This is a genomic window from Chitinivorax tropicus (assembly GCF_014202905.1).
Lineage (GTDB): Bacteria > Pseudomonadota > Gammaproteobacteria > Burkholderiales > SCOH01 > Chitinivorax > Chitinivorax tropicus.
Genome location: NZ_JACHHY010000011.1, coordinates 57,672 through 146,469 on the forward strand (window position 1 = coordinate 57,672; position 88,798 = coordinate 146,469).

Consider the following 88,798-nt stretch of genomic DNA (forward strand, 5'->3'; position numbering starts at 1 on the left):
TCAGCCCCGCCCCTAGCAACAGGGTGATCAATACGATACCGGTGATGCCTCCCCATTGCAGATATTTGCGGCGTTGCTCCAGCCGCAGATCAGCTCCGGCCAGACCCGATTCAGCGAAGACCACTTCTCGCAACAGGCGGTTGATGAAATAGCTGCGGCCACTGCTTGCATTGGCCGGCAAAGCAGCGCGGGGCAGGTCGAAGGAATTCGCCAGGGCACCGATGATGCGGTCGATCGGGCTGCCGTTCTGGGTGGCGCTGGTGAAATACATGCCACGCAACAAGGCTGGCTCTTGATAGCGGCTGGCGCTGAATACCTCTCTCACAAATCGCTGGGCGGAATCATGCAGCAACGCGAATTGCTGTGGGAAGCCATAGATCAACGCCCTACGGCGCAAGTCGCGCTCCTGCTGGATGCGATCCACCATCCGGCGTTGCAGCTGCCGCTCCAGGGTCTTCATCTCAGCAGGTAACATCGCCAGCGTCTGCTCAACGTGGCTGGCGTCGACATACGGAAAGGTGACACCCCACACCTGCCCCCGTTCATCTTTCCCCAATTGATCGAAAAACTCGACAAACCCGGCCAGCAGGTCGCATTTGGTGATCACCACATAGATCGGAAAGCGGATGCCCAGCTTGTCGTGCAGCTCTTTGATGCGCTCACGGACCGCCCGGACATGATGCTGGTGCACGCCCTCATCCTGCTGCAATAGATCCAACGCGCTGACTGCCAGGATCAAGCCATTGATCGGTCGCCGCCGCCGGTGTTTTTTCAACAGGCCCAGAAAGCCCAGCCAAGCGCCTTGATCCGCCGGGCCAAAGCTATCCTGCGTGATATAGCGCCCTGCGGTGTCCAACAGCACTGCTTCGTCGGCAAACCACCAGTCGCAATTGCGCGTCCCCCCTACCCCGCCGATCGGCCCTTTGCCAAACTGATCCGCCAGCGGAAATTGCAGGCCCGATTCATTCAAGGCGGTGGTCTTGCCACCACCAGGTGCCCCCACGATCAAATACCACGGAATGTCATAGAGGTAATGGGCGCCACGCCTGCCGCCATGTGCTTTACGCAAGGTATCCAGCGCTTCTTGGAAACGCTTGCCCAGAGCCACCACCTCGCTGGCCGACTCAGTGGCCCCGGGTTGCACAACAGTCGCATCGGTATCCACCACCACGCCTTGCCGCAGTCGCAAGTCGGCAAGGCGTGCCCATAGCCACTTCAGCCCGAAATACAATACCCAGGCCACCAGCAGCAGGGCGATCACCACCCAGCGTGTGGTGCTCGATTCAAATGGTTTCTTGTCATCAAAGGCCAGCAGCGGGCCCTCGAACCAAACCAACAACGACAGGATCAGCACTCCGATGAAGGCCAGGACTGGCCGTCTGATCAACCAAGAGAACAATGTTCGCATAAAGTATCCAATGTGCAATTCAATGCGAATCGATCAATCGTCATCGCGCCCCACCCACTGGCACAAACAGCACGATCTCCACCCGACGGTTACGCGCCCGGTTGGCGGGCGTATCGTTTGGTGCCAGGGGCTCGCTGTCGGCCCGACCTTCGATGGTGTAACGCGTGGCGGGCCCCGCTTGCTCGATCAACAGGGTGGCCACGGCACTGGCCCGCGCCCGGGATAGCTCCCAATTCGACGGGAAGCGGGCGGACATGGCACGTCGATCATCGGTATGCCCTACCACCGATACCTTGCCAGGATTGACCTTCAACGCTTCACCGATACGCACCATCAACGGCTGGAATCGGCTATCGAGCTCCGCGCTGCCCGAGGCGAACATGCCATCCCCACGGATCGACACGATCGATCGGTCAGCCGTATCCTGCACGGTGACCAGACCTTCATCGATTTCCCGTTGCAGGAACTTGCCCAACCTCACGACTGGCACGGCAGGCTTGACCGGCACCGGTGCGGGCCGGACGGCTTCGATCCGGATCTGAGCCAGGTTGCTCATCACCGGATCGGTGTCCCGGCCCAGCCAGAAGTGGAACAGCAGGTGCAGCAACCCCAGAATCAACAACGCCGCCACACCGATCACCCACAATGGCAACAGGCTCATCAGCTGCTTGCGCTGTGCCTGCGCGGCCCGCCAGCGGGGTGACAGGTCCTGCTCGACCAAGCCGCGCTGGTTGCGGATCAGCTGATGCAACCGCTCCCGTAGCAGATCGAGCTGGGTGCGCCCGCCATCGATCAAGCGATAACGCCCCTCAAAACCCAGCGCCAGACACAGATAGAACAGCTCCAGCGCATCGATGTTGCGGGCAGCATCCTGAGCCAGCCGCTGCAATACCACAAAGAATTTTTCACCGCCGAATGCCTCATTATGAAAAGTCACCAACAGGCTGCGGCTGGCCCAGGCCCCGCTGCCGCCCCAAGGCGTGGAGGTCACGGTTTCATCCATCATGGTGCACAGCGCATAGCGGGCGGCGGCCAGGGCCTCGAAATCGACACCTGCCGCTTTGGCCTCAGTCTCGAAGGCCCGCACCGCCTCGACCACCCGCTGGCGTAGCGCTTCGATGTCGGGACAGCTGGCCATCTGCCGTAACGGCATGACCAAGCTCAGCAGCACATGGGCTGCCGACACCAAGGGATTCAAGCCGCCAGCGGGCAAGGCCGGTATCGGCCCGCTGCCCGCAGGCCATGGTGCCGATGCAGCCGCCTGCGGGGTCGCACCCCCCCCACCCGGCGCGGACGCAATGATCGTGGATTCGTGCTCACTCGTGGCGGGCTGCGGCGGTTTACGGCCACCGGGCGCGGGTATCAGCAGCGTCCGATCGGCATCTGGAGGAAGATTCTCGCTGGCCATGGCTTAACTCCTGATCGCCCAGAATTCCATCTGCAGGCCCGGAAAATCACCCGGCACATGCAATGCAAAACCGGCGGAGCTGTGCATGGCGGCCCAATACTCACCGGCCCGCTCCAGCTCGAAATAGGTGAACCCGGCATGGAACGGCAGCTGACGTGGCGCCACCGCCATGGGCCGTAGGATGATGCCCGGCAGTTGCAGATTGACCAGATCGCGGATCTTCTCGACCGGCCCGATCTTCACCTGTGCCGGAAAGCCACTGCGTATCGTTTCGGGTGGCAGGTTGGCGTTGACGGCCAGCACGAAGGATGCATGCTTGAACAAGGTCTTGTCCTGCACAATGGCCACATGGATGCCAAATTGGCGTGCTTCGATCGGGATCGGGAAGGCATGCGGGTCCATCACCAGGCTCAAGGACTGACGGATGTCCAGCACCAGCGGCTGCAGCGTCTCCGCCAATCGGTCGTGACGATAGGCCGGGTATTCTCCCGCTCGTTTGCTGGTCTTGGAAAAGGTCGCCAGCTCACCCGCCAGCTGTAGCAGCTCACAATACAGCGCCTCTGGATGCAGGCCGGTCATCGCCCCCAGATGATTGAACAACGGTTGCTGCCGATTGATCAATTGCAGCAGCAGGAAGTCCGCGATCTCCCCCACCCCCGCCACGCCAGGCTGTGCCAGCCTGGCTGCCAGCATCTCACCACGTTGGTGCAACAGGCCCTTGACCTCTTCGGTGAAGGCCAACAGACGGGCAGATGCCCGGCAGTCGAGACTGGGCGGAATGTAATCCGGGTCGAGCACCAACTGGTTGTCCGGGCGGCGCTCCAGCACGCGGGCAAGCCCAACATAGCTGTAGGCATTGCTGACATCATCCTCCAACGCCAGCCGCAGCCGCATTTTCCCGATATGCATGGTCGCCAGCTCGTCATCATCACCGCTGGTATTGCGCACCTCATGCTCTTCCATGCGATAACGGGCAAATCGCTCCTCGCCGGTTTCCTCCATCGCCTCGACGATGCCGGGACGCCTATCGGGCAAGGCCAGCACCACCAGCACATCACGGGCATCCTCGGGAACCGCCAACGGCAAGGGGAGATCATCCTCTTGCGGCAACGAAAACGGTGTGCCATCCGGCAATACACCACTGCACGCCAACAGCGACATTTTGCCCAACGCCAGCTGGGCTTCATCGATTTTCAGTGAGGTCAGGCCCCAACCATAGGGGCGCAACCTGCCACAGCGTAATTCCAGCTGGGTCTGCAGAAAACGGTCGTGCTGCTGCAAATGCTGTGGCTGCAGGAACATGCCCTCGGACCACACGACTTTGCTGTTCCACGACATCTTATGCTTGCCTTTCCATCCTGAGTGATTGATATCCCACCCCCCACTGGGGGCAGCGTAATTGAAACGTTCTTACTTCTGCCGCAACCGGGCCAATTGTTCCTCATAGGCGGCGGTGAACCGGTCACCAAACAACTTCTGGAAGTCATCATCCAGCAAGCGGCGCATCTCCGCATGCTGAGTGGTCAGCCGATCCCACAGCCGAGCCTTGCGGTTGGCTGGCATCATTTTGTCCATCATGCCCGCTTCGCTGTCGGTGGCTTCGATCAGCGCCGGGTTCAGCTGATTGAGCATGTCGGAGATGACCGCCCGCACCCCAGCCATGACCGCCAACTCATGATCCTTCAAATCGTCGAACGCACCGCTGATGGCCGCAACTGGCGACAGATAGCCGCTCAGGGTATTGGTCAGCATCTGCGTCAACGCACTATCGACATCGGGCAGGAATTTCAGCGGGTTGTTGCCCCGCGCCTGGATCATTGTCATGTCGCTGCGAAGCTCACGCTTGATCGCAGCACGGGCACGCAACACCAACATGGCGCCTGCCATCGCCTCCCGCAGCATCTGTCCGACCAGCTCCGCGATTTCCACCTCGTCAAGCGTCCCCTGCTTGAATGAGGCCATGCCCAGCCCGCGTAACAAAGCGGCAAAGACCGCGCTCTCGCTGGGGGGTGTTGGTACAGCTGGGGCGACTGGTACAGTCTGGGGCGTTGCCACATTGGCGGCAGCTGGCTTCGCAGCAGGGGGGACACGTGGCGGGGGAGATGGCATCAGTGTCGGCTCGGCGTCCTTCCACGGCTGGGCGGCAGGTGGAGCCGAGGCGACGGGCGGCACGACAGCCTGGGGTGGGGCGGGTGGCGGCGCAACTGGCTTGGGTGTCGGCTTTGCCACACCGTGGTCAGCCAGCGGGTCATAGTCTAGCGGGATTCCCCCTACTGTCGGCTGAAATGGCTGTTGCTGGGGAGGAACATGATCTGGCTGCGACCCTCCCGATGGCGGCATGCCGGACACCAGCGGCACCTGCCCCATGTCCGGAGTGGGTGCGCCACCAAACAGATTCAACCCAAGCGGGTCAGCAGCGGAAGGCGCAGCCAACCCACCGCTCAATACGCTGGCCGCCGCCAGTGGATCAGCCAGGGTCGTGGCGGGCTGCGCCTGTGGGGTCACGACTGGTGGCGGTGCCAGCGGGTGATCCAGCGCGGAGGGTGCCGGGGCCGCCGTAGCCATGATGCTGACCCGCAGCACATAGTCACCCATGGTCAGCAGGTCGCCGTGATTCAATCTGGCAACGTGGCCCGTGCCCAAAGGGCGATCATTGATCAAGGTCGGATTGCTGCCGACATCCGTCAGGTAATAGATCTGGTCGCGGCAAGCAATCTGTGCATGGGTTCTCGACACATATTTGCCTGGATCGGGCAGCTCAAGGTCGCTGCCTGGCGCACGACCGATCATACCGCCACCCGGCCCGAACTGACGTACCACCGGCTCAGCCGGGGGCTCATTACGATAGGTGAGAATACGAAGTGTAAGTGACATGAGCGATGATCAATTCTTTCTCTTGGCGATCACGCCAGTATCGAGGCAATGATCGGTGGTTTGGATTATGTTGATACTATTTCATGGCCCGTGCCGAATCGCGCGCCTAGGCCAGTCGAAGCCACATGACGCAATCAGCCCGCCAGTACAACCATGGCGTTTGGAAGGCCGCTCTCGAAGCATAGTGAACCTGTTGCCGACATTCCGGCCCAATTGCACATGACAGCAGCCAGCCGTCCCAGTTCTGCCGACAACAGGCAAGCTGCCCGGATGATGCGCTGGCCCGTCGCCCACTCTTTCTTTTTCTGGACTCGCCATGCAAGCTACCGATCCTCTCCTGACTGGGCTGATCAGCAACCAGCCCGACCTCGATCAACAACGACTGGCCATCTTCAGCTTGACCGGGCTGGCCCCGATCGGGCTTGATCCCGCAGGCCACCGCACCCCGCCCAGCCAGGCTGAAATCAGCGTCACGGCGCACACCACCCTACCCGCCCATGCTTCACCAGACCAGCGGCGAACTGCCTTGTTCACGCTCATACAGCAGGTGCTGGTCCAGCAAGCCAGCCGCCTGATGCGATCAGGCATGGCCAATGCGTTGACAACAGGGCATTGGGAAGCCGCAGCCATGGCTGTCTTGGCGGCGCAGGCGCATCTCGCTCGGCCACAGCCCGCGCTGGCAGCCTTGTTGGCCACACCACCCACATCCGGCGCATCAGCCCCATTGCGTTCCTGTGCTACCTTCAGCGGGCATGCAGGTTTCGGCTGCTTTGAAAATCGCCTGCACATCCGGCTAGGCCCGGATCGACCACAACAGCTGCAGTTGACCATTCAAGCCAGGCTGGCTTTACTTGATCAGCCCGGGCCTGCACTCACCCCGGCCAGCCCATTGTCTTCCACGCACCCCGTTCAGCACACGCTCCACTGGGCGCACGACGACAAGCCCTAGGCATGGCTGGCAACGCCTGGGTGCGTCAGATGATGGCTTTCATTTGCTGCCATCATCTGCCTCTTTGGCGGCATCCGGCGCCTCTGGCGATCCTCCGCAACCATTGCCTGCCGCCCCGCCGGAGTTGAGCAGGATCGGCGTGCCCGAGATCGACACCCCAGTCGGCCCGATCACGATGAATCCGCCACCAGCCTTCAAAGTGATGCTCATGCCTGCCTCGATGACCACACCCATGCCCGCTTTCAGATGGGCATTCATCCCAGCATCGACAGCATGATTCTGCCCGGCCTTCACATAATGATTCTGCCCAGCATCCAGCGACACATTGCCGCCCACCTTTTCATTGCGTTTGCCTTTGACATGGATGTGAAATGCGCCATCGACAGCCAGCAGATCATTGCCTTTGACCATGGTGTGCCGGTCCTTGCCAACCCATTGATAGGCTTCTTCTTTCACATAGTTGTCCTGATTCTTCTGAGCATGGATGAAGAGCTGTTCGCTGCCTTTTTTGTCCTCCAGCCGGATCTCATTGAAGCCACCACTGCCCTTGGTCGAATCAGACTTGATGGCTGAACGGGTGGCGCCACTTGGCAATGCATAGGGAGGCATGTTGTCGGCGTTGTAGACCGCGCCGGTTACCAAGGGACGATCCGGGTCGCCTTCCAGAAAATCGACCACCACCTCCATGCCGACGCGTGGAATGAACACCGTCCCCCAGCGCTTGCCAGCCCAGAGCTGCGCCACCCGCAACCAGCAGGAGCTTTTCTCATCGGCAGCCCCGACCCGATCCCAATGAAACTGGACCTTGATCCGGCCATATTTGTCGGTCCAGATCTCCTCGCCCGACTTGCCCACCACAATGGCAGTCTGTGGGCCTTGCACAAAAGGCTTTGGCGTGATGCGCTGAGGGCGGTACTGCACTTGGCTGCGTACTGCGGTGAAATGACACAGGCACACCGGGTCGGGCTGCGCTGTCGAATCGCTGACAAACCCGTTGTAAGCCAGCTCATATTGCATGGAGACCACCAGATACTTGCCGTTTTGTGATGACACCGGGTGCTCAGTCATTTCAAAAATGGCACCGGGGAACAGACCTCGTGCCATGGTGCGGCCCTCGAAGCGCTCCACCTGTGCCTGATATCCCTCCAGGCGATGGCGCACATGCGCCTCACCTTGCGCACGCTCAGCAAACAGACCTGGGTAATCGAAGACCTCATATTTGGACTGATCATGTTGGCGGCTCATCGTCGATTTCACCAACAGCGCCCCCGACGTACTGGCCGATGCCTTCTCGAAATCAAAATCCTTCAGCGTATAGGCCCCTGGCTGTATCTCCGCGCTGGCAGACCATTCGAAGATATCTTCCCCACGGCGGATATCACGCTCGTCAAAAGGTGAAAACGGCAGCTTGGCATAGTCGGGCGCCGGGCCATGTGCGTCCAAGGCATCACACAAGACCAGCTCATGGCGGCTCTCACCATGTTTGAAGTAATAATAGATACCCGTCTGCTCCATCAACCGGCTGACGAAATTGAAATCCGTCTCCCGGTATTGCACACAGTAAGGCAACACCTGCTGAGGAGCCTGGCCGCTACAGGTGAGCGAATAATCGGCGCAGCCATAGGCTTCGAATACCTCCTTGATGATGTCCAGAACCGACTTCTCCTGGAAAATCCGGCAATCGGCGGCGCGGGTCAGGAACCACAACCAGGGCCGCAACGTGACCCGGAACACCGCAAAGCGCCCTTTCAACCCGAGCGATGCCATCTGCGTGACATAGCCATGAAAATGTCGTTTGCCACTCTTGGTGGTACGGATGCTGACCGTCATGGGCTTGCCGAGCAGATCATCGAACGAAATGGCTGCATTCTCACAGAGCACTTCCAGCTGATACTCGCCCAGCCTGCCCATCTGCTCCTGGCCGCTCATGCGCTGGAACAACAATACATCTGCCCCCAGCGGGCTGATGACGGAAATTTCACGATGTTGGTGTGTAGCGGTCACACTTAACCTCTGGTGTTAATGGTTGTGCTGTTTCGTGATGACCCATCAAGGAATCATCGTCTTGGTGGTCATCGGATTGGTAATGCTGATCACCCCGCCAAATGAACACATGCATTTGGAAACATTGTCCAGCGCCGGTTTGTTGCCAATCAGCACGGTTGGAGCCCCTATGATCCAGGGAGCGGCTGTCGCTGGCACACAGGGCATGGGCGTCAACACACCGAACGCCGCAGCAGTGGCGGCGGCCACAGTAGGGTTGGCAGGCGAGCTGCACATGCCGAAGGGCATGATATTCACCATGGGTTTGAAATCCATGATGGTCGCCGCTGGCGGCCCTTCCGCCAGCACTTGGTCAGTCGGCAACACGATCAATGCAGAGGGCGCCATGCCAAAACTGCATTGCAGCTGGGCACCCATCGAAACCTGATTTGGCATATTCCCTCTCCCGCATACTCAACCATCCAGGTTCCATCACCATGATTTCACAGCTGATGTTGCCCTGACTCTGGCCTTGGGCCTGGGTTCGGTTGACTCAACAAAATGTAATGGACAAGCCAGCAGTGAAACGATTCCCTGACTCGACCCGATTTATTTGAAAAATTTCTGTTGACACCGCTTTGCCACTCAATATCGGATCGAATTGACTGGCTCTTGGGTTGAAGTCGAGGTACAAAACGTGCTGCATCGCGGTGGGCACGGGCGGCATATGGCCAAGGAACTGGCCCGAAACCGGTTCACCCGAACCATGTGGTGATGATCACGAGACTTGTTCATTGAGGCAATATTGAAAAAAACCATCAAAACAGAGTCAATTCAACAGTCAAGTTGTGCATCACACCACCCAGAGCCGAATGCCAGCCTTGCCATTTCACCCACGCCGCCTACGACATGATAGGAAACCCAGGCCATTCCGATCAGTGGATTGCGAGAAAACGATCACCACTTCTCATATTTTCAATAATTACGCATGTTTGAAAATAACAAACTTGCATAGCAAGATTGACACACTTATCCACCCTCTCTAGTATCGTTCAAAAACCAAGCACTTGCCGGAACAGTTCCTGAGCCCTGCCAATATGGCTAACAGGCCAGAGCCACATCGCCGCCGACAAGGCTTGTCTGCAACTGGCCCGATCTGTTTCAAAACCCAGCGCGACAGGCTGATTGGAACCAGGATCGACTGCATCCTGAATGTCATCAGCACCACTGGCCGTTCGCTATTTGATTTTTACTGGCTGGATTGGATGACATCATGACTGGACATCAAGACAATACACACGGCCTCATCATGTATTTGGCCCGCCACACCACGCCACCTTCGTTGATTCTGGAGCACGCATGACCAAATCGCTGCTCTGGCTGACCATGGCCTGGCTCATCACGCAGGCTGCATACGCCGCCCCCATTGGCACGTTGACATTTCTCGAAGGCGACAGCCAGCTGATTCGCGGCAGCACCAAATACAAGCTGCTGGAAGGGGCGCGACTGGAAGGCAATGACATTGTCGAGCTGGCAGGCAAAGGCTTTGTGCAGCTCGAATTCACCAATGGCACCACCTTATTGCTTGGCCCACAGAGCAAAGCGCTGTTGCAGCCCGGCACCACGGCGTCGGATATCGATGTGTTTTTGCTGGATGGCGCCATCAAGGTCAAAAGCACGACGTCATCAGTCAGGCTCAACACACGGGTCTTTGAATTGGCCCTCACCAACGCAACCGCCGTTGCCCGCATCGGCAGCTCCAGTGGGCTGTTCATGGAGCGCGGTAGTGGCAGGCTGGACGAGATCCTGGCGGACCAGAGCACGAGCCAGCAGAACCTGCCAGTCAATGCCTACTGGAGTCGTGCTGCTGGTGGCAAAAGCCAGGTGGCGCAGCGCCCGACTTCCGCGTTCATCACCTCGCTTCCCGCTGTTTTTCTGGATGACCCCAGGTCACGTCTGGAGAAATACGCGCACAGCAAGATCAGCCCTAACAAGCTGGGGGAGATCGGCGTCGAGGACATCAGCCCCTGGCTGCAGGCGCCACTATCTATCCGCAAGGGTTTTGTGACAGCCTGGAAGCCCCGCCTGAGCGATGCCGGCTTCAAGGCGCAGATGATGGAACAAGCGTCAAAGCTGCCGGAATGGGAAAAGCTGCTGGCACCACCCAAACCCGCCCCCTCAGCGACGCCCATCAAGCCCACCGCTCATCGTGAGCCAACCAAAACAGCGCCGGTGACGAACAACCCTGCGACCAGTCCGCCCGTGGAAATCTCGCCCGCGCCGGTACCGGTCAAAGCCGCACCGCCACCGCACACCCCCACCAACCTGCCGCCTGATGCGCCCGCGCGAAGCACGCCCTCCACAACGCCCAAGCAGGCGGATGAGGGCAATGGGCCACAACGTCGAAAACCCTATTAATAAGCAGTGATAACCGTCCACAATATGATTGAGAGCCGTAACATGCCCTGGTGTCTACTGATTTCCGGCTCTCACATCTGATCGCTGTCCATTACAATCAACCTGGCACCACGTCGGTGCCGACTGGTTTTCCGGAGACTTGCCAACATGAAGCTCATCGTCAAATTCAACCTGATATTCGTCAGCATGTTCTTGCTGGGCTTGAGCGTGGCGGGTTCGATCTCCTATAACTTGTTGCAGAAAAATGCGCGGGAAGAGATCCTGCAGAATGCACGGATCATCATGCAATCGACGCTGGCCACGCGCAGCTACACCTCAGCGCAGATCGCACCGCTGTTGCAAACCCAATTGAAATATACCTTTCTGCCGCAGACGGTGTCAGCGTTTGCCGCCACCGAGACATTCAATCTGCTGCGCCACGTCTACCCCGAATTCAGCTACAAGGAAGCGACGCTGAATCCGACCAACCCACGTAACCGGGTGACGGACTGGGAAGCCGACATCGTCAACCAATTCCGCAACAACGACAATGTCAAAGAAGTCATCGGTGAGCGCGACACCCCAACCGGCAAGGCCCTGTACTTGGCACAGCCGTTGCGTGTTGGCAGCGCCGCCTGTCTGCAATGCCACAGCACGGTCGAGGCCGCGCCCGCCACCATGATCGAAAAATACGGCAATGCCAATGGCTTTGGCTGGAAGCTGAATGAAATCGTCGGTGCGCAAGTGGTCACGATACCCAGCGATGTCCCGCTAAAACGCGCCCATCAAGCATTCCAGATGTTCATGCTGTCACTGACCAGCGTGTTCCTGGTCATCTTCCTGGCCCTGAATCTGATGCTTTACAAGATGGTGATCCGCCCGGTCACCCAGCTATCCCAACTCGCGGATGAGGTCAGCCTCGGCAACCTGGATGCGCCTGAGTTCCCAGTCAAAGGCAAGGATGAAATCAGTGCACTCGGTGCGTCATTCGACCGCATGCGCAAGAGCCTGGTCAAAGCCCTGAACCTGCTGGAAGAGTGACGATCACCTCACGCATCCGGCCCGGCCTGCTTCTGACCCGGCCCGATGTGAAAACAACAAACCGATTTGAATAGGCCATTGAATGAGCAGCAATCTTCCGACCAATCTGGGCAAATATCAGGTCACCGGCCTGCTGGGCAAAGGTGCCATGGGAGTGGTCTATAAGGCTCAGGACCCACATATCAAGCGGACAGTCGCCATCAAGACTGTCCGGCGCGAGCTGCTCGATGCCGATCAGGAAGCCCAGCTGGTCATGCGCTTCAAGAACGAGGCCCAGGCTGCGGGTGGCCTGTCCCACCCTGGCATTGTGGCGGTCTACGAATATGGTGAAGAAGAAGAGCTTGCCTTCATCGTCATGGAATACATCGCGGGCAGCGCGCTGGATGCCTATTTCAAGCAGGGGGTCCGGTTCCCGCTGGTCGATGTGGTCAGCATCATGGCCCAGCTGCTGGACGCACTGGGTTATGCGCATGGGCAGGGGGTCGTCCACCGCGACATCAAACCCGCCAACATCATGATCATGACCAATGGCAAGTTGAAAATCGCTGATTTCGGCATTGCCCGGGTCGGTGATTCCGAGCTGACCCAGGTTGGCATGGTCATGGGCACCCCCAGCTACATCGCGCCAGAACAGTATATGGGTAAAGGACGGGTGGATCAGCGTGCCGACCTGTTCTCCGTCGCAGTGGTGTTCTATCAATTGCTGACCGGTGAAAAACCCTTTACCGGAGCCAGTGACGCAGTGATCTACAAAGTCTGCCACGAGCAGCCTGCCCTGCCCTCTGCTGTGGCGCCAGATCGACATATCGGTCATTTCGACGCGGCCATCATGAAAGCACTGGCCAAACAGCCGGAAGAGCGCTTCCAGACTGCCAAGGAATTCTACGACGCCATTTTACAAGCCCACCGCGCACCGGCCATGGTGGCGCTGTCGGAGGAAACCATCATCCACCGGCCCGCACCCGTCGCCCCGCCCAGTACCGACAACAGCAGCACCAGCATGCCCCCTTCGCATTGGGATGCCAATCTGCTGAAAGAAGTGGAAGGCCGCCTGGCCAGGATCATGGGGCCTTTTGCCAAAATCATGGTTCGCAAGGCTGCCAAGCTGACCAACAATATCGATGAACTCTATCAACGCCTGGCGCAAGAAATCGAGCAGGCCACCGACCGCACAGAGTTCCTCAACACCCGCACCACGCTGACCCAAATCACCGGCACCTCACTTTCAGGCAGTCATATCGCCCGGGAAGTGATTTCCCAAGATGCCATCGATCGCGCCGCCAGACTGCTTGCGCCTTACATCGGCCCCATCGCCAAAATACTGGCCAAGAAGCAGGCCAGCAAATCAGACGGTTTGCAGGATTACCACAGGCAACTTGCGGAAAACATCACCAACCCACAAGAACGCGAACGGTTCATGAAAGAGATCGCCACGCCCACCGGCAAATGATCTTTCCTGTTTCATTGGCTGATTCCATGGCCCGGACGGTGTGACCGGGCCTTGTGGCAACGCGACCGATGCGACAAGTGTGAGCATCAGGCCAGGCTGGTGCGCAATCCTGACGGAGGCGACGAACAGTCAGCGTAAGCGGTGGTCAAAGCCTGCTTTCAAACCTGAATCGCCCCAGAAGGAAGCCCATGAAATCGCACCTCACCTTGTCCATCTTGATCAGCCTGGCCACGCCCGCGATGGCCGCCGAGGACCGTCTGGCAGACATCCTGGCGCGCGGCACAGTGCGGATCGCCACCACAGGTGATTATCAGCCCTTCAGCTACAAAAACCCGGTGACGCACGAATATGAGGGGCTGGACATCGACCTGGGCCGCCAACTGGCACGGGAGCTGGGCGTCAAGTTGGAGTGGGTCCCCACCAGCTGGCCGCAGCTGATGGCTGATTACGAAGCCGGCAAATTCGATATCGTCATGAGTGGCGTGTCGATCAATCTGGAGCGCCAGAAAAAAGCCCTGTTTTCCATTCCCTATCTCAAGGATGGCAAAACCCCCATCACCCGTTGCACAGATGCACAACGCTTCCAGACACTTGCTCAGATTGACCAGCCGGGCGTGAATGTAATCGTCAACCCAGGCGGCACCAATGAGAAATTCGCCCGGTCTCATCTACACCACGCCCGTCTGACGGTTTACCCGGACAATACGACCATCTTTGAGCAGATCGCATCAGGCAAGGCGGACGTGATGATGACCGATGCCATTGAAACCCGCCTGCAAGCCAAGCTGCGTCCAGCGCTGTGTGCCATCCATCCCAACCAGCCCTTCACCTATTCAGAAAAAGCCCTGTTGCTGCCGAACGATTTCCGATGGAAGGCCTGGGTCGATCAATTCCTGCATCAAGCCCAGGCACGCGGCACCCTGGATCGGTTGCAAACACGCTGGCTGAGCTGGCCCTGGCTGACCCAAGCGCCGCAAAATGACCTCGACACCTTGCTTGCGCTGATGAATGAGCGGCTGAAGCTGATGCCAGATGTTGCACGATACAAATGGAACGAGCAGTCAGCCATCGAAGACCTGGCGCGGGAAAAGACCATTCTGGCTGATCTGGTGAAACAGGCGGAAGCAGCGAAAGTCTCCCCATCGCTGGCAACCGCCTTTTTCAAAGCGCAGATCGAGGCCGCCAAAATGGTGCAACACCAATTGACTGATAGCTGGCGGCAGCAACAGGCAAGCCGGTTCGAAGACATACCAGACCTGAAAACCGAGATCCGCCCCCGCTTGGATGCATTGACCAGCCAATTGATCGATGCCCTGGCCCGCAATCAAACCACCCTGGCTGACCCGGCCCGCCAACCGCTGATCGAGTCCACCGCACAGCGCTGGATTCCACAAACCCAATGGGGCGAAGCCGCCAAGACTGCTTCCGCGCCCTTACTCAACCCACGCCCCTGATCAGGTATCCGCAGACAGACAGCCGCATCTGCCGCCCGGTTTGTCTGTCTGCATCGATTCGGGCGCGGGAGCCGCCAATCCAATATATCCATTTTTTATATAAAAATAAATTTATATTATTTTTTGAAATATAAGATCTCCTCTAGACTCAGCCCAGATCAAGCTCAGCCGCGCCATCTGGCGGGGTCGGGCATCAAACACAGCAGAGAGGAAATCATGGCGCGTCATCTACTCATCTCCCTGGCGTTGGCTGCAACGGTTGTCAGCCATACCACCCTGGCGGCAAGCATTTCGCTATTGAATGTCTCCTATGACCCGACACGCGAGCTGTATCAGGACTATAACAAGGCCTTTGCCCAATACTACAAACAGAAGACAGGGGATGATGTGTCGGTCAAAACCAGCCATGGCGGCTCGGGTAAGCAGGCTCGCGCTGTCATCGACGGGCTGGAGGCCGATGTGGTGACCCTGGCGCTGGCCTATGACATCGACGAGATCGCCGCACGAGGCAAGCTGCTGGATGCAGATTGGCAGAAACGCCTGCCGCACAATGCCAGCCCATACACCTCGACCATTGTGTTTCTGGTTCGCAAGGGCAACCCGAAAGGAATCAAGGACTGGCAAGATCTGGTCAAGCCAGGTATCCAGGTCATCACCCCCAACCCCAAAACCTCTGGCGGGGCGCGCTGGAACTATCTGGCAGCCTGGGGGTACGCCCTGAAACAGCCTGGCGGCAGTGATGTCAAGGCCCGCGAATTTGTACAGAAGCTATACAAAAACGTCCCGGTACTGGATTCCGGCGCACGGGGCGCCACCACGACTTTTGTCGAGCGCGGCATCGGTGATGTGTTGCTGGCCTGGGAGAATGAGGCATTATTGGCCATCAAGGAATTGGGGCCGGACAAATTCGATATTGTCGCGCCGTCGTTGTCGATCTTGGCTGAGCCCCCGATCGCCGTGGTTGACAAACATGCGGCCAAACATGGCACCGCAGCCGCAGCCCAAGCCTATCTGACGTACCTATACAGCCCGGTGGGCCAGGAAATCATCGCCCAGAACCACTACCGCCCCGTTGACGCCCGAGTCGCGGAGAAATACGCCAAACAGTTCCCGAAACTGAACCTGTTCAAGATCGACGAGGTGTTCGGCGGATGGCAAAAAGCGCAGAAGACCCACTTCAGCGATGGCGGGGTGTTCGACCAGATCTATGGCATCCGATAATCAGCCTGGGTTTATGGCATGATGAAGCGGAATCGACCTGGATTCCTTCCTGTATGACATGCTACGGGCGGCACCCACCAGTGCCGCCTGATTCACCCTCAAGGAGACGCAATGCGCATCGAAACGCTGGCCGTACATGGCGGCTACTCCCCCGACCCCACCACCAAAGCCGTCGCCGTACCGATCTACCAGACTACCAGTTACGCTTTTGACAGCACCCAGCACGGTGCAGATCTGTTCGATCTGAAAGTGCAGGGCAATATCTATACCCGCATCATGAACCCGACCACCGATGTACTGGAAAAGCGCCTGGCGGCGTTGGAAGGTGGAGTGGGCGCACTGGCATTGGCATCGGGCCAGGCCGCCATCACCTATGCGATTCTGACCATTGCCGAAAGCGGCGATAACATCATCGCCACCAGTACCTTGTATGGGGGCACCTACAACCTGCTGGCGCACACTTTGCCGCAATATGGCATCCAGACACGATTTGCTGATTATCGCGAGCCTGCAAGCTTCGAAAGGCTGATCGACGACCAGACCAAAGCCATCTATGCCGAATCGATCGGCAACCCGCTTGGCAATGTGGTCGATATCGGTGCGCTGGCCGAGATCGCCCATCGCCATGGCATTCCGCTGATCATCGACAATACAGTGGCCACCCCATATATGTGTCGCCCATTCGAACATGGTGCGGACATCGTCGTACACTCTCTGACCAAATACCTGGGCGGCCACGGTAACAGCATCGGGGGTGCCATCGTTGACTCGGGCAAGTTCCCGTGGGCATCGCATAAACAGCGCTTCAAGCGCCTCAACGAGCCGGATGTCAGCTACCACGGCGTGGTCTATACCGAAGCCCTCGGCCCCGCCGCCTATATCGGTCGGGCGCGCGTCGTGCCCCTGCGTAATATGGGCGCGGCGATCAGCCCATTCAACAGCTTCCTGATCCTGCAAGGGATCGAAACCCTGGCCCTGCGTATGGATCGCATCAATGCCAATACCCTGGCGGTCGCCCAGCACCTGCAACGCCACCCGGACGTAGCCTGGGTACAATACGCCGCGTTGCCAGACACCCCCTCCCGACCCTTGGTCGATCGTTATCTGAATGGTCAGGCATCGGGCATCCTCAGCTTTGGCATCCAAGGCGGGGCCGAGGCCGGAGGCCGCTTCATCGATGCGCTGCAGCTGATCACCCGTCTGGTGAATATCGGTGACGCCAAGTCGCTGGCCTGCCACCCGGCCACCACAACGCACCGCCAGCTCTCGCCCGATGAGTTGAAGAAAGCCGGAGTCAGCCCGGACATGGTGCGCCTGTCGATTGGTATCGAACATATCGATGACCTGCTGGCAGACATCGACCAAGCCCTGACCCACGCACGAGGCTGACCGCTTCCAGTCGCCCGCCTCGGTAGCTGCAGGCCCCGCCTGCAGCTCACGCCGTCAATGCATCATTCACCATGGACAGTGCCTGCTTGATCGCCGCACCGGTTTCGGCCTCATGTGTATTCAGAAAGAAATGCCCAGCTGGCAGCCAGGTCAGATCAAATCGTGCCTCGGTCATCGCTTGCCACGCCTGCAAGCCCGCCTTATCGGTAAACGGGTCCTGATCACCGGCAATGACCTGGATCGGGCAGGGTAACGGCGGATGCCCCGGCCAGCGGTAGGTTTCCAGCAAACGATAATCGTGTTGAACCGGTCGGGCGAGAAACGCCAACATGTCATCATCACCCAGCAACGCCGCCGGTGTGCCGCCCATTCGAATCAGATGCTGACGCACGCCTTGCAGGTCCATCTGATGCACATTGCGCGAAGGCGGTAGACAATGCGGGGCATTCGATGCACAGATCACCAGCCCACGCGGCGGGCGGCCTGCCCGGGTCAGCTGACAAGCCAGCTCATAAGCCAATAGCCCACCAAAGCTGTAGCCAATCAAAACTGGAGGGGTTGGCCAACCCGCCGTTGCCATGGCGGCCTCGGTGCAGAGTTGGTCGATGCTGCCAGCCGGCGCATCGGTCAACCGCCGACCACGCAGCGGCAGCACCCATTCGGCCAGTACATGATCTGGCGCCAGCAGGCGGGCAAGGTGCTGAAACACCATGCCATTGGCACCCGCATAGCCCAATCCCAAGGTGTCAGGGATCGCATCGTGGTAAAAGTGCAAATTCTGCTCAAATCTGATCTTCTTCACAGGCCCTCCTGGCCACACAACCGGCTCCAGCCAACACCATCAACGATGCCATCAAGCATAACACCCGCCACTTTGCATTCCTTCATCCGCAATCCAGCACGTAGATACCCACTCTCAATTGATGCAAGGCATGATCTGATCCCATTGCATCGCGAATGCGGCGAATATGCTACGATGCGCGGTTCTCTTGCTTTCTGATTCGACGATTCACCCATGCACGCCGCACTGCGCCCGCTCTACCAACGCCTTTCCCAAAGTTGCCTGATCGACCGTCAGCCGATCAAACGCCGCCTGCGCCAGCTGGAAGAACGTCTGAAACAAGGCAAACCCAGCGATAAAGCCCTGGCCGACATCGAGAGCATGTTGACCCAGTCGGCCACCAGGCTGGCAGCGCGCTTGGCGGCCCTCCCCAAGCCGACCTTCGATACGGCGCTGCCGGTCAACCAGAGACGTGAGGTATTGAGCGAAGCCATTGCCAAGCATCAGGTTGTCATTGTCTGCGGTGAAACCGGCTCGGGTAAAACCACACAATTACCAAAGATCTGCCTGGACCTGGGGCGCGGCGCGGCAGGGCTGATCGGCCACACGCAACCCCGCCGGATCGCGGCACGCTCGGTGGCTGCCCGCCTGGCGCAAGAGCTCAACAGCCCATTGGGCGAGGTGGTGGGCTACAAGGTACGTTTCAACGACAAGATCAGCGAACGCAATCATGTGAAACTGATGACCGATGGCATTCTGCTGGCGGAAAGTCAGGGCGATCGTTATCTGAACGCCTACGACACCATCATCATCGACGAGGCGCATGAGCGCAGCCTGAACATCGATTTCCTGTTGGGCTTTTTGAAGCAACTGCTGCCCAAGCGGCCCGATCTGAAAGTCATCGTCACCTCAGCCACCATCGACGCAGAACGCTTCAGCCGTCATTTCAATGGCGCACCGGTGATCGAGGTGTCTGGTCGTACCTATCCGGTCGAAGTCCGCTATCGCCCCTTACAGACCAAGGACGAAGACGATCGCGAAGAGGACATGGAAGAAGCGATTGTCGATGCTGTGGATGAGCTGATGCGTGAAGGCCAGGGTGACATTCTGGTGTTCCTGCCCGGCGAGCGGGAGATCCGCGACACCGCTGAGCATCTGCGCAAGCACCAGCTGCGCGGGGTCGAGATCCTGCCGCTGTTTGCACGCCTGTCGATCGAAGACCAGCAACGAGTCTTCCGGCCCAGCGGTCAACGGCGGGTGGTGTTGGCGACCAACGTCGCTGAAACCTCCCTGACCGTCCCCGGCATCCGCTACGTGATCGACACCGGCTTGGCACGGGTGAACCGTTACAGCGCACGTGCCAAGGTCACTCAGCTGCAGATCGAGAAGATCAGCCAGGCCTCGGCCAGGCAACGTGCAGGCCGCTGTGGCCGGGTGGCCGAGGGCATCTGCGTGCGCCTGTATGATGAAGCCGATTTCAACGCCCGCCCTTCACCGACCCGGAAATCCTGCGCTCCTCGCTGGCCAACGTCATTTTACGGATGAGTGCGCTGCACCTGGGTGATGTCGAGGCTTTCCCCTTTATCGAGGCCCCCTCCTCGCGCCAGATTGCCGATGGCTACCAGCATCTGCAGGAACTGGGCGCGGTGGATGAGCGCCGCCAACTGACGACGCTGGGCCTGGAGCTGGCCAAACTGCCAGTTGACCCGAAAATTGGCCGCATGCTGCTGGCCGGGCGTGACGAACAGTGCTTGACCGAGATCCTGACCATTGCCTCCGGGCTGTCGATCCAAGACCCGCGCGAGCGCCCCTATGAGGCGCGCGAAGCAGTGGATCGAGCCCAGGCCCGCTTTGTCGATGAGCGCTCGGATTTTCTGAGCTATCTGAAGCTATGGGATTTTTTCGACGACGCCATCAAGCACAAGAAATCCAACAAGCAGCTGATCAACCAATGCCACGATCTGTACCTGTCACATCTGCGATTACGCGAGTGGCGCGAGCTGCACGCCCAACTGGCCAGCATTGTCGGTGAGATGGGGCTGCGGGTGAACGAGACCCCAGCCACCTATGAACAGATCCATCGAGCCTTGATGTCCGGCCTGCTAGGCAACCTGGGCATGAAACAGGCGGAAGACGACCAATATCTTGGTGCGCGTGGTATCAAGTTCTCGATCTTCCCCGGCTCGGGCCTGAAGAAATCCCGCCCCAAGTGGGTATTGACCAGCGAGCTGGTCGAGACAACCAAGCTCTATGCGCGCTGTGTCGCCAAGATCGAGCCGGAATGGGTCGAGCCGATTGCCAAGACCATCTGCAAGAGCCATTTCTACGAGCCGCACTGGGAAAAGGATCGCGGCGAAGTGGTCGCCTGGGAGCGGGTCACCCTGTATGGCCTGCCCATCGTGCCACGCCGTACTGTCTCCTATGGCCGGGTGAACCCACAGGAAGCCCGTGAGATCTTCATCCGTGAGGCGCTGGCAACCTTCCAGTTCACCACCCGTGGTGGTTTCTATCAGCACAACCGTGACTTGGTGCGTGACATCGAACAACTCGAACACAAATCCCGTCGCCCAGATGTGTTGGTCGATGAGCAGGCCATTGTCGAGTTCTACGATGCCATCATTCCACAGGATATCTGTAACGCTGCCAGCTTTGAAAGCTGGCGCGAACAAGCAGAGAAGCAGCAACCGAAAATTCTGTGGATGACCCGCGACAAGCTGATGCGACATGGTGCTGATCAAGTCACCGCCGACCTGTACCCCGAGCAGATGACTGTCGCGGGGGTCAAGCTGCCATTGAAATACCGCTTCGAGCCCGGCCACTCGCTGGACGGCGTCACGGTCACCGTCCCGCTCGCCCTGCTGAACCAGCTGGAGCCCGAGCAATTCGATTGGCTGGTGCCTGGCATGCTGCGGGAGAAACTGACCAGCCTGATCAAATCGCTGCCCAAAACCTTGCGCCGGCATTGTGTGCCGGTGCCCGACTTCGTCACCAGCGCATTGACCGACCTGCCCATTGGCGATGGCCCGTTGCTGGAAGCCCTTGGCACCTATATCCGACAACGCACCCAACAGACTGTGGTACGAGCGGATTGGTCCATGGAGGGCCTGTCGCCGCACTGCTTCATGAATTTCCGCATTGTGGACGATGCGCGTAACGAGCTGGCAATGGGACGCGACCTGAACCAGCTCAAGACACAACTGGGCCAGGCCGCGCAGCTGACCTTCCGCGACAACGCCCCCAGCATCGAACGCGAGGGCCTCACCAAGTGGGACTTCGGTGACCTGCCCGAGAAGATCGCCTTCAGCAAAGGCCGTCAGCAATTGACAGGCTACCCAGCGTTGGAAGACATGGGTGATTCGGTAGCCATCCGCTTGTTCGATACCGAGCTGGAGGCCAGTACCGCCATGCGCGAAGGCGTGCGGCGCCTGTTGCGGCTGGAGCTGAAGGAGCAGATGAAGCAGCTGGAGAAGGGCCTGCCGAACTTCACCCAGATTGCCATGCAATTGCGTGCCGTAGCCAATGCCGACGATTTGAAGGACGATGTGCTGCTGGCCATCACCGACCGGGCATTCATCGGTGACGAAGCGCTGCCACGTAATGACAAGGCCTTTGCCGACCTGCGGCAAAAAGCCAAGACCCGCCTGCCTGCGGTCACACAAGGCGCGATGCAGCTGCTGGCCCAGATTGCCACAGAATACCAGCAGAATGTGCTGAAGCTGACAGGCCAACAGAAACCCATACCCGAGCTGCGCGAACAGATGCAGCAGCTGGTCTACAAAGGCTTCTTCCACACCACGCCGTGGGCGCAGCTGACCCACCTACCGCGTTACCTGAAAGCGTTGCGAGTACGGCAGGAAAAGTATGGCAACAACCCCAGCCGCGATCAACAACGTAGCGCCGAGATCATCGAGCTGGCGAGCCGCCTGCAGGCCAGGCTGGAGCGCAACCGCAAAGCGGGGCTCGACGAGCCCAAGCTGGTGGAATTCCGCTGGTTGATCGAGGAGCTGAAGGTCTCGCTGTTTGCTCAGGAATTGAAAACACCGTTCCCGGTGTCATTGAAACGGCTCAATAAATTCTGGGATGACGAAATCGGGCGCTGAGCACCGCGCCAACCCGCATCCATATTGGCTTGACAACCGCTGTGCCAATAGCGGTACGATGTTAAGCGAGGGCATGACACGCCCTCGCTAAATTGACAAACAGAATCTAAGATAAGGGGTATCAGGGCGGAAGGTGCGCTGGTATTCGTTTGAATGCTCCCCTCGCAACCCAATCGACTCACATGACTTGGGGCACGAGGCTGCGGTGCGCGCCTGACGATCATTCCAACGGCTGCCAACAGCCGATCCACTGCCGTATTGAACAAAGCAGGTCTAGACATGAGTGAGCAGGCCCCCGTTTCAATCAATGGCGATGAGCATGACGATCGCGCCTTCATCTGCCGCGAAGCCATCCTCAACCGCCAGCAACGCGTCATCGCCTATGAATTCCTGCTGCACAAAGGCATTACCAGTCGCGCCCGCATTCTGACCCCTACCATCAGCAAATTCTACGACGTTGCTTTGATCGCCCACTTGTTGTCGATCGGCATCGATCGCATGTTGGGGAAACGCGCAGCATTTGTCTCGCTGTTCACGCTCGACAGTCTGTTCGACCCTGGGGTCGAAAATCTGCCCGCCAAGCATATCGTGCTCAGCATCGATATCGACAAATTCAGGCAGGCCACGCCTGACCAGCTCAACCGGGTCAACGACCTCCGGCAAGGCGGTTTTCGCTTTGCCTGCTTGTTCGACGGCAAGGTGCTGCCAGAGGACAAGACTTATTACGCACTGGCGCAATACCTGACCCTGGACCTGAGCCGCCCCGCTGAACAGGACATCGCCCAGGCCATCAACACCATCCTTGGCCAATGTCCACATCTGGAATTGTTGGTGAAGAATATCCTGGTGCATGAGGAATTCAGCGCGGTGTTCAGCGGCTCGTCCTATAGCCAGCAGATCGAATACTTCCAAGGGCCGTTTGTCACCTCCCGCGAGCCTTGGGAGGACAAACCGGTCGAAGCCAGCAAGCTGCGTATCATCGAATTGCTCAACAAGGTCAAGCAGGATGAAGACCCGCAGGCGGTTGCCGACTCACTCAAACGCGACCCGGTGCTGCTGTTCAAGATCCTGCGCTATGTCAACAGCCCGCTGACCGGCCTGCGCACACAAGTGGAGACCGCCGAGCAGGCGCTGATGGTGCTGGGGCGCGACAAGCTCTATAGCTGGCTGTCGTTATTGTTGTTCGTCGCCAATCAGGAATCCGGCGATGAATTCGCGCTGCTGGACAGCGCCCTGATCCGCGCACGCCTGATCGAGTTGACAGGTGCCAGGATATTAGGGGCTCCGCATGGCAGCGCACTGTTCCTGACTGGTATCTTCTCGCTGTTGGATATCTTGTTGAAACTGCCACTCCATCGGGCACTGGGCTATCTCAAGCTGCCCGACGCCTTGATCGACGCCCTGGTCAACGAGCAGGGGGATTACTATCCCTTCCTTGAGCTGGCGCTGGCGTGCGAGACAGGCACGCCCAAAGAGGTGGCCATGATCGCGGCCAGGCTGGGTCTGACCGAGGACGAGGTCAATGAATATCACGTCCAGGCCATTGTATGGGCCAATCAACTGGAAAGCTGACACTCAGGGATGACCACACTCAGTTGATCTGGTTTCGTGACTTGCACTGGATCAAGTCAGGCGCAAGTCACGGCACCACGACAACGAAACCTAGGCCGCAGTATGGAGAAACCGCTGCGCCAACAAGGGGCGCAAGCGTCGATGTGCCTGTCGCACCAGCTGCTCAGTGGTGTGCCAATCGATGCAGGCATCCGTCACTGAGCACCCATATTTCATCCGATCGCGATCCGGCTGGATGGCTTGGCTGCCCGCCTCCAGAAAGCTCTCGATCATCACCCCGACAATTGAACGATTGCCTTGCTCGATCTGGCTCACGACATCCATCATGACCAGCGGTTGGCGTTGTGGCTGTTTGTTCGAATTGCCGTGCGCACAATCCACCACGATGTTGGCCGGCACCTGATGCCGGATCATGGTCTGCTCGGCATGCCTGATGCTGACCGCATCGTAGTTGGGCCGTCCGCCGCCCCGCAGGATCAAGTGCCCAAATGGGTTGCCAGATGAGCGCAATATGGCCATACGGCCATCTTCATCCATCCCGAGATAGGTGTGTGAACGAGCTGCCGCGCCCATGGCATGGATCGCCACCTCGACATTGCCATCGGTGCCATTCTTGAACCCGACTGGCATCGGCAGGCCCGATGACATTTCACGGTGCGGCTGGGACTCGGTAGTGCGTGCGCCGATGGCAGCCCAACTGACCAGATCACCCAGATAGGCCATCGAAAACAGATCCAGTGCCTCTGTTGCCACCGGCAAACCCAGTCCACCCAGCTGCAACAAGGTGTCCCGCGCCAGATACATGCCCTCGCCCATCCGACAGCTACCATCCAGGTGCGGGTCATTGATCAAGCCCTTCCAGCCTATGGTGGTGCGTGGCTTTTCAAAATAGGCACGCATCACCAGCACCAACGTATCGGATACGTCTTCGGCCAGCTGCCGCAGCCGTTGGGCATAGTCCAGAGCCGCAACAGGATCATGGATCGAGCAAGGCCCGACAATGACCACCCAACGTGGATCATTACGATCCAGAATCTCAGTCAGCATCCGTCTGCCTTCAGCTACAGAGGCCACGGTGCAGGCATTGCCCGGTAATTGTCCACGCAGCTCGACCGGGCTGGGCATGGCTTCCGCCACCACCCGCCGGCCCAGCGCACCAGTGTGCGTTTCGGTCAGATCTCGTTTCATCAGGTGAATTCTCTACGCGAAGTACAGTCAGCAATGGATTGGATGGTATGTCTCGCGGCAACGGCAGGCCAGATGCTGTTGCGTGGGGCTCGGCACGGCCTGGATCACATGCCAAGCCGGGGCCGATCAGGTGGGCACCTTGCATCGAACCCATGCCAAGTGCCACCAAGGGGATTCATTCATCGACAGAGCCAGCGTGCGGACTCAGGTGGACGCGATCTGCGATATCCACCGCCAGGGCGTCTGGTGCCCGGGCTCCGCTGCAATGGCTGATCCAGCGTCGATTGCGAAACCTCACCAACAACGCCCATGATCATGCATGGGCGGGTTTTGCAAAACCTTGCGCCAGATCAAGTCCCATTCTCATGCAGAACCAGGCAAATACCGCTCAGATCATGACATGTGCTGTGATCTACAGCCCAGCCACCGGTAATCTGCTGGCCACGACTACAGCACACAGCTGTTTCACAGTTTGAATGCGCGTAGCGATTGTTGCAGGCCATTCGCCTCATCATGCAGGCGCTGAGACACATGCAGCGTACTCTGCACCGCTGCTGCATTCTGCTCGGCCATCTGCGCCACCTTCTCGACATTTTGCGCAATCAATGTGCTGGCTGCCCGCTGCTCGGTTGTCGAACAGGTGATGTCGTCGATCATCGATTTGGCCTGGCTGATTGTCCTGCGGATCTCCTCGACTGCATCACCGACATTTCTGACCAGCTGCACGCCATTGCCGACCCGCTGGTGACCAGCCTGCATCACATCGACAGCCCGATAGGTCTTCCGCTGCACATCTTGAATCATTCTTTCGATCTGCTGGGTTGCCTCGGATGTCCGTGCTGCCAATGTGCGCACCTCATCCGCCACCACCGCAAAACCACGGCCTGCCTCGCCAGCCCGCGCACTTTCTATTGCCGCATTCAAAGCAAGCAGATTGGTCTGATCGGCAATGTCCTTGATCACACCGACTATATTGGAAATCTCAGTGGCACTCTCTCTAAGCTCACCGATGGTCCGCGCTGTCTCATTCACCGATTGCTCGATCTGAATGATCTCCCCCACCGCCCCATGCACCACCCTCTCCATCTGCACCGACTGATGCTGGGTCGCCTCGGCTTGGCGATCGACATCCGATGTACTGTCCGCCACCTGAGCGATGCTCACGGTCATCTGCTGGACCGACGATGCCATGCTGGCAGCAGCATGGCTTTGCTGGATCGAGCTGGTCGCGATCTGCTCTGCGCTGTCATTCAACTCAGTCACAGCCTGGGCCACCTGCCCCGCAGCATGATTCAACTGGCCGATGAGCTCGCGCCAGGACATTGCCACCGAATTGACTGCCACCCCAATCTGTTGAAACTCATCCCGCCCCGTGATACGAGCAGTCACGGTCAAATCGCCCGTGGACAGCGCCGCCGAGACCCGCCCCAGTTCGGACACCCCTTCCTGTAAAGAACGATAGGTACCCAGAAACAACCATGACACCAATAAAGCCAGGGCAATCATCAATCCAGAAATGGTGATGATCATCCGATGCGATGACACATCCTGAGCGGCCAGCACGGTTGCCAGCTCCCCACCGATGACCTTGAACAGCTGGTACACCTCATCAATAGCAGCAGATGTCATCTCGAAATATGCCGCAGGCTCGGTCTGAATCTGCTCTGCCATCACCAGCTGCGACTCCACATTCTGCACAGCCTGGCCAATGCGAGCCAGCAGGCGTCCACTTTGGTCACCCAAGACAGCCTGAAGCGCCGGCTCATTCCCAAAGGCCAGCGCCAATTGCAATTGCGTGCCGGCCAACAGATGCCGTGCGATCCCGACATGGGTGGCCATTTTCATCCGCTCATCGAGCGTAATCTGTTTCCGGCTGGCAATCCCTGTCCCCATGCCGCGCGCCAAGGCCAGGCGCTCACCCAGCAGAATCAGGTCTTCATAGGCCAAGCGCTGCAGATAATAAACCTGCGGGTCCCGATTCGCCTTCAATCCGCTGGCATCCGTCATTTGCATCATGGTCTTCAGCACATTGCTGATCAGCGTGGTGTGGGCCTGGAAATTCTGTTGGATTTCCGCCTGCCGCCATTGCTGATGCACAGACCGCCACTCCGACAGAATCGCCGTGATTTCACGCTGATAACCTGTTGAATTGGCAAGCCGTGTCAAGTCCACGCCATTTTTTTCCAACGCAGCCTCATTCTCCTCGATCCGTGGGCCAAACGTCGTATCACCACTCAGAAAACCATTGGTCATGCCACGATGCTTCTGCACCTGGATCAGCAAATGACTCAAGGACTGGTTCACCTCAACACCTTGCTGTGCCTGATCGATCTGGCGGACATCATTCAACAATTCCAATGCAAGTGTGCCCGCCAACATCACCAACGGCACACCCAGCACCGCCCCCACCAACATGAACTTTGCGCCGAATTTCAGATGACTGGCCAAACTGGCGGCTGGCCGCAACAATCCCCACATAACGCCTCCCATTCCAAGTGAGCACGCCATTGGAACAACCCAGATTCAACCCAGCTGCCCTCAAGCAGCACCAACATGAATCCTGTCATGAAGTTACAATTGCTTTGCCACATACAAGTAAAGCGCTTTTTCTGCAATGGCTGCTAACGTTATAGGCAACAATGACGCGCTACGCCCATCGGACTGCGCAGGATGTCCGTCGTCAGCACCAAGAAAAATGGCCGACTGCGTCGGCCATCTCAAACAACATCTCATCAACTGAACAAGGATCACTCAGTCTCTTCCGTGTGTGGTGCCTCGCTTGTAGCGGCGCTCCCCTCCGCAGGTCGGGCCCGGATCGAGCCAGTGGGTCGTAACAAGGGGCTGTCCAACGTCCCGCCAACACTGATGGGAACCGCCAGCGGGTTCACCGCACTCTTGATGCGAACGCTGAATTGGCCGTTAGCTTTCTTGTCCGGGGAAATCAACAAACCACCATTGGCAACCAGCAAACCAGACTGCAGCCCCACCCCCTTGAAACGATAGGTCTTGTCACTGACCTCCAGATTGCCTGTCAAGACATCGAAACGCGTCTTGCCGCCCCGCAGGCCACCCTCACCTTTGGTGCCAGCGTTGTAACGGATGGCTGTGATGAAATCGAAATTGTTGATCGTGCCATCTTCCACCTTGAACGATGCTTCCGCCCGTGGTGCCAGCAACAGGTCTTCCAGATACTTGCCATTCGAGCCGAACACCCCTTCCATTGAAGCACGGCCCGCTACATTGGTCTTCTCACTCAACCCTTGGGTCAACGTCTCCAGCTGCAGATTGCTCATGGTGTATTTACCGGACAACTGCCATTTGTCTGCCCACTCCAGCTTGGCCGAGCCGACCAATGTGCCGCCCGAGATCACCGCCCGGATATCATCGATCACCAATCCATCCATATTGCCCAAGGCATTGATGGTCAACGAGCCGAACTTGACGGCGGGTGCCACCGGAGGCGACCAGCTCTGCGCGACAAAGCTGAAACTGTATTGACCATCCTTGGGCGCGATCTGCAGCGTTGCCGGGCTGCCCTCCTGCGACAACACGATATCCTTGAACCCGCCACTCGGATCAAACGACACCGCCGCATTCAAGGGGCCAACTGTCGCATGATTCATGCGGATGTTGCTTTCGGTGAACTTCACCGATTCCACGCGGAAACGACTCATTCCTTTTCCCGCATTCAGGATCGCAGGGGCAATCAGCATAAACTCCTGTTTTACATCAGCACCTTCCAATGTCAATTGACGGATGGTCAATTGATCCGTCAACAAACTCAAATATGCTGGCAATACCAGAGCCTTTCTGATCTGCACCTCCTGGTGCTCGCCGATCATCATGCTTTCCAGCACCAGCTTGGGCATGGGGGTATAGGCGATCGCGATGTTGCCGATTTTGACCGGCTGCCGCAATTGGCCGCTCAATGCTTTTTCAAGCTGTGGAATATATAAATTGATCGGATAGACAAGCGGAAATAGCAATACCAACGCCAGCAAAACCACCAGCGCCCCGATCAGAATTTTAAAAATTTTCATTGAGTCGTTACCTAATGTTGTTCTTAGCTATTGACCGACATTCGAAAGGTCATTAATATACGCGCCTTCTTTGATCCCCGATAGCTCAGTCGGTAGAGCGACGGACTGTTAATCCGCAGGTCGCTGGTTCGAGCCCAGCTCGGGGAGCCAAATTCTAATGCAAGTTGCATATTTCACAAACAGCATCTTGTAATATTTTTCGATGATCCCTGATAGCTCAGTCGGTAGAGCGACGGACTGTTAATCCGCAGGTCGCTGGTTCGAGCCCAGCTCGGGGAGCCATCAAATTTGGCAAATATCTGTCGCTGCTTACCAAGGCAGCAACAGATAAAATTTCTACCGATCCCCGATAGCTCAGTCGGTAGAGCGACGGACTGTTAATCCGCAGGTCGCTGGTTCGAGCCCAGCTCGGGGAGCCAAATACAAACAAGTAAAACCCTTTGCTACATCGCAAGTTGTAGCAAAGCCATCTACCGATCCCCGATAGCTCAGTCGGTAGAGCGACGGACTGTTAATCCGCAGGTCGCTGGTTCGAGCCCAGCTCGGGGAGCCAAATTCAAGACGATACTCTCGGGTATCGTCTTTTTGTTTGTATCGTCGCCAGCTGGGTCAAGCCAGCATCCCAGCCACTCGCAAGCCACCTTCCAGGCAACGACAAAGCAGGTTCCGCTGACGGGCTGGCAAACCACAGCCGCAACCCATATAACTATATATAGTTCAGCCATGCATCAAACTGGGAAAGACATCACCCGTCTCATGATTGAATGGGGCCACGCACATCCTGCGAACCCCACCGCACCTGATGTGACCAAAGAGATTCAGCGATGTCCTCCGAAAGGGAATACCGGCGTGACTTGGTAACCATGCTGGCCAATACGGCGCCTGGCCTCGTTAAATATTCGCCATGCTCCATTCCGGATGTATCATAGGCCCCGATACAACTGACGTCCGACGCAACGGGAACCCCTGACGCCATGCCCTTCTTCAGTAAAAAGCCAGCCCTGACCAACACATCGACAACTGATGCCAATTGGCAACAGCTGTTTGACGCCATGGACAAGATATCCGTCCAGGGCTATGACCGCCATCGTCGCGTTGTCTATTGGAATGCAGCCTCCGAGCATCTGTATGGTTACTCGCGTAGTGAGGCATTGGGCAGACAGCTTGAGGATTTGATCATCCCCCCCGCGATGCGTGAGCAGGTGATCGCTGCGGTCGCCAACTGGTTTGACCACAAAATCCCCATTCCCACTGGTGAATTGACCTTGACCAGCAAATATGGACAGGCTGTCCATGTGCTCTCCAGCCACTTGATTCCACCTGCGTTGCATGATGGTGAGATCATCATGTATTGCGTGGACATCGACTTGTCCGAGCGCGTCAAGACCGAGGTGCAGCTCAAAGCCAGTGAGGCCCGTCTCCGGCATATGGTGGAGCAGCTTCCTGCCGGGGCGCTGTATGTTGAGGGCCAGCAGGTCTGGCTGAATCGGGCTGCGGAAATGCTGATTGGCTACCCGCGTGCACAAATCCAGACACTTGATGATTGGTTCAGGACGGTTTATCACGACCAAGCCGATGCCATGCGCGCGCTTTTTGAATCGGATCGCAAGCAGGGCTTCCCCTGCCGTCGCCAGATGGAGCTGACCCACCAGGACGGCTCGAAGCGATTGATTGAGTTTGCAGGCTTTGCCGATGAGAAAAGTGAAGTCCATCTGATGATCGATGTGACTGAGCGAGAGCAGGCCCAGCAAGCACTCCGTATGAGCGAAGAGCGCTATGAGCTTGCCGTACAGGGCTCGAACGACGGCTTGTGGGATTGGGACATCGTTGGGCAGGTCATGCATTACTCGGAGCGGTTTGCAACCATGCTGGGGTACGGGCCGGAGGGCATGGGGGATGAATTCGCCACCTTGATCGATCATATCCATGTAGATGAACGTGATCAGGTAGTGGCTTATATGGAATCACATCTGCGCCTGCATACGCCTTTTGAGGTGGAATGCCGCATGACCCGGTGCAATGGGAAAAACGGGTGGTTCCGTCTGCGCGGGGAAGCCATCTGGGATGAGGCTGGGATACCGATTCGCATGGCAGGGTCGATATCGGACGTCTCCGAATCCAAAACCACCCTCGAAGCCTTGCTGCGCAGTGAGGCCCGGCTGGCCGATGCGCAGTTGGTGGCCAAGCTGGGCAATTGGGAGTGGCTGGCCAACACCAATGAAATGTGGTGGTCCGAGGTGATGTATCACCTGCACGATGTCCGTCCGTTACAATTCCACCCCTCGCTGGAAGCCTTTTTACAGCTGATGATCGAAGATGACCGTGAGCCGGCACGGACACAGCTCAATCGCGTTACCGAGGATCGGCATCGTGCTTCGCTTGAATATCGTATTCGCCAAACCGATGGCCGGTATGCGGACATCTGGCTGACCTGCTACCCACGGATCAATTCGGATGGTCGGGTAACCGGCCTGCGTGGTACCGCACAGGACATCACCGAACGCAAACACTCAGAGCGGTTATTGGCCGGCGAACGCAAGGTGCTGGAGCTGATCGCCAGCGGCCAGGCCCTGGAGCTGACCCTCGACACGCTGTGTGCCGCCCTGTCCATGCAGCTGCCGGGTGGCAAACCCTGCGTTCAGGAGCTGAAACCGGACACCAAGGAGCTTTGCTATCTGGCGAGCGAGCGTCTGCCCGAGCCATTCGTCCGTGCCACCGATGGCTTGCCAGCCACCCCTTACAGCGGCTCCTGTCCCGCTGCGGCGGTGTTGAAGCGACCGATCAACGTCGAAAACATTGGTGATGACATCATCTGGTCTCAGAACCGGGATCTGGCGCTGAATGCACAATTGCTGGCCTGTTGGGCACAGCCTATCGAATCCAAGCAATATCGGGTGATCGGTGTATTGGGCGTGTATTTCCATGACAATCGCCTGCCCACCGCCGCTGAATCGGAAACCATTGAGCGCATGGCCCGCCTGGCGGGCATTGCCATCGAAAACCACCGCATCGAGACGGCCTTGCGGCAAAGCGAGGAACGTTGGCACTTCGCGCTGGAAGGCAGCAGGGATGGGGTGTGGGATTGGCACATCGCAGCCAACGAAGCCTATTACTCCCGGCAATATGAGCAGATTCTGGGTGCCAGCCAACTGCATCCACTCAGCCATGCGCTGGGTGACTGGGCGCAACGTATCCACACAGAGGACAAGCCTCGGGTCCATCAGGCGATCGAGCACTGTTTCACCCAGGACGATGGTCATTACACTTGCGAATATCGCGTACTGAGCCTGGCGGACAATCAGTATCGCTGGGTGCTTGCACGCGGCAAAGTCACCACCTGGGACGAATCAGGCCAGCCCATCCGTATGATCGGCACGCTGACCGACATCAGCGACAACAAACGCGCAGAGGAAGAGTTACGGCTCAATGCCAAGGTATTCGAGGGCACTGGCGAGGGCATTCTGATCACCGATCGCTTCAACCGTATCATGTCGGTCAACGCCGCATTCAGTAAAATCACCGGTTACGCCCGCGATGAAGTCATTGGCCGCAACCCATCCATGCTGTCGTCTGGCCGGCACGGCACCGACTTCTTCCGGGCCATGTGGGCAGAGCTGAAAGCCGCCAATTACTGGCAGGGCGAAATCTACAATCGCCGCAAAAATGGTGAGGTGTTTCCCGAATGGCTGACCATCTCGGTGCTGCGAAAAGACAATGGTGACATTTCCAATTTCATCGCCACGTTCTCCGATATCAGCGAGCGCAAGGCCCAGGCCGAACATATCCAGTTCCTGGCCAATTTCGATGTCTTGACGCAGCTGCCGAATCGTCAGCTGTTCAAGGACAGGGTACACACCGCCATCGCCACCGCCCACCGCATGCGAAGCCGACTAGCCCTGTTGTTCATCGATCTGGATCGATTCAAGAACATCAATGATTCGCTTGGCCACCATGTAGGGGACACCCTGTTGCAGCTGGTCGCGGAGCGGCTCAAGCAGGTGGTGCGCGAGGCCGATACCGTTGCCCGCATGGGGGGAGATGAGTTCGTGGTGATGCTGACCGACCTGCGCAACGGCGAGGATGCCGCCCCCATCGCCCAGAAAGTCATCAACATCATCACTCAGCCATATGCTTTGAATGATCACGACCTACGGCTGACACCCAGCATCGGCATCTCCGTCTACCCAGACGATGGCGAGGACTTTGAGACACTGGTCAAACATGCCGATGCGGCGATGTATCACGCCAAGGATTCGGGGCGGAACAATTACCAGTTCTTCACCCACAATATGAATGCCCGCGTCTTTGAGCATCTGATGATGGAGAACAGCCTACGGCGTGCGCTGGAGCGGGAGGAATTCCTGGTTTACTACCAGCCGCAGGTGGACGTGCAGACCGGCGCCATCATCGGTGCCGAGGCACTGATCCGCTGGCGGCACCCCGAGTTTGGCCTGGTATCACCTGCCAAATTCATCCCAGTGGCGGAAGAGTCCGGCCTGATCGTGCCGATCAGCGACTGGGTATTGCGTACCGTCTGCAGACAAGGCCAGATCTGGATCGCACAAGGTCTGCCCGCCATTCCCATCTCGATCAACGTCTCTGCGCTACATTTCAAGCAGAAGGACTTCATCGACAAGCTGATTGCCGCGCTGGACCAGACAGAGCGGCCACCAGAGCTGGTCGAGCTGGAGCTCACCGAGAGCATTCTGATGCAGGATGCCGAAGCGGCCATTGCCAATATGGGCCGACTGAAAGGCATCGGGGTGCGGCTTTCCATCGATGACTTTGGCACGGGTTACTCCAGCCTCTCCTATCTCAAACGGTTCCCGATCGACAAGCTGAAGATCGATCAATCGTTTGTACGTGACCTGCCGCATGATGCCGACAATGCCGCCATCACCGCCGCCATCATCAGCTTGGCGCAAAGCCTGCACCTGCAGGTGATTGCAGAGGGCGTGGAGGATGAGGAGCAGCGTGACTTCCTGCTGAGCCGTGGCTGTACCGAGAACCAGGGCTTCCTGCACAGCCCGCCATTGCCAGCGGAGGAATTCGCCAAGCAATTCTGCCTGCGCCCGGCATGACTCCCCCGCCGCCAGCCGGCGGGGCACATGGGCGGGCTCTGCCAGCATGGGTTCGCACCGCGTTGGATTCGGTTTGCGCCACAATTGACCTATAATCCGCAACATTCCTTGTATTGGTGAATGGAACCATGAACCCAGACTGGCAAGCTTTCTTGACCGCCCAAGGCGCCCGATTCGATCAGCACCATGTCACCACCTTTGGTGATTCCGCCCGCGAGCAGGCTGCCGCCATACATGGCACCCTGTTGGCCGATCTGTCCGCCTACGGCGTGATTGAGTTCCACGGCGACGAAACCGTGACCTTCTTGAACAATCTGCTCTCCAGCGATGTGCGCAAGCTCGATGTCAATCACGCGCAATGGAGCAGCTTTTCCACGCCCAAAGGCCGCATGCTGGCCAACTTCCTGATCTGGCGTGACAATGAGAACTATCTGTTGCAATTGCCGCGAGAGCTGCGCGAAAGCATGCAGAAAAAACTGTCGATGTATATCCTGCGCACCAAAACCCGCGCTGAAGACCTGAGTGGCGAGTTGGTGCTGCTGGGGCTGGCAGGCCCGCAAGCCGAAGCACTGCTGACTACCCATCTTGGTGAAGTCCCGACCGAAACCATGCGCACCATCCACCATCATGGCGTCACCCTCATCCGCCTGGGCCCACAACGCTTCCAGTTGGCCATGCAGCATGAATTGGCGCCAGGCCTATGGCAGAAGCTGGCTGGACAAGCCACGCCTGTCGGCCACCCTGGCTGGGCGCTACATGAAATCCGCGCGGGCACGCCATGGATCACCGCCGCCACCCAAGAGCAATTCGTGGCCCAGATGGCCAATATGGAATTGATTGGCGCGGTCAGCTTCAACAAAGGCTGTTACCCAGGCCAGGAAATCGTTGCGCGAACCCAGTACCTGGGCAAGTTGAAACGCCGCCTCTATCGGGTTCGCACGGAGGCCACCATGCAAGCCGGCCAGGAGCTGTATAGCCCCGAAATGGATGGACAGGCCATCGGCATGATCGTCAATGCTGCACCGGTGGATGCCCAGCAAAGCGAGGCCCTGGCTGTGATTCAGATGAGCAGCATTGCCCATGGCGTTCACCTCGGCACATTGCAGGGCCCGCAGCTGACGGTGCTGGATCTGCCCTATACCGTGAGCTGATGACCCATCTGTACGTCTATTACCGGGTGATCGATCACCCGGCCAGCCAAAGCCGATTGGCGGACTTCATCCGTCAGGTGGCACAACAGACCGGCCAGTCAGGCACGCTGTTGCGCAAGCTGGATGACCCGGCCACCTGGATGGAGAGCTACGAGAATATTGCTGACAGGGCACAATTCAGTCAGCAATTGGCCTGTTTGGCCGAGCAAGCGGACTTCGCTGCCCTGTTGATGCCGGGCTCGCGGCGGCATGAGGAATGGTTCGAGGTGACAGGGTGACGCAGCTTCATCACCCTGGCCGGGAGCATGACTAGGCCCGGACATCCACCTGGGTGCCCAGATTCGGCGGGTTGTTGTAGGCCGCCGGCTGTACCGATGAGAGCAACGTCATCATGGTCGATTCGACAGCGTTGTTCGCTACTTTCATCGCGTACACCCCTGCTGCCTGCAGCACTTGCGCCTGCACATTGGCTCCGCTGGTTATACCATCCATGGTCTTGCCTCCTTGATTTCATCACACCGCTTCAGCATTCATCTTGGATCAACATCCAGACAATCTCAAGCTGTTCCAACCGGGATTCATCAACGCCATCGCATCCGATAGTGTGGAATACCGGCTTCCATGAACATATCGCCATCTTCCACGAAATCTTGAGCCCGATAGAACCCACGGGCCGATTCTTGTGCATTCAACCAGATCGGATTCAAGCCCTTGCGCTGCGCCATCGCCAGCAACGCCTGCAACAGCGCGGCACCAACGCCCTGCCCACGCCAATCAGCCAGCACCGCCATCCGACCGATCTGCCCTGTCTCCAGCAAACGTCCACAACCGACTGGCTGCTGTTGCGCATCCACCGCCAGTACATGCCAAGCCTGGGCATCACGCACATCCCACTCCAGCTCGGCAGGGATGCCCTGCTCCTCGATGAACACCCGACGGCGCACTGCTGATAGCGCGGTTTGATCTGCTGACCAGCTTGCTTCTTTGACACTAAACGACATCTTCTCTCCTTGCTTTGCCTGCGCCAAGGATGGCGCACCGGCAGCGCCTGCCTGCACTACCCGGTCTGATGAATCGACTCCTGACGACGCATGCACGTCTGCATGGCCCGCACAGCACCCCTGCTTCTTGGCCTGCCGCCGCATACTGAAAAACTGTTTGAGCAACCCGCCACATTCTGCTGCCAGCAGCCCGCCCACCACCTCGGCATGGTGATTCAAGCGGCTTTCGGCAAACAGATCGACAACGCTGCCACACACGCCAGTCTTGAAGTCTGGCGCACCGTAGAACACCCGGCGGATGCGCGCATGCATGATAGCGCCGGCACACATGGCGCAGGGCTCCAGTGTGACATACAGGTCGCAGTCCACCAGCCGATAGTTGCCCAGCCTCTGCGCTGCTGCCCGCATGGCCTGGATTTCCGCATGGGCGGTCGGATCAGCAGCGGCAATCGGGCGGTTCCACCCCTTGCCGATGATCTGGCCGTCCTTGACCACCACAGCCCCAACCGGCACCTCGCCCTCGCCCTGCGCCTGTAACGCCAGCGCCAAGGCTTCACGCATCATGGTTTCATGTAGATTGAACATACTGACTGCTCTGAAAACGACTGGGATTCCACCCCGCCACCAGCCCAGGAACAGCCCTGTGCCAACGGCAGAAAACAAGGCGCCCCAGGCAAGGCTGCCAGGGGCGCGAATGAACAGCGGAATGTGCTTATACGGTAAACCGGCTGATCTCTTTTTGCAAGCGGTCAGCCTGATCTTGCAGTGCGTGGGCTGCATCTGCGGCTTCTGACACAGACTGGGAATTGCCACGGGAGATATAGGCGATCTGCCCCACGTGATCGGCGATCCGCCCACCCGCAACGGCCTGTGTCTCGGTGATCTGCGACAACGTGACCAGATTATCATAGGCCACCCCTGCATCATTTCGCAGCTTTTCCAAGGGCTCCAACACACCATTGATCAAGGTGACGCCGTGTTTGACCTGCTCCGACCCTCGCTCCATGGCGCGCACTACGGCCATGGTCTCAGACTGCACCGCATCCACCATTGACTTGATCTCGATGGTAGCTGTGCGGGTACGCTCCGCCAGCTTTCGCACCTCATCGGCCACCACCGCGAAACCTCGGCCCGCCTCCCCCGCCCTGGCTGCTTCGATGGCCGCGTTCAGGGCCAGCAGATTGGTCTGTTCTGCAATATCACGAATCACATTGGCAATGCCGCTGATACGCTGTGACTGTTCATGCAGCTTGCCGATATTGTCAGCTGATGTCCGAACGGTATCGGCAATCCGATTGACTTCACCGACTGCCTTGACCGCCAATGCCTGGCCTTGCGAGGACAGCTTCGCAGCCCGCTCGGCCACATCACGCGCGGTTCTGGAGGAATCCGACACCTGTGCGATGCTCTCCGTAACCTGCTGTACGGTGTCCGCAGCATCGGAAGCAACCCGACTCTGCCCTTGTGAGCTGTCACGGATCTGCTCGGTGATGCCGGTCAGCGAATGAGCCGAGCCGGCCACTTGCCCCGCACTGTCCGAGATGCCTGCAATCATTTCATGCAGTTGATCCTGCATCTGCTTCAGTGCGGCCAGCAGCTGAGCTGTCTCATCACGCCCCACGACCGCGATCGACTGGCGCAGATCACCCTGAGCGATGCACTCAGCGGCCTGGATCGCGCTGCGCAATGGCCGGGTGATAGCGCGACTCAGCCAGCTCGATATGGCAATGACCAGCAGCGCCGCCACCAAGCCGATGGCCATCGACAACATGACGCCGGAGCGCTTGACCCCCAAGGCCCGTTCATACGACTGTCCGGCCAGCGTGGCCTGGGCCTTGACCAGCTCAACCAGTTTGGCATTGATGTCCTGAAACAATTTGTCGGACACCTTCATCATGGCCATCGCGGTGTTGACATCCAGCGTGGCCACCGACACCGATTGCGCCACGTTGTTCCGATATTCAGCCATCTGGTCGAGGAGCACCTTGACGCTCTTCTGATCCGCAGCAGACAGGCCCGGCATAGCGGCATAACGCTGAATGGCCGCCACGCTTTTACCGATCTCCTGATCCAGGTCTTTGCCGGCTTCTTTGACTTTGGATTCCGTGTAGTTTTTCAGCCAGGTGAACAACCGGTACACGCCCGAATGCGCCTGGGCCAACTGCTGACTGGCGCTGGAGGTGATCTGATACTGCTGGAATCGGATCTGGTAGACATCTTCGAGCGCAGCCCCCTGGCGGCTGAGCGCATGATAGCCGGCAGCCACGGTCAGGAGCAGGCAGATCACACCCAGCATAGGTGCAATCAGGATCTTCTTATAGATACTCATCGACAACAGGTTGGCGGGATGGAGCGACTGCCGCCAGGATGGAGGGAGGTGCGGCTTGGACAGATGAGGTAAGTGCAGAGCCGACATGGGCTTGGGTAGGTGCATCCGGGTCTCCATTCCATCTGACAGATCTGGTAACCAATGGCAGATTGCTACATATACGATGATCCATTATAGGCTGCCGGCTGAAAGCTGCGGCCAAGTTCAACGGCATGACCCAGACCTCGTGTGGAAACAGCCAGCAAGCTTTAGTCAGGCAGCCTATCATTTAAACCACCATGTGCCAAACCAGGAGCGACTCATGAAGAAAACGGCGTTATTACTCGTTGTTTTATCAAGTTTGATGACTGTATCCGCCATGGCCGAGGACAAACCGGCCAGCATCAAGCTGTGCTTTGAAGGTGAAGATATCTATCCCTGGGTGATGAAAAGCAAGAAGGGTTTGAACATCATCATGTTGGAAATGGTTGCCAAGAAGACCAATCTTAAACTGGACATGTCCCCGCTCCCTTGGAAGCGGTGTTTGAATGATGTCCAAAGTGGTGGCATGGATGGGGCATTTGCCGCCAGCTACAAGCCAGACCGCGCTGAATTTGCAGTCTACCCCAGCAAGGACGGCAAGCCCGATCCGGCCAAGCGAATGATGCTGGACAGCTACAGCCTGTATCGGTTGAAAGGCAGCAATGTGAACTGGGATGGCAGCAAATTCCAGAACGTCACGAGTGCCATCGGCACCCAGCCTGGGTATTCTGTCATCGACCTGTTGAAGCAGAACGGCGTGCAGGTGGATGATGGGGCAAAAACAGCCGATGACACCTTACGCAAGCTCATTTCCAACCGTGTTGCTGGCGCTGCATTGATGACCTTGGAAGGCGACAATTCCATAGCAACCAATAGTGAGTTCACCGGCAAAGTCGAACGCGTGCCCACCCCGCTAGTCGAAAAGCCCTACTTTTTGATCTTCGGTAAAGGATACCAAGCCAAATACCCTGGCGCCGTTACCCAGCTATGGGATGCCATCGCCAGCGTCCGAGAATCGCCAGAATACAAACAAGCAGAAGCCGCCTTCTTCAAACGCTGAGGCAGGCTTTGGGATGCAGAACGAAAACGCCACGATCAACGTGGCGTTTTCATTCGACTCAGGAACCGGTTCCCGGCAGACTTTCCACCTTGACCTTCGCATCTGGCTTGGGCACCGGCAGCGCGGCTTCGCCACACTTCATTCTGACCGCCACCCCATTGGCAGACATCGCCAAGTCAAAATTGCTCAATTCAGGTTTGTTCTGCACATAGCTACGATATTCGCGCAACGCCTGGTCGCATTGCTCCTGATCGATCTTGCCGGCATCAGCCCGTTGCAATGTATTGCCGGTTGGCAGCGGCTCAGCACTAGGTAGCTTCTCGACCTTGGATTTGGGCTCGACAAAGGTGAACTTGATCTGGTTCTCGATCAACTCGGGTTTGGTCTGAGACTCACCTTTCGGGCATGGAGAATTGGCGTAGGTCACCCTGCCGGACTGCGGGTGAATGCATTTGAAAATTTCCGATGCCTGACTGGCCGATGTGACACCGATCCAGCCAAGCATCAACCATACACATTTTTTCATGGGCAAGCCTGTTACCAGAATATCGACAATGACAGGATTCTACCTTCAAATCAACAACAGGCAAGGGCCGTGCACCGTTGGCATGACTAACGGCTGTTTTGTGTCAAGTGTTTCAGCAAAAACTGCGCCTTCATATATGCAGCCTGATCACCTTGTTTGGCTGCCTGAACATACCAATACATGGCTTTATGAAGATCTTTCTGCATACCATCACCTGATTCATACATCGATGCAACAATGTACTGTGAGGCGATTTCCCCATTGGCTGCGGCGCGCTCATACCAGAATGCGGCCAGCCGCTCATCCTTTTCTGCACCCCGCCCCAGGTAATACTGGGTGGCCAGACTCTCCTGCGCGGCGCCATGGCCTTGATTCGCGGCCCGGCGGAACCACTCGGTGGCCATGGTCTGTGACCGTGGCACCAGGTGGCCGTGTTCATACAGCAGCCCCATATTGAATTGCGCCTGGGCAAAGCCTCCTTCCGCCGCCTGATTCAGCCAGCTGACCCCCGTATGCGGCGAGCCCTCACTGGATTCGCCCCGGATCATCATCATGGCCAGGTTGAACTGCGCCAGCGAGTTGCCATTGCGGGCATTGTGCCCATACAGCTTGCCAGCAACTTCATAATCACGGTTGATGTAGGCATGATAGGCTGCATCGCGCTGTTCTGCCGATACGTTTGCACTTGACGCCCCTAGCCAGACGGCCAGCAGCAACGCAGATAACTTCGTCGGATGACGCATGGCCGCGCTCCCCGAAAACAACCCACCGCCGATCGCACCCGCAAACCAGAATCACGGCAGATCACACTACTCAATCTAGTTCAATTTATTCTATTTTCCGAATTCATTCACACCACTGGATCGTCATACACATCACATTGTCAGCATGTCTTCTGCCCGGCTGGCACCAATTCAATGCTCTCCATGCAGCGGATGCTTCCATACAGGCGGATGCCGGCCATGGCATCCACCCTGGCACCCACGCTCATTTCAAGCGGCGCCAATAATTGACCGCCCTCACACAGGATACCCTCTTCATCGACAGGGCAGCCGTATCAAGGCGCATCGGCCACGACGCCCCGATCATCTGCCAACATAGCGTATACCCGCCAGCGCACGGCTTAGCGGGCGGATACCTGGGTCACGGAGGCCACATTCCGTTGGCCTCACCCGATCAGAACATAGGTAGAATCTGACTTCCATTGTTGATTCACGATGAGGACGGCGGCATGCGAGTACTACCAGGAATCCTGTTATGCTTTTCCAGCTTGTCATGGGCGCAGCCTGTCTCGCCCGATGGGGTGGTTTCCGAGCTATGGCAGGCGCTTTCAAGCCTGCCTGGAGAAAAGCCCGCCATCCAGACACTCAAGCAGCTATTCCACCCTGATGCTTATGTATTTGGCGCTAGTTATCGTCAAGCCGAGCCGACCCTGACCAGATCGTCAGCCTTGCAATTCATCACCATGCTGGATCGGCCTGCCAAGGATGGTTTTCACGAATGTGAGATCTTTCGGGACATCCAGGTCTTTGACCGGTTCGCCACCGTCTATAGTGTGGTGGAATCAAGAACCGACAAAACAGCCGCCAAGCCGGATTTCACCGGCGTCAACAGCATTCAGCTGTATCAAACCAGACAAGGCTGGCAGATCATCTCGCTGTATTACCATGTCGGGCAGGCTGGTGTGCGCATACCCTTGAAAGCAGGGGTGAGCGGCCAATGCCTGTCATAGCCCGCCGGACGTGGGCGTCTCGACAATGACATAGTATTTGCGCACCGCCTCGACCACCTCGAATTGCCCGATGAAGCCCGCTGGGATGACAGCAGCCTCACCCGCGCCGATCTCGCTCACCCGGCCTTCTGCATCATGCAAACGCACCACCCCTTCGATCACACAGAAGAATTCTGCTTTATTGTCAGCAAAGGCAATCCGCCAGCGCCCTGGCTCGCACGCCCAGATGCCGCAATCCAACACACCATCTTGGCTGGTGTAATGCGTCCAGGTGGTTCGAAGGGGGTTGCCTGATTCCAGGCGATCCGCCCTGGGCCGGTCATAGATCGGCTCGGGGTGTTGTTGTGAAAAGACAACGGCAGGTTTGGTCATAACAGGCTTTCTTTGTTCATCACGGAGGAATTGGCCAGGAACAGGCCATGATGGAGGGCGCGCCGTCATATGCCAATCGCGCCGATGGCTAGCGCATTGATGGCATTGAAGGAAACGCATGGTATCCGACAGCGGTGTCTACGGCATGCCATCCGTTGGCACGCCCGTTGTCCGTCTTTGCCGGATCACCGGCAGGCGGAAGGCCATCCATGCTGCGTGGCCATCCAGCCTCCAGCCCCCCAACACCCACAATGGTGCGGATGGCACTTCAACATCGCTGATCGCTTCCAATGAGGCGGCTCAATGGAAAAGGCCAATCAGCGCTGCGTCCACACGATCAGCAATCTACTGTATGGTGGGCAAGGTCACCCTATCAACCCACCAAACCAGTCAGCAGGTCACGCTTCAGGTCTTCGATCGACTCCAGGCCCACCGCAATACGCAGCATACCCTCGGTGATGCCAGCTGCGGCGCGGGCCTCTGGGGTGATGCGGCCATGCGTGGTGCTGGCTGGGTGGGTGATGGTGGTTTTGACATCACCCAAATTAGCAGTGATCGACATCAAACGGGTTGCATCAACCACCCGCCACGCGGCTTCGCGCCCGCCTTTGACCTCGAAGGTGACAATGCCACCACCCAGATATTGCTGGCGCTGCGCCAGGGCATATTGCGGATGGGACGGCAGGCCTGGGTAGAACACGCGACTGACTGCAGGTTGCTGCTCCAGCCAGCTGGCCAAAGCCAAGGCGTTACGGCTGTGTGCTTCCATCCGCAACTGTAGCGTTTCCAAGCCTTTCAGGATCACCCAGGCATTGAATGCCGACAGTGTCGGCCCTGCGGTGCGCAGGAAGCCGAATACAGGCTCCAGCAATTGCTTGTTCCCCAATACGGCCCCACCCAATACTCTCCCCTGCCCATCCAGGTATTTGGTGGCGGAATGCACGACGATATCGGCACCCAGTGCCAAGGGGCGCTGCAAGGCTGGCGTACAAAAACAGTTGTCCACCACCAGGAGCGCACCACGGCGATGGGCGATCTCCGCCAGAGCTGCGATGTCGGCCAATTCAGTCAAGGGATTGGAGGGCGTCTCGACGAACAGCATGCGGGTGTTGGGCTGGATAGCCGCCTCCCAGGCAGCCAGATCGGCCAGATCGACATAGGTGGTGGTGATGCCGAATCGGCTCAGGATGGTGTTGAACAGCTGAACCGTGGAACCAAACAGGCTTTTGGACGCCACGATATGATCCCCCGCCGACAGCAGACCCATGATGCAGCTGGTGATCGCTGCCATACCCGACGCCGTCGCCACGCAGAACTCGGCGCCCTCCAGCGCCGCCAGACGCGTCTGAAATGCAGTCACTGTCGGGTTGGTGAACCGGGCATAGATATTGCCAGGCTCGGTGCCGCCAAAGCGCGCTGCTGCCTGTGCTGCGTTTTCAAAGACAAAGCTGGAGGTCAGGAACATCGCCTCGCTATGCTCTCCAAACTGGGTACGATCTGCCCCTGCCCGAATGGCGAGGGTTTCCAGTTGCCAATCACTCTCTGCAAAATCCGTCATCTTCAGCTCTATCTCGGTTACGGGGCCATGCGACTGCAGCTACAGATATATCACCCCGGAAAAACAAAACCCGCTTGCAACAGCCAAGCGGGTTCAGGATCGAGACCTTGGAAACTCCACGGTTTAGCTGTATTTTTTATGCGCCCGCAAGCGGTGACAAATCGGCGCTAACGCTATGGTCGAGGATGTCAAGGCAGGCTGTCAAGCGCTGCCCCATCCGATATCAGATCAGGTTCTGTTCCGCCACACCGATATTGAAGTCGAGATCCCGTTCCTTGTCCGCCTTGGCCGCGTCGTTGCGTTCACTTTCGATCTTGGCCAGATAGGCTTCGTCGATATCCCCTGTGATATATTTCCCGCTGAAGCAGGAAGTCTCAAAGGTCTTGATATCGAAATTGCAGCGATGCACCGCTGCTTCCAGCGCTTCCAGATCCTGATACACCACCGCATCCGCACCGATCTCGCGGGCAATGGCCGCCGCATCACGCCCAGTTGCCAACAGCTCGTTGCGGGTGGGCATGTCAATGCCATATACGTTCGGAAAGCGCACTGGTGGCGCCGCCGATGCAAAATACACCTTCAAGGCACCTGCTTCGCGCACCATCTGCACGATTTCCCGCGAGGTCGTGCCGCGCACGATCGAATCATCGACCAGCAGCACGTTCTTGCCTTTGAATTCGACGGCGATCGGGCTCAGCTTTTGCCGCACCGATTTCTTGCGGACAGCCTGCCCAGGCATGATGAATGTCCGACCGATATAGCGGTTTTTCATGAAGCCTTCGCGATAGGGCAAACCCAGGTGATTAGCGAGCTGCAACGCACTGGCACGGCTGGTGTCAGGAATCGGAATCACCACATCGATATCAAGGTTGGGCATGGTCTGGCGAATCTTGTCCGCCAGGAACTCGCCCATGTACAAGCGGGATGCATGCACCGAAATGCCATCGATCACCGAATCAGAACGGGCAAAGTAGACGAACTCGAAAATACAGGGGGTATGGGCGGTGTTCTCCGCACATTGACGATTGAAGAATTGCCCATCTTGCGTGATATAGACGGCCTCGCCCGGCGCCACATCCCGCACGGGTTGGAATCCCAACGAATCCAGCGTGACCGACTCTGAGGCCAGCATGTACTCCGTGCCTTGTGGGGTCTCGGCCTTGCCCAACACCAGCGGACGAATGCCGTTCGGGTCACGAAAGGCCACCAGACCATGCCCGGCAATCATCGACACCACCGCGTAGGCGCCCCGAATACGCTTGTGAACAGCAGCCACCGCTGAGAACACCGCGTCCGCATCCACCCGGTCGCCACGTGTCTGCTTCTGCAGCTCGTGCGCGAACACATTCAACAGCACTTCGGAATCTGAATTGGTATTGATATGACGCAGATCCTGCAGGTACATCTCCTGTTTCAGCTGATCTGCGTTCGTCAGGTTGCCGTTATGCGCCAACACGATACCAAACGGTGAATTGACATAGAACGGCTGGGCCTCAGCCAGCGATGAAGCTGAGCCGGCTGTGGGGTAACGGACGTGCCCGATGCCCGTGGTGCCCTGTAACGAGCGCATATTGCGTGTGCGGAACACATCGCGCACCAAGCCGGAGCCCTTGTGCATATGCAGACGTGGACCATCCATCGTAACAATGCCTGCAGCATCCTGACCACGATGCTGCAGAATCAATAAGCCGTCATACAACATCTGATTGACAGGCGTCTTGGCGACCAAACCGATAATTCCGCACATAATTACTTACTCATATTTAATGTGTTTGGCGAGCCCGTCCGGCAACCAAGGCTTGACAACCAGCGCCACGGCCTCGAATACAGGACTGAACATCGCATTTTTCCACATCGGCTCGCGCGGCAACGAGGTCAACCCCGCCAGCAACACCAGCACGACAACGATAAAACATCCACGTACCAAGCCAAACAGCGCGCCCAGTATACGATCGACCCCTGACAGGCCAACCACTTTGATGACCTCGGACAATGCGATGGTCAGCAATGTCATGATCAGCAACGAACCCAGAAACAATGCCAGAAAGCCCGCCAGCAGTTTCAACTCTTCGCTGGGAATCGAAGCAGGTAAGAGCGGCGTGATTTCAGTGGTGTAGTTTCGCGCCACGAAAAATGCGATGACCCACGAAGCCAAAGCCATCAGCTCGCGCAGCAGCCCGCGCATCACGCTCAGTAACACCGAAAAACCGACAATCAGCAAAACACCGTAGTCAAATGGGGTCATTGTATGCCGTGATCTTGGCAGGGAGCCAATTCCAATATAGTTCAGCGCGGTACGATCACACCGGAATAACCCATGGATTTCAGCTTCTCCAGGGCATTCTCGGCTTGCTGCCGGCTTGTAAACGGGCCAGCACGCACACGTGTCAACGGCCCCTTGGCCTCGGCGTAGGCAGGCACACCGACCTGCTGCAATTTGGCTGCCAGTTGTTTGGCCTTGTTATCTTCGGACAAGGCCGCGATCTGGATCGCCACGCTGCCTTTGGCATCGGCTTTCATCCCAGCCAGCTCGGCTTTCTGGGCCTCGGCCTTCGCTTCCTTGGCCTCGCGCGCTTCTCGCGCCTCCTTGGATTCAGCTGGCTCTTTCTTCGGTTTGGGTGCCTCTGGCTTTTCCGCCATTTTCACATCGGCAGCCGGCTTGGGCACCAATCTGGAGGGCTCGGGCGTCGGCTTGGGAGCCGGTGGCTCGACGAGTGTGGGGGCCGGTTTTGTATGTGAAGGGGCCGCTTCTGGCGGCTTGGGCACCTGCGCCACCCCGCTGGGTGCGGCATCCAACGGAGATGGGCGGGAAGCCAGATCAGGTGCAGGCGTAGCTTGTAATTGCGGCGCATTGCTGACGATCTCGACATGTTGCGCCCCAACATGCTGTGTCGCGCCTTTGGGTTCGCTGTCCAACACATTCCATAGGACAACGACTGCAACCAATACCAGCACCACCGCCCCGACCAAGCGACGGCGTGCCCGCTTTTTCAGCTGCAGCAGTTCATCATTCGAAGTTTGTTGAACCATGCCTTTTGGGTACCGGCTCACCGAGTTTGACGTGCCTGAAGCACCTCGGCAACCGTATAAAACGATCCGAAGGCGGCAATTCTATCATTTTCCCCCGCCTTATCACAGGCGGCCCGATACGCGTCGCCAATGGTTTCGAATGTGGAGATTTTCCCAATGACATTCGCAGCTTGCAACGCGGCCTGCAATGCCTCGACGGACATCGCCCTGGGCCCATCCAGGGGCGCGATGAACCAGTGATCGATCTGCTCCTTCAATAAGGAGATCACACTGCCAATATCTTTATCTGCCAACATTGAGAATACCGCAAATGTCTGTTCGTAATACCCCATGGCTTTAAGGCTGGCGCCAAATGCACGGGCAGCATGGGGATTGTGCGCGACATCCAGAATCACGCTGGGCCGCCCTGGCATGACTTGAAAGCGGGCTGGCCACTCCACCTGCAACAATCCACGCTTGATATCGCTGATGCTGACCGGCAGGCGATCGCGCAATTCGTCCAACACAGCCATTGCCACGCTGGCATTGCCCAATTGATAGGCGCCACGTAAAGCAGGAAAAGGCAGCGACAGATGCTTCCCACGCCGCCCCCAGAACGCCCACTGTTGCTCTTGCCGGGTAAAACCGAAATCCTTGCCGATCAGTTGCAGATCAGCGTCGATCGACTGGGCATGCTCGACTAACGTGGCAGGGGGTTGTGCATCACCACACACGGCAACTTTACCAGCTCTGAAAATACCGGCCTTTTCATATGCAATCGCCTCGCGGGTATCGCCCAGATAGGCCTGGTGATCCAGATCCACACTGACCACGGCTGCCACATCCGCATCAAATGCGTTGACCGCATCCAACCGCCCGCCCAACCCCACTTCCAGGATCACCACATCCAGCGCCGCCTGGGCAAAATGCCAGATGGCGGCCAGAGTACCGAATTCATAGTAGGTCAATGGTGTTTGGCCACGCCCAGCTTCAACGGCTTCGAAGGATCGTATCAACGCGGCATCGCTGATCGGTTGCAGCTCGACGGCCACCCGCTCGTTGTAGTGCAACAAATGAGGCGAGGTATAGCAACCCACTTTATAGCCCGCTGCAGTCAGTATCGTGCTGAGAAAGGCACAAACCGAGCCCTTCCCATTGGTACCGCCGATGGTGATGACCGGACAGGCCAGATTCAGGCCCATCTGCGCTTTGGCTGCCTGTACCCGCGCCAAACCCAGATCGATGGCCACGGGGTGTATTTGCTCCAGATGACGAAGCCAGTCATCAACTGTTTGTCTATTTGTGTGGGGATGGGTCATATCGTTTACATCATCTCTGATTTGGCGGCATCGGGCATCGATTCCGTGTGGGCGGCATGATGATCATGGCCTTCCCCGACACTGGCCCAGCAAAGCAACAGCCGGTTTAACGGCCCGCATGATAGCAAGCAGATAAACCGGCTGACAGTCTTGACAATGGTCAGACTTGCGACATGCGTCGATCAATGATCCCGTGCGGGCAATCGCAACATCAGTGTCAACAGATCCGCAACTTTGTCGCGCATCTGGCGGCGATCGACAATCATGTCAATTGCTCCTTTTTCCAGCAGGAATTCCGCACGCTGGAAGCCCTCCGGCAGAGTTTCACGTACCGTCTGCTCAATGACACGCGGGCCCGCAAAGCCAATCAGTGCCTGCGGCTCGGCTATCACCACATCGCCCAGAAAGGCAAAACTGGCCGATACGCCCCCCATGGTGGGGTCGGTCAGCACGGAGATGAAGGGCAGGCGACGCTCAGCCAGCTTGGTCAACGCCGCGCTGGTTTTAGCCATCTGCATCAAGGAATTCAAGCCTTCCTGCATTCGTGCGCCACCGCTGGCCGCTACACAGATAAAAGGCAGATTCTGCTCAAGACAGGTATTCACACCCCGCACGAAGCGCTCGCCAACGACAGCCCCCATGGAGCCCCCGATGAACTTGAATTCGAATGCAGCAGCCACCAGCGGGACATGATGGATGGCCCCTTGCATGACCACCAAGGCATCGGTTTCACCAGTGTCATTGCGTGCGGCCTCCAGGCGGTCTGGATAGCGCTTCGAATCCTTGAATTTGAGCGTGTCCAGTGGTTGGACTTCGCCACCAATCTCAAACCGGCCTTCTGGGTCAAGCAGCATGTCCAGTCGCTTCCGGGCTGAGATCGGGTTGTGATGATCACACTTTGGGCAGACGTTGAGATTGTTCTCCAGATCTGTCCGATATAACACGGCCTCGCATGCAGAGCATTTGCTCCACAAACCTTCCGGCACACCGGCCTTCGCCCCATTGGTCTTGCTCTTGATCTTGGGCGGCAGCAGTTTCTGTAACCAGCTCATCGTCTCTGTCCTATCTGCGATCTGCTCAGGCATGATCGATTGCCTCTCGTATATCTTTGACCAGCTTGCCGATGTTTTCCACCGCATCCCGTTCGCCTGCAGATTCTATCTCCTGCACCAAACGGCTACCGATCACTACTGCGTCCGCGACTTCCGCCACGGCCCGGGCCGTTTTGCCATCGCGAATGCCAAAACCCACGCCTATCGGCAACTGGATGTGTTTTCGTAACAGCGGCAACCTTGCCGCCACCTCGGACATGTCCAGATTCGCCGCTCCTGTCACCCCACGCAACGATACGTAGTAGACATACCCTCGTGCGAGCTTGCCCACCGTCTCGATACGTGATTCCGGTGTGGTAGGGGCAAGCAGGAAGATAGGAGCAATACCATGGCGGTCCAGGATATCCACCAGACCACTGGCCTCCTCCGGCGGGAAATCCACCGTCAACAGGCCATCCACCCCTGCCGCAGACGCCTGCTGGGCGAAAGTCTCATAGCCCATCGCCTCAACCGGGTTGGCATACCCCATCAACACAACCGGGGTATCTGCATCGCGCTGGCGGAATTCAGCCACCATCGCAAGCACATCCTTCAAGCTGACCTGATTGGCCAGTGCGCGCTCCATGGCTCGCTGGATGACCGGGCCTTCTGCCATGGGATCAGAAAACGGTACGCCTATTTCCAGAATATCTGCCCCTGCAGCAGCCAACGCATGCATCAACGGAACCGTCAGCGCTTTGGTCGGGTCGCCTGCTGTAATGTAGGGGATCAATGCTTTGCGCTGTTGCTGCTTCAGCGCACTCAATCTGGAATCGATTCTGGACATGTTTATTAGCGGACTCTACTTGACGGCACAGCTGGCCGCGTATTGGGGGAAACCCGCAAGGGGCATATCGCCCCCGCGCATCGTTAAAGTTCAATACCGGACAGGCGTGCGACAGTCTGGATATCTTTGTCGCCTCGACCGGACAGATTGACCAGGATGATCTGATCTTTGCTCATGGTCGGTGCCAAGCGCTTGGCGTATGCCAGGGCATGACTGGATTCCAGGGCTGGGATGATGCCTTCGAAACGGCAGAGGTCGTGGAATGCCTGCAGCGATTCGCCATCATTCGCCGCCACATACTGCACCCGCCCCTGATCCTTCAGGAAACTATGCTCCGGGCCGACGCCAGGATAATCCAGGCCCGCTGAGATCGAGTGGGTTTCGATGATCTGCCCATTTTCATCCTGCATCAAATAGGTACGATTGCCGTGCAGCACACCAGGCCGTCCAGCTGACAAGGGAGCAGCATGACGGCCAGTCTCGACACCTTCACCGCCAGCCTCTACGCCGACCAGTTTCACATCCGTCAACCCAAGATAAGGGTGGAAGATACCGATCGCATTGGACCCCCCGCCCACACAGGCCACCACCATATCCGGCTGACGACCGACCATATCGATCATCTGCTCCTTGGCCTCATTGCCGATGACGCATTGAAAATCGCGTACCATCATCGGGTAGGGATGCGGGCCAGCGGCGGTGCCGATGATATAGAACGTACTTTCGACATTGGTCACCCAATCACGCATCGCCTCGTTCATGGCGTCTTTGAGTGTCTTGGAGCCACTCTGCACAGGCACCACCGTTGCACCCAACAACTTCATGCGGAACACATTGGGCGATTGGCGCTTGACGTCCTCGGAGCCCATGTAGACCACGCACTCCATCCCGTACCGTGCGGCAATGGTCGCAGATGCCACACCATGCTGCCCAGCACCGGTTTCGGCAATCACCCGTTTTTTGCCCATGCGCTTGGCCAACAATGCCTGGCCAATGGTGTTGTTCACCTTGTGTGCGCCAGTATGGTTCAGGTCTTCGCGCTTCAGAAAGATCTGTGCTCCACCCAGGCTTTCAGACCAACGTTTGGCATGGTATATCGGGCTCGGGCGCCCAACATAATGCTTCAATTCATAACGGAATTCAGCTTGAAAATCAGGATCGTCACGATAACGCTCATACTCACGGCGTAGCTCGTCCAAGGCGGTCATCAAGGTTTCAGCCACATAGATGCCACCATATTGACCAAAGTGACCCCGTGCATCCGGTAGTTCATACATTTGCATTGCGCACTCCATTGATGAATGCAGCGATCCGGGCTGCATCCTTGATTCCTTTTGCGGACTCGACACCACTTGATACATCGACGGCCCAAGGTTTGACCTGTGTCACGGCATCCGCAACATTATCGGGCGTCAGGCCGCCAGACAACACAACAGGCAGGGGCAGGCCTTTCGGGATCAATTGCCAGTCGAACTGGTGGCCAGTGCCGCCAGGCTGGCCTTCTACATAGGCATCCAGCAACAATCCGCGTGCATCTCGATGCGCCTTGGCATAGGCAAGCAGATCAAGCCCAGGGCGAACACGCACCGCTTTGAGATAGGGGCGATCAAACTGTTGGCAATAGTCAGGCGACTCATCACCATGAAACTGCAACAAATCAAGCGGAACAGTCTGCAACACCGAGCGAACCACAGCGGGCTCTGCATCAACGAACAAACCCACCGATGTCATGAATGGTGGCAGCGCAGAAACCAATTTCGCCGCCTGCGGAATGGCCAGATGACGTGGACTCGGCGGATAGAATACGAATCCCAATGCATCTGCGCCCAATTGGGCAGCAGCCTGGACATCTTCAATCCGTGTCAGACCGCATATTTTGATTTTGCAGGTGGACATATTGACTGGGTCATATTCTCAGGCCATTGAGTATAACCGCCCACCAACGGTTGAGCGAGGAAAAACTGAGTAAACACCCAAGCTCAGGCAACCATGCCGTGCTTTTGCAGGTGCCGTGCCTGCTCGGCCTGCTCAGCCCGCCCTTCCAGGATCACCTCTTCCAACAATTCGTTCGCGCTTTCGCTATCACCCATTTCAAAGTAGATACGGGCAAGATCCAACTTGATGGCAATCGGATCATCATTCACTTCGGGCACAGTCAAACGGTCCTCATTGGCTGGCACGACCGACTCGGGAGCGCTGATCGGCGGCTCAACAGGGCGTGTCAGATCCAGGCTGATCTCAGACAAATTCAGTCCAATCATCGGTTCTCTTGGTGTATCCATATCCGATCGCCGTGCAGCGGCTTCGGCATGCGGATCGAACTCGAAATCCAGATCCAGCTTCTGGGTTGGTCGGTCTGGAATCGGTACGGCCTTTTCGGGAACCACGCCAGGCTCATCGATGACAATCTCGATCATGCCAGACGACTCTGGCTTCCGCCTGGCGGCAGGCAAGTTGCTCACCTCGGGCAAGATCAAATTCAATACCGGTTCGATACGTTCAGCCAATACTAGCGATTCAGATGGGGCCTGCCCTGCCATTGGTGTGCTGCCAGGCTGCTGGTCTACAGGTGGCTCTGCGGGCTGAGAGGGTGCGCCTTCATGCTTGTTGCCATCCCCTTTCTCGTTGGTGACTGGTGACAACAGGTCATCAAAGGGATGATCAATCGCCAATGATGTCGCCCCCGGTTTGGGTGCCCCCTCTGGAGTAGGCTGCATGACCGGTTGCTCGACCACGGGCTCAACCGGCAGGCTCACGCCAGCCGCCAGAGCAAGATCCTGCTCAACCTTGGTAGCATCTCGCACGGCTACCGATCCCAACAATGCCTGGGCGCGTACCCAGAATGGATCATCTTCGGCAACACCTTGCTCCTTCATGGCTTCCATCGCTGCACTGAGCGAAGGTGCGTCGTTGCGGGTTGCGTAGATCTCCATCAGCTTCAGGCGGACATCATGACGGCCCGGCGTACGTTGCAAGGTGTCTCTGAGAATCTCTTCTGCTTGCAGATCACGGCCATAGGCCAGATACACCTCCGCCTCGGCCACTGGATCAACTGATGCCGACTCAAGGTCAGCCAATTCAGTGCTGTCAGGCTGTAAGACTGAGCGCATGGATAAGTTGGTATCAATTACCCCACCACCCGCACTACCCACCAGAATATTGGTAGTGGAGGGCCCCACCGCCAGCAGTGTATCCTCGAAGAGCGGGATCTTGGGTCGTCTAGGCTTGGCACGGCGACGCCATGCCCACAGTCCCAACAAGCCGATCCCCAACGCACCACCTGCCGCCCACGGTGCTGGGTCCGCCTTCACCTCACTGACCAGCCGACTCGGCAGACCTGTCAAGTTGAGTTGTTGCAACCAATTGGTATCGGTGTTTTGAGAGGCTTTGCGCAGCTGATTCATCTCAGCCTGCAATGCGTCATTCTGTACCTGTGCGGCTTTCAACTTGGCTTCTTGTTCAGCGACCGCTTTTTGCAATGTCTCGATTTTCTCAGCCAATGGCTGATTGTCATCGGCGGGCGCCGCATCTTCGGCAGCCATTGCATTCAGGGCAACCGTCGTCAGCAAGGCAGGAAATAGTTTTTTCAAGGCCATGAGTATGTTCTTGTCGTTCGCATTTATAGATTCAGCATATGCAGCAAAAGATGCAACATCCAGTTACGCCTGCGTCTGCAAGAAACCACGCATGGCCTTGCCTGCCACCATCAAAGACATGTCTGCCCGGTCAGATCAAACCCTGCCTTTGTCATCACACAGCAGGCCTTCCGCACTCGAAATGGACAGCTGCCCCAAGCCCCATTTCGGCTCATAGTCAACGCCACTCAAATAGAGCCCATCTGGTGAAAAAGTAGGTGCAGCCAACTTTCGATCACGGCCCGCCAACACCTCTCCCATCCAGGCAACCGGCTGGCGACCCGCACCAATCTGGATCAAACACCCCACAATATTGCGGACCATATGATGAAGAAATGCATTGGCACACAGATCGAATTGAATCAGCGCACCATGCTGGTGGATGTCAAGCTGGTAGAGATGTTTGACAGGCGATTTGGCTTGGCATTCCGCCGCTCGGAATGCACTGAAATCATGTTCGCCAATCAGCTGACGGGCTGCCTCTTGCATGTCATTTACATCAAGCAGATTATGACACCAGCCTACCGAACCGCGCAACAAGGCTGGCCGTACCGGACGCATCAACAAAACGTATCGGTAGCGCCTGGCCGTGGCGCAGAATCGCGCATGGAAGTCATCTCCGACCTGCTTCGCCCACAGAACCGCAATATCATCAGGCAGAAAACGATTGACCCCTCTGATCCAGGCGGTGATGGGGCGACTGACCTGCGTGTCAAAATGTACAACCTGCATGGTGGCATTCACGCCAGCATCCGTGCGGCCCGCCGCCACAACCCGTATCGTCTCACCGGCGATCTGGGCCAATGCATACTCCAATGCATCTTGAATGGTGCCGCCACCTGGTTGTGACTGCCAACCTGCATAGCGGCGACCAAGATATTCCACGCCAAGCGCCAATCTCATCTCAACACCCACACCAATAAACCTGCCAGGATCAGCAAGATGACATCCCACCAATGCCAAACCGCCACAGCCATGGGCTGCAGATGGGTAACATCAGCCGGGGCATCCAGCCCTTTGAGCATATCGCGCCAACCATATCGCCGCCCATCCTGAAGGTATTGCTCGACCATGACCAAAGTCAGCCCCAGGCGGACAGGTAGCCTCGACAAAGCGGGAATACAGGTCGATAGCGGTCTGCATATCTCCACCAACATGGCGACCAGCCGATCCCGCCCCAGCAATAACCAAAGCAGTGCCACTGCCCCCAGCGACATCAATAAACGAAGCGGTGGCAACAGTAACGCTTGCGCCTGCCCCACCGATACAGGCCAAGCCACGACGAGGTGGCCAAGCAGCACCGCCAATAGCAGCACTTTATGGCGCACAATGAAACGCCACCACGTGGCACAACCGGCCCGCCCCAGCATCAGCACCAATCCAGCAAACCACAGCCCCAATTCCTTCGGCTGGGTGACCTGAATCTGCCAGAGTACAAGCAACCATATACTTAGCAATGTCACTGGGTGAATGTGCATCACGATGCGCCGCATACTGCCTTTCCCGCTTGAGGAAGCCGACTCAACAATCCCTTTGAATGCAACAAAAACCCTCTGACCATGAAACCGTATCAGCCGAATCTGATCGCCAAATAAAAAAGCGGTGCGCGAGTATACCCGCGCACCGCTTGTTTTTACAGTCGATCAGAGCTGTTCGAGCAAGGCTTTCGCTGTTTGTTGCTGTGAAGCGCTTCCATCTTGCAAGACTTCCTGCAGAATTTCCCGGGCACCTTCTTTATCCCCCATATCGAGATAGGCGCGCGCCAGATCAATCTTGGTAGTCATCGGATCAGCATCGTCCATGCCATCGTCCGCAACTGGCAATGCATTGGCTTGAATGGTCTCATCCAGATTCAGATCGAGATCGCCCAGGTCCAATACGCTGGCATCCTTGGCTTCAGCCGCTGGCGCTTTGGCATCCAGCTGGAAATCGAAATCCAATAAGCTGTCACCATCCAGCGCTGCCTTGGGAGCGGCAGCAGGCGCTGGCGCCGGTGCCACCTCGGGCAGACTCAGATCGAAATCACCGCCCAGATCCGGCACATCAAGATTCAAAGTCGGTATGTCCAGCTCAGCTACCGGCGCTGCCTTGATTGATGTGGCTTCACTTTGCCCCAGGCTACCGAGGTCAAAATCCATCAAGTTGCCAGCAGCCGGTGCCGATGCAGGCGCCGCCACAGGCTGCGGTGCTACCTCCGGCAGCGAGAAGTCAAGATCCACCATGGGTGCCGCCGCAGGGGCCGATGCGGGCGCTGGCACGGGTGCCGTCGGCGCCTGGGTTTCATCGAGATCCAACTGGAAATCCAGATCGGCTGCTGCCACCGCAGCAACGGCTGCGCCAGCCGCCACGGCCCCGGCAGCAGGCCCTACATTATTGCGGTCAATCACCTGCGTCTTCTCGAAAGTGGCCACAGGCTCCGCAGGCTTGGCAGGCGACGCCGCACCTTGCTGGTATAGCGGATTGGCAGGATCAAGCTGTCGCCCCATCTCGGAGGCACTAGCCCACAACGGGCCACGCCCCTCAACTGCAGCGTACAGTTCCGTCGCGACATCCTCAAAGGTTGAGACATTTTTACGCGCCGCATAGATTTCCAGCAACTTCAGGCGGATTTCCTGGCGGGATGCATCCTTGGCCAAGGCATCTTTCAGGATTTCCTCTGCCTGGGCATCGCGGCCATAAGCCATATAGACCTCAGCCTCAGCAATCGGATCCACCTCGTCCGTATCGATCGTCCCAAGGCCAGCCCGGCTGAAGTCGGTCAGGAAGGAGCTTTCGGTAGCGTTGGTATTGATGATCGCGCCGCCGGTATTGCCCAACACCGTGTTCGCCTTCAGATCGCTACCGGTCAGGATACTGTCCTCGAATGACGGACGCTTGCGTCGACGTGACCAGATCAATGCCCCCACGCCAGCACCCACAGCCACTAACCCGCCACCGATCAACGCGATATTGTCGAACACCATGTCCATGATGGTGGGTTCGGGCGGTGGTGGCGGCGGCGTAACCACCGCTGGCTTGGGTGGCGCTGGCGGAGGCGCAGGTGTCGGCTCCGGCTGGGGCGTAGGTTGCTCGACCGGCGGCTGAGCTCCATCACTGGGTGCAGGTGGCTCACTCGGTGGCACCGAGGGCTCGGCAGGTGCGGGCGCCGGGGTTGGCTCAGCTGGTTTCGGTGTTTCAACTACTGGTGCAGGCGGCGGGGTGGTCGGCACCTCGGGTTTGGCGGATTTGCCACCTGCTTGCGATTGCAGATCCGCCCCTCCCTTCGACTTGAGCTCGACCAGCTTCTTCATGTCCTCGACATTTTTTTGCAGGCTGGCAATCCGCTCGTTTGCTTCCTTCAAAGCCTTTTCGCGTGCCGTGGCTTCTTCTTCCATGGCATTGATACGGCTTTGCAGATCCTTGGTCTCAGCACCCGCTTTGGCACCTTTATTCTTTGCCGTTTCACCACGGGACAGTTTGACGACATCCTGATTGCCAGTAGGCTCTGGAGTGGCTTTGTCTTCCACCTTGCCAGTGATCTTACCGGAAGCGCTAGAGCCGGTTGTCGATTCTCCGGGAGATTTCGATACAGCTTCAGCCACTTTCTGGCGATAGGAATGCCAGTCTGTCGAGTGGGTCTTTACTTCCTTCCTTGCATCTGCAGGAGACACCGATGCCAGGTTGTCTTTGTCAGGCACATTGAGGATGCGGCCCGCCTTGAGGCGGTTCATGTTCTTGCCTTCGAAGGCGTTTTCATTGGCGCGATACAGGCCAGCCAGCATCTGATCCAGATTCACACCTTCCGGCTTGAGCTGGGCAGCAATGCTCGCCAGTGAGTCGCCTGCTTTCACAGTGTAGGTGTCACCCGATGGAGGGGTTGGCGCGCCTTGTGTATCAGCTGGCGTTTGTGTGGCGCTGCTCTCATCCACCGGCTTGGGCTGCTTGGTGCGCACTTGATCTGGTGCGGCTGGCTCACCGACGCGGGAACCTTTTCGAGCATAACTACGACCAGACTTGCCGGTTTTGCCACCAGCCGTATCGCTGGTCACAGCCTGTGTCTGGGGAATGCGGGATTGATCCACGCGAGGCGTTTGATCACCCAGCGGATCAAGCAGCGCGGTGAATTCCTTCACCAGCCGACCCGTGCTCCAGCTCAGCTCGACCAATACGTCAATGAATGGCTCGTTGACAGGTGCACCGGAGACGACTTTCAGATAACGCTGCCCATTGGCACGTTTTTCAACCGTGAATCGCAGGCCATTCATATGGGATGGGTACTGGATCTGTGCCTCGCGGAACATCTCTGGTGATGCCAACTTGGCAGCCAAGGTCGCCAATTCATCTTCCTGCACAGAGACAAGATCGATCTCGGCACTCAACGGCTGGCCCAAACCGGACAGTACCGTCATTTTGCCGAGTCCAGCAGCGTAGGTGGCGACCGACATACCCATTAGCGAACACGCCAGCACACATGCCTTAATCTTTGATCTTATCCGCACAGTGACACCTTATCTCAATAAAATGACGAGTAAATTAACACTAGCCTATATCCCATGCAAGCAATTGCTAGGGCCGCCCCCCATCAGTCTAGCGTATGTTCCTAGTGTATAAAAGAAATCGTTAATTTGATAATTCGCTCAATCCGTATTATTCGAAGTCAAAATCGCTGTGGACAAGTTTTTATCCACTTCAACCAATGACCTGCGTAGCTTCAATCACACAATCCGGATTTATCGGCCATGATAAGCTGCATTTGCCGGGAGCAGGCGGCATGGGAAGCTTATCGACTATTTTCTTCATTTATTCAGTAGCAAGGCCATCACAATCTGTAATTTTCAGCACCCAGCCCCTTGAGCGAGCCTGCCTACCAGTCGCGGGCCTCATTCTCCAAATGAGATATGACGCCAGCGTTTCAGAGATGCTTTTCTTTACTCCAGTGTAGGCCAGTTTTCAAAATAACAAAGGGCGGTAAACCGCCCCTTGTTGTTTGCCAAAACAGCTATAAGTCATCGCGCCAGCAAGATGCGCAGCATGCGGCGCAAAGGCTCTGCCGCGCCCCATAGCAACTGGTCGCCGCAAACAAACGCACTGACATACTCAGGGCCCATGTTCAGCTTGCGGACACGACCAACCCCTACCTGCAGACCACCGGTGATTGCCGTGGGTGTCAATTCCTTGGCAGTCAGCTCACGTTGATTAGGAACGAATTTGACCCACTGGTTACCAGACTGGATGATCGATTCGATTTCCGACAAGGGCAGATCCCGCTTGAGTTTCAGCGTCAGCGCCAGACTATGGCAGCGCATTGCACCGATCCGGACGCAAAGACCGTCAACGGGGATAGGATTGGCTGTGCCAAGGATCTTGTTGACTTCAGCCAGCCCCTTCCATTCCTCCTTGGATTGCCCATTGTCCAATTGCTTGTCGATCCAAGGAATCAGGCTGCCTGCCAGTGGCACGCCAAATTGCTCGGTCGGAAAGGCATCGCTTCGCATCGTGTCAACGAGCTTGCGATCGATTTCCAGAATGGCCGATTTGGGATCTGCCAACAATGCGGCGACAGAGGCATGCGCGGCCCCCATCTGGGCAATCAATTCACGCATATTCTGTGCGCCTGCGCCGGATGCCGCCTGATAGGTCATGGAGCTGACCCACTCCACCAGCCCCTCGCGGAACAGACCACCGACCCCCATCAACAACAGGCTGTTGGTGCAGTTGCCACCGATATAGTCTTTGACACCCTTGGCCAATGCGCTGTCGATCACATGCTGATTGACAGGATCGAGCACGATCACGGCATTGGGCTCCATGCGCAGTGTCGATGCAGCATCGATCCAATAACCATGCCAGCCCGCAGCACGTAGCTTGGGGTGGATCTCGGTGGTGTAATCACCGCCTTGGCAGGTGATGATCACATCCATGGCTTTCAGTTCATCGATGTTCTTGGCATCTTTCAGCGGGGGTACCGGTTTACCGATATCCGGGCCTTGGCCACCAACATTCGAGGTGGTGAAGAAAATGGGCTCGATCAGATCAAAATCTTTCTCTTCGCACATCCGATCCATCAGGACGGAGCCCACCATTCCACGCCAACCGACTAAACCTACTCGCATGATTGCTTCCTTTAACGTTCCATTGTGTCAGTAAAAAAGTAGTCGGGCACCATCGGATATCGTTCGACTTGTCTGCCACCACACCCAGACAGCGCCCATTTGGATTGAACCCGCCATGTGTTTACATGGCCGCCAATACGGCATCCCCCATCCCACTGGTGGATACCTTTTCCATCCCCGCCTCGGCGATGTCCGCCGTGCGGTAACCCTGAGCCAGCACACGTTTCACCGCATGCTCGACACGCAATGCAGCGTCTTCCAGACCGAAGGTATAACGCAACATCATTGCCACCGACAAAATGGTCGCCAGTGGGTTGGCAATGTTTCTACCCGCGATGTCTGGCGCGGAGCCATGGCACGGCTCATACAAACCTTTGTTGGCCTGATCCAGCGAAGCGGAGGGCAGCATACCGATCGAACCCGTCAGCATCGAGGCCTCGTCCGACAGGATGTCACCAAAAATATTGCCCGTGACGATCACGTCGAATTGCTTGGGCGCACGCACCAACTGCATGGCCGCGTTGTCAACGTACATATGGCTCAGCTCGACGTCAGGATACGCCTTGGCGACATCGATCATGATCTCTTTCCAGAACTCGGTGCATTCCAGCACATTGGCCTTATCCACCGAGCACAGTTTCTTATTGCGTTTTTGTGCAATCTGGAACGCAACATGGCCAATACGGCGAATCTCAGATTCGCTGTAGCGCATGGTGTTGAATCCTTCACGCTCGCCCTGCTCGTTGACATGGATGCCACGGGGCTGGCCAAAGTAGATATCACCCGTCAGCTCACGCACGATCATGATGTCGAGCCCGGACACCACTTCCGGCTTCAAGGTGGAGGCACCTGCCAGCTCGGGGTACAGCAATGCGGGGCGAAGATTGGCGAACAGATTCAAAGCCTTGCGAATCCGCAACAAGCCACGCTCTGGCCGCAACGGTCGATCCAGCGTGTCGTATTGCGGCCCACCCACAGCCCCCAGCAGCACGGCGTCTGCAGCTTGCGCCAGGGCCAGGGTGGCATCAGGCAGCGGGTCGCCAGACGCATCGTATCCCGCCCCGCCAATCGGCGCGTGTTCCATTTCGATCGCCAAGCCATCCGCACGCAGGCGCTCCAATACGCGCACAGCCTGCGCAACGATTTCTGGACCAATACCATCACCCGGAAGAACTGCTATTTTCATATCGTGCCTTACATTTTCAGTGATCGTTGCCGATCAGCTTTTCCACCAGCAGCCGCTCGCCCACCTTGAACACCAGGTAACACAGTAGTGCCACCAGGGTAGAAGCGGATAGTTCAACCAACTGCATCAGCGCGCCGTCTTGCAACGCTTGCCAGCCATGCTCGGCAATCAATGCCAGATTGGCTTGCAACAACGTGATCAAATTGAATGACGCCAGCCCGAACCCCAGAAAGGCCAGCGCAGTGACGAATAGCGCCAGCAGCCAGTGTCGCTTGAAAAAACGCGCTGTCTGCTGCCTGCGATTCATGTCATTCCGCGAACAACCAAGGCTGCGTTGCCCGTCGCGCTGCTTCGAATGCCCGGATCTTGTCCGCGTGCTGCAAAGTCAGGCCAATCTCATCCAGACCATTGAGCATGCAATGCTTGCGGTGTTCGGTGATCTCAAAGCTGAATGATGCACCCTCGGGCGTAGTGACAGTCTGTGCGGCCAGATCGACCGACAGGCGATAACCCGTTTCCGCTTCGCAAGCATTGAATAGGCCATCCACAACCGCTGCCGGCTGCACAATGGGCAACAGGCCATTTTTGTAACAGTTGTTGAAGAAAATATCAGCGAAGCTGGGGGCGATCACCACGCGAAAGCCATAATCCTCCAAGGCCCAGGGCGCATGCTCACGGGAGCTGCCGCAGCCGAAATTTTCACGAGCGAGCAGCACCTGCGCGCCTTGATAACGCGGAAAATTCAGCACGAAATCTGGATTGAGCGGGCGACAGCTGTTGTCCATGCCAGGCTCGCCGTGATCCAGATAGCGCCATTCATCAAACAGATTGGGGCCAAAGCCCGAACGTTTGATGGATTTCAGAAACTGCTTGGGAATGATCGCGTCGGTATCGACATTGGCGCGATCGAGTGGGCACACCAGCCCGTTCAGTACCGTAAATTTTTGCATGCTGTCTGCTTATTTGTTGGCTGCGTTGCTGATCTTTTCGCCGACTTTCTCGACATCCTTCCCAAAACCGTGGACGGTATTGCACGCCCCCAAGGCTGCCGACAAGGCGACCGCCAGAATCATCACGAGAATGGGTTTCATGATTTTCACCTCAACCAAACTGGCGAACATCGACAAAATGACCTGCGATGGCCGCTGCTGCTGCCATGGCTGGGCTGACCAGATGGGTACGCCCACCCTGCCCTTGCCGCCCTTCAAAGTTACGATTCGAGGTGGATGCGCAACGCTCGCCCGGCGACAGACGGTCGGCGTTCATCGCCAGACACATCGAGCAACCAGGTTCGCGCCACTCGAAACCCGCCTCGATGAAGACTGTGTGCAAGCCTTCTGCCTCGGCCTGTGCCTTCACCAGGCCAGAGCCCGGTACGATCAGCACTTGTTTGACGTTGTCCGCCTTTTTACGGCCACGAGCAATACTGGCTGCCTCGCGCAGGTCTTCGATCCGCGAATTGGTACAGGAGCCGATGAAGACCTTGTCAATGCCAATCTGCTCAATCGGGGTGTTGGCATCCAGCCCCATGTACTTGAGCGCACGCTCAATGCTGCCGCGCTTGACCGGGTCGGCTTCCTGCTGTGGGTCTGGCACCTTGCCATCGATGGCAACCACCATCTCAGGTGATGTGCCCCAGGTGACCTGCGGTTGGATTGCCGCCGCATCCAGCTCGACTACGGTATCAAAGACGGCGTCAGCATCTGACGCCAGCGTGCGCCAATGCGCCACGGCTGCGTCCCATTGCTCGGCTGTCGGGGCAAAGGGGCGCCCCTTGATGTAGTCGATGGTGATCTGATCCACCCCAACCATGCCAGCTCGCGCACCTGCCTCGATGGCCATATTGCACAGCGTCATGCGGCCTTCCATGGTCAGGCTGCGGATGGCCGAACCGCCAAACTCGATGGCATAGCCGGTGCCGCCTGCTGTGCCGATCTTGCCGATGATCGCCAAGGCAACGTCTTTGGCTGTCACGCCTTTACCCAATTGGCCATCTACCCGCACCAGCATGGATCTGGATTTCTTCGCAACCAGGGTTTGCGTGGCCAGCACATGCTCGACCTCCGAGGTGCCGATACCATGTGCCAGACAGGCAAAGGCGCCATGTGTCGAAGTATGGCTGTCACCGCACACGACGGTCATGCCGGGCAAGGTGGCACCGTTTTCTGGGCCGACCACATGCACAATGCCTTGTCGCTGATCGCGGAATGGGAAGTAGGCCAGTGCGCCGACCTCACGGATGTTTTTGTCCAGTGTCTCGACCTGCTCACGTGAAATCGGGTCTTTGATGCCTTCTTCCCAGTGATCGGTCGGGGTATTGTGATCAGCAGTGGCGACAATCGATGAGATACGCCAAGGCTTGCGGGCCGCCAGCTTCAATCCTTCAAAGGCTTGTGGGCTGGTGACTTCATGAATCAGATGACGGTCGATATACAACAATACGGTACCGTCTGCTTCGGCATGCACGATGTGACTCTGCCAGAGTTTGTCGTAGAGGGTTTGTCCTGCCATGGTGACGTCTGGATGTTGGGTTGGGTGAGCATTCGATTATACACAGAGTTTTATTGCCGACCAGCCACAAAAAGCGATTAATTGTTGCTTTGCAATAACGGTGAATGCATGAGACTCTGCTGACGGAATGCCACGATCCACGCCGATTCAACCCAGGCTGAATGTGTTGCTGAGTGGTGATTCACATAGTATGCCACCCAATCAAACTGCACCCGGCTCAATCCGACAGCCGCAACCATCGGTAGGCTACGCACCAGCCGAGGGCTGCCGCCAACCCACACAGCGAGAAGGTGAGCGAGGCGCCACCATCCTCCCAGATCAGGCCGCCGCCCAAGCCGCCAAGCGTCCCACCCAGGCCAAAGGACACACTGATATAGAGTGCCTGCCCCCGCGCTTGGTTCCGCCCTTGGAAGAAGCGGTGCACCAGGGCAATCGATGCGGCATGATTGGTGCCAAAAGTCGCTGCATGCAGGAGCTGCGCCAACACTATCATGCCCAAGCTGCCCACACACCAGCCGATCACGACAAAGCGGACTGCCGCCAGGGCCAATCCCAGCAGAAACAGCTGCCGCAAACCAAGGACATTCAGGATACGAGGGATGCACAGAAAGGCCAGCACCTCCACCACCACGCCCAGCGCCCACAGATAGCCGATATGGCTTTTGGCGTAACCCGCCGTCTCCAGATAGATGGAGAAGAAGGTGTAATAAGGGCCATGTGCCAAGGCCATCAGAAAATTGGCGGCAAAAAAAGCGAGCACGACAGGCTGGCGCACAATCTCACTCAGCACTGCCGATTCGGCCTGGCCATGAGCCTGGCCCACTTCTGGGATGAGCCAAGCATACAGGGCGATCACCCCGATACAACCCAGCACCACCCATGGCACGACAGCCACGCCAACCCCATCGATCAGATGGCCTATGCCAACCGTGGACAATATAAATCCGATCGAGCCCCACAGCCGGATTGCACTATAACGGTGCGAGTCCTTGCCCAGCATACTGAGGGTAGTCGCCTCCACCAAGGGCAGGCTGGCGCACCAGAAGAAGAACAAGGCCGCCAGTGCGGCAAACAGCGTCCAGAAATGCTGATCCAACAACAACAAGCCGAAACTGGCCAAGGCGGCCAGACTCACCCCCCGGACAATGGTCGCCCGCCTGCCAGTACGATCAGACACCCAGCCCCAGAAGGTGGGTCCGACGATCCGCACTGCTTGCTGCAGCGACATGAGCACCGCAATCTGCCAAGCCGAAAAGGCCAGCGCCTGCAGGTAGAGCCCCCAATAGACCGATATGACGCCATTGAACGCAAAATAGGCGAAGTAAAACCCAGACAACCGATACCACATGGCTGGCGTGATGCCAGAAGCAACCAGAGCAGCGCTCATTGCCCCACCCCGGACAACCAAACAGACTTCACCATCATGATCTCATTGAGACGGGGAGTCTTCCTCAGCCGGTGCGATAGGCGTCGGCATGGCGTCGAACTCCTGCTGACGAGCGCGGCCCTTACCACGACGGAATGCCCATGGCGGCGTTGGATCGGCATCCTGCCATAACCCCCTTTTATCATCGCGCGCCTGTTGCTGCGCAAGTTGATAGCGGTCGAATTCACTGCCAGACTGCAGCTTCTTGGCGAATTGCACGTAGTGCCACGCCATTCCGTCAGACAACTGGGACAGATTGATGTCAGTCTCCCCAAGCCAGACATGGCCAACGACACGGCCATATTTGTCGCGATCCACCACCACCACTTTGACCTGCTCGCCAAATACTTTATCTGACAAAGCCTGTTTGGCCCGCTGACCCCAGGCCTGATTTTTTTCCGGGGCATCGATAAAGGCGAACCGGATCTTGTGCTGGGCCAGCCCCGCATCCAGCACAGTGATGGTATCGCCGTCTGCAACCCCGACCACCTTGCCCTCGATGGCATCGCTATTGGCTTTGCCCAGCTGCGACCAACCCACCGCCAATAGCATCGACACCAACACCAGCACGGCATACGCCTTGCGGCGCGGGTCTTTTGAAAACAGCAGCGCCTGGACTGCATTCAGCAATTTTGCCTGGCCACGCATTGTTACAGCATCTTCCTGACTGATTCGATGGCCTTGTCAGCATCCTGATCACTGGGCTTCAGCTCACGCTTGATCGGCACCGCCAAGCCACGCTGCACCGCAGGCCGCGCCTCGATCTCGGCCAGCCACCGCTGCAAATGGGTCAGCCCTTCAACAGAGACCCCCGACCACTCATGGATACGCACCCATGGAAAGCTGGCAATGTCAGCGATGGAATATTCCCCTGCCAGATAGGGGCTTTGGCCCAGCCGGGTATTCAATACCTCATACAACCGGCGCGTTTCTTTCTGATAACGATCAATCGCGTAGGGAATCTTCTGCGGAGCATAACGATGGAACACATTGGCCTGCCCCTGCATGGGCCCGACACCGCCCATCTGGAACATCAGCCATTGCAACGCAAGCGAGCGTCCTTTGGTATCAGCCGGTAGCAACTGGCCTGTTTTTTCCGCCAGATAGATCAAGATGGCACCGGACTCGAATACCGCGAAATCCTCTTGCTCACGGTCGATGATGGCAGGAATCCGCCCATTGGGGTTGATCGCCAGATACCAATCCTGCTTTTGCTCCATCTCACCGAGATTCAACGCCTTGACCTGATAAGGCATGCCGATCTCCTCCAGCATGATGGAAACCTTCTGTCCGTTTGGTGTTGCTGCCGTGTAGAGTTCGATCATCGCCTTGCAATTCCTTTTCTGCAGTCGTCCGACATTATAACCACGGCCATACCAAAGCAGCAGCGCCAGTTTTGTGGATATAGGGAGCAGGTTTGAAAAGGCCGACGATGAGAAAAAACACGCTCCTCCTGCCCCCCGAGCTTTCTTAACGATCTGCCATCGACCTTTGGGCCAACCAGGCCAAATGGATGACCTTCCGCATACCAAGCTGATCCCGAACATATCGAACAGCCGCGCCCATCGGGCACCAGACGGCAGCGTGCCTGCAGGGTTTCACAAGAGCACAACGCAGTTTCTCTTCCGGCTCAAATGCAGACAGGATCGGAGCACCGCTGGCGCCCCCATTTCAAAACATGGCTGCTCTTGCACGAGTCAAAGATGCCAGTGCAATCTAGTGCGCTCGTATCCAGCCATCAGGATGAAAACGCTTGCCGGGCATACGCATGGGCCCGTCGCGCTGGGCAGGCTTTGTCGCATCATTACAGTAGGAACTTTGCCCCGGATGAACAGACCATGGGGCCGACGGAATTGGCTGCGCAGATTGATGATAATAGGAGACAGCGCTTCGAGCGCAGGAAACTCAAACCGTTATGGCGGGTCATTCGAATTTATAGTCGATGCCGATCGTTGCCGACGCCTCCCACTTACCACCTGGCAACTGAAAGGCACCCGGGCTATGGGCTTGCGCTCGTTCGGAATTCTGATACTCGCGTTCCAGCATCGCATTCAAAGACGGGCTGGCGCTATTGATGCCCGCATAGCGCGGGCGCCCTACTTGTGCCATGCCGACATCAGCAACCAAGTTGATATCACCGGCTCTTGACGAAGCTCGGTTGAAATCCATGCCAAGCAGGGGGGCGATCTTGCCAATGGTGAATTGGCCGGCGGTCAAGGCAATGTCCTTCACGCCTTTGCCGAGCGTCTGCGCAAAATTGACCAATTTGATGCCAACTGAGTGCAACGAACTTGTGAAGGGTGAGGTGCGTCCTTCTGCCACAGGGGCATCCACTACCGCAACAGGCGCCGAGGCAACGATTTGATCCAGATGGGGAGTCAGTTCAGAATCAGGCACAGCAGCAAGTGGCTTTTCATTGGCCACCATGAAGCCTGGCAGGCGCGCGAACATATCGCGGGGAATCAGGACGGGATTACTGCGGGGCGAATCCTCGCCCCGCAGCTCCACTGGTTCGATGAGCGGGTTGCACCCCACTGGCGCAGCTGCCACCCCGGTACTGATACCGAGCAGCACGCCGCACAGGCAGCACCGCAACTTCATCGCGTCTCCTCAACAAGTGCGATTTATTAATATGTATATAGCACCGCACCACCCAAATTGGAGTGGAATTTAAACTCTAAAATTTCCACTGTCAACAATAAGTAGTTACCCGAATGGTTAAACCAATACCTTGAATCCCATCACTTTTTACTGAACAATGTTCATCAAGGGCATTCGAGCGCTGTGCTGCCATACGACCTATCCGCCGAAAAGCCTTTCAGCACTAGGGTTTTACACAAGCCCTCATGCCATCGGCACATCTGGCACAGTTACTGATGCCACGCCAGATTATGACAATATAATGATATGTGCGGTTACAAACGTCAACCCGATTCAAATGAGTTGTGACACAATGCCAAGCATGCTGAACGAACGCTCACAAATCCTGCTCAAGACCCTGGTTGAACGCTATATTTCGGATGGTCAGCCAGTCGGCTCCCGCACCCTGTCCAAATATTCGTGTCTGGATCTATCTGCTGCTTCGATTCGGAATGTGATGGCCGATCTGGAGGAGATGGGGTTCATCACCAGCCCTCATACTTCCGCTGGCCGTATCCCTACCCCGATGGGATACCGGGTCTTTGTCGATACCCTGCTGACCGTCAAGCCACTGCAGTCGGTGGAGATTCATCAGCTAGAGGAACAGCTCCACCCCGACAATCCGCAGCGGCTGATCAATTCGGCATCTCAGCTGCTCTCTGAGCTGACGCAGTTTGCGGGTGTCGTGATGTCGCCCGTGCCCAGCAATGTATTCAAACATATCGAGTTCATCCCGCTCTCGGAAAAGCGTATTTTGTTGATTCTGGTGACGCCAGAGGGTGATGTCCAAAACCGGATGCTGCTGACCGACCGAGCCTACAGCCAGCCCGAGCTGGTCATGGCCAGTAATTTCTTCAACCAGCATTTTGCTGGCAGGACTTTGGATGAGATCACGGTTTCGTTGCGAGATGAGCTGCAACAATTGCAGATCGATATCAGCATCCTGATGAAGGCCGCACTGGCGGCCAGCAACGAGACATTGAGTTCTGGCAGTCAGTATGTGATTGCAGGAGAGCGTAATCTATTGAATGTCGAGGATTTTTCCTCAAACGTCCACAGCTTGCGACGGTTGTTCGATCTGTTTGAACAGAGAACCGAGATGTTGAAGCTACTGGAAATCAGCCGATTGGCGGATGGGGTGAAGATCTACATCGGCGGGGAATCCGGGGTTGCGCCGCTGGATGAATGCTCTGTCGTCACAGCGCCCTATGAGGTGAATGGCCAGGTTGTCGGTACCGTGGGTGTCATCGGCCCGACGCGCATGGCTTACGAGCGCGTCATTCCCATCGTCGATGTCACCGCCAAGCTGCTGTCCAGTGCACTGACCACGGCCACTCAGGCATAGGCAACGGTTAGCAGCTCAACCGACAGGCCGATACCAATATGGCGTAAAAAAGCCGACACCCTGTGTCGGCTTTTCCTTGAGTGTCAATCTGCTCAAGCCATCCGCTGCAACACTGCTTCCTTACCGATCAGCGCCAACACCGCGTCAATCGACGGAGTCTGGGTGGTGCCGCATACCGTGACGCGCAATGGCATGCCCAACTGGCCCATCTTGATACCTTCCTCTTCACAGAATGGCTTGAAGAGGGTGTGAATGGACTCGGCGGTCCAGCTGTCCAGCGCCGCCAGTTTGGCCGCGAAACGCTTCATCCGGGCAGCGGATGCTTCGTCCAGATGCTTTGCGGTTTCTTCAGCGCTGGGCGTCCGCTTCTGGTAGAAATAATCACACTGACCAGCCAGCGCATTCAAATCCTGCACTCGCTCTTTCACCAAACTGATCACCGCTGCCAAAGCCGGGCCATGATCAACACCAATGCCTTTATCCGCCAGACGCGGCGCAACCAAGTCAGCCAGCCGGTTGTCATCGGCTGCTTTCATATGCTGGGCATTCAACCACAGCAGCTTTTCCTTGTCGAAACGAGAGGGGCTGGGGCTGACACCTTCCAGGCTGAACCACTCGACAAATTGGTCCATGGTAAAGAATTCTGCATCACCATACCCCCAACCCAGACGGGCCAGATAATTGAGCAGCGCCTCAGGCAGAATGCCCATGGTGGCATACTCCACCACGCTGACTGCATCGCGCCGCTTGGACATCTTCTGCCCGTCTTCGCGCAGAATCATCGGCAGGTGGCCGTACACCGGCAGGGCTGCGCCCAGCGCCTGAAGAATATTGATCTGGCGCGGGGTGTTGTTCACATGGTCATCGCCACGGATCACGTGGGTGATGCCCATGTCCCAGTCATCGACCACCACGCAGAAGTTGTAGGTCGGCGTGCCATCCCCACGGGCGATGATCAGGTCATCCAGCTCCTGGTTGCTGATCTCGATGCGTCCTTTTACTGCGTCATCCCACGCCACCACACCCTCCAGCGGGTTACGGAAGCGCACGACCGGCTGCACGTCAGCAGGCGGGGTCGGCAGGACCTTGCCCGCCTCTGGCCGCCAGCGGCGGTCATAGCGGGGCTTTTCGCCACGCGCCTCGGCTTCGGCGCGCATCTGATCCAGCTCTTCTTTACTGCAATAACAGTGATAGGCCGTCCCTGCCGCCAGCATATCTTGAATCACGGCCTTGTATCGGTCGAAACGATGCGTCTGGTAGAAAGGCCCCTCATCATGCGCCAAACCCACCCATTGCATACCATCCAGAATCGCTTTGACGGATTCAGGGGTGGAACGCTCCAGATCGGTGTCTTCAATGCGCAGCACGAAGGTGCCAGCATGCTTACGGGCAAACGCCCAGGAGAACAAGGCGGTGCGGACACCACCGATGTGAAGATAGCCGGTAGGGCTGGGAGCAAAACGCGTGCGAATCATGATCACTGTATCGTTGCGGTAAAACGCCCGATTCTACCCGAAAACCCATACCAGCTGAAAAAGAAGGGGCAGCCGCCAACCCTACCCGAGCATGCCATCTACCATATGCAACACCCGATCGGCCCGCGCGGCCAGTTCCTGATCATGGGTGACGATCACCAATGAGGTGTTCAACCGCCGATTCAAGCTGAGCATCAGCTGGTAGACCTCATTGGCGGTGTGTCGATCCAGATTGCCTGTGGGCTCGTCCGCCAGCAGACAGGCAGGCTGCGTGACCAGCGCCCGTGCGATGGCGGCACGTTGTCGCTCGCCGCCAGACAATTCGCCCGGTTTATGTGCCAGGCGATGCCCCAGGCCCACCTGCTCCAACATCTCCTTGGCCTGCCTAGTGGCGGTCTCAGCGGATTCACGTCTGATCAGCAATGGCATGGCGACATTTTCCAGTGCGGTGAACTCCGGCAACAAATGGTGGAACTGGTAGACAAAGCCCAGCGCACGATTACGCATTTCACCTTTGCGCCGTTCATTGAGCTCGCCCAGATTCTGGCCATCGATCAGGATCTGACCACGCGTCGGGGTATCCAGCCCCCCCACCACATGCAGGAAAGTGCTCTTCCCAGAGCCAGAAGCCCCGACGATGGCGACGATCTCGCCCCTTGCCACAGTCAGGCTGATGCCTTTCAGGACGGGCACCGGCACCTCGCCTTGCATAAAGGTCTTTTCAACCCCGGTACATTGAATGATGGGATTACTCATAGCGCAGTGCCTCGGCGGGGTTGATGCGGGCAGCACGCCAACTTGGGTAGAGGGTGGCCAACAATGACAGGATCAATGAGACGACAGTGATGACGGAAACGTCAGACCATTGCAGATCGGATGGCAACTCAGTGATGAAATACACCTCACCCGCCAGGATCTTGGTACCGATGAAGCGCTCGATGGTAGGGACGATCACATCGATATTGAGCGCAGTGACGATGCCCGCCAACGAGCCCGCAATGGTGCCGATGAAGCCCACAATCGACCCCTGTACGATGAAGATCTTCATGATCGAACCAGGTGATGCACCCATGGTGCGCAGAATCGCGATATCAGCCTGTTTGTCGGTCACGGTCATCACCAGGGTCGAGACCAGATTGAACGCGGCCACCGCCACGATCAACGTCAGAATGATGAACATCATGCGTTTTTCAATCTGCACCGCACGGAAATAATTGGCATTCTGCTGTGTCCAATCCATCACATAGGCATCGGCCTTCAGAGTGTGGATCAAGGTACGGGCCACAGTGGGGGATTGCATCACGTCATCCAGCTTGAGCCGCACCCCGCTGACATCCTCTCCGAAACGGAACAGCTTTTGCGCATCCGCCATGTGGATATATGCCAAGGTATCGTCGTACTGGAACAAATCCATATTGAAGATGCCCACCACGGTGAATTGCTTGAAGCGCGGCATCGCACCAACTGGCGACACCTGGCCCTGCGGCGTGATCAGCGTCACCTTGTCGCCAATCTGCACCCCCAGCTCCCGCGCCACCCCTCGCCCGAGCACCATGCCAAAGGCACCCGGCACCAAGGCATCCATCTTGCCCTGCTTCATGTGCTTGGCCACGTCCGAGACAGTGGCTTCCGCGTCCGGCACAATACCCTGAACCGCCACGCCCTTGACCGTAGCATCAAAGCTCAACAAACCCTGGCCGCTGACATAAGGTGCTGATGCGACCACATGTGGGTTCTTCCGAACCTGTTGCGTGACAGACTGCCAGCCCGCCAAGTGCTCCTTCGGCCCGATCACCTGGACATGTGACACAACAGACAGCATGCGGGCCCGTACTTCCTTCTGGAATCCATTCATCACCGACAGCACCACGATCAGCGCCCACACGCCCAGTGCAATGCCCACCATGGAGGCGCCAGAGATGAAGGAAATAAAGTGATTGCGCCGCTTGGCCCGCGTGTAGCGCAGCCCGACGAACAATTCAAATGGCGTCAATGCAGTTACCTCATTTTAGGAAGGCGGCAGTGTGCCATATCCGACCGATCTGCTCCAGCACGGTACCAACAGTATGATCGAGCCGACTGCCCAGTGCGTGTAAAATAGGCGGTTTTCGCGATAATGCCAGCCCGCCATGCACCTGACTCTCGTCATTCCCCATCTGTTCTGGCCTGATCCCGATCTGCCCGAGATATACCAGGACCTGCCACTGCCTGCGCTGAGCTGGTTGCTGTCTCGCAGCACTCGCCAGCCGCAGCCGCTGTCCGCCGATGACTGGCTCGCCCACACTTTTGGCCTGCCAGATCAGGCCACAGCACCGATCAGCCTGCAGGCGGAGGGATGCAAACCAGGGCAGGATTACTGGCTGCATGCCGACCCGGTACACCTGCAAATCAACCGGGACCAGTTGATTCTGGCAGACAGCGGCATCCTGTCGATCAGCCAACACGAAGCCGATCAGCTGATCGACTCGCTGAACCGACATTTTGCAGCAGATGGGTTGCAGTTTGTTGCGCCCTACCCCAGCCGCTGGTATGTACGCTGCCAGACCGCGCCGCAGATCACCACCAAGTCCGTCCACCGCGTGATCGGCCAAGATATCCACCGTCACCTGCCTGTGGGGGCCGATGCCATGCATTGGCATCAGACCCTGAACGAAATCCAGATGTTGCTCTACACCCACCCAGTCAACGATGCACGGGATGCTGCAGGCGACCCGCTCATCAACAGCCTGTGGTTTTGGGGCGGCGGCATCTGGCAAGCACCCACCACGCCCGCTTACGACTGCTGCTGGGCCGATCCACACTTGGTTTCCGCGCTGGTGCAAACCAGCGGGCTACGCCACGAGGCCCTGCCCGCCACCGCAGCAGCCTGGTTTGAACACGCGCAGCAGGACCGGCAATGGATCTGGCAAGACGCCCTGTGCGGGCCTGCCTGGTACAGCGATGCCCATGGCTGGCGGGAGGCATTGTCCCGACTGGAACAAGATTGGTTTCATCCGCTCAAAACAGCCTTGACCCAAGGCAGGCTGGCATCCCTGACCATCATCGCACCGGAGATGGGAGAATTCACGCTGACGCCACGCGCCGCCTGGTTGTTCTGGAAACGCACGCAATCCCTCGCCACCTGGGCGCCAACCCAGCACGCCGCACAAGTGAGATCCGCATGAGCATCATCCGCACCCGCCCAGCCAACACCAGCCACGTGCAGGCCCTGACCGCCAGCGGCCTGTCACCACTGTTTGCTAGGCTGTATGCCGCCAGAGGGGTTGGAACACCAAGCGATCTGGAAACAGGTCTGGATCAGCTGATCCCCTATCATCAGCTGAAAAATGCCGATGTCGCTGCCTGTCGGCTGGCCGATGCCATCGCCCGCCAACAGCAGCTGCTGATCGTGGCCGATTACGACTCGGACGGCGCCACAGCTTGCGCCGTTGCCATGCGCGCACTGAGTGCAATGGGCGCACGGGTAGATTTCATCGTCCCCAACCGGTTTGAATATGGCTATGGCTTGACTCCCGAGATCGTCGAGCTGGCACGCCACAAACAACCTGACCTGCTGATCACCGTGGATAATGGCATTGCCAGCATCGACGGCATCGAGGCCGCCCGTGCCCATGGCATCGAGGTGCTCGTAACCGATCACCACCTGCCCGGCGACCGGCTGCCGGAGACGCTGATCGTCAATCCCAATCAACCTGGCTGTCCTTTCCCCAGCAAGCATCTGGCCGGGGTGGGGGTGATTTTCTATGTCATGTTGGCGCTACGGGCCGAGCTGCGTCGCCGTGGTGCCTTTGGCGAAGGCTCCGGCCCCAATCTCGGCAATCTGCTGGATCTGGTTGCGCTGGGGACGGTCGCTGACGTGGTCAAGCTGGATCACAACAATCGGGTGCTGGTCAGCCAAGGCTTGGCGCGCATGCGCGCTGGGCGTGCCATACCAGGCATCCTTGGGCTGTTCCGGGTGGCAGGGCGACAATTTGTACAGGCCAGCTGTTTCGACCTCGGCTTCACGCTCGGCCCCAGGCTGAATGCGGCGGGCAGGCTGGATGATATGTCCCAGGGCATCGCCTGCCTGCTCACCGACGACCCAGACCACGCCCTGTCGCTGGCAAGCGAGCTGGACCGCCTCAACCGCGAGCGCCGCGCCATCGAAACCAATATGCAGGAAGAAGCGCTGGCGATACTCGATGGCCTCGACGTCGAAGATCGTTATGCCATCGGCCTGTACCGGCATGACTGGCACCAAGGCGTGATCGGCATCCTCGCCTCTCGCGTCAAAGACCGCTTCCACCGCCCCACCATCGTATTCGCACCAGGAAATGCCGGTGAAATCAAAGGATCGGGCCGCTCCATCGGGCCACTCCATCTGCGGGATGCGCTGGATCTAGTCTCCAAACGCCACCCTGATCTGATCCTGAAATTTGGTGGGCACGCTGCAGCTGCTGGCCTGACGATCCGAGATCATGACTTCGAACGATTCAAGATCGCGTTCGATGCCGCCGCCCGCCAGATGCTGGAAGCCAACGATCTGAATCGGGAGATCCTGACCGATGGCGAACTGGGGCAACGTGAATTCACGCTGGACAATGCCGTATCGCTCAACCGACAGGTATGGGGGCAAGGCTTCCCGCAGCCCGCGTTTCATGGCGAATTCCAAGTGGCCAATCAGCGCGTGGTGGGTGAAAAACATCTGAAACTGAAGCTGGCGACCCAAGGCCAAGTACTCGATGCCATGCTGTTCAACCATGCTGACCCACTGCCAGAGCGGGTGCGAGCGGTGTATCGTCTCACCGCCAACGAATTCAATGGCAACACCAGCCTGCAATTGATTCTGGAGCACTGGGAAGCGCCCTGAAAAATGGGGCGTTCCCGCCCCGTTTTCCGTCAACCGCTCTATTTGAAAGCTGGCACATCCCAGCGCTTCCATTCATCCTTGAACCATGCATAGAACACCGGCGCGGCCACCACCCCGACTGGGCCAAAAATCCGCTCCATCAACAGCATCACCAGCAGAATTTCCCAGGCTTTCGCCTTGATTTCCCCACCCACGATCCGGGCGTTGAAAAAATACTCCAGCTTGTGGATCACGATCAGATACCCCAGCGCCCCCGCCGCCGCACCAAATGAATGATGCAAGCTGAGCAGGAACACGACCGTATTCGAGATCAGGTTGCCGATCACCGGCAACAAACCACAGATGAAGGTCACCACGATCATGGTCTTGACGAACGGCAGATGCACCCCCAGCAATGGCAGTGCAACAGCCAGATACAAGCCCGTCAACGTGGTATTGAGTGCAGAGATCTTGACCTGGGCCGACACGATGCGTGAAAACGCCAAGCGGATCGCACCCATCTGCGTGAACAACTGGTTGGACACCGGCCCTAATTTGGTCAATTCAATCAGGTCAGAAAAAGCGATCATCGCGCCAAGCAACATGCCCAACAAGGCATAGCCCAACACCTTGACCGCCCCCAGGCCGATGTTGCCCACCATCGCCGCATGCTCGCGCAACAGCCGCCCCACCTCGCTCAGCAACTCACTCCGTGGCGGCAGGTATTTCGCAATCATCTCAGGTAACCATGTCCGGCTGGAATCCACCGCATCCGCCATTTCCTGCAACAAGGCTTCCAGCATGCCATGGGGTTTGAAAAAGAAAGTGACCCCGGTGACCACCGCCGTCAACAGCCCAACCACCACGATCGCCACGGTTGACACCGCCAACCATTTGGCTCGCCCCGACGACAATCGGCCAAACAGCACCCGCGACAATGACTCCACCCACCAGAAGGTCAGCAGACCGGTGAACAACGGCACCAGCATGCCACCGTAAACCGTCAACAAGAACAGGGCCGCAGAAAAGGCAAAAGCCGCGAAACGAAGGCTGGCAGGTGTCCAGCGTGTGAAAGCAGTATTCATACGAGAAAGAGGATCGGTCGGAGCTGGCATCATAAGTGTTTTAGCCGCCTCGTCAACCTGCAAGCCATGACATATGGAAATATATGACCGCCCCCCACCTCGTCCCAGCACTGATTCCGCAAGATGGCAGAGCCACCCATCGCATGCATGATGATCCGTATGTTGCCAATCTGCCCGCTTCAGTTGATAATTCGCCCGTTCATGCAGGAGAGTGTGACCAACCGTCACCGCCGAAGGCGCAAATTCACCCGGAATCGCTCAGGCAAAAGGACTGCACGATGCAGCTGAATGCTGCCGCCCAGCTGGTTGGGCGGTCTGGCCAGCAAACGCTGTGGCGCCTTGGCGCCCAATCACTCTGGAGAGAGATGGCCTGACCGCCATCCGCCGAAGGGGCTAACGGCTGACTGGCCGGAAAATCTCAGGTGCCAAGGACAGAGGGGTGAGTCTAAGATGGTTTAAACCCGTAACGAACGAACCTGGACTCACTTCATGACCACTGCCCCGCAACGCACGCCCCTGTTTCAAAGCCACGTCGACTGTGGTGCCAAAATGGTCGATTTCGCTGGCTGGGAAATGCCCATCCACTATGGCTCCCAACTGAAAGAACACGAAGCCGTGCGCACTGACGCTGGCATGTTCGATGTTTCGCACATGACGGTGGTTGACCTCACCGGCACCGATGCCAAAGCCTATCTGCAACGCCTGCTCGCCAATGACGTAGCCAAGCTGGGCTTCGTCGGCAAAGCGCTGTATTCCGGCATGCTCAACGAGCAAGGCGGGGTCATCGATGACCTGATCGTCTACCTGACCGACTGGGGTTACCGTATCGTCGTCAATGCTGCCACCCGCGACAAAGACCTGGCCTGGATGGAAAAACAGACCGCCGGTTTCAGTGTCAAACTGACCGAGCGCCCCGAACTGGCCATGGTGGCAGTACAAGGCCCACAAGCCATTGCCAAGGCATGTGCTGCTTTTGCTGACAAAGCCGAGCTGATCCAATCCCTGAAGATTTTCCAAGGCGTACCGGCAGGTGACTGGTTCATCGCCCGTACCGGCTACACCGGTGAAGACGGTCTGGAGATCATGGTGCCCAGCACCGAAGCCGCTGCTTTCTGGCAAGCACTGGTCAAGGCAGGTGTCGTGCCATGTGGGCTGGGCGCACGCGATACACTCCGCCTGGAAGCAGGCATGAACCTGTACGGCCACGAGATGGATGACAGCGTCTCCCCGCTGCAAGCTGGCATGGGCTGGACGATCGTCTGGGAACCGGCTGATCGCCAATTCATTGGCCGCGACGTGATCCAGGCTGAAAAAGCAGCTGGCGTGAAGATGAAGCAGGTGGGCTTGGTGCTGGAAGGCCGTGGCGTGATGCGTGATGGCATGAAAGTCGTGGTGGAAGGCCTGGGTGAAGGCATTACCACCAGCGGCACATTCTCCCCCACCCTGAAGACCTCCATCGCCATGGCACGGGTGCCAGCTGGCACCGGCAGCACTGCGCATGTCGATATCCGTGGCACACTGGTGGAAGTCAAAGTAGTCAAAATGCCTTTCGTCCGCAACGGCAAGAAGGTCTACGAATAAACACCAACCTGGCTTGGCTGATTCAACCATACCAAGCCATATTCGCCACCGGCACGTGCTGTGTGCAGCATGGTCGGTGGGATGGAATGGATTGATGTAGGGCGGATGGGATCATCCCACCATATCCGCCGTTATCTGTCGCTGGGCTGCGGTGTGTACCCGCCCTACAAACAAAAAAGGAAAGCATGATGAGCAATATCCCCGCCGAGCTGAAATATGTTGAATCCCACGAGTGGCTGCGCAAAGAAGCCGATGGCAGCGTGACCGTCGGCATTACCGCCCATGCACAGGAGCTGCTGGGTGATGTGGTATTCGTGGAGCTGCCCAAAGTCGGCGCCGTGTTGGACAAGGACGCCCAGGCAGGCGTGGTGGAATCCGTCAAAGCCGCTTCGGATGTCTTCTGCCCGATCGCAGGCGAAATACTGGCCATCAACGAAGCACTGGAAGCCACCCCTGAGCTGGCCAACAGCGACCCCTACGGCGAAGGCTGGTTCTTCAAGATCAAGCCGGCCAGCCTGGTTGACCTGGATGCCTGCATGGACGCCAGCGCCTATGCCAAGGAAATCGGCGCCTGAGGCGTATCCACAAGATCAACAACAGCCCCTGTTTCTGCCGGGGCTGTTGTTTTTTGGCCCGACCGGCCAACGACGTATGTAAGGAACTCAGCGATGAAGCATTCGCTCACTCAACTCGAACACCACGAAGAATTCATTGGCCGCCATATCGGCTCCGAACAGGCCGACCTGGATGCCATGCTCAAAGCGATCGGCGCCAGCTCCCTTGACAATCTGGTCGAGCAGACCGTTCCCGCCTCGATCCGCCTCGCCCATGCGCTGCCACTGGGTGCGCCACGGACCGAGCACGAGGCATTGTCCGCACTCAAAGCCGTTGCCAGCAAGAATCAGATCAAACGCTCGTTCATCGGCATGGGCTACTATGACGTGATCACCCCCAAGGTGATTCTGCGTAATGTGTTGGAAAACCCCGGCTGGTATACCGCGTATACCCCGTATCAGGCTGAAATCGCTCAGGGTCGCCTCGAAGCACTGCTGAACTATCAACAGATGGTCATCGACCTGACCGGCATGGAGCTGGCCAATGCATCGCTGCTGGACGAAGCCACTGCCGCTGCCGAAGCGATGGCCATGGCCCGTCGGGTGGGCAAGGCCAAGAGCAATGCCTTCTTCGTCGATGTTGATTGCTTCCCGCAGACCATCGATGTCGTCAAGACCCGTGCGGCCTTCTTTGGCTTCGAGCTGGTCTTCGGCAAGGCTCAGGATGCCGCTCTGCACGACGTGTTCGGTGCCCTGCTGCAATACCCGAACCAAACAGGCGAGCTGGTCGATATGCCTGCCATCATCGCGGCGCTGAAGGGCAAAGGCGTCATCACCGCCGTCGCCACCGACCTGATGGCCCTGCTGATGCTGAAATCGCCCGGTGAAATGGGCGCAGATATCGCCCTGGGCTCCGCGCAACGCTTTGGCGTGCCGATGGGCTTCGGTGGCCCGCATGCTGCCTTCTTCGCGACCATGGACGAGCACAAGCGCTCGGTGCCGGGCCGCATCATCGGCGTCTCGGTCGATGCCCGTGGCAAGAAAGCCCTGCGCATGGCGCTGCAGACCCGCGAACAGCATATCCGCCGCGAAAAGGCAAATTCAAACATCTGCACCTCGCAGGTGTTGCTGGCCAATATCTCATCGTTCTATGCGGTCTATCACGGCCCGGTCGGCCTCAAGCGCATCGCTAGCCGCATTCACCGCCTGGCGGCCATTTTTGCGGAAGGGCTGAAGCAGACCAAGCTGAATGTGCTGAACACCAGCTTCTTCGACACCTTGCACATCGAGCTGGGCAGCCATGCGGGCGATGTCTACCAGGCAGCACAGGCAGCGGGCTACAACCTGCGCCGTGTCAGCGCAACCGTATTGGGCGTGTCCTTCGATGAGAAATCGACCCGCGCCGATGTCGAAGCGCTGTGGGCAGCCTTCGGTGCCAATGGCCATTCAGTCGATACCATCGACAACCTGCTGGCCGATGGCAGCGGCATTCCGGTCGGCTTGGCCCGTGAATCGGCCTACCTGACCCACCCGGTGTTCAACCGCTACCACACCGAACACGAGATGCTGCGTTATATTAAGCGCCTCGAAAACAAAGATCTGGCATTGAATCACTCGATGATCAGCCTCGGCTCATGCACCATGAAGCTGAACGCCACCAGCGAGATGATTCCAGTCACCTGGTCCGAATTCGGTGACATGCACCCCTTTGCACCGCTGGATCAAGCCCAGGGCTATCTGGAAATGATCAACGGCCTCGACAGCTTCCTGCGGGCCATCACCGGCTTCGACGCCATCTGCATGCAGCCCAACTCGGGCGCGCAGGGCGAATACGCCGGTCTGGTTGCCATCCAGCGCTATCACACTTCGCGCGGCGAAGGGCATCGTAATGTCTGCCTGATTCCCAAGTCAGCGCACGGCACCAACCCCGCCACCGCTCAGATGGCCAATCTGGAGGTCATCGTGGTCAACTGCGATGACAACGGCAACGTGGATGTCGCAGACCTGAAAGCCAAGGCTGAGCTGCATTCCAAGCACCTGAGCTGCCTGATGATCACCTACCCGTCCACCCATGGCGTATTCGAAGAGGCGATCAAGGACATCTGCGACATCGTCCACCAGCACGGCGGCCAAGTGTATATGGATGGTGCCAACCTGAATGCGCAGGTCGGCCTCACTCAGCCCGCGCTGATCGGTGCCGATGTGTCGCACATGAACCTGCACAAGACCTTCTGCATTCCACACGGCGGCGGTGGCCCCGGCATGGGTCCGATTGGCCTGAAGGCACATCTGGCGCCCTTTACCAGCAACCACGCGGTACAGCCGATCGAAGGCCCGAACCAGGGCCAGAGCGCGGTTTCCGCAGCGCCTTACGGCTCAGCCTCGATTCTGCCGATCTCGTACATGTATATTGCGATGATGGGCGCCCAAGGCATGAAGACCGCAACCCAAGTGGCATTGCTGAATGCCAACTACATTGCCACCAAGCTGGCACCACACTACCCCGTGCTGTATACCGGTAGCCAGGGCCGCGTCGCGCATGAGTGCATCATCGACATCCGCCCGATCAAGGCTGCGTGCGGCATCAGCGAGGTCGATATCGCCAAACGCCTGATGGACTATGGCTTCCATGCGCCGACCATGTCCTTCCCAGTGGCAGGCACCATCATGATCGAGCCGACCGAGTCCGAATCCAAGGCCGAGCTGGATCGCTTCATCGAAGCATTGATCGCGATCCGCCATGAGATCCGCAAAGTCGAGGCGGGTGAATGGACAGCGGACAACAACCCGCTGAAACATGCGCCGCACACCCAGTCAGACGTGATCGGCAACGAATGGAGCCGCCCATACAGCCAGCAGACCGCTGTCTTCCCGCTGCCGTGGGTGGGCGACAACAAGTTCTGGCCAAGCGTCAACCGTATCGATGACGTATATGGCGACCGGAACCTGTTCTGCGCCTGCGTACCGATGGACGAGTACGCCAGCTGAAGCCAGCACTTGAAGTAGTAAACGCCACCCCGTGCAAGCGGGGTGGCACGATATCGCATCAGAACTGGCGCCAGCCCGGGCAAACCCTACCCTGACAGCCCTGGCGGGTGCGTGTACGCTATATGTGGCTGACAGACTGCTCCCGGCGGCGTTCCTTTGCTTGCCCACCCCGCCAGAGCGTGGATCTGAACAAAGCTGCCAGCCCAACCTGCCATTTCTTGTTCGGAGAACCCGCATGTCTGTGTTTCTGGTATTGACCGTCATTGGCGATGACAAACCCGGCCTCGTTGAACAGCTCTCCACCACCATCAGCCGCCATCAAGGCAACTGGCTGGAGTCATCGATGTCCCATCTCGCCGGGAAATTCGCCGGCATTCTCAAAGTCAGCGTCCCCAACAACCAGGCGGATGCACTGAAAGCCGCACTGGGCAACCTGGCCCAGCTGAAGGTGATCGCAGAGACATCCATCGAATCCTCGCTGCGACAATTCAATCGCAGATTGAATCTGACCCTGGTTGGACATGACCGCATCGGCATCATCCGCGAGGTGTCGCAGGTGCTGGCCAAATACGCGGTGAACGTCGAAAAGCTGACCACCTATACCAGCAGCGCCGCCATGTCCGGTGACCTGTTGTTCCACGCCAAGGCCGAGCTGGAAGCCGATAAAAGCCTGGATGCACCCGCCTTGAAACAGGAGCTGGAGCAGTTGTCCAATGATCTGATCGTTGATATCACCCTCGATGAAATCATTGCCGCCTGAATCCAGGCTTTATCAACCCAGGCAGCTCGCCGTCCGCGAATTCATGCATATTCGCGGCAAGTCGCATCAGTTCTGGCATTGGGGACAACCTCACGCCCCCTTGCTGGTGATGTTGCATGGCTGGATGGACAGCGGCATCTCGTTCCAGTTTCTGGTAGACGCGCTCCAGCAAGATTGGCACGTGGTGGCGCCCGATTGGCGCGGCTTCGGTGGCAGCGAATGGAACCAGGGCAGCTATTGGTTCCCCGACTATGTGGCCGATCTGGATGCCATGCTGTTGGCCCTGTCCCCAGCCGCTCCGGCCAGATTGGTCGGCCATAGCATGGGCGGCATTGTGGCGTGCCTGTATGCGGGCCTGCGCCCGTCACGGGTCGAGAAGCTGGTATCGATCGAGGGATTTGGCCTGCCTACCACCCAGCCCGATCAATCCATCCAGCGGATGCGGAACTGGCTGGATGAACAGCACCAGCCACCCAGCTTTGGTGACTACACCGCCGATGTCATCATCGCCCGCCTGATGCGCAACAACCCCCGCCTGCCCCGTGACAAAGCGGTTTTTCTGGCACAGCACCTGGCCAAGCAGACCGGTTCGGATCAATGGATCTATTGTGCCGATCCGTCCCACAAAATGGTGAATCCCGTGCTATATCGACTGGAAGAAGCCAAAGCCATCTGGCGCGAAGTCACCGCGCCGACACTTTGGCTTGCCAGCGATAGCGACTGGCTGCCCAATTGGCTGAAGGAAACGCCGAGCGAATTCAAACAACGGACCGATTGCTTCCAGACCTTTCACTACCAGCAGATCACCGATTGTGGGCACATGCTGCACCAGGATCAACCCGCCCACGTCGCTGCCGCCATCGAAACATTCCTCATGGCCGCCCCCACCTGACGTAATACGATGAATGCAGAGCGGGCCCGATTCAACTGAAGAGGTTCCACGGCCTGCACCCAGACCCTGCCCAAGCGCACCAGCCCGCCCCTGAGTCGAGCACGCAGCGGTTCATGGCTGGGCTTGCTGCCTTATCATAACTTTTTCCGCTAACCATATTCGGAATTATCATTATTTTGCATATACACGCTGTGGTATGCTGGCCCGTCATGATAGTCAGGCTGCGAAATCCACTGGATATCGCACCAATGCCAATACAAAAAACGGTTGTGTCAGGCCGGTCATAGGCACCCAACCGATGGGGATACCACACCATGTATATCTACGACGACATCGATCAGCGAATCATCGATGAGCGCGTTGCCCAATTCCGCGACCAGACCCGCCGCTATCTGGCCGGCGAGCTGACCGACGATGAGTTCCGCCCGCTGCGCCTGCAAAATGGCCTGTATATCCAGCGCCATGCGCCGATGCTGCGCGTGGCCATCCCCTACGGTGAGCTGAACACCCGCCAGCTGCGTAAACTGGCTGACATCGCCCGCCGCTATGATCGTGGTTACGGCCATTTCAGCACACGCCAGAACATCCAGTTCAACTGGCCCGCGCTGGAGGCCGTGCCGGAAATCCTGGCTGAATTGGCCACGGTACAGATGCACGCCATCCAGACATCGGGCAACTGCATCCGCAATACCACCACCGATCAGTTCGCAGGTGTCACTGCTGATGAAATCATCGACCCGCGCCCCTACTGCGAGTTGATCCGCCAGTGGTCAACCTTCCACCCCGAATTCGCGCACCTGCCGCGTAAATTCAAAATTGCCGTCAATGGTGCGATCGATGACCGGGCAGCAGTCTGGGTTCACGATATCGGCCTCAACCTGCGCCATGATTCGGATGGGCAGATCGGCTTTCAGGTCATCGTGGGTGGCGGCCTGGGCCGGACACCAATTGTGGGCGCAGTGATTCGGGAATTCCTGCCCCGTGAGCATCTGCTGACCTATCTCGATGCCATCTTGCGGGTCTACAACCGTTTTGGCCGTCGTGACAACAAATACAAGGCGCGGATCAAGATCCTGGTCAAAGCACTGAGCCCAGCGGTCTTTGCCCAGAAGGTGGAAGCGGAGTGGGCCCACCTTCAGGACGGCCCTGCGACGGTTCCCGCTGCGGAATTCGAACGCCTGGAAGCATTCTTTGTCGATCCCGCCTATGAAAAGCTGCCAATGGAAGATGCAGGATTCCGCGCTGCCATGGCAGGCAACAAAGCCTTCAGCAAGTGGGTTGAGCGCAATGTCCGGGCGCATAAGGTGCCTGGCTATGCAGCCGTCACCCTGTCATTGAAGGCCACCGGCACTGCCCCTGGCGATGCCACTGCCGACCAGATGGATGCAGTGGCTGATCTGGCCGACCAATACAGCTTTGGTGAATTGCGGGTCAGCCACGAACAGAACCTGATCCTGGCCAACGTCAAACAGGCCGACCTGTATGCCTTGTGGGAGCTGGCCAAGACCAACGGCCTCGCCACCGCCAACATCGGGCTCCTGACTGATATGATCTGCTGCCCAGGCGGTGACTTCTGTGCGCTGGCCAATGCCAAATCCATTCCCGTGGCTGAAGCCATCCAGCAACGCTTTGAGGACCTGGATTACCTCTACGATATCGGTGAACTCGACCTGAACATTTCAGGCTGCATGAACTCCTGTGGTCACCATCACATTGGTCATATCGGCATCCTGGGGGTCGATAAGAATGGTGAGGAGTGGTACCAGATATCGATTGGCGGTGCGCAAGGCAATCATGCCTCCTTAGGCAAGGTCATCGGCCCCAGCTTTGCACGTGCCGACATGCCAGATGTCATCGAAAAACTCATCCACATCTACCTGACCCGTCGCCAGGATGAAGAACGATTCATCGATACCGTTCGCCGGATCGGCATCGAGCCATTCAAGGAGCATGTCTATGCCAAAGCTCATTAAGCAGCGTCAGATCATCGATGACCATTTTGTCGTACTGCGCAAAGCCGACGATGGCAGCCTGCCCGCACTCCCCTCGCAAGGTGACGTGATCGTGCCCCTGGCCAGCTGGCGGAGCGAACGCGACCAACTCTTGGCCAGGGAAGGTGCAATCGGCGTATGGCTTGCCCCGGATGAAGAGCCTGCCGACATTGCCGATGATCTGGCCCATTTCGCCGTCATCGCGATCGACTTCCCAGCCTTTACGGACGGGCGCGGCTTCTCCACCGCACGCCTGTTGCGTGAGCGCTATGGCTACCAAGGCGAGCTGCGGGCCATCGGTGATGTCTTCAAGGACACCTTGTTCTATCTGGCGCGCTGTGGCTTCAATGCCTTTGCAGTCAGGCCAGACAAGAATATCGACGACGCCCTGCTGGCATTGGATGACTTCAGTGACAGCTACCAGACCGGCGTCGATCAACCCGTGCCATTATTCAGGCGACGTGTCGCCTGAACGGCCATCAAGCCCAAGCCTCTGTATCAGGCAGCAAGGCATCATCAAAATACGCCGCATCATGCGGCGTATTTTTTTAAAAAAATCAAGAAAACAATCGATTAAGCAAACACCCCGATTCATACCATTATCATGTTAAGGTAAGGTTCAGCCTATTCCGATAGACTGCCGCCAGTTTGTTCGCAACGAGATTCAGGAGTTTTCCATGTTCAAGCAGCTTGCATGCGTCTTAGCCACAGTTGGCCTGATGGCCAGCACAGCCGCCAATGCGGGCGATATCGATGGAAATGCCGTGATTGGCGGCGCGGTGGGTGGTGCTCTGGGCACAGCCATCGGCAGCCAAGTGGGTGGCCGTGATGGTGCCATCATCGGCGGTGCGATTGGCGGCGCCACCGGCGCAGCTGTCGGCTCCAATGTCTCCAAGCGTCGTGAGGCCCGTGTCGTGCGTGAACGTGAGGTGGTGTATGTCGATCGCCATGGCCATCGTGGCCGGGGCCGAGGGCATGGCCACCGTCATCACCGCCACCACGACGACGATTGATGTTGTCCGTACCACCCTCTCTTCCTTGATACTTGCCGCGCAGATTTGCGCGGCTTTTTTATTCCTCCCCATCCAAGTCATCTATAGGCTTTCCCCATATTTAACTTCGTGATGTTTTGTCTATACAATGGGGCTTCCAGTCATTCAAGTAAACTGGGAACCGGCGCCAGACCGGAACATGTTCACATTTGACAACCTGCATCGCATTTGATCGCCAGACCAAGTGACGACAGCTTGCCATATTGGACACATACAGCATTCAGACAGCATCGAGGGGACTCACTATCATGATCAGCGTCTTTGACCTGTTCTCAATCGGTATCGGGCCATCCAGCTCGCACACCGTCGGCCCGATGAAGGCCGCATTGGCATTTGTAGATCAGCTCCGTCAACAGCAACAACTGGGGGCCGTCACCCGCGTCAAAGCTGACTTATATGGCTCGCTCGCACTCACCGGCCAAGGCCACGGCACAGTCAGCGCCACATTGCTCGGGCTGGAGGGCAAGCATCCACGCACCATCGAGCCAGCCTTGGTCGGGCCACGCGCACTAGCCATCCAGCAGGAAAACGCCATGATGCTGGCGGGCACCCACCCCATCCCGTTCGACTTCACAAAAGACCTGCTGCTGCACAAACACGAATTCCTGCCCAAGCACGCCAACGGTATGCGTTTTTCCGCGTTCGACAGCCAGGGCAAGCCACTGTTGTTGCAAACTTGGTATTCGATCGGTGGGGGTTTTGTCGTGCAGGAAGAGGAATTCGGCACCGATCAACCCACGGTCACCGTCCCCTTCCCCTTCTCGAACGCTGATGAGCTGCTGGCGCACTGTCGCAAACAGGGTAAATCGATTGCCTCACTGGTCTGGGAGAACGAACGCGCCCGGGCCAGCCGGGAAGAGCTACGCGCACGCGGCCTGGAGATTGCGCAAGTCATGCATGAATGCGTGGCCGCCGGCTGCCGCCACGAGGGCATTCTGCCGGGCGGGCTCAATGTCAGACGCCGCGCACCCTCTCTATACAAAAAGCTCTCCGCCCAGCACGCCGCGGGTCAACACAACGCCATGCTGTGGCCCATGCTCTACGCCATGGCGGTGAATGAGGAAAATGCAGCCGGCGGTCGGGTCGTGACCGCCCCAACCAATGGCGCCGCAGGCATCGTACCCGCCGTGCTGGAGTACTATCGGAACTACATCCCCGGCGCCAATGACGACCGTATCATCGAGTTCCTGCTGACCGCAGGCGCGATCGGCCTGTTATACAAGATGAATGCCTCCATTTCAGGCGCAGAGGTCGGCTGCCAGGGCGAAGTGGGCGTTGCCTGCTCGATGGCTGCCGGCGCGCTGGCTGCAGTCATGGGCGGCACGCTGGCACAGGTTGAGAATGCTGCAGAAATTGCCATGGAGCACCATCTGGGTATGACCTGTGACCCAGTCGGTGGATTGGTGCAAATCCCCTGCATCGAGCGCAACGGCATTGCTGCCGAGCAGGCCATCAAGATCGCCCAACTGGCCTTGCTTGAAGATGGGGACCACAAGGTATCACTCGACACAGTGATTCAAACCATGTACGAAACCGGCAAGGACATGCAACAACGCTATAAAGAAACCTCACAGGGCGGGCTGGCCGTCAACGTCATCGAGTGCTGACAGGCGGGTAGCGAACGGCTTGGCTGCAGCCAAGCCAATCACCACCCTCGCGTGGCTCGCGCAAATCGTGCGAGCTGCGCCACCTGCTGCGTCAACAATTCTGCCGCCTCTGTCTGCGCCTGCACCAATGTCATCGGCCCGCAGACCACGGAAAACAGCCCGTCAAACTCCGCTGACAGCTTTTCAATATCTGCCTTCACCAACCCGCCAGACACCAGCGTCACCGGCACACCCGCCGCCCGCGCCAGGCGTGCCACCTCAACCGGGGCCTTTCCAGACAAGGTCTGCGCATCCGTCCGCCCCTCTCCGGTCAACACCCAATCTGCCTGCGCAATTGCTGCGGGCAAGCCAATCCTATTGGCGATCTGGCGAGCACCGGACTGCTGCACCCCACCCAGGCACTGCAAGGCAAACCCCAGCCCACCCGCCGCGCCAGCACCGGGTGATTGCGCCACCTCACCCACTCGCAGCACCGATTGCAACAAGCCCGCATAGCGCCCCAAGATACAGTCGAATTCATCACACTGCGCAGGCAACATCCCTTTCTGCGGCCCAAACACATAGCTCGCACCAGATGCGCCGCACAATGGATTGACCACATCGCTCAAGATGGAAAGGGAACCCCCCCGCAATCGGGCATCCAATCCCGACGCCTCCACGCTTGCCAACACCCCCAAACCTGTCAGGGTAGGCACAATCGGGTGGCCCGCATGGTCCAGAAACCGGCAACCCAACTCCGCCAACATGCCCACGCCCCCGTCATTAGTTGCCGAGCCACCCAACGCCACCTCAATATGTGTCGCGCCCCGCTCCAATGCATGCCGGATCAGGCGCCCCACCCCAGCAGTCGTCCGATCC

General features: G+C 57.8%; 70 protein-coding genes, 4 tRNA genes, 2 pseudogenes and 2 riboswitches (1 of these 78 running past the window's edge). Of the genes and pseudogenes, 30 read left to right on the plus strand and 46 right to left on the minus strand.

Going from position 1 to position 88,798, the window contains the following annotated elements; translation table 11 throughout:
- The 4 genes from tssM to tagH form a co-directional block, all read right to left on the minus strand.
- Window positions 1-1,408, minus strand: partial view of a type VI secretion system membrane subunit TssM gene (gene tssM, locus HNQ59_RS09960; protein WP_184038537.1) — the 5' end (the start) only. It extends 2,108 nt beyond the left edge of the window; 1,408 of the gene's 3,516 nt are visible here — the first part of the coding sequence; the start codon lies at window positions 1,406-1,408; its stop codon lies beyond the left edge, outside the window.
- 40 nt (window positions 1,409-1,448) lie between these two features.
- On the minus strand, window positions 1,449-2,816 hold the full coding sequence (gene icmH, locus HNQ59_RS09965; RefSeq protein WP_184038539.1) for a type IVB secretion system protein IcmH/DotU: 1,368 nt from the start codon (window positions 2,814-2,816) through the stop codon (window positions 1,449-1,451).
- Between the two features lie 3 nt (window positions 2,817-2,819).
- Entirely contained in the window at window positions 2,820-4,154 is a 1,335-nt protein-coding gene (gene tssK, locus HNQ59_RS09970; RefSeq protein WP_184038541.1) for a type VI secretion system baseplate subunit TssK, read from the minus strand.
- Between the two features lie 72 nt (window positions 4,155-4,226).
- Window positions 4,227-5,690, minus strand: a complete 1,464-nt coding sequence (gene tagH, locus HNQ59_RS09975; protein ID WP_184038544.1) for a type VI secretion system-associated FHA domain protein TagH — start codon at window positions 5,688-5,690, stop codon at window positions 4,227-4,229.
- Window positions 5,691-6,006: 316 nt separating this feature from the next.
- On the opposite strand from tagH, the gene HNQ59_RS09980 reads away from it, so the two are divergent.
- On the plus strand, window positions 6,007-6,639 hold the full coding sequence (locus tag HNQ59_RS09980) for a hypothetical protein (protein ID WP_184038547.1): 633 nt from the start codon (window positions 6,007-6,009) through the stop codon (window positions 6,637-6,639).
- A gap of 39 nt (window positions 6,640-6,678) precedes the next feature.
- On the opposite strand, the gene HNQ59_RS09985 is transcribed toward HNQ59_RS09980, so the two are convergent.
- Together HNQ59_RS09985 and HNQ59_RS09990 are read right to left on the minus strand one after the other, a co-directional pair.
- On the minus strand, window positions 6,679-8,643 hold the full coding sequence (locus HNQ59_RS09985; RefSeq protein WP_184038550.1) for a type VI secretion system tip protein TssI/VgrG: 1,965 nt from the start codon (window positions 8,641-8,643) through the stop codon (window positions 6,679-6,681).
- Window positions 8,644-8,688: 45 nt separating this feature from the next.
- Complete coding sequence (locus tag HNQ59_RS09990) at window positions 8,689-9,078, minus strand: DUF4280 domain-containing protein (RefSeq protein WP_184038553.1); 390 nt, start codon at window positions 9,076-9,078, stop codon at window positions 8,689-8,691.
- Window positions 9,079-9,981: 903 nt separating this feature from the next.
- On the opposite strand from HNQ59_RS09990, the gene HNQ59_RS09995 reads away from it, so the two are divergent.
- The 6 genes from HNQ59_RS09995 to HNQ59_RS10020 all read left to right on the plus strand — a co-directional run bounded on the left by HNQ59_RS09995 (window position 9,982) and on the right by HNQ59_RS10020 (window position 17,574).
- Window positions 9,982-11,040: a FecR family protein gene (locus HNQ59_RS09995; RefSeq protein WP_184038556.1), complete on the plus strand. Its 1,059-nt coding sequence runs from the start codon at window positions 9,982-9,984 to the stop codon at window positions 11,038-11,040.
- Window positions 11,041-11,187: 147 nt separating this feature from the next.
- Window positions 11,188-12,060, plus strand: a complete 873-nt coding sequence (locus HNQ59_RS10000; RefSeq protein WP_184038559.1) for a c-type heme family protein — start codon at window positions 11,188-11,190, stop codon at window positions 12,058-12,060.
- Between the two features lie 82 nt (window positions 12,061-12,142).
- On the plus strand, window positions 12,143-13,510 hold the full coding sequence (locus HNQ59_RS10005; RefSeq protein WP_184038562.1) for a serine/threonine-protein kinase: 1,368 nt from the start codon (window positions 12,143-12,145) through the stop codon (window positions 13,508-13,510).
- 188 nt (window positions 13,511-13,698) lie between these two features.
- The gene (gene aroQ / locus HNQ59_RS20005) at window positions 13,699-14,964 is read left to right on the plus strand and encodes a gamma subclass chorismate mutase AroQ (RefSeq protein ID WP_184038565.1); all 1,266 of its coding nucleotides are present in this window, start codon (window positions 13,699-13,701) and stop codon (window positions 14,962-14,964) included.
- A gap of 216 nt (window positions 14,965-15,180) precedes the next feature.
- On the plus strand, window positions 15,181-16,185 hold the full coding sequence (locus HNQ59_RS10015; RefSeq protein ID WP_184038568.1) for a sulfate ABC transporter substrate-binding protein: 1,005 nt from the start codon (window positions 15,181-15,183) through the stop codon (window positions 16,183-16,185).
- A 111-nt stretch (window positions 16,186-16,296) separates the two neighbouring features.
- The gene (locus HNQ59_RS10020; RefSeq protein WP_184038570.1) at window positions 16,297-17,574 is read left to right on the plus strand and encodes an O-acetylhomoserine aminocarboxypropyltransferase/cysteine synthase family protein; all 1,278 of its coding nucleotides are present in this window, start codon (window positions 16,297-16,299) and stop codon (window positions 17,572-17,574) included.
- A 46-nt stretch (window positions 17,575-17,620) separates the two neighbouring features.
- On the opposite strand, the gene HNQ59_RS10025 is transcribed toward HNQ59_RS10020, so the two are convergent.
- A complete protein-coding gene (locus HNQ59_RS10025; protein WP_184038573.1) occupies window positions 17,621-18,376 on the minus strand; it encodes an alpha/beta fold hydrolase in 756 nt (251 codons plus the stop codon).
- Window positions 18,377-18,589: 213 nt separating this feature from the next.
- Between HNQ59_RS10025 and hrpA the strand changes: the two are divergent.
- Window positions 18,590-22,455 (plus strand): annotated as a pseudogene (hrpA, locus tag HNQ59_RS10030) (ATP-dependent RNA helicase HrpA).
- Window positions 22,456-22,734: 279 nt separating this feature from the next.
- Window positions 22,735-24,027: an EAL and HDOD domain-containing protein gene (locus HNQ59_RS10035; protein WP_184038575.1), complete on the plus strand. Its 1,293-nt coding sequence runs from the start codon at window positions 22,735-22,737 to the stop codon at window positions 24,025-24,027.
- Between the two features lie 90 nt (window positions 24,028-24,117).
- Here the strand turns inward: HNQ59_RS10035 and HNQ59_RS10040 are convergent, their stop codons facing one another.
- From HNQ59_RS10040 to HNQ59_RS10050, 3 genes are all read right to left on the minus strand, one after another.
- Complete coding sequence (locus HNQ59_RS10040; RefSeq protein ID WP_184038578.1) at window positions 24,118-25,215, minus strand: 3-deoxy-7-phosphoheptulonate synthase; 1,098 nt, start codon at window positions 25,213-25,215, stop codon at window positions 24,118-24,120.
- A 465-nt stretch (window positions 25,216-25,680) separates the two neighbouring features.
- Entirely contained in the window at window positions 25,681-27,693 is a 2,013-nt protein-coding gene (locus HNQ59_RS10045) for a methyl-accepting chemotaxis protein (RefSeq protein WP_184038580.1), read from the minus strand.
- Window positions 27,694-27,962: 269 nt separating this feature from the next.
- A complete protein-coding gene (locus HNQ59_RS10050; RefSeq protein WP_184038582.1) occupies window positions 27,963-29,255 on the minus strand; it encodes an AsmA-like C-terminal region-containing protein in 1,293 nt (430 codons plus the stop codon).
- A gap of 74 nt (window positions 29,256-29,329) precedes the next feature.
- Here HNQ59_RS10050 and HNQ59_RS10055 point away from each other — a divergent pair.
- The 7 genes from HNQ59_RS10055 to HNQ59_RS10085 all read left to right on the plus strand — a co-directional run bounded on the left by HNQ59_RS10055 (window position 29,330) and on the right by HNQ59_RS10085 (window position 35,765).
- Window positions 29,330-29,405 (plus strand) — tRNA-Asn (locus HNQ59_RS10055).
- A 56-nt stretch (window positions 29,406-29,461) separates the two neighbouring features.
- A tRNA-Asn gene (locus HNQ59_RS10060) sits at window positions 29,462-29,537 on the plus strand.
- 61 nt (window positions 29,538-29,598) lie between these two features.
- A tRNA-Asn gene (locus tag HNQ59_RS10065) sits at window positions 29,599-29,674 on the plus strand.
- A 58-nt stretch (window positions 29,675-29,732) separates the two neighbouring features.
- Window positions 29,733-29,808 (plus strand) — tRNA-Asn (locus HNQ59_RS10070).
- A 421-nt stretch (window positions 29,809-30,229) separates the two neighbouring features.
- Window positions 30,230-34,336 (plus strand): EAL domain-containing protein, encoded by a 4,107-nt coding sequence (locus HNQ59_RS10075; protein ID WP_184038584.1) that lies wholly within the window; start codon window positions 30,230-30,232, stop codon window positions 34,334-34,336.
- 128 nt (window positions 34,337-34,464) lie between these two features.
- A complete protein-coding gene (ygfZ, locus tag HNQ59_RS10080; RefSeq protein WP_184038586.1) occupies window positions 34,465-35,487 on the plus strand; it encodes a CAF17-like 4Fe-4S cluster assembly/insertion protein YgfZ in 1,023 nt (340 codons plus the stop codon).
- Window positions 35,487-35,765 (plus strand): DUF4936 family protein, encoded by a 279-nt coding sequence (locus tag HNQ59_RS10085; protein ID WP_184038588.1) that lies wholly within the window; start codon window positions 35,487-35,489, stop codon window positions 35,763-35,765. The genes ygfZ and HNQ59_RS10085 overlap by 1 nt, the downstream gene beginning before the upstream one ends.
- A gap of 31 nt (window positions 35,766-35,796) precedes the next feature.
- Here HNQ59_RS10085 and HNQ59_RS10090 read toward each other — a convergent pair whose 3' ends face one another.
- From HNQ59_RS10090 to HNQ59_RS10100, 4 genes and pseudogenes are all read right to left on the minus strand, one after another.
- The gene (locus tag HNQ59_RS10090) at window positions 35,797-35,979 is read right to left on the minus strand and encodes a putative motility protein (RefSeq protein ID WP_184038591.1); all 183 of its coding nucleotides are present in this window, start codon (window positions 35,977-35,979) and stop codon (window positions 35,797-35,799) included.
- A gap of 89 nt (window positions 35,980-36,068) precedes the next feature.
- Window positions 36,069-36,632, minus strand: a complete 564-nt coding sequence (locus tag HNQ59_RS19625; protein WP_343074238.1) for a GNAT family N-acetyltransferase — start codon at window positions 36,630-36,632, stop codon at window positions 36,069-36,071.
- A pseudogene (gene tadA / locus HNQ59_RS19630) lies at window positions 36,612-37,049 on the minus strand (tRNA adenosine(34) deaminase TadA); the annotation flags it as partial. The gene HNQ59_RS19625 and the pseudogene tadA, both read right to left, overlap by 21 nt.
- A gap of 151 nt (window positions 37,050-37,200) precedes the next feature.
- Entirely contained in the window at window positions 37,201-38,922 is a 1,722-nt protein-coding gene (locus HNQ59_RS10100; protein WP_184038614.1) for a methyl-accepting chemotaxis protein, read from the minus strand.
- Window positions 38,923-39,118: 196 nt separating this feature from the next.
- Here HNQ59_RS10100 and HNQ59_RS10105 point away from each other — a divergent pair, with 196 nt between their 5' ends.
- Window positions 39,119-39,898 (plus strand): substrate-binding periplasmic protein, encoded by a 780-nt coding sequence (locus tag HNQ59_RS10105; protein WP_184038617.1) that lies wholly within the window; start codon window positions 39,119-39,121, stop codon window positions 39,896-39,898.
- Window positions 39,899-39,956: 58 nt separating this feature from the next.
- Here HNQ59_RS10105 and HNQ59_RS10110 read toward each other — a convergent pair whose 3' ends face one another.
- Together HNQ59_RS10110 and HNQ59_RS10115 are read right to left on the minus strand one after the other, a co-directional pair.
- Window positions 39,957-40,424, minus strand: a complete 468-nt coding sequence (locus HNQ59_RS10110; RefSeq protein ID WP_184038619.1) for a hypothetical protein — start codon at window positions 40,422-40,424, stop codon at window positions 39,957-39,959.
- Between the two features lie 86 nt (window positions 40,425-40,510).
- Entirely contained in the window at window positions 40,511-41,167 is a 657-nt protein-coding gene (locus HNQ59_RS10115) for a tetratricopeptide repeat protein (RefSeq protein ID WP_184038622.1), read from the minus strand.
- 488 nt (window positions 41,168-41,655) lie between these two features.
- On the opposite strand from HNQ59_RS10115, the gene HNQ59_RS10120 reads away from it, so the two are divergent.
- Window positions 41,656-42,156: a hypothetical protein gene (locus tag HNQ59_RS10120; RefSeq protein ID WP_184038625.1), complete on the plus strand. Its 501-nt coding sequence runs from the start codon at window positions 41,656-41,658 to the stop codon at window positions 42,154-42,156.
- Here the strand turns inward: HNQ59_RS10120 and HNQ59_RS10125 are convergent.
- The 25 genes from HNQ59_RS10125 to HNQ59_RS10245 all read right to left on the minus strand — a co-directional run bounded on the left by HNQ59_RS10125 (window position 42,151) and on the right by HNQ59_RS10245 (window position 67,743).
- Window positions 42,151-42,528, minus strand: a complete 378-nt coding sequence (locus HNQ59_RS10125) for a cupin domain-containing protein (protein WP_184038628.1) — start codon at window positions 42,526-42,528, stop codon at window positions 42,151-42,153. The genes HNQ59_RS10120 and HNQ59_RS10125 overlap by 6 nt on opposite strands.
- Before the next feature lie 138 nt (window positions 42,529-42,666).
- Window positions 42,667-42,819, minus strand: a complete 153-nt coding sequence (locus HNQ59_RS10130) for a hypothetical protein (RefSeq protein WP_184038631.1) — start codon at window positions 42,817-42,819, stop codon at window positions 42,667-42,669.
- A gap of 82 nt (window positions 42,820-42,901) precedes the next feature.
- Window positions 42,902-44,086, minus strand: a complete 1,185-nt coding sequence (locus tag HNQ59_RS10135) for an O-succinylhomoserine sulfhydrylase (RefSeq protein WP_184038633.1) — start codon at window positions 44,084-44,086, stop codon at window positions 42,902-42,904.
- Between the two features lie 223 nt (window positions 44,087-44,309).
- Complete coding sequence (gene purF, locus HNQ59_RS10140; protein WP_184038636.1) at window positions 44,310-45,833, minus strand: amidophosphoribosyltransferase; 1,524 nt, start codon at window positions 45,831-45,833, stop codon at window positions 44,310-44,312.
- A 6-nt stretch (window positions 45,834-45,839) separates the two neighbouring features.
- Window positions 45,840-46,331, minus strand: coding sequence for a CvpA family protein (locus tag HNQ59_RS10145; protein ID WP_184038637.1), 492 nt, complete (start codon window positions 46,329-46,331; stop codon window positions 45,840-45,842).
- 41 nt (window positions 46,332-46,372) lie between these two features.
- The gene (locus tag HNQ59_RS10150; protein WP_184038640.1) at window positions 46,373-47,116 is read right to left on the minus strand and encodes an SPOR domain-containing protein; all 744 of its coding nucleotides are present in this window, start codon (window positions 47,114-47,116) and stop codon (window positions 46,373-46,375) included.
- 17 nt (window positions 47,117-47,133) lie between these two features.
- Window positions 47,134-48,414 carry a bifunctional tetrahydrofolate synthase/dihydrofolate synthase gene (gene folC / locus HNQ59_RS10155; RefSeq protein ID WP_184038643.1) on the minus strand — a complete coding sequence of 427 codons (1,281 nt, stop codon included), beginning with the start codon at window positions 48,412-48,414 and terminating at the stop codon, window positions 47,134-47,136.
- Between the two features lie 182 nt (window positions 48,415-48,596).
- Window positions 48,597-49,466, minus strand: a complete 870-nt coding sequence (gene accD, locus HNQ59_RS10160; protein WP_184038646.1) for an acetyl-CoA carboxylase, carboxyltransferase subunit beta — start codon at window positions 49,464-49,466, stop codon at window positions 48,597-48,599.
- Between the two features lie 25 nt (window positions 49,467-49,491).
- Window positions 49,492-50,292 (minus strand): tryptophan synthase subunit alpha, encoded by an 801-nt coding sequence (gene trpA / locus HNQ59_RS10165; RefSeq protein ID WP_184038649.1) that lies wholly within the window; start codon window positions 50,290-50,292, stop codon window positions 49,492-49,494.
- Window positions 50,293-50,375: 83 nt separating this feature from the next.
- Window positions 50,376-51,575: a tryptophan synthase subunit beta gene (trpB, locus tag HNQ59_RS10170; RefSeq protein ID WP_184038651.1), complete on the minus strand. Its 1,200-nt coding sequence runs from the start codon at window positions 51,573-51,575 to the stop codon at window positions 50,376-50,378.
- Window positions 51,562-52,188, minus strand: coding sequence for a phosphoribosylanthranilate isomerase (locus tag HNQ59_RS10175; RefSeq protein ID WP_184038654.1), 627 nt, complete (start codon window positions 52,186-52,188; stop codon window positions 51,562-51,564). The genes trpB and HNQ59_RS10175 overlap by 14 nt, the downstream gene beginning before the upstream one ends.
- An 83-nt stretch (window positions 52,189-52,271) precedes the next feature.
- Window positions 52,272-53,888 (minus strand): motility hub landmark protein FimV, encoded by a 1,617-nt coding sequence (locus HNQ59_RS10180; RefSeq protein WP_184038656.1) that lies wholly within the window; start codon window positions 53,886-53,888, stop codon window positions 52,272-52,274.
- 135 nt (window positions 53,889-54,023) lie between these two features.
- On the minus strand, window positions 54,024-54,830 hold the full coding sequence (truA, locus tag HNQ59_RS10185) for a tRNA pseudouridine(38-40) synthase TruA (protein WP_184038659.1): 807 nt from the start codon (window positions 54,828-54,830) through the stop codon (window positions 54,024-54,026).
- The gene (locus HNQ59_RS10190; RefSeq protein WP_184038661.1) at window positions 54,827-55,420 is read right to left on the minus strand and encodes a hypothetical protein; all 594 of its coding nucleotides are present in this window, start codon (window positions 55,418-55,420) and stop codon (window positions 54,827-54,829) included. Before HNQ59_RS10190 ends, truA begins: the two co-directional genes overlap by 4 nt.
- Before the next feature lie 150 nt (window positions 55,421-55,570).
- Complete coding sequence (locus HNQ59_RS19825; RefSeq protein WP_484484293.1) at window positions 55,571-58,357, minus strand: motility hub landmark protein FimV; 2,787 nt, start codon at window positions 58,355-58,357, stop codon at window positions 55,571-55,573.
- Window positions 58,358-58,912: 555 nt separating this feature from the next.
- Window positions 58,913-60,019, minus strand: a complete 1,107-nt coding sequence (gene asd, locus HNQ59_RS10200) for an aspartate-semialdehyde dehydrogenase (protein ID WP_184038666.1) — start codon at window positions 60,017-60,019, stop codon at window positions 58,913-58,915.
- A gap of 121 nt (window positions 60,020-60,140) precedes the next feature.
- Entirely contained in the window at window positions 60,141-61,205 is a 1,065-nt protein-coding gene (leuB, locus tag HNQ59_RS10205) for a 3-isopropylmalate dehydrogenase (protein WP_184038668.1), read from the minus strand.
- A gap of 16 nt (window positions 61,206-61,221) precedes the next feature.
- On the minus strand, window positions 61,222-61,512 hold the full coding sequence (locus tag HNQ59_RS10210; RefSeq protein ID WP_184038671.1) for a hypothetical protein: 291 nt from the start codon (window positions 61,510-61,512) through the stop codon (window positions 61,222-61,224).
- A gap of 1 nt (window position 61,513) precedes the next feature.
- The gene (gene leuD / locus HNQ59_RS10215) at window positions 61,514-62,155 is read right to left on the minus strand and encodes a 3-isopropylmalate dehydratase small subunit (protein WP_184038674.1); all 642 of its coding nucleotides are present in this window, start codon (window positions 62,153-62,155) and stop codon (window positions 61,514-61,516) included.
- Window positions 62,156-62,164: 9 nt separating this feature from the next.
- Complete coding sequence (locus HNQ59_RS10220; RefSeq protein WP_184038676.1) at window positions 62,165-62,296, minus strand: entericidin A/B family lipoprotein; 132 nt, start codon at window positions 62,294-62,296, stop codon at window positions 62,165-62,167.
- A 10-nt stretch (window positions 62,297-62,306) separates the two neighbouring features.
- Window positions 62,307-63,716: a 3-isopropylmalate dehydratase large subunit gene (leuC, locus tag HNQ59_RS10225; RefSeq protein ID WP_184038678.1), complete on the minus strand. Its 1,410-nt coding sequence runs from the start codon at window positions 63,714-63,716 to the stop codon at window positions 62,307-62,309.
- Between the two features lie 217 nt (window positions 63,717-63,933).
- The gene (locus HNQ59_RS10230) at window positions 63,934-65,103 is read right to left on the minus strand and encodes an MFS transporter (RefSeq protein WP_246490944.1); all 1,170 of its coding nucleotides are present in this window, start codon (window positions 65,101-65,103) and stop codon (window positions 63,934-63,936) included.
- Window positions 65,104-65,145: 42 nt separating this feature from the next.
- The gene (locus HNQ59_RS10235; RefSeq protein ID WP_246490945.1) at window positions 65,146-65,790 is read right to left on the minus strand and encodes a thermonuclease family protein; all 645 of its coding nucleotides are present in this window, start codon (window positions 65,788-65,790) and stop codon (window positions 65,146-65,148) included.
- A gap of 2 nt (window positions 65,791-65,792) precedes the next feature.
- Window positions 65,793-66,467, minus strand: a complete 675-nt coding sequence (locus HNQ59_RS10240; RefSeq protein ID WP_184038681.1) for a glutathione S-transferase family protein — start codon at window positions 66,465-66,467, stop codon at window positions 65,793-65,795.
- A gap of 598 nt (window positions 66,468-67,065) precedes the next feature.
- The gene (locus tag HNQ59_RS10245) at window positions 67,066-67,743 is read right to left on the minus strand and encodes a hypothetical protein (RefSeq protein WP_184038682.1); all 678 of its coding nucleotides are present in this window, start codon (window positions 67,741-67,743) and stop codon (window positions 67,066-67,068) included.
- Window positions 67,744-68,104: 361 nt separating this feature from the next.
- Here HNQ59_RS10245 and hrcA point away from each other — a divergent pair, with 361 nt between their 5' ends.
- Window positions 68,105-69,127 (plus strand): heat-inducible transcriptional repressor HrcA, encoded by a 1,023-nt coding sequence (gene hrcA, locus HNQ59_RS10250; RefSeq protein ID WP_184038685.1) that lies wholly within the window; start codon window positions 68,105-68,107, stop codon window positions 69,125-69,127.
- A 92-nt stretch (window positions 69,128-69,219) separates the two neighbouring features.
- On the opposite strand, the gene gltX is transcribed toward hrcA, so the two are convergent.
- From gltX to HNQ59_RS10265, 3 genes are all read right to left on the minus strand, one after another.
- The gene (gltX, locus tag HNQ59_RS10255) at window positions 69,220-70,602 is read right to left on the minus strand and encodes a glutamate--tRNA ligase (RefSeq protein WP_184038687.1); all 1,383 of its coding nucleotides are present in this window, start codon (window positions 70,600-70,602) and stop codon (window positions 69,220-69,222) included.
- 81 nt (window positions 70,603-70,683) lie between these two features.
- Entirely contained in the window at window positions 70,684-71,358 is a 675-nt protein-coding gene (gene lolD / locus HNQ59_RS10260; protein ID WP_184038690.1) for a lipoprotein-releasing ABC transporter ATP-binding protein LolD, read from the minus strand.
- On the minus strand, window positions 71,351-72,595 hold the full coding sequence (locus HNQ59_RS10265) for a lipoprotein-releasing ABC transporter permease subunit (protein ID WP_184038692.1): 1,245 nt from the start codon (window positions 72,593-72,595) through the stop codon (window positions 71,351-71,353). Before HNQ59_RS10265 ends, lolD begins: the two co-directional genes overlap by 8 nt.
- Window positions 72,596-72,731: 136 nt before the next feature.
- Here HNQ59_RS10265 and HNQ59_RS10270 point away from each other — a divergent pair, with 136 nt between their 5' ends.
- Both HNQ59_RS10270 and recJ read left to right on the plus strand, forming a co-directional pair.
- Window positions 72,732-73,766, plus strand: coding sequence for a phosphoglycerate mutase (locus HNQ59_RS10270; protein ID WP_184038695.1), 1,035 nt, complete (start codon window positions 72,732-72,734; stop codon window positions 73,764-73,766).
- A complete protein-coding gene (gene recJ, locus HNQ59_RS10275; protein WP_184038698.1) occupies window positions 73,763-75,451 on the plus strand; it encodes a single-stranded-DNA-specific exonuclease RecJ in 1,689 nt (562 codons plus the stop codon). Before HNQ59_RS10270 ends, recJ begins: the two co-directional genes overlap by 4 nt.
- Window positions 75,452-75,489: 38 nt before the next feature.
- Here recJ and HNQ59_RS10280 read toward each other — a convergent pair whose 3' ends face one another.
- Window positions 75,490-76,515, minus strand: coding sequence for an AI-2E family transporter (locus tag HNQ59_RS10280; protein WP_184038699.1), 1,026 nt, complete (start codon window positions 76,513-76,515; stop codon window positions 75,490-75,492).
- A gap of 194 nt (window positions 76,516-76,709) precedes the next feature.
- Window positions 76,710-76,799: riboswitch (glycine riboswitch) on the plus strand.
- Window positions 76,800-76,860: 61 nt separating this feature from the next.
- A riboswitch (glycine riboswitch) is annotated at window positions 76,861-76,960 on the plus strand.
- Window positions 76,961-77,004: 44 nt separating this feature from the next.
- Here HNQ59_RS10280 and gcvT point away from each other — a divergent pair.
- From gcvT to HNQ59_RS10325, 9 genes are all read left to right on the plus strand, one after another.
- Window positions 77,005-78,096 (plus strand): glycine cleavage system aminomethyltransferase GcvT, encoded by a 1,092-nt coding sequence (gene gcvT, locus HNQ59_RS10285; protein ID WP_184038701.1) that lies wholly within the window; start codon window positions 77,005-77,007, stop codon window positions 78,094-78,096.
- Window positions 78,097-78,284: 188 nt separating this feature from the next.
- Entirely contained in the window at window positions 78,285-78,671 is a 387-nt protein-coding gene (gene gcvH, locus HNQ59_RS10290; RefSeq protein WP_184038703.1) for a glycine cleavage system protein GcvH, read from the plus strand.
- Between the two features lie 93 nt (window positions 78,672-78,764).
- Window positions 78,765-81,638 carry an aminomethyl-transferring glycine dehydrogenase gene (gcvP, locus tag HNQ59_RS10295; protein ID WP_184038705.1) on the plus strand — a complete coding sequence of 958 codons (2,874 nt, stop codon included), beginning with the start codon at window positions 78,765-78,767 and terminating at the stop codon, window positions 81,636-81,638.
- Between the two features lie 235 nt (window positions 81,639-81,873).
- On the plus strand, window positions 81,874-82,398 hold the full coding sequence (locus HNQ59_RS10300; protein ID WP_184038708.1) for a glycine cleavage system transcriptional repressor: 525 nt from the start codon (window positions 81,874-81,876) through the stop codon (window positions 82,396-82,398).
- Window positions 82,379-83,290: an alpha/beta fold hydrolase gene (locus HNQ59_RS10305; protein WP_184038711.1), complete on the plus strand. Its 912-nt coding sequence runs from the start codon at window positions 82,379-82,381 to the stop codon at window positions 83,288-83,290. The genes HNQ59_RS10300 and HNQ59_RS10305 overlap by 20 nt, the downstream gene beginning before the upstream one ends.
- A gap of 314 nt (window positions 83,291-83,604) precedes the next feature.
- On the plus strand, window positions 83,605-85,263 hold the full coding sequence (locus HNQ59_RS10310; protein ID WP_184038713.1) for a nitrite/sulfite reductase: 1,659 nt from the start codon (window positions 83,605-83,607) through the stop codon (window positions 85,261-85,263).
- A complete protein-coding gene (locus tag HNQ59_RS10315; RefSeq protein ID WP_184038716.1) occupies window positions 85,247-85,753 on the plus strand; it encodes a DUF934 domain-containing protein in 507 nt (168 codons plus the stop codon). The genes HNQ59_RS10310 and HNQ59_RS10315 overlap by 17 nt, the downstream gene beginning before the upstream one ends.
- Before the next feature lie 205 nt (window positions 85,754-85,958).
- A complete protein-coding gene (locus HNQ59_RS10320; RefSeq protein ID WP_246490946.1) occupies window positions 85,959-86,294 on the plus strand; it encodes a glycine zipper domain-containing protein in 336 nt (111 codons plus the stop codon).
- Window positions 86,295-86,578: 284 nt separating this feature from the next.
- Window positions 86,579-87,940, plus strand: coding sequence for an L-serine ammonia-lyase (locus HNQ59_RS10325; RefSeq protein WP_343074239.1), 1,362 nt, complete (start codon window positions 86,579-86,581; stop codon window positions 87,938-87,940).
- 38 nt (window positions 87,941-87,978) lie between these two features.
- On the opposite strand, the gene HNQ59_RS10330 is transcribed toward HNQ59_RS10325, so the two are convergent.
- Window positions 87,979-88,798 (minus strand): glycerate kinase family protein (locus tag HNQ59_RS10330; protein WP_184038721.1); only part of this gene is annotated, 820 nt, incomplete at its 5' end.

Excerpts from the sequence above, each read along its gene's own strand:
- HNQ59_RS10075 (WP_184038584.1), top strand. The coding sequence starts at position 30,230 with ATGCCCTTCTTCAGTAAAAAGCCAGCCCTGACCAACACATCGACAACT.
- HNQ59_RS09995 (WP_184038556.1), top strand. The coding sequence starts at position 9,982 with ATGACCAAATCGCTGCTCTGGCTGACCATGGCCTGGCTCATCACGCAG.
- ygfZ (WP_184038586.1), top strand. The coding sequence starts at position 34,465 with ATGAACCCAGACTGGCAAGCTTTCTTGACCGCCCAAGGCGCCCGATTC.
- HNQ59_RS09980 (WP_184038547.1), top strand. The coding sequence starts at position 6,007 with ATGCAAGCTACCGATCCTCTCCTGACTGGGCTGATCAGCAACCAGCCC.
- HNQ59_RS19825 (WP_484484293.1), bottom strand. The coding sequence starts at position 58,357 with ATGGGTATGTCGGTCGCCACCTACGCTGCTGGACTCGGCAAAATGACG.
- hrcA (WP_184038685.1), top strand. The coding sequence starts at position 68,105 with ATGCTGAACGAACGCTCACAAATCCTGCTCAAGACCCTGGTTGAACGC.
- HNQ59_RS10145 (WP_184038637.1), bottom strand. The coding sequence starts at position 46,331 with ATGACCCCATTTGACTACGGTGTTTTGCTGATTGTCGGTTTTTCGGTG.
- HNQ59_RS10190 (WP_184038661.1), bottom strand. The coding sequence starts at position 55,420 with ATGCGGCGCATCGTGATGCACATTCACCCAGTGACATTGCTAAGTATA.
- lolD (WP_184038690.1), bottom strand. The coding sequence starts at position 71,358 with ATGAGTAATCCCATCATTCAATGTACCGGGGTTGAAAAGACCTTTATG.
- HNQ59_RS10175 (WP_184038654.1), bottom strand. The coding sequence starts at position 52,188 with ATGTCCACCTGCAAAATCAAAATATGCGGTCTGACACGGATTGAAGAT.
- trpA (WP_184038649.1), bottom strand. The coding sequence starts at position 50,292 with ATGTCCAGAATCGATTCCAGATTGAGTGCGCTGAAGCAGCAACAGCGC.
- HNQ59_RS10100 (WP_184038614.1), bottom strand. The coding sequence starts at position 38,922 with ATGCACCTACCCAAGCCCATGTCGGCTCTGCACTTACCTCATCTGTCC.
- HNQ59_RS10320 (WP_246490946.1), top strand. The coding sequence starts at position 85,959 with ATGTTCAAGCAGCTTGCATGCGTCTTAGCCACAGTTGGCCTGATGGCC.
- HNQ59_RS10125 (WP_184038628.1), bottom strand. The coding sequence starts at position 42,528 with ATGACCAAACCTGCCGTTGTCTTTTCACAACAACACCCCGAGCCGATC.
- HNQ59_RS10305 (WP_184038711.1), top strand. The coding sequence starts at position 82,379 with ATGAAATCATTGCCGCCTGAATCCAGGCTTTATCAACCCAGGCAGCTC.
- HNQ59_RS10115 (WP_184038622.1), bottom strand. The coding sequence starts at position 41,167 with ATGCGTCATCCGACGAAGTTATCTGCGTTGCTGCTGGCCGTCTGGCTA.
- recJ (WP_184038698.1), top strand. The coding sequence starts at position 73,763 with ATGAGCATCATCCGCACCCGCCCAGCCAACACCAGCCACGTGCAGGCC.
- HNQ59_RS10300 (WP_184038708.1), top strand. The coding sequence starts at position 81,874 with ATGTCTGTGTTTCTGGTATTGACCGTCATTGGCGATGACAAACCCGGC.
- HNQ59_RS10210 (WP_184038671.1), bottom strand. The coding sequence starts at position 61,512 with ATGAATCGCAGGCAGCAGACAGCGCGTTTTTTCAAGCGACACTGGCTG.
- HNQ59_RS10045 (WP_184038580.1), bottom strand. The coding sequence starts at position 27,693 with ATGTGGGGATTGTTGCGGCCAGCCGCCAGTTTGGCCAGTCATCTGAAA.
- accD (WP_184038646.1), bottom strand. The coding sequence starts at position 49,466 with ATGAGCTGGTTACAGAAACTGCTGCCGCCCAAGATCAAGAGCAAGACC.
- HNQ59_RS10035 (WP_184038575.1), top strand. The coding sequence starts at position 22,735 with ATGAGTGAGCAGGCCCCCGTTTCAATCAATGGCGATGAGCATGACGAT.
- HNQ59_RS10240 (WP_184038681.1), bottom strand. The coding sequence starts at position 66,467 with ATGATCGAACTCTACACGGCAGCAACACCAAACGGACAGAAGGTTTCC.
- purF (WP_184038636.1), bottom strand. The coding sequence starts at position 45,833 with ATGTGCGGAATTATCGGTTTGGTCGCCAAGACGCCTGTCAATCAGATG.
- HNQ59_RS10150 (WP_184038640.1), bottom strand. The coding sequence starts at position 47,116 with ATGGTTCAACAAACTTCGAATGATGAACTGCTGCAGCTGAAAAAGCGG.
- folC (WP_184038643.1), bottom strand. The coding sequence starts at position 48,414 with ATGACCCATCCCCACACAAATAGACAAACAGTTGATGACTGGCTTCGT.
- gcvH (WP_184038703.1), top strand. The coding sequence starts at position 78,285 with ATGAGCAATATCCCCGCCGAGCTGAAATATGTTGAATCCCACGAGTGG.
- HNQ59_RS10135 (WP_184038633.1), bottom strand. The coding sequence starts at position 44,086 with ATGACGGATTTTGCAGAGAGTGATTGGCAACTGGAAACCCTCGCCATT.
- HNQ59_RS10270 (WP_184038695.1), top strand. The coding sequence starts at position 72,732 with ATGCACCTGACTCTCGTCATTCCCCATCTGTTCTGGCCTGATCCCGAT.
- HNQ59_RS10110 (WP_184038619.1), bottom strand. The coding sequence starts at position 40,424 with ATGAAAAAATGTGTATGGTTGATGCTTGGCTGGATCGGTGTCACATCG.
- leuD (WP_184038674.1), bottom strand. The coding sequence starts at position 62,155 with ATGCAAAAATTTACGGTACTGAACGGGCTGGTGTGCCCACTCGATCGC.
- leuC (WP_184038678.1), bottom strand. The coding sequence starts at position 63,716 with ATGGCAGGACAAACCCTCTACGACAAACTCTGGCAGAGTCACATCGTG.
- HNQ59_RS10220 (WP_184038676.1), bottom strand. The coding sequence starts at position 62,296 with ATGAAACCCATTCTCGTGATGATTCTGGCGGTCGCCTTGTCGGCAGCC.
- HNQ59_RS10105 (WP_184038617.1), top strand. The coding sequence starts at position 39,119 with ATGAAGAAAACGGCGTTATTACTCGTTGTTTTATCAAGTTTGATGACT.
- truA (WP_184038659.1), bottom strand. The coding sequence starts at position 54,830 with ATGAGATTGGCGCTTGGCGTGGAATATCTTGGTCGCCGCTATGCAGGT.
- HNQ59_RS10230 (WP_246490944.1), bottom strand. The coding sequence starts at position 65,103 with ATGAGCGCTGCTCTGGTTGCTTCTGGCATCACGCCAGCCATGTGGTAT.
- tagH (WP_184038544.1), bottom strand. The coding sequence starts at position 5,690 with ATGTCACTTACACTTCGTATTCTCACCTATCGTAATGAGCCCCCGGCT.
- leuB (WP_184038668.1), bottom strand. The coding sequence starts at position 61,205 with ATGAAAATAGCAGTTCTTCCGGGTGATGGTATTGGTCCAGAAATCGTT.
- HNQ59_RS19625 (WP_343074238.1), bottom strand. The coding sequence starts at position 36,632 with ATGCGGCGGCAGGCCAAGAAGCAGGGGTGCTGTGCGGGCCATGCAGAC.
- HNQ59_RS10040 (WP_184038578.1), bottom strand. The coding sequence starts at position 25,215 with ATGAAACGAGATCTGACCGAAACGCACACTGGTGCGCTGGGCCGGCGG.
- gcvT (WP_184038701.1), top strand. The coding sequence starts at position 77,005 with ATGACCACTGCCCCGCAACGCACGCCCCTGTTTCAAAGCCACGTCGAC.
- HNQ59_RS10120 (WP_184038625.1), top strand. The coding sequence starts at position 41,656 with ATGCGAGTACTACCAGGAATCCTGTTATGCTTTTCCAGCTTGTCATGG.
- tssK (WP_184038541.1), bottom strand. The coding sequence starts at position 4,154 with ATGTCGTGGAACAGCAAAGTCGTGTGGTCCGAGGGCATGTTCCTGCAG.
- aroQ (WP_184038565.1), top strand. The coding sequence starts at position 13,699 with ATGAAATCGCACCTCACCTTGTCCATCTTGATCAGCCTGGCCACGCCC.
- HNQ59_RS10310 (WP_184038713.1), top strand. The coding sequence starts at position 83,605 with ATGTATATCTACGACGACATCGATCAGCGAATCATCGATGAGCGCGTT.
- HNQ59_RS10050 (WP_184038582.1), bottom strand. The coding sequence starts at position 29,255 with ATGAAAATTTTTAAAATTCTGATCGGGGCGCTGGTGGTTTTGCTGGCG.
- gltX (WP_184038687.1), bottom strand. The coding sequence starts at position 70,602 with ATGATTCGCACGCGTTTTGCTCCCAGCCCTACCGGCTATCTTCACATC.
- HNQ59_RS10280 (WP_184038699.1), bottom strand. The coding sequence starts at position 76,515 with ATGAATACTGCTTTCACACGCTGGACACCTGCCAGCCTTCGTTTCGCG.
- asd (WP_184038666.1), bottom strand. The coding sequence starts at position 60,019 with ATGCGAGTAGGTTTAGTCGGTTGGCGTGGAATGGTGGGCTCCGTCCTG.
- icmH (WP_184038539.1), bottom strand. The coding sequence starts at position 2,816 with ATGGCCAGCGAGAATCTTCCTCCAGATGCCGATCGGACGCTGCTGATA.
- HNQ59_RS10015 (WP_184038568.1), top strand. The coding sequence starts at position 15,181 with ATGGCGCGTCATCTACTCATCTCCCTGGCGTTGGCTGCAACGGTTGTC.
- HNQ59_RS10235 (WP_246490945.1), bottom strand. The coding sequence starts at position 65,790 with ATGCGTGGCCAGGCAAAATTGCTGAATGCAGTCCAGGCGCTGCTGTTT.
- HNQ59_RS10315 (WP_184038716.1), top strand. The coding sequence starts at position 85,247 with ATGCCAAAGCTCATTAAGCAGCGTCAGATCATCGATGACCATTTTGTC.
- HNQ59_RS10180 (WP_184038656.1), bottom strand. The coding sequence starts at position 53,888 with ATGGCCTTGAAAAAACTATTTCCTGCCTTGCTGACGACGGTTGCCCTG.
- HNQ59_RS10020 (WP_184038570.1), top strand. The coding sequence starts at position 16,297 with ATGCGCATCGAAACGCTGGCCGTACATGGCGGCTACTCCCCCGACCCC.
- HNQ59_RS10005 (WP_184038562.1), top strand. The coding sequence starts at position 12,143 with ATGAGCAGCAATCTTCCGACCAATCTGGGCAAATATCAGGTCACCGGC.
- HNQ59_RS10000 (WP_184038559.1), top strand. The coding sequence starts at position 11,188 with ATGAAGCTCATCGTCAAATTCAACCTGATATTCGTCAGCATGTTCTTG.
- trpB (WP_184038651.1), bottom strand. The coding sequence starts at position 51,575 with ATGCAAATGTATGAACTACCGGATGCACGGGGTCACTTTGGTCAATAT.
- gcvP (WP_184038705.1), top strand. The coding sequence starts at position 78,765 with ATGAAGCATTCGCTCACTCAACTCGAACACCACGAAGAATTCATTGGC.
- HNQ59_RS10090 (WP_184038591.1), bottom strand. The coding sequence starts at position 35,979 with ATGGATGGTATAACCAGCGGAGCCAATGTGCAGGCGCAAGTGCTGCAG.
- HNQ59_RS09990 (WP_184038553.1), bottom strand. The coding sequence starts at position 9,078 with ATGCCAAATCAGGTTTCGATGGGTGCCCAGCTGCAATGCAGTTTTGGC.
- HNQ59_RS10245 (WP_184038682.1), bottom strand. The coding sequence starts at position 67,743 with ATGAAGTTGCGGTGCTGCCTGTGCGGCGTGCTGCTCGGTATCAGTACC.
- HNQ59_RS10085 (WP_184038588.1), top strand. The coding sequence starts at position 35,487 with ATGACCCATCTGTACGTCTATTACCGGGTGATCGATCACCCGGCCAGC.